104 protein-coding genes and 1 pseudogene (1 of these 105 only partly in view) are annotated in these 114513 nt (G+C 54.8%); 64 read left to right on the plus strand and 41 right to left on the minus strand.

Going from position 1 to position 114513, the window contains the following annotated elements; translation table 11 throughout:
* Positions 1-254: 254 nt before the first annotated feature.
* Positions 255-2198 (minus strand): methyl-accepting chemotaxis protein, encoded by a 1944-nt coding sequence (locus tag SD961_RS19025; RefSeq protein WP_318791901.1) that lies wholly within the window; start codon positions 2196-2198, stop codon positions 255-257.
* A gap of 273 nt (positions 2199-2471) precedes the next feature.
* Between SD961_RS19025 and SD961_RS19030 the strand changes: the two genes are divergently transcribed.
* The gene (locus SD961_RS19030) at positions 2472-3182 is read left to right on the plus strand and encodes a Bax inhibitor-1/YccA family protein (protein ID WP_318791902.1); all 711 of its coding nucleotides are present in this window, start codon (positions 2472-2474) and stop codon (positions 3180-3182) included.
* A 109-nt stretch (positions 3183-3291) separates the two neighbouring features.
* On the opposite strand, the gene SD961_RS19035 is transcribed toward SD961_RS19030, so the two are convergent.
* The 3 genes from SD961_RS19035 to SD961_RS19045 are packed head-to-tail and all read right to left on the minus strand — an operon-like array spanning position 3292 to position 6259.
* Entirely contained in the window at positions 3292-4257 is a 966-nt protein-coding gene (locus tag SD961_RS19035) for a lysylphosphatidylglycerol synthase domain-containing protein (RefSeq protein ID WP_318791903.1), read from the minus strand.
* Positions 4257-5501 carry a cardiolipin synthase ClsB gene (gene clsB / locus SD961_RS19040; RefSeq protein WP_318791904.1) on the minus strand — a complete coding sequence of 415 codons (1245 nt, stop codon included), beginning with the start codon at positions 5499-5501 and terminating at the stop codon, positions 4257-4259. The genes SD961_RS19035 and clsB overlap by 1 nt, the downstream gene beginning before the upstream one ends.
* Complete coding sequence (locus SD961_RS19045; protein ID WP_318791905.1) at positions 5498-6259, minus strand: endonuclease/exonuclease/phosphatase family protein; 762 nt, start codon at positions 6257-6259, stop codon at positions 5498-5500. Before SD961_RS19045 ends, clsB begins: the two co-directional genes overlap by 4 nt.
* Before the next feature lie 182 nt (positions 6260-6441).
* On the opposite strand from SD961_RS19045, the gene SD961_RS19050 reads away from it, so the two are divergent.
* From SD961_RS19050 to SD961_RS19065, 4 genes are all read left to right on the plus strand, one after another.
* A complete protein-coding gene (locus tag SD961_RS19050; protein WP_318791906.1) occupies positions 6442-6831 on the plus strand; it encodes a YbhQ family protein in 390 nt (129 codons plus the stop codon).
* Between the two features lie 285 nt (positions 6832-7116).
* The gene (rhlE, locus tag SD961_RS19055; protein WP_318791907.1) at positions 7117-8538 is read left to right on the plus strand and encodes an ATP-dependent RNA helicase RhlE; all 1422 of its coding nucleotides are present in this window, start codon (positions 7117-7119) and stop codon (positions 8536-8538) included.
* 47 nt (positions 8539-8585) lie between these two features.
* Positions 8586-9533, plus strand: a complete 948-nt coding sequence (gene dusC, locus SD961_RS19060) for a tRNA dihydrouridine(16) synthase DusC (RefSeq protein WP_318791908.1) — start codon at positions 8586-8588, stop codon at positions 9531-9533.
* A gap of 216 nt (positions 9534-9749) precedes the next feature.
* On the plus strand, positions 9750-10958 hold the full coding sequence (locus SD961_RS19065; RefSeq protein WP_318791909.1) for an MFS transporter: 1209 nt from the start codon (positions 9750-9752) through the stop codon (positions 10956-10958).
* A 79-nt stretch (positions 10959-11037) separates the two neighbouring features.
* Here the strand turns inward: SD961_RS19065 and ppk2 are convergent, their stop codons facing one another.
* Both ppk2 and SD961_RS19075 read right to left on the minus strand, forming a co-directional pair.
* Entirely contained in the window at positions 11038-11955 is a 918-nt protein-coding gene (ppk2, locus tag SD961_RS19070; RefSeq protein WP_318791910.1) for a polyphosphate kinase 2, read from the minus strand.
* Positions 11956-11967: 12 nt separating this feature from the next.
* Positions 11968-13578 carry an inorganic phosphate transporter gene (locus SD961_RS19075; RefSeq protein ID WP_318791911.1) on the minus strand — a complete coding sequence of 537 codons (1611 nt, stop codon included), beginning with the start codon at positions 13576-13578 and terminating at the stop codon, positions 11968-11970.
* A 140-nt stretch (positions 13579-13718) separates the two neighbouring features.
* On the opposite strand from SD961_RS19075, the pseudogene SD961_RS19080 reads away from it, so the two are divergent.
* Positions 13719-13928 (plus strand): annotated as a pseudogene (locus tag SD961_RS19080) (CorA family divalent cation transporter); the annotation flags it as partial.
* A gap of 130 nt (positions 13929-14058) precedes the next feature.
* Positions 14059-15066, plus strand: coding sequence for a DUF481 domain-containing protein (locus SD961_RS19085; protein ID WP_318791912.1), 1008 nt, complete (start codon positions 14059-14061; stop codon positions 15064-15066).
* A 41-nt stretch (positions 15067-15107) separates the two neighbouring features.
* On the opposite strand, the gene SD961_RS19090 is transcribed toward SD961_RS19085, so the two are convergent.
* Positions 15108-16433 carry a L,D-transpeptidase family protein gene (locus tag SD961_RS19090; protein WP_318791913.1) on the minus strand — a complete coding sequence of 442 codons (1326 nt, stop codon included), beginning with the start codon at positions 16431-16433 and terminating at the stop codon, positions 15108-15110.
* 214 nt (positions 16434-16647) lie between these two features.
* Positions 16648-18462: a glycoside hydrolase family 15 protein gene (locus tag SD961_RS19095; RefSeq protein WP_318791914.1), complete on the minus strand. Its 1815-nt coding sequence runs from the start codon at positions 18460-18462 to the stop codon at positions 16648-16650.
* A gap of 140 nt (positions 18463-18602) precedes the next feature.
* Here SD961_RS19095 and SD961_RS19100 point away from each other — a divergent pair, with 140 nt between their 5' ends.
* The gene (locus SD961_RS19100; protein WP_318791915.1) at positions 18603-19379 is read left to right on the plus strand and encodes an SDR family oxidoreductase; all 777 of its coding nucleotides are present in this window, start codon (positions 18603-18605) and stop codon (positions 19377-19379) included.
* A gap of 50 nt (positions 19380-19429) precedes the next feature.
* Here SD961_RS19100 and SD961_RS19105 read toward each other — a convergent pair whose 3' ends face one another.
* On the minus strand, positions 19430-20014 hold the full coding sequence (locus SD961_RS19105) for a DedA family protein (protein WP_318791996.1): 585 nt from the start codon (positions 20012-20014) through the stop codon (positions 19430-19432).
* A 210-nt stretch (positions 20015-20224) separates the two neighbouring features.
* Between SD961_RS19105 and SD961_RS19110 the strand changes: the two genes are divergently transcribed.
* The 3 genes from SD961_RS19110 to SD961_RS19120 all read left to right on the plus strand — a co-directional run bounded on the left by SD961_RS19110 (position 20225) and on the right by SD961_RS19120 (position 24487).
* Positions 20225-20812, plus strand: coding sequence for a Yip1 family protein (locus SD961_RS19110; protein WP_318791916.1), 588 nt, complete (start codon positions 20225-20227; stop codon positions 20810-20812).
* A gap of 180 nt (positions 20813-20992) precedes the next feature.
* Entirely contained in the window at positions 20993-21937 is a 945-nt protein-coding gene (pbpG, locus tag SD961_RS19115; protein ID WP_318791917.1) for a D-alanyl-D-alanine endopeptidase, read from the plus strand.
* A 111-nt stretch (positions 21938-22048) separates the two neighbouring features.
* On the plus strand, positions 22049-24487 hold the full coding sequence (locus tag SD961_RS19120) for a DUF3772 domain-containing protein (protein WP_318791918.1): 2439 nt from the start codon (positions 22049-22051) through the stop codon (positions 24485-24487).
* A 106-nt stretch (positions 24488-24593) separates the two neighbouring features.
* Here SD961_RS19120 and dld read toward each other — a convergent pair whose 3' ends face one another.
* Positions 24594-26327, minus strand: coding sequence for a D-lactate dehydrogenase (gene dld / locus SD961_RS19125; RefSeq protein ID WP_318791920.1), 1734 nt, complete (start codon positions 26325-26327; stop codon positions 24594-24596).
* Between the two features lie 178 nt (positions 26328-26505).
* On the opposite strand from dld, the gene bglX reads away from it, so the two are divergent.
* From bglX to idi, 5 genes are all read left to right on the plus strand, one after another.
* Positions 26506-28803: a beta-glucosidase BglX gene (bglX, locus tag SD961_RS19130; RefSeq protein WP_318791921.1), complete on the plus strand. Its 2298-nt coding sequence runs from the start codon at positions 26506-26508 to the stop codon at positions 28801-28803.
* Between the two features lie 195 nt (positions 28804-28998).
* Positions 28999-29871: an oxygenase MpaB family protein gene (locus tag SD961_RS19135; protein WP_318791922.1), complete on the plus strand. Its 873-nt coding sequence runs from the start codon at positions 28999-29001 to the stop codon at positions 29869-29871.
* A gap of 113 nt (positions 29872-29984) precedes the next feature.
* Positions 29985-31094 (plus strand): suppressor of fused domain protein, encoded by a 1110-nt coding sequence (locus SD961_RS19140; RefSeq protein ID WP_318791997.1) that lies wholly within the window; start codon positions 29985-29987, stop codon positions 31092-31094.
* 138 nt (positions 31095-31232) lie between these two features.
* Positions 31233-33128, plus strand: a complete 1896-nt coding sequence (locus tag SD961_RS19145) for a methyl-accepting chemotaxis protein (protein ID WP_318791923.1) — start codon at positions 31233-31235, stop codon at positions 33126-33128.
* 120 nt (positions 33129-33248) lie between these two features.
* Complete coding sequence (gene idi / locus SD961_RS19150; RefSeq protein ID WP_318791924.1) at positions 33249-33779, plus strand: isopentenyl-diphosphate Delta-isomerase; 531 nt, start codon at positions 33249-33251, stop codon at positions 33777-33779.
* 71 nt (positions 33780-33850) lie between these two features.
* Here the strand turns inward: idi and SD961_RS19155 are convergent, their stop codons facing one another.
* Positions 33851-35326, minus strand: a complete 1476-nt coding sequence (locus tag SD961_RS19155; protein WP_318791925.1) for an MFS transporter — start codon at positions 35324-35326, stop codon at positions 33851-33853.
* Positions 35327-35545: 219 nt separating this feature from the next.
* Here SD961_RS19155 and SD961_RS19160 point away from each other — a divergent pair, with 219 nt between their 5' ends.
* From SD961_RS19160 to SD961_RS19175, 4 genes are read left to right on the plus strand one after another with little or no spacing between them, the layout of a single operon-like run.
* Entirely contained in the window at positions 35546-36460 is a 915-nt protein-coding gene (locus tag SD961_RS19160) for an ABC transporter substrate-binding protein (RefSeq protein ID WP_318791926.1), read from the plus strand.
* 46 nt (positions 36461-36506) lie between these two features.
* Positions 36507-37667: an ABC transporter permease gene (locus SD961_RS19165; RefSeq protein ID WP_318791927.1), complete on the plus strand. Its 1161-nt coding sequence runs from the start codon at positions 36507-36509 to the stop codon at positions 37665-37667.
* Positions 37664-38596, plus strand: coding sequence for an ABC transporter ATP-binding protein (locus SD961_RS19170; protein WP_318791928.1), 933 nt, complete (start codon positions 37664-37666; stop codon positions 38594-38596). The genes SD961_RS19165 and SD961_RS19170 overlap by 4 nt, the downstream gene beginning before the upstream one ends.
* A 2-nt stretch (positions 38597-38598) precedes the next feature.
* Entirely contained in the window at positions 38599-39324 is a 726-nt protein-coding gene (locus SD961_RS19175) for an ABC transporter permease (protein ID WP_318791929.1), read from the plus strand.
* Here SD961_RS19175 and SD961_RS19180 read toward each other — a convergent pair.
* Together SD961_RS19180 and SD961_RS19185 are read right to left on the minus strand one after the other, a co-directional pair.
* Positions 39311-39415 (minus strand): protein YohO, encoded by a 105-nt coding sequence (locus tag SD961_RS19180; RefSeq protein ID WP_306206772.1) that lies wholly within the window; start codon positions 39413-39415, stop codon positions 39311-39313. The two genes, SD961_RS19175 and SD961_RS19180, sit on opposite strands and share 14 nt — an antisense overlap.
* Positions 39416-39593: 178 nt before the next feature.
* Complete coding sequence (locus tag SD961_RS19185; RefSeq protein WP_318791930.1) at positions 39594-40334, minus strand: MerR family transcriptional regulator; 741 nt, start codon at positions 40332-40334, stop codon at positions 39594-39596.
* 144 nt (positions 40335-40478) lie between these two features.
* Between SD961_RS19185 and SD961_RS19190 the strand changes: the two genes are divergently transcribed.
* From SD961_RS19190 to SD961_RS19200, 3 genes are read left to right on the plus strand one after another with little or no spacing between them, the layout of a single operon-like run.
* A complete protein-coding gene (locus tag SD961_RS19190; protein WP_318791931.1) occupies positions 40479-41042 on the plus strand; it encodes an XRE family transcriptional regulator in 564 nt (187 codons plus the stop codon).
* Positions 41042-41563: a GNAT family N-acetyltransferase gene (locus SD961_RS19195; protein ID WP_318791932.1), complete on the plus strand. Its 522-nt coding sequence runs from the start codon at positions 41042-41044 to the stop codon at positions 41561-41563. The genes SD961_RS19190 and SD961_RS19195 overlap by 1 nt, the downstream gene beginning before the upstream one ends.
* 3 nt (positions 41564-41566) lie before the next feature.
* The gene (locus SD961_RS19200; protein ID WP_318791933.1) at positions 41567-42022 is read left to right on the plus strand and encodes a GNAT family N-acetyltransferase; all 456 of its coding nucleotides are present in this window, start codon (positions 41567-41569) and stop codon (positions 42020-42022) included.
* Between the two features lie 14 nt (positions 42023-42036).
* Here SD961_RS19200 and SD961_RS19205 read toward each other — a convergent pair whose 3' ends face one another.
* Complete coding sequence (locus SD961_RS19205) at positions 42037-42987, minus strand: LysR family transcriptional regulator (RefSeq protein ID WP_318791934.1); 951 nt, start codon at positions 42985-42987, stop codon at positions 42037-42039.
* A gap of 163 nt (positions 42988-43150) precedes the next feature.
* Between SD961_RS19205 and argH the strand changes: the two genes are divergently transcribed.
* The 8 genes from argH to SD961_RS19245 all read left to right on the plus strand — a co-directional run bounded on the left by argH (position 43151) and on the right by SD961_RS19245 (position 51183).
* Positions 43151-44578, plus strand: coding sequence for an argininosuccinate lyase (argH, locus tag SD961_RS19210; RefSeq protein WP_318791935.1), 1428 nt, complete (start codon positions 43151-43153; stop codon positions 44576-44578).
* 27 nt (positions 44579-44605) lie between these two features.
* Positions 44606-45484 (plus strand): amino acid ABC transporter permease, encoded by an 879-nt coding sequence (locus SD961_RS19215; protein ID WP_318791936.1) that lies wholly within the window; start codon positions 44606-44608, stop codon positions 45482-45484.
* 12 nt (positions 45485-45496) lie between these two features.
* The gene (locus SD961_RS19220) at positions 45497-46261 is read left to right on the plus strand and encodes an amino acid ABC transporter ATP-binding protein (RefSeq protein ID WP_318791937.1); all 765 of its coding nucleotides are present in this window, start codon (positions 45497-45499) and stop codon (positions 46259-46261) included.
* Positions 46262-46279: 18 nt separating this feature from the next.
* A complete protein-coding gene (locus SD961_RS19225; RefSeq protein WP_318791938.1) occupies positions 46280-47101 on the plus strand; it encodes an ABC transporter substrate-binding protein in 822 nt (273 codons plus the stop codon).
* A gap of 2 nt (positions 47102-47103) precedes the next feature.
* The gene (locus SD961_RS19230; RefSeq protein ID WP_318791939.1) at positions 47104-47952 is read left to right on the plus strand and encodes a polysaccharide deacetylase; all 849 of its coding nucleotides are present in this window, start codon (positions 47104-47106) and stop codon (positions 47950-47952) included.
* Positions 47945-48826, plus strand: coding sequence for a polysaccharide deacetylase (locus tag SD961_RS19235; protein ID WP_318791940.1), 882 nt, complete (start codon positions 47945-47947; stop codon positions 48824-48826). Before SD961_RS19230 ends, SD961_RS19235 begins: the two co-directional genes overlap by 8 nt.
* Entirely contained in the window at positions 48823-50181 is a 1359-nt protein-coding gene (locus SD961_RS19240) for an MmgE/PrpD family protein (protein WP_318791941.1), read from the plus strand. Before SD961_RS19235 ends, SD961_RS19240 begins: the two co-directional genes overlap by 4 nt.
* Before the next feature lie 225 nt (positions 50182-50406).
* Positions 50407-51183 carry a DUF3750 domain-containing protein gene (locus tag SD961_RS19245; RefSeq protein WP_318791998.1) on the plus strand — a complete coding sequence of 259 codons (777 nt, stop codon included), beginning with the start codon at positions 50407-50409 and terminating at the stop codon, positions 51181-51183.
* A 443-nt stretch (positions 51184-51626) separates the two neighbouring features.
* Here the strand turns inward: SD961_RS19245 and SD961_RS19250 are convergent, their stop codons facing one another.
* The gene (locus tag SD961_RS19250) at positions 51627-51932 is read right to left on the minus strand and encodes a hypothetical protein (RefSeq protein ID WP_318791942.1); all 306 of its coding nucleotides are present in this window, start codon (positions 51930-51932) and stop codon (positions 51627-51629) included.
* 469 nt (positions 51933-52401) lie between these two features.
* On the opposite strand from SD961_RS19250, the gene SD961_RS19255 reads away from it, so the two are divergent.
* From SD961_RS19255 to SD961_RS21765, 4 genes are all read left to right on the plus strand, one after another.
* Positions 52402-52728 carry a hypothetical protein gene (locus tag SD961_RS19255; RefSeq protein ID WP_318791943.1) on the plus strand — a complete coding sequence of 109 codons (327 nt, stop codon included), beginning with the start codon at positions 52402-52404 and terminating at the stop codon, positions 52726-52728.
* The gene (locus tag SD961_RS19260) at positions 52725-53135 is read left to right on the plus strand and encodes a DUF4354 family protein (protein ID WP_318791944.1); all 411 of its coding nucleotides are present in this window, start codon (positions 52725-52727) and stop codon (positions 53133-53135) included. The genes SD961_RS19255 and SD961_RS19260 overlap by 4 nt, the downstream gene beginning before the upstream one ends.
* Positions 53136-53189: 54 nt before the next feature.
* Positions 53190-53408, plus strand: coding sequence for a YgdI/YgdR family lipoprotein (locus SD961_RS19265; RefSeq protein WP_318791945.1), 219 nt, complete (start codon positions 53190-53192; stop codon positions 53406-53408).
* Positions 53409-53482: 74 nt separating this feature from the next.
* Positions 53483-53779: an antirestriction protein gene (locus SD961_RS21765; protein ID WP_412916728.1), complete on the plus strand. Its 297-nt coding sequence runs from the start codon at positions 53483-53485 to the stop codon at positions 53777-53779.
* Here SD961_RS21765 and SD961_RS19270 read toward each other — a convergent pair.
* Together SD961_RS19270 and speB are read right to left on the minus strand one after the other, a co-directional pair.
* A complete protein-coding gene (locus tag SD961_RS19270) occupies positions 53745-54830 on the minus strand; it encodes an iron-containing alcohol dehydrogenase family protein (RefSeq protein ID WP_318791946.1) in 1086 nt (361 codons plus the stop codon). The genes SD961_RS21765 and SD961_RS19270 overlap by 35 nt on opposite strands.
* A gap of 33 nt (positions 54831-54863) precedes the next feature.
* Positions 54864-55826, minus strand: coding sequence for an agmatinase (gene speB, locus SD961_RS19275; protein ID WP_318791947.1), 963 nt, complete (start codon positions 55824-55826; stop codon positions 54864-54866).
* Between the two features lie 132 nt (positions 55827-55958).
* Between speB and SD961_RS19280 the strand changes: the two genes are divergently transcribed.
* The 3 genes from SD961_RS19280 (at position 55959) to ybiB (ending at position 60079) form a co-directional block, all read left to right on the plus strand.
* Positions 55959-56858 carry a LysR family transcriptional regulator gene (locus SD961_RS19280; RefSeq protein WP_318791948.1) on the plus strand — a complete coding sequence of 300 codons (900 nt, stop codon included), beginning with the start codon at positions 55959-55961 and terminating at the stop codon, positions 56856-56858.
* A gap of 68 nt (positions 56859-56926) precedes the next feature.
* On the plus strand, positions 56927-59089 hold the full coding sequence (gene dinG / locus SD961_RS19285) for an ATP-dependent DNA helicase DinG (protein ID WP_318791949.1): 2163 nt from the start codon (positions 56927-56929) through the stop codon (positions 59087-59089).
* A gap of 18 nt (positions 59090-59107) precedes the next feature.
* Positions 59108-60079 (plus strand): DNA-binding protein YbiB, encoded by a 972-nt coding sequence (gene ybiB / locus SD961_RS19290; protein ID WP_318791950.1) that lies wholly within the window; start codon positions 59108-59110, stop codon positions 60077-60079.
* A 71-nt stretch (positions 60080-60150) separates the two neighbouring features.
* On the opposite strand, the gene SD961_RS19295 is transcribed toward ybiB, so the two are convergent.
* From SD961_RS19295 to hutH, 3 genes are all read right to left on the minus strand, one after another.
* Positions 60151-61308 carry a M20 aminoacylase family protein gene (locus SD961_RS19295; protein WP_318791951.1) on the minus strand — a complete coding sequence of 386 codons (1158 nt, stop codon included), beginning with the start codon at positions 61306-61308 and terminating at the stop codon, positions 60151-60153.
* A 122-nt stretch (positions 61309-61430) separates the two neighbouring features.
* A complete protein-coding gene (hutU, locus tag SD961_RS19300) occupies positions 61431-63116 on the minus strand; it encodes a urocanate hydratase (protein ID WP_318791999.1) in 1686 nt (561 codons plus the stop codon).
* A gap of 10 nt (positions 63117-63126) precedes the next feature.
* The gene (gene hutH, locus SD961_RS19305; protein ID WP_318791952.1) at positions 63127-64689 is read right to left on the minus strand and encodes a histidine ammonia-lyase; all 1563 of its coding nucleotides are present in this window, start codon (positions 64687-64689) and stop codon (positions 63127-63129) included.
* 374 nt (positions 64690-65063) lie between these two features.
* Here hutH and hutC point away from each other — a divergent pair, with 374 nt between their 5' ends.
* Positions 65064-65819: a histidine utilization repressor gene (gene hutC, locus SD961_RS19310; protein ID WP_318791953.1), complete on the plus strand. Its 756-nt coding sequence runs from the start codon at positions 65064-65066 to the stop codon at positions 65817-65819.
* Here hutC and SD961_RS19315 read toward each other — a convergent pair whose 3' ends face one another.
* Both SD961_RS19315 and SD961_RS19320 read right to left on the minus strand, forming a co-directional pair.
* Entirely contained in the window at positions 65820-66368 is a 549-nt protein-coding gene (locus SD961_RS19315) for a HutD family protein (RefSeq protein WP_318791954.1), read from the minus strand.
* Complete coding sequence (locus tag SD961_RS19320; protein ID WP_318792000.1) at positions 66365-67720, minus strand: formimidoylglutamate deiminase; 1356 nt, start codon at positions 67718-67720, stop codon at positions 66365-66367. The genes SD961_RS19315 and SD961_RS19320 overlap by 4 nt, the downstream gene beginning before the upstream one ends.
* Before the next feature lie 76 nt (positions 67721-67796).
* On the opposite strand from SD961_RS19320, the gene hutI reads away from it, so the two are divergent.
* Together hutI and hutG are read left to right on the plus strand one after the other, a co-directional pair.
* Positions 67797-69017, plus strand: a complete 1221-nt coding sequence (hutI, locus tag SD961_RS19325) for an imidazolonepropionase (RefSeq protein ID WP_318791955.1) — start codon at positions 67797-67799, stop codon at positions 69015-69017.
* Positions 69014-69790, plus strand: a complete 777-nt coding sequence (hutG, locus tag SD961_RS19330) for an N-formylglutamate deformylase (RefSeq protein WP_318791956.1) — start codon at positions 69014-69016, stop codon at positions 69788-69790. The genes hutI and hutG overlap by 4 nt, the downstream gene beginning before the upstream one ends.
* On the opposite strand, the gene SD961_RS19335 is transcribed toward hutG, so the two are convergent.
* Positions 69787-70416, minus strand: a complete 630-nt coding sequence (locus SD961_RS19335; RefSeq protein WP_318791957.1) for a flavin reductase family protein — start codon at positions 70414-70416, stop codon at positions 69787-69789. The two genes, hutG and SD961_RS19335, sit on opposite strands and share 4 nt — an antisense overlap.
* Before the next feature lie 126 nt (positions 70417-70542).
* On the opposite strand from SD961_RS19335, the gene rlmF reads away from it, so the two are divergent.
* A complete protein-coding gene (gene rlmF, locus SD961_RS19340) occupies positions 70543-71475 on the plus strand; it encodes a 23S rRNA (adenine(1618)-N(6))-methyltransferase RlmF (RefSeq protein ID WP_318791958.1) in 933 nt (310 codons plus the stop codon).
* Here the strand turns inward: rlmF and ybiO are convergent.
* The 7 genes from ybiO to rhtA form a co-directional block, all read right to left on the minus strand.
* Positions 71472-73736: a mechanosensitive channel protein gene (ybiO, locus tag SD961_RS19345; RefSeq protein ID WP_318792001.1), complete on the minus strand. Its 2265-nt coding sequence runs from the start codon at positions 73734-73736 to the stop codon at positions 71472-71474. The genes rlmF and ybiO overlap by 4 nt on opposite strands.
* 131 nt (positions 73737-73867) lie before the next feature.
* On the minus strand, positions 73868-74590 hold the full coding sequence (gene glnQ, locus SD961_RS19350) for a glutamine ABC transporter ATP-binding protein GlnQ (RefSeq protein WP_318791959.1): 723 nt from the start codon (positions 74588-74590) through the stop codon (positions 73868-73870).
* A complete protein-coding gene (glnP, locus tag SD961_RS19355; RefSeq protein ID WP_318791960.1) occupies positions 74587-75246 on the minus strand; it encodes a glutamine ABC transporter permease GlnP in 660 nt (219 codons plus the stop codon). Before glnP ends, glnQ begins: the two co-directional genes overlap by 4 nt.
* 83 nt (positions 75247-75329) lie before the next feature.
* Positions 75330-76076: a glutamine ABC transporter substrate-binding protein GlnH gene (glnH, locus tag SD961_RS19360; protein ID WP_318791961.1), complete on the minus strand. Its 747-nt coding sequence runs from the start codon at positions 76074-76076 to the stop codon at positions 75330-75332.
* Positions 76077-76364: 288 nt separating this feature from the next.
* A complete protein-coding gene (locus SD961_RS19365; RefSeq protein WP_318791962.1) occupies positions 76365-76628 on the minus strand; it encodes a DksA/TraR family C4-type zinc finger protein in 264 nt (87 codons plus the stop codon).
* Positions 76629-76727: 99 nt separating this feature from the next.
* Positions 76728-77231 carry a DNA starvation/stationary phase protection protein Dps gene (gene dps, locus SD961_RS19370; protein WP_318792002.1) on the minus strand — a complete coding sequence of 168 codons (504 nt, stop codon included), beginning with the start codon at positions 77229-77231 and terminating at the stop codon, positions 76728-76730.
* A 378-nt stretch (positions 77232-77609) separates the two neighbouring features.
* Positions 77610-78503, minus strand: coding sequence for a threonine/homoserine exporter RhtA (gene rhtA, locus SD961_RS19375; protein WP_318791963.1), 894 nt, complete (start codon positions 78501-78503; stop codon positions 77610-77612).
* A gap of 366 nt (positions 78504-78869) precedes the next feature.
* On the opposite strand from rhtA, the gene ompX reads away from it, so the two are divergent.
* From ompX to SD961_RS19415, 8 genes are all read left to right on the plus strand, one after another.
* Positions 78870-79382: an outer membrane protein OmpX gene (gene ompX / locus SD961_RS19380; protein ID WP_318791964.1), complete on the plus strand. Its 513-nt coding sequence runs from the start codon at positions 78870-78872 to the stop codon at positions 79380-79382.
* 344 nt (positions 79383-79726) lie between these two features.
* A complete protein-coding gene (gene mntR, locus SD961_RS19385) occupies positions 79727-80179 on the plus strand; it encodes a manganese-binding transcriptional regulator MntR (RefSeq protein WP_318791965.1) in 453 nt (150 codons plus the stop codon).
* Positions 80180-80208: 29 nt separating this feature from the next.
* Positions 80209-81324, plus strand: a complete 1116-nt coding sequence (locus SD961_RS19390; RefSeq protein WP_318791966.1) for an SLC13 family permease — start codon at positions 80209-80211, stop codon at positions 81322-81324.
* Between the two features lie 151 nt (positions 81325-81475).
* Positions 81476-82609, plus strand: a complete 1134-nt coding sequence (locus tag SD961_RS19395; protein ID WP_412916727.1) for an HlyD family secretion protein — start codon at positions 81476-81478, stop codon at positions 82607-82609.
* On the plus strand, positions 82606-84174 hold the full coding sequence (locus SD961_RS19400; protein ID WP_318791968.1) for a DHA2 family efflux MFS transporter permease subunit: 1569 nt from the start codon (positions 82606-82608) through the stop codon (positions 84172-84174). Before SD961_RS19395 ends, SD961_RS19400 begins: the two co-directional genes overlap by 4 nt.
* Position 84175: 1 nt before the next feature.
* Entirely contained in the window at positions 84176-85729 is a 1554-nt protein-coding gene (locus tag SD961_RS19405) for an efflux transporter outer membrane subunit (protein WP_318791969.1), read from the plus strand.
* Between the two features lie 640 nt (positions 85730-86369).
* On the plus strand, positions 86370-87857 hold the full coding sequence (locus SD961_RS19410; protein ID WP_318791970.1) for a sugar porter family MFS transporter: 1488 nt from the start codon (positions 86370-86372) through the stop codon (positions 87855-87857).
* Positions 87858-87963: 106 nt separating this feature from the next.
* A complete protein-coding gene (locus SD961_RS19415) occupies positions 87964-89559 on the plus strand; it encodes an ABC-F family ATPase (RefSeq protein WP_318791971.1) in 1596 nt (531 codons plus the stop codon).
* 64 nt (positions 89560-89623) lie between these two features.
* On the opposite strand, the gene SD961_RS19420 is transcribed toward SD961_RS19415, so the two are convergent.
* The 3 genes from SD961_RS19420 to moeA all read right to left on the minus strand — a co-directional run bounded on the left by SD961_RS19420 (position 89624) and on the right by moeA (position 93301).
* Complete coding sequence (locus SD961_RS19420) at positions 89624-91168, minus strand: diguanylate cyclase (RefSeq protein WP_318791972.1); 1545 nt, start codon at positions 91166-91168, stop codon at positions 89624-89626.
* A 149-nt stretch (positions 91169-91317) separates the two neighbouring features.
* Positions 91318-92070 (minus strand): molybdopterin-synthase adenylyltransferase MoeB, encoded by a 753-nt coding sequence (gene moeB / locus SD961_RS19425; RefSeq protein ID WP_318791973.1) that lies wholly within the window; start codon positions 92068-92070, stop codon positions 91318-91320.
* A gap of 1 nt (position 92071) precedes the next feature.
* A complete protein-coding gene (gene moeA, locus SD961_RS19430) occupies positions 92072-93301 on the minus strand; it encodes a molybdopterin molybdotransferase MoeA (protein WP_318791974.1) in 1230 nt (409 codons plus the stop codon).
* 253 nt (positions 93302-93554) lie between these two features.
* Between moeA and SD961_RS19435 the strand changes: the two genes are divergently transcribed.
* The 6 genes from SD961_RS19435 (at position 93555) to SD961_RS19460 (ending at position 100384) form a co-directional block, all read left to right on the plus strand.
* The gene (locus SD961_RS19435; RefSeq protein ID WP_318791975.1) at positions 93555-94517 is read left to right on the plus strand and encodes an isoaspartyl peptidase/L-asparaginase; all 963 of its coding nucleotides are present in this window, start codon (positions 93555-93557) and stop codon (positions 94515-94517) included.
* A gap of 9 nt (positions 94518-94526) precedes the next feature.
* Positions 94527-96383 carry a glutathione ABC transporter ATP-binding protein GsiA gene (gene gsiA, locus SD961_RS19440; protein WP_318791976.1) on the plus strand — a complete coding sequence of 619 codons (1857 nt, stop codon included), beginning with the start codon at positions 94527-94529 and terminating at the stop codon, positions 96381-96383.
* 45 nt (positions 96384-96428) lie between these two features.
* The gene (gene gsiB, locus SD961_RS19445) at positions 96429-97964 is read left to right on the plus strand and encodes a glutathione ABC transporter substrate-binding protein GsiB (RefSeq protein WP_318792003.1); all 1536 of its coding nucleotides are present in this window, start codon (positions 96429-96431) and stop codon (positions 97962-97964) included.
* Positions 97965-98028: 64 nt separating this feature from the next.
* Positions 98029-98949, plus strand: coding sequence for a glutathione ABC transporter permease GsiC (gene gsiC, locus SD961_RS19450; RefSeq protein WP_318791977.1), 921 nt, complete (start codon positions 98029-98031; stop codon positions 98947-98949).
* Positions 98950-98958: 9 nt separating this feature from the next.
* Positions 98959-99858, plus strand: coding sequence for a glutathione ABC transporter permease GsiD (gsiD, locus tag SD961_RS19455; protein ID WP_318791978.1), 900 nt, complete (start codon positions 98959-98961; stop codon positions 99856-99858).
* A gap of 76 nt (positions 99859-99934) precedes the next feature.
* Positions 99935-100384, plus strand: a complete 450-nt coding sequence (locus tag SD961_RS19460) for a DUF4385 domain-containing protein (protein ID WP_318791979.1) — start codon at positions 99935-99937, stop codon at positions 100382-100384.
* A 149-nt stretch (positions 100385-100533) separates the two neighbouring features.
* Here SD961_RS19460 and rimO read toward each other — a convergent pair whose 3' ends face one another.
* From rimO to SD961_RS19475, 3 genes are all read right to left on the minus strand, one after another.
* On the minus strand, positions 100534-101862 hold the full coding sequence (gene rimO, locus SD961_RS19465; RefSeq protein WP_318791980.1) for a 30S ribosomal protein S12 methylthiotransferase RimO: 1329 nt from the start codon (positions 101860-101862) through the stop codon (positions 100534-100536).
* Positions 101863-101979: 117 nt separating this feature from the next.
* Positions 101980-102471, minus strand: a complete 492-nt coding sequence (locus SD961_RS19470) for a DMT family transporter (protein WP_318791981.1) — start codon at positions 102469-102471, stop codon at positions 101980-101982.
* Positions 102471-102908 (minus strand): DMT family transporter, encoded by a 438-nt coding sequence (locus SD961_RS19475; protein WP_318791982.1) that lies wholly within the window; start codon positions 102906-102908, stop codon positions 102471-102473. The genes SD961_RS19470 and SD961_RS19475 overlap by 1 nt, the downstream gene beginning before the upstream one ends.
* Positions 102909-103006: 98 nt before the next feature.
* Here SD961_RS19475 and SD961_RS19480 point away from each other — a divergent pair, with 98 nt between their 5' ends.
* Positions 103007-103939, plus strand: a complete 933-nt coding sequence (locus SD961_RS19480; RefSeq protein ID WP_318791983.1) for a LysR family transcriptional regulator — start codon at positions 103007-103009, stop codon at positions 103937-103939.
* Between the two features lie 171 nt (positions 103940-104110).
* Positions 104111-105226 carry a PQQ-dependent sugar dehydrogenase gene (locus SD961_RS19485; RefSeq protein WP_318791984.1) on the plus strand — a complete coding sequence of 372 codons (1116 nt, stop codon included), beginning with the start codon at positions 104111-104113 and terminating at the stop codon, positions 105224-105226.
* An 88-nt stretch (positions 105227-105314) separates the two neighbouring features.
* Here SD961_RS19485 and SD961_RS19490 read toward each other — a convergent pair whose 3' ends face one another.
* Entirely contained in the window at positions 105315-105971 is a 657-nt protein-coding gene (locus SD961_RS19490) for an HAD family hydrolase (RefSeq protein ID WP_318791985.1), read from the minus strand.
* Between the two features lie 274 nt (positions 105972-106245).
* Here SD961_RS19490 and SD961_RS19495 point away from each other — a divergent pair, with 274 nt between their 5' ends.
* Complete coding sequence (locus SD961_RS19495; RefSeq protein ID WP_318791986.1) at positions 106246-107448, plus strand: serine hydrolase; 1203 nt, start codon at positions 106246-106248, stop codon at positions 107446-107448.
* Positions 107449-107532: 84 nt separating this feature from the next.
* Here SD961_RS19495 and SD961_RS19500 read toward each other — a convergent pair whose 3' ends face one another.
* From SD961_RS19500 to SD961_RS19510, 3 genes are all read right to left on the minus strand, one after another.
* On the minus strand, positions 107533-108822 hold the full coding sequence (locus tag SD961_RS19500; protein WP_318792004.1) for an HAAAP family serine/threonine permease: 1290 nt from the start codon (positions 108820-108822) through the stop codon (positions 107533-107535).
* A 488-nt stretch (positions 108823-109310) separates the two neighbouring features.
* Positions 109311-109916, minus strand: a complete 606-nt coding sequence (ybjG, locus tag SD961_RS19505; protein ID WP_318791987.1) for an undecaprenyl-diphosphate phosphatase — start codon at positions 109914-109916, stop codon at positions 109311-109313.
* A 2-nt stretch (positions 109917-109918) separates the two neighbouring features.
* Positions 109919-110656 (minus strand): phosphatase PAP2 family protein, encoded by a 738-nt coding sequence (locus SD961_RS19510; RefSeq protein ID WP_318791988.1) that lies wholly within the window; start codon positions 110654-110656, stop codon positions 109919-109921.
* 596 nt (positions 110657-111252) lie between these two features.
* Between SD961_RS19510 and ybjM the strand changes: the two genes are divergently transcribed.
* A complete protein-coding gene (gene ybjM / locus SD961_RS19515) occupies positions 111253-111627 on the plus strand; it encodes an inner membrane protein YbjM (RefSeq protein WP_318791989.1) in 375 nt (124 codons plus the stop codon).
* A gap of 88 nt (positions 111628-111715) precedes the next feature.
* On the opposite strand, the gene SD961_RS19520 is transcribed toward ybjM, so the two are convergent.
* Complete coding sequence (locus SD961_RS19520; protein WP_306206665.1) at positions 111716-111979, minus strand: GrxA family glutaredoxin; 264 nt, start codon at positions 111977-111979, stop codon at positions 111716-111718.
* A gap of 200 nt (positions 111980-112179) precedes the next feature.
* Here SD961_RS19520 and SD961_RS19525 point away from each other — a divergent pair, with 200 nt between their 5' ends.
* From SD961_RS19525 to SD961_RS19540, 4 genes are all read left to right on the plus strand, one after another.
* Positions 112180-112458, plus strand: a complete 279-nt coding sequence (locus SD961_RS19525; protein WP_318791990.1) for a YbjC family protein — start codon at positions 112180-112182, stop codon at positions 112456-112458.
* Positions 112442-113164: an oxygen-insensitive NADPH nitroreductase gene (gene nfsA, locus SD961_RS19530; RefSeq protein ID WP_318791991.1), complete on the plus strand. Its 723-nt coding sequence runs from the start codon at positions 112442-112444 to the stop codon at positions 113162-113164. Before SD961_RS19525 ends, nfsA begins: the two co-directional genes overlap by 17 nt.
* An 18-nt stretch (positions 113165-113182) precedes the next feature.
* Entirely contained in the window at positions 113183-114085 is a 903-nt protein-coding gene (gene rimK, locus SD961_RS19535) for a 30S ribosomal protein S6--L-glutamate ligase (protein ID WP_318791992.1), read from the plus strand.
* An 88-nt stretch (positions 114086-114173) separates the two neighbouring features.
* Positions 114174-114513, plus strand: the 5' portion of a protein-coding gene (locus SD961_RS19540) for a YbjN domain-containing protein (RefSeq protein ID WP_318791993.1). Its footprint extends 140 nt past the window's final position; the window shows 340 of its 480 coding nt (coding positions 1-340); it begins with the start codon at positions 114174-114176; its stop codon lies off the right edge, out of view.

The following is a 114513-nucleotide window of genomic DNA, read 5'->3' on the forward strand; positions in this document are numbered from 1 at the left end:
GATGTGTATAAGAGACAGGTCTTCAAACGTTTCTGCTCTCCCTGACCAGGCCACCAGGCTTTCAGGCAACACGCCTTTTCGCCCAGTCTTCAAACGTTTCTGCTCTCCCTGACCAGGCCACCTTGCTTTCAGGCAACACACCTTTTCGCCCAGTCTTCATACGTTTCTGCTCTCCCTGACCAGGTCACCTGGCTTTCAGGCAACATGCCCTGAAATCAGGCAGCGCAGCTTCAACCACGCTGCCTCAGGTATACTTATGCTGCATCCAGTCGGAAGATCTGTACCGTCTGCGCCAGCTGTTTCGCCTGCTCTTCCAGTGAAGAGGCCGCCGCAGACATCTGCTGTACCAGCGCGGAGTTCTGCTGAGTCGCGCCATCCATCTGATTAACCGCCACCGTGACCTGGCCAATCCCCTGTGACTGCTCGTCAGAGGCATGAACAATCTCGCCGATAATGGTTTTTACTGAATTCACCGCAGCGGTCATCTCCTGCATGGTTCTGCCTGCATCCTGTACCAGCGATACGCCGTGATTGACCCGCTGTGTAGACTCGCCAATCAGCGCAGAGATATCTTTAACCGCGTTGGCGCTTCGCTGCGCCAGGCTGCGCACTTCAGCCGCTACCACAGCAAAACCGCGACCCTGTTCACCCGCGCGGGCTGCTTCAACGGCGGCGTTCAGCGCCAGAATATTTGTCTGGAAAGCGATGCCGTTAATGATGCTGGTGATAGCGCCAATTTTGCGGGAACTCTCGTCGATCTGCTGCATGATTTGCACAACTTGCTGAACGAGAAGCTCGCCGCGCTGAGCAATATCCGTTGCATTCTCGGTCAGCGACGTGGCCTGGTGCGCATTGTCGGCATTGTGTTTCACCGTAGCGGTCAGCTGCTCCATGCTCGCCGCCGTCTCTTCCAGCGCCGCCGCCTGCTGCTCTGTACGGGAAGCAAGGTCAAGGTTACCGGATGCAATCTCTTCCGCGCCCTGACGAACGGAGTCGCTGGCGGAAATAATCTCGCCTACCATGGTCCTTAATTGCTGCTGCATGGTTTGCATGGCAAAGAAAATACTCTGACGATCGCGCGCGGCCACCGGGATCTCAGCGCTAAGATCGCCTTCTGCCACGCCCAGCGCTATCTCTGCCGCCTGAGAAGGTTCCCCGCCAATCGGTTTAGCTATCTTGCGGCTGAAGATCAGCCCCAGCACGGAGCAGACAATCACTATGCTCAGGATCATCATGATCAGGGCGTGCATCAGCTGACGATTCGCTTCCGCCATTACCGCGCCGACCGGAGTGACAATACCCAGATACCACGGCAGATTGCTGGTGCCGACGGTGATGGGGCGCCAGATTTCCAGCACATCCTCACCCAGCGTAGTGTCAAAATGCTCCACTACCTGCTGCGAAAACTTATCGGTCACGCCCTGGTAGGGCTTACCGGACATCGCTTTATCCGGGCTGGAAACCACCAGTCCCTTATTGGAAAGCAGTACGGCATAACCTAAACCTTCCCACGGCTTAATCGCACCCACGGTTTTCTGTAAGGTAGCCAGGGAAATATCAGAAGTAATCACCGCTTTAAGCTTGTCATCATCAATCACCACCGCCGCAACCGAAGTCAGCAACGTATCGACGCCGTTATAGGCATAGCTGTAAGGCTCGGTCAGAACATCTTTTTTTAACTTTTGCGGGATCAAATAGTAATCGCCCTGGCCCGGCTTGAAGATGGAGTCCAGATTATGCAGGGTAAAGTGACCAGAATTGTCCCGATCGACAAAGCGCGCAAAACGTCCTTTCGGTGCGGAGTCTGGCTGTTGGGCGAACTCAGCATCGCGGCCATCAAACGCATTTTCTTCGAAAATCACCGACATCGACATATAGTCCGGATTCTGCTTCAGAGAATACTTCATTAACTCTTCAGCAACCTTACGGTCGGTGATGCCTGTAGCGGGCAGGGCGATCAGACTCTGGCCCAGATTTCGTGCCACCGTGCGGGCATATTCAAGCTCTTTCTGCACGCTAAGTGCGTTACTTTCCGCAATCTGCCCAAGGTAATCCTCAGCCAGTTTGCGCTGCTGCTGGCTTGACTGCCAGCTGAGTAAGCCAATAGTGATGGTAAAGCCAAGAGTGATGGTCAGGGCGCCCGCAACAAGCATCATCGTTCGGGTGCTCATTTTGCGTTTGGCGGTGGTTTTGTACATAAAAGATTCCCCGGTGTAAGAGATGGCGCGTAATTAACTTCCTGTCAGGTAATCTCCTTGTGATCACTTTATCGGCAAGATGTGAACAAGCTTTATGCATTCATGCAATAATCACGCTACAAAATTACACCGCCAGCTGAACGGGAAAGGAAAAGTCATAAGCGGGGCTGGCTTAATTTGCCAGGACTGTGCCAGACTTAAGGGCGACCCCGACAACGGCCCTTGCGCGAGTTTGCGGGATCACTTTGCTAATTTATGAATCAGGAGAGCATCATGGATCGATATCCACGTTCCAACAGTTCTATGGTTTCGCAGGCTAACACCGGTTTGCAGACTTATATGGCACAGGTTTATGGCTGGATGACGTGCGGTCTGTTGCTGACCGCGTTTGTTTCATGGTTTGCGGCGAACACGCCTGCAGTTATGGAGCTGGTCTTTGCCAATCGCATCACTTTCTTTGGTCTGATTATTGTGCAATTAGGGCTGGTATTTGTGCTTTCCGGGATGGTGCATAAGCTTAGCGGGGCGGCAGCGACAGCGCTGTTTATGCTCTATTCCGCGCTAACCGGCCTTACCCTGGCAAGTATTTTCCTTGTTTATACCTACTCCTCTATCGCCAGTACTTTTGTCGTGACCGGCGGGATGTTTGGTGTCATGAGCTTCTGGGGTTACACCACAAAACGCGACCTAAGCAAAATGGGTAGCTTGCTGTTTATGGCGCTGATCGGGATTGTGCTGGCTTCTCTGGTCAATATCTGGCTGAAAAGCTCCGCGCTGATGTGGGCCGTGACCTATATCGGTGTGGTAGTGTTTGTCGGGCTGACTGCCTATGACACGCAGAAGCTGAAGAATATTGGTGAGGGGATTAATGTCGAAGACAAAGAGAACCTGCGTCGTTATTCAATTATGGGCGCTTTAACGCTCTATCTGGACTTTATCAACCTGTTCCTGATGCTGCTGCGTATCTTCGGCAACCGCCGCTAGCAGTACAGTGTCACTCTGCTCAGCCCGGACGGCTCTGCTCCGTCCGGGCTACACTTCAACTATCAACTCTGCTGGTTAACTCACAATCTTCTGCGGCGCTAACCCCGCATCACGACTTCTGCATATCCCGCTCGTTCTTCTGCCGCAGCGTTTTTGCCCGTCCTTCCAGCCACAGATAGAGCACCAGTGCCAGCAGCAGCGGAGCAATAAAGTAGAGCACGCGATAGGCCAACAGCGCCGCGATAATAGAGCCGTGAGTGAGATGCTCGCCGCCCAGCAGCGCCAGAAATACTGCTTCCAGCACGCCAATGCCCGCCGGGATATGAATAATTACCCCGGCAATACTGCTAATCAGCAGCACGCCCAGCACCTGCGGATAATCGACTCTTTGTGCCAGCAGCAGCCAGATAATGGCACCCATCACCAGCCAGTTTGCACTGGACACGGCAAACTGAAGCATGGCCATACGGAATGATGGCAGCGCCAGCTTGTGCCCTTTAACCGTCCAGCGACGACGCTTTGAGAAGGCGCAAAGCGCAAGATAAACCACCACAAAGGCCAGGAGCGCCACACCGATAGCTCGTAACGTCCCTTCACCGATAAACCAGCCGGAAGGAATGGGCACCATTCCTGTACTGAAGACCACGCCTGCCACCAGCACATAACCCAGCCAGTTAGTGGCGATGCTTAACGAAAAAATACGCGTAATGGTGCTGTTTTCCAGTCCCAGTCTGGAATAAAGTCGGTAGCGCATCGCCACGCCGCCAACCCAGGTACTTAGCGTCAGGTTAAAGGCATAACAGATAAACGACACCAGCATCACCTGGCGCTTTTGCAGCTTGTGGCCGCAGTACGCCTGACCTATCAGATCGTAGAGGCCATAGGTAAGATAACTTACGACTACCAGCGCCACGGAACTCAAAATAGCGACGCGGTTGTAATTGGTTATCACTTCAATGACGTCGTGCCAGTTAACCTTACGGGCATAGACAACCAGCAATACAATAACGGCGATAAAGAATAGCCATGTGAGGATTTTCTTCACCCACTTCCAACGGGATTGCGCAGCAGACATCAGGGTTTTACTCGCTCTTTATCAGGCTCGACACGATCCTGGGTTTCCAGCTCAGGCTGAACAGGAGAAGAGATTTGCGCCAGCTTCGGCGTATGGGCCGGCAGCCAGCCAGCGATAGCCGGGAAATGACGCAGAAAGTGGAATACCACCACGCTTTTCCCCAGCTGCCACCAGTTCTGGCGGGGGAGCTGGCTCTCCTCCACGCGTTTACAATCTTCTTGCAGCAGGCGGTTAAGTTTACTGCGGACTATTTCATTAAAGGTCCGGTCGTGAACGATCAGATTCGCTTCCAGATTCAGTGACAGACTCAGTGGGTCCAGATTACTGGAGCCAACGGTTGCCCAGTAATCATCCTGAATGGCGATCTTGGCATGCAGCGGACGGCGGATATATTCATAAATCTCCACACCGCCGCCCACCAGATAGTTATAAAGCAGCTCGGCGCCGACTTTCACTATCGGCATATCGGGCTCTCCTTGCACAATCAGTTTGACAGAGACGCCTCGCTGCGCCGCGCTGCGCATCTCCCGCAGCAGCTTATAGCCGGGGAAGAAGTAAGCGTTCGCAATGATCACTTCCTTTTTTGCATTACGCAGCATGTCGATATAGTGCTGCTCAATATCGTCCCGGTGCTCATCGTTATCACGCCAGACAAACAGAATCTGCGCCTCGCCCGGCATAGCATTTTTGGCCGGACGATGTGAACGGCCACCCCACCAGCGGCGGGTAATCTGTTCGCTGTTCAGCGCCTGTTGCACGTAGGAGGTGATGTCATCAACAATCGGACCTTTCACCTCTACGGCATAATCCTGCTTTGCTTCCGCACCATAGCTGGAATTGTGCTCGGCGGAGTAGTTGATGCCGCCAACAAAGGCGATTTCGCCGTCGCACACCACAATTTTACGATGCAGACGACGGAAGATGTTAGTACGCATCCCTAACACCAAAGGACGGGGATCGTAGTAAATGAACCGCACACCAGCCGAGGTCAGAGCGGTGACAAATTCATCGGAGAGGTCGTTAGATCCATACCCATCCAGCAGCATCTCTACCTTAACTCCGCGTTTTGCCGCTTCCAGCAGCACCGCATGCAGCTCATTTCCTACTTCATCTTCAAAGAGGATAAACGTTTCCAGCAGCACGAACTCGCGCGCACGACGGATAGCTTCAAATACGCGTGGGAAGTACTCTTCGCCGTTTTCCAGCAGGCGCAGGCGATTACCATCGCGCCACTCCATATTCATAGGTGAATCTCCACGGCCAGAGGGGCGTGATCGGAAAGATGTGACCAGGGCCGCAGCGGAATTGTCTGTGGATGACTGATCCCGGCATTGCGGACATAGATCCGGTCAAGTCTCAGCAGCGGGAAGCGGGCAGGGAAGGTACGCGCCGGGCGTCCATTTTTTCCGCTGAAGACCTCTTCCATTGCTGCCCCTTTTTTCAAAATAGCGTTGGCTTTTTGCTGCCAGTCGTTGAAATCCCCCGCGACCACTACCGGCGCGCCCTTTGGCAGGCCATTGACCAGATCGCACAGCAAGTTTAGCTGCGCATGCCGGTGCGCATCGCGCAGTCCCAGATGCACGCAGATAGCGTGTAAAGGTTCTGCCTGGTCAGGGATTTGCACCTGACAATGCAGCAGCCCGCGCTTTTCCGTACCCTCCACAGAAATATCGCGGTTTTCAAACGCCACGATCGGGAAACGGGACAGAATGGCATTGCCATGGTGCCCTTCGGGATAGACGGCGTTTCGCCCATAGGCAAAATCATTCCACATGGTATCGGCCAGAAATTCGTAATGAGGTGTGTCAGGCCAGTTCTCAACCTCCAGTTGATTAACGGCGTGGGTACCCATCACCTCTTGTAAAAAGACAATATCCGCCGCCGTTGCTCTGACGGCATCACGCAATTCAGGCAGGATAAAACGGCGGTTGAAAGCAGCGAAACCCTTGTGCGTATTGATTGTCAGGACTTTTAATGAAAATCCCTGCGCATTCTGTGGCATACTGTGCGCGCTCTCCTTTTCATCTGGTGAAGAGTAAAGTGTAGTCTTTGTCACAAAAGAGTGCCCTGAAACGGCGTTCTTTGCGGCATTATCCGAAAACTAAGTTAGTCTGAGGACATTCGTTATCACTTACTGTGTTAACAAGGCTGGGCGACCTCTGTTGGGTCTGCCAGGAGAATACAATGAAATGGTCTAACCGTATTCAGATTGTCACTGGACAAACCTGTGTACATATCACGCTGCACCTCCTGCTGATTGCCGGACTGGTGTGGGGATGGAAACATCAGGCGCTGCTGCAGGTCAGCACGGTTTTACTGGCGATGTATGCCAGCGTGTTTACCGCCATGCTGTTGACTCAGCGGCTGCCACGTTTGCGCCGGGTTGGGGACTTCCTTGAGGATGTGACCACCACCTACTATTTTGGCGCGGCGATGCTGGTGTTATTTATGCTCTCCCGCGTGCTGCACAACAACCTGCTGTTAGGGTGTGTTGGAGTGCTGATGCTGACCGGACCCTGTGTGGTCTCTCTGCTGGCTAAAGAGCCTGTTCGCGCTCGCCAGCGTCACCGCTAAGCACCGCAGGCCACGAAAGTGGCCTGTTCTTCAGGCAAATCCCTCTCTACGCAACTCTTTTTTAGCCGCTGGTTATAACCCACTGTGATGCACGCTGAGCAAAAGCCTTTTTTCCTGCAAAAAAAGAAACGCTCTCTGTGCTGACATAACATCTGTTATAATCCGGCTCTTACGCACCGTGGTTTGTGCTCCCTTTCAACGTCAGGCGAAGCCTGGCGTCATATTCTCCCCCTGGAAACTACACCGTGTAATGCGGTCAGGGCGGATCCGGAGTCAGTCAATTTTATGTCATTTGATTCTCTCGGCCTGAATGCCGATATTTTGCGTGCTGTTGCAGAACAGGGTTATAACGAGCCTACGCCTATCCAGCGTCAGGCTATCCCGGTAGTCCTTGCAGGGCGCGACCTGATGGCCAGTGCCCAGACCGGCACCGGTAAAACAGCGGGCTTTACGCTGCCGCTGTTACAGCTGCTGAGCAGCAGCAGCCCGCACCCTAAAGGTCGTCGCCCGGTTCGTGCGCTGATCTTAACCCCCACCCGTGAGCTGGCAGCTCAGGTAGGGGAAAACGTTCATGACTACAGCAAGTATCTGGACCTGCGTTCGCTGGTCGTCTTTGGCGGCGTCAGCATCAATCCGCAGATGATGAAACTGCGCGGCGGCGTGGATGTACTGGTGGCAACGCCAGGCCGTCTGCTGGATCTGGAACATCAGAACGCGCTGGACCTCTCTCAGGTTGAGATCCTGGTGCTGGACGAAGCTGACCGTATGCTGGATATGGGCTTTATTCACGATATCCGTCGCGTGCTCGCTAAACTTCCTGCCAAACGTCAGAACCTGCTCTTCTCTGCCACCTTCTCTGATGAGATTAAAGGTCTGGCGGAAAAACTGCTGCACAATCCGGAAGAAGTCTCTGTGGCGCGCCGCAACACCGCTTCCGAGCAGATTGAACAGCATGTGCACTTCGTTGATAAGAAACGTAAGCGCGAACTGCTCTCCTTCCTGATTGGCCGTGATAACTGGCAGCAGGTGCTGGTCTTTACCCGTACCAAGCATGGTGCAAACCACCTTGCTGAACAGCTGAATAAAGACGGCATCACTGCCGCCGCTATTCACGGTAACAAGAGCCAGGGTGCCCGTACTCGCGCCCTGAGCGATTTCAAAGAGGGTAAAATCCGCGTGCTGGTGGCGACCGACATCGCTGCACGAGGAATTGACATCACTGAGCTGCCACACGTGGTGAACTACGAGCTGCCAAACGTGCCGGAAGATTACGTACACCGTATTGGCCGTACTGGTCGCGCGGCAGCAACCGGTGAAGCGCTCTCTCTGGTTTGTGTGGATGAACACAAGCTGCTGCGCGATATCGAACGCGTGCTGAAGCGTGAAATCCCACGTATTGCCATTGAAGGCTATGAGCCGGACCCCTCGATCAAAGCGGAGCCGATTCAGAACGGTCGTCAACAGCGTAGTGGTGGTGGCGGCGGCGGTGCAGGCCGCGGGCGCGGCGCACCGGCTGGTAACCGTGGCGGACAAAATGGTAACCGTAGCAGCAACGGCGGCGAACGCAGCCAGTCTGCTGGCGGCGAACGTAGCCAGGCTAACGGACAACGCCGTCAGGGCGCAGGTTCCGGCACCGCGCGGACGGAAGGCAGCAGCAGCGGGGCACCTCGCAATAAAACCCGTCAGCGCCGTTCTAACCCGGCATAATATCGTATCAGGGGGACCGCCAGGTCCCCGTTTTAACAGGCTGTCACATGCGCGTTTTACTGGCCCCGATGGAGGGCGTGCTGGACTCGCTGGTGCGCGAACTGCTCACCGACGTTAACGATTACGATCTCTGCATCACCGAATTTCTCCGGGTTGTTGATCAACTTCTCCCTGTAAAATCCTTTACCCGACTCTGTCCGGAACTTGATCATGCCAGCCGCACGCCGTCTGGTACGCTGGTTCGCATCCAACTTTTGGGACAGTACCCCGAATGGCTGGCTGAAAATGCGGCCCGCGCGGTTGAGTTAGGCTCGTGGGGCGTGGATTTAAACTGCGGCTGCCCGTCAAAAACGGTGAATGGCAGCGGCGGCGGGGCGACCTTATTAAAAGATCCTGAACTGATTTATCGTGGCGCGAAAGCGATGCGGGAAGCAGTACCTTTGCATCTGCCGGTGACGGTCAAAGTCAGGCTGGGCTGGGAGTCTGGTAATAAGCAGTTTGAAATTGCCGATGCGGTGCAGCAAGCGGGCGCGACAGAGCTGACAGTTCACGGACGCACCAAAGAGGATGGCTACAGAGCCGAGCGCATTAACTGGGCGGCCATTGGCGAAATTCGCCAGCGGCTCACCATTCCGGTGATCGCTAATGGTGAAATCTGGGACTGGCAGAGCGCACAGGCCTGCATGAAGACGACCGGATGTGATGCGGTAATGATCGGGCGGGGGGCGCTGAACGTGCCTAATCTCAGCCGGGTCATTAAATACAATGAACCGCGGATGGCGTGGGCGGATGTGATGCAACTGCTGAAAAAGTATGTTCAGCTTGAAAAGCAGGGCGATACCGGCCTCTATCACGTGGCCCGCATCAAACAGTGGCTGGGTTATCTTCGTAAAGAGTATGACGAGGCCAGCGAGCTGTTCAGCCTGATCCGGGCGACGAAAACCTCGGATGAAATTGCCCGGCTCGTGACGCAATATCAGGTAAGCGAAGCGTAGATTTTCCCGCACAGGGCAAAATTTTATCCTGCCGGACTGCCTCATGAGAGTGAGAAATGGCAGCTGGTGCCGCTGCGCTGCAAGAAACGCGCTGCCCCAACCGCTTCAGGCAGAATGGCGAAAAGAGCCGTCACATTTGTTGCCAAACTTCGCAGGATATCTTAGCTTGCTAAGGGTATGATGTGCGTTACATCACACTCTTTTTCTGGCTCCGACATGTCTCCAACCCCGGCATTATCCAGTGCACAGCTCAACAAACGTATCATCTCTGTGGTGGTTTTCACCTTCTTCTGTTATCTCTCCATTGGATTGCCGCTGGCGGTTCTGCCGGGTTATGTGCATAACCAGCTTGGCTACAGCTCGTTTATCGCCGGGCTGATTATCAGCCTGCAATATTTTGCTACGCTGCTCAGTCGCCCGCAGTCGGGCCGTTACGCCGATCTGCTCGGCCCAAAAAGAGTGGTACTGGTGGGATTGGTGCTGTGTGGGGCAAGCGGACTGTTTACGCTGCTGGCGCTATTCTGGCAGACCACGCCGTTAACCAGTTTAATTTTGCTGGCGGCTGGGCGGGTTGTTTTAGGATTGGGTGAAAGCCTGACCGCAACCGGGTCGATTTTGTGGGGCATACATATCGTCGGCACGGTACAAAGCGCCAGGGTGATCTCCTGGAACGGCGTGGCAACCTATCTGGCGATGGCGATAGGGGCACCGCTGGGCGTGATGCTTAACGCTGTTTTTGGCATTCCGGGGTTTGCCGTACTGATTATGCTGATGGCGATTTTTGGCTTCTGGCTGGCGACCCAACGCGCCGCCGTGGTGGTGGCCGTTGGGCAACGCATTCCCTTCAATAAGGTATTTTCCCGCATCTGGGTCTACGGGCTGTGCCTGGGGCTGGGCACCGTGGGTTTCGGCTCCATCGCCACCTTTATTACGCTCTACTTTGCCAGTCATAACTGGAACGGCGCGGCTTTCTCGCTGACCTTGTTCAGCCTGGGCTTTATCGTTATGAGGCTGCTGTTCAGCAACTACATCGGGCGCTTTGGCGGCATCCGCGTATCGCTGCTCTCCTTCGCCATTGAATCTGTGGGTCTGCTACTGATCTGGCAGGGCACCTCTGCGCTGATGGTGGATGCGGGTGCGTTTCTGACCGGTTCCGGCTTTTCGCTGGTATTCCCGGCGCTGGGCGTCGAAGCCATTAAACAGGTGGCCCCGGAAAATCAGGGTTCTGCCTTGGGGCTCTATTCCGCCTTCCTGGATTTTGGCCTGGGCATTACGGGACCCGTGGCGGGCTTGCTGATTGGTCACTGGGGCGTCGATTCTGTCTATCTGGGAGCGGCAGTAGTGGTGTTCTTTGCCTTTGCGCTGACCTTGAGGTTGCAGCTGATGGAGCGGCGGGGAGAAGCTGAGAAAACGGGCGTGGCGTGAAGTGCATCTGAATCGGGCAGAGGGCTAAGCGGCCTCGCAGACCGTCCTGTCAGAAAGCCGCTTATCCTCTGCCCGCTCCTCAGTAGACTTCCGGCACAATCATATTTTCCGGCACCGGCGAACGACGATAATCTTCGTTGCGCTCACGTGGGGGCAGGTCAATCTTCTTCTCTTCGGCGTCTTCATAAGGTACCTGACGCAGCAGGTGGCTGATGCAGTTCAGGCGGGCTTTCTTTTTATCCACGCCCTGCACCACCCACCACGGCGCTTCGGCAATGTGGCTGCGCGCCAGCATAATCTCTTTTGCTTCGGTATAGTCTTCCCAAAGGCGGCGGCTTTCCAGGTCCATCGGACTCAGCTTCCACTGCTTCAGCGGATCATGGATGCGGCTCAGAAAGCGAAGCTCCTGCTCTTCATCGGTGATGGAGAACCAGTACTTCACGATTTGAATGCCGCTGCGCGTCAGCATTTTTTCAAACTCCGGCACGCTGCGGAAAAACTCTTCCACTTCCTCATCGTTACAGAAGCCCATCACGCGCTCCACGCCCGCACGGTTATACCAACTGCGATCAAACAGCACGATTTCCCCCGCAGCGGGCAGGTGAGCGATATAGCGCTGGAAATACCACTGCGTCCGTTCGCGATCGTTTGGCGCGGGCAGGGCGGCAACCCGGCAGGTTCTGGGGTTCAGGCGCTGAGTGATGCGTTTGATCACGCCCCCTTTACCCGCCGCATCACGACCTTCAAAAATGATCACCATGCGGTGACCTGTACGGGTTACCCACTCCTGCAACTTGACCAGTTCGCCCTGCAGACGGAGCAGTTCGCGAAAGTAATATTTACGCCAGGCTTTTTTGTCCGGGTCCGGCGGCCGATCTTCGCCAAAACGAACGTCATCCAGCTCCATCTCCAGCTCTTCATCGTAGCTGTCGTAGAACTCCTGTAACAGGCGCTCGTAAAAGCGGTTTTCAGTAAAACCATTATCCTGGGTAGCCATCAGAGACTCCTGTTAAAAGTGGGTAAAGAGCCAGTAGAGCGAGGCGGAAAGAAGGATGGAAACCGGCAGAGTCAGTACCCACGCCATCAGCAGATTGCGCAGCGTGGACATTTGCAGACCAGAGCGGTTAGCCGCCATGGTGCCCGCCACGCCAGAAGAGAGCACATGGGTGGTGGAAACGGGCAGGCCAAAGGCGTCAGCTGCCCCGATGGTGGCCATCGCCACCAGTTCCGCACTGGCGCCCTGCGCATAGGTGAGATGCGTTTTACCGATTTTTTCGCCCACGGTGACCACAATACGTCGCCAGCCAACCATCGTGCCAAGTCCCAGTGCAATCGCCACCACAACTTTCACCCACCACGGAATAAAGCGGGTGGCGTTATCCAGTTCAACTTTCAGCGCGTCCAGCTCATGTTGCGTCTGGGCGGGAATGCTGGCCTGCTTATCGCTCTTCAGGTGCTTGATGGTTTCCGAGGCAAGATACATATCGTTTCGGGTGTTGGAGACGGCCTGAGCCGGGATTTTCTCTACCGTGCCGTACTGGCGGATCTGATTGCCAATGGTTCCGGTAAGCTGGGCCAGCGCAGGCATTACGTTGGGGTTGAGCATACCGGTGCGCACGTACTCCGTCAGGACTTTATAGGGCGAAGCAGGCGGCGTGACGCCAGGAGAGAGCGCCATCAGCTGCTGCTGAGTGACCGTGGCTAACGCCGCAACGCGTGGACTTTGCTCTGCCGGAATGGAACGGTTCAACGCATAGGCGATCGGCATCGTGCCCACCAGGATCAGCATGATTAACCCCATGCCTTTCTGACCGTCGTTCGAGCCATGGGCAAAAGAGACGCCGGTACAGGTGAGAATTAACAGGCCACGGATCCATGTGGGCGGTTTTTTATTGCCCTTTGGCGCGCTGTAAAGTTCCGGTTTGTTGACCATGCGCTTCATCACCAGCAGCAGGATGGCTGCGCAGACAAAACCGATAATGGGCGAGAACAGCAGCGCATAGCCCACTTTCAGAGCCTGATCCCAGTCCACGCCACTGGTCCCGGTACGGCCATGGATCAGAGCGTTTGCCACGCCGACGCCAATAATAGATCCGATCAGCGTATGGGAAGAGGAGGCGGGCAGGCCGAACCACCAGGTACCCAGGTTCCAGATGATGGCGGAGAAGAGCAGGGCGTACACCATTGCAAAGCCGCTGCCGGTTCCGGCCTGTAAAATAAGCTCTACTGGCAGCAGCGAGATAATGCCAAAGGCGACCACGCCGCTGGACATCAGCACGCCGAGGAAGTTAAAGAATCCTGACCACATCACTGCAATATTCGGCGTCATCGAGTGGGTATAGATCACGGTAGCCACGGCGTTAGCGGTGTCGTGAAAGCCATTCACAAATTCAAACCCCAGGGCTATCAGCAGCGCCAGGCCCAGCAACAGGAAGGGGACGTAGCTGGTAAAGACACCTCCCGCATCGCTGACATCGTTAAACAGGTTAACCCCGGCGAAAGCAATACCAAGGATCACCAGAAGCAGAAAAAGCAACACGGAAAAGCGGCTGTTCCTGCCATAGATTGGCGGGCGAACGGCATGGTTCTGGCTCTGCTGGAACGCGCTGTTATGGCTCATAAAATCTCCTGGAGTGACCGGGTGACAGAGGGTGAACTGCCGGATTGTGAGAAGGAGGTCTCAGAGAGGGTGTACGCAGGTTTTATGACAAGGAGATGAAGCTGAAACGGCGCTCAGGCAGGCGGTGGATCTGTTTCCTGCGGATACTTTTACTGCAGGAGTCCAGCCAGATGGAGCAGAGTAACCGTACGCTCTCTACCCTGAGGCTCATCACCGTGCTGGCGTTGCCCATCCCCATCATGGTGGGCTTTTTCGGCATGAATGCAGGCGGTATTCCCCTGGCTTCTCATCATCATGGCTCTATTCTGCTGGTGCTGTTAGTGACGCTGTTTACCGGCGTGGCCGGCTGACTGGCACCAGGGCTGTGCGATAAAATGTAGCCAGGAGACTGATTTATCAGATATTTCCCCTGAAAGTCGCACCAGAATTCCACTAGTGTATAAAGGAGTGATCTTCGCATATGAGTAAAAGCGACCCGTTATGTTTGTCCCCAAACCGGTTCATCTGTTAGCAGGCTGCCTGCTGTTTCCCCCTCTGGTTCATGCCGACACCGTCTGGATGAAAAACGGCGACCGCCTCAGCGGCACTATACGCTCGTTGAGTAATGGCAAACTGGTGATGGACACCAGCTATGGCGGCACCGTCTCGCTTAACTGGAGCGCTGTCAGTACCCTCTCCAGCGATAAGCCAATTGATGTTTCTACCGGCAATGATAACAGTATTAAAGCGCAGCTTGAGGCTGCCGACGCTGGCTACGTCATCGTCCGGCGCGGTGATGATGAGCAACGGATCAAGGCAGATAAACTTGAAGAATTTATGAAGCCAAAAGAGCAGACGGACGCCCTTGACTGGACAGGTAACGTAGATGCGGGCATCAGTCTGAAAAAAGCCTCAACGCGCACCCATGATTATAACCTGGCGTACAACAATAAAATTAACGTGGGAAAATGGCGTAACGACTTCGGCGGCACCTACAACCGTGAGGAAGAAGATGACAATATCAACACGGAAAATTACAGCCTGCGTTATGCGCTGGATTACATGTTCCGGGAACAATTTTTCTGGCAGGGAAGGGCCACCTATAAACGCGACTGGGTGGAAGATATCTCCAGCCAGATAGTGATTGGCACCGGGCCAGGCTATCAGTTCTGGGATAACGAGTTAGGATCTTTTTCGCTGGCGCTGCTGGGCGGGGGTTTTGGTTATCGCTACAGTGACGGCAGTACAGACAACCATGCAGGGGCCTCAGTTCGCTGGGATTACCAGCGCAATCTTCGGGGTAAAGAGCTTACACTCTTTACGCATGGTGATGTAGGGCATTCACTGGATGATGACGCTATTTTTAGCATGGATGCCGAGATAGGGTTGCGCTACCAGCTCACCAGCTGGACTTCACTGCATATCACTTACGGGCATAACCTGATTAGCGGCACCAGAGATACGCTCAATGAGCGCAATTTCACCACCGGACTTGGGGTAAAATGGTAATAAAAACGGGCCATCAGGCCCGTTTTTATTACAGCGTGCGGTTAAGACTGCGTGTTCACTGCGGGAGCCGCAACCGGTGCGGAAACTTTAGCGGGCAGCGGGGCGGGTTTGCTTTCATAAACCGGACCCGGCTGTTTTGGCACCACGAAGGTATTGTTGTCAGGCGTTGCCGGTGCGGCTGGCTCGGCAGCAGGAGCAGAGCCGCCCATTTCCGGGTTCACCGCAGGGGCTGACGGGTTAGCGGGAGCCGCATTATCCTGAGGCGCAGCCTGATCCACTGGCGCAGCATTATCCTGAGGGGCAGCAGCGTCTGCTGGGGCCGGAGTTGAATTCGGCTCCATCACGTTCGCACCCTGTGGCGTCACCGGAGTCATTGGCTCCTCTTTCGGCATTGCGTTGTCCATTTCCGGCACGGCAATGGGGGCAGCCGGGACATTATCCGCAGCACCGTTCACTTTGGTCGGCATACCGGTACGCGCCTTCAGCGCATTATCCAGGGCCGCCGTGTCTACGCTGGCGTCGCTTACCACTTTATTAACAACAGGCGTAATGGTCAGCGGCACTGGCTCGCGTGAATTGAACTGTTCTTCGGTCTGAGAAAGCGGGTTATGCACTTCCACCAGGCGGGAACCGTCCGGCTCGACGGTCGCTTTAATCGGCTGGTCGATAAACTGCACGCGGGTGCCGACCGGCACGTTGTCGAACAACCATTTGATATCATCAGCACGCAGACGCACACAGCCGTGGCTCACGCGCAGGCCGATGCCGAAGTTGGCATTAGTGCCGTGAATAGCGTACAGGCGGCCAATGTAGAGCGCATAAAGGCCCATTGGATTATCCGGCCCGGCAGGGAAGATAGTCGGCAGAGGTGAGCCAGCTGCGACCGACTCTTCATGCATTTTTTTGGTTGGTGTCCAGGTGGGGCCATCTTTTTTACGCTGAACGGTGGTGGTCCAGTTGATTGGAGTGTCTTTACCCAGTTCACCTACGCCAACAGGCAGCACAACCACAGTTTTGCTGCCTTTCGGGTAGTAATAGAGGCGCATTTCGGCGCTGTTGATGACGATCCCTTCACGCAGGGCGTCTGGCAAAATCAGCTGCTGTGGAATAATGAGTTTAGTGCCCGCTTTTGGCAGATAGACGTCAACGCCAGGGTTGGCTTCCATAATATTGCTCAGGCCCATCTGGTACTGCGCAGCAAACGCTTCCAGCGGCAGTTTACTGTCCTGAGGCACGGTGATTTCCAGGTTCTCACCCAACAGACGGCTGTTGGCCGCTGGCAGAGAGTACACGACGGCAAAGGCTGAGTGGCTGTATGCCGTAACGGCCAGGACTAAGGTGGCTAATGCGCGGATGCTTTTTTTCATATTCTTTAAAATGAAGCGCCTGTAAACAGTGGATAAATGTGCCTGTGCCGGTCAGGTTCAACCGGCTGCACATTATATGGTCATACAACCCAGGAATAAACCAGGATTTGTAACAGTTGAACTAACTTTACTCAAAAATGTCACGGAAACGGTTCCCGGCTGCGCGAGAGGGGAACAATACCCTTGCTGAAAGGGTGCAGAAGTACGCTTTGCGCTAAGGCTGCCATAAAGGATCTTCGCCACTGAGTTTACGGTTAAGGAAAAAAGCGGCACTAATCAGCGCAAGATGGCTTAATGCCTGTGGCGTATTGCCCAGGGCATAGCCCATTTTATCGAACTCTTCCGCATACAGCCCCAACGGGTTGGCATAGCTCAGCAGTTTCTCAAATTCAAAATGCGCTTCGTGTACCCGCCCCGCGCGTGCCAGACACTCCACATACCAGAAGGAACAGGTAGTAAACGAGCCTTCATCGCCTTCCAGGCCATCGGCCGGGGTTTCTGACAGGTTGTAGCGGCGTACCAGTCCATCGCTGACCAGCTTCTCTTTAATAGTGTCCAGCGTTGCCAGCCAGTCCGGGTCGGTAGCGCCCACAAAGCGCACCAGCGGCATCAGCAGCATAGAGGCATCAACAAATTCACCATGACGAACTGAAACAAAATGGCCGCGCTCTTCATTCCAGAAGTTTTTCCAGATATCTTCACGGATCTCATCTCTGGCCTCGCACCAGCGAGCATAAGGAAAAGAGAGAGAGCGCTTCTCTCCAAGCCGGATCGCCCTGTCGAGCGCTACCCAGCACATCAGCCTGGAGTGGAGAAAATGCTGAGGTGCGCCGCGCATCTCCCAGATCCCGGCATCGGCCTGGTTCCAGTTTTCGCTGACGTAATCGATCATTTTACTGACATGCTTCCAGCCGCGGTGCGAAATGGCCTCACCATATTTATTGGCCAGATAAACCGCGTCCATCAGCTCGCCATAGATATCCAGCTGGCACTGATGCCAGGCATCATTACCAATCCTCACCGGCGTGGAGTTGGCATAGCCCGAAAGATTGAGCAGCTCGCTTTCGTGTAGTTCAGTACCGCCATCGAGGCGATACATCACCTGGAGTTTTTCCACATCGTTATGGCTGTTCTCCACACAACGTCCCACCCATTGCGTGAAGTGTTTAGCTTCATCAACGTAACCCAGACGCATCAGGGCATACATGCTGAAAGAGGCATCACGCAGCCAGGAGGCGCGGTAATCCCAGTTCCGTCCTCCTCCTAACTCCTCCGGCAGGCCGAACGTGGCCGCTGCCGCAATGGAGCCATGTTTCCAGGAGGTCAGCAGCTTTAACGTCAGCGCGGAGCGGTTTACCATCTCCTGCCAGCGCCCACGATAGGTACTTTTGGCGCTCCAGTGCCGCCAGTAGTTCAGGGTCTCCTGGAAACAGCGTTCTGTGCTTTCATCATCCAGATGGTCGTCATCGGCGCTGCCCAGGATAAAGATACGATATTCACCTGCCTTCAGGGTAAAGCGGGCTTCAGCGGCTGCCCCGTCCAGCGTAAAGTCCACCTGGCCACACAGGCGCAACGTAGGCTGCCCTTCGGCGCTGAACGCTACGCTGCCCTCTCCGGGATGGGCCTGAGTATTCGCTCTGGCATAGTCATGGACGGGCGAGCAGCGCAGGGCAAAAGTGGCCTCGCCATGCACCAACTTCACCCGCCGGATAATACGCGGCTGGTCATCTTCTTTGTGGCATATCGGCATATAGTCGGTAATTTCTGCCACGCCCTCTTTAGCCAGCCAGCGCGTTTGCAGAATATTGGTATCGGGCAGGTAGAGCTGCTGGCGGCGGACGTTCTGCCACTCAGGCGCGATGCTAAAGATGCCCGCCTCGTCACCATCCAGCAGGGCAGTGAACACAGAAGGACTGTCCAGATTTGGCCAGCAAAAGTAGTCCAGGGCGCCATCATTGGCGATCAGCGCACAGGTCCGTAAATCCCCAATCACGCCGTGGTCCTCTATTTTTCTTTTAATGTTACTCATGTTATTTCCCGGCATTAAGAAAAGGGCTTGAGAGATAACTATAGTCATCATTTGTAGCGAGGCGGCGCGTCAGGCGTAAAGCAGCTGAGATTTCCTCTTCTATACTTGCGGTTGGCTATCACCACTGACAGGAGAAAACCATGAGCACAGCAGAGACTAAAGTGGCGGTTGTGACCGCTTCAGATTCAGGTATTGGTCAGGCCAGCGCCATCATGCTGGCTGAGCAGGGATTTGATATTGGTATCACCTGGCGTTCTGATGATAAAGGCGCGCAGGAAACTGCCCGGCAGGTTCGTGAACGGGGGCGCAGGGCGGAAGTTGAACACCTTGACCTGGCCGATCCTGAAGAGGGAGGACGTTCTCTGGAGACGTTAATTGCGCGGTTAGGGCGCATTGACGTACTGGTTAACAATGCGGGTACCAATGTCAAAGCCGACTTTCTGGAAACAACGTTCGAAGAGTGGCGTAAAGTCTTTTCGGTAGATGTGGATGGCGCCTTTGTCTGTGGGCAGATTGCCGCGCGGCATATGGTCACTCAGGGGGAGGGCGGACGGATTATCAACATTACTTCGGTTCATGAGCATACGCCATTGCCAGGTTCAATTGCCTATACGGCAGCCAAACATGCGCTGGGTGGACTGACCAAAGCGATGGCGCTGAGCCTGATGCCGCATAAAATATTGGTGAATTCCGTTGCGCCGGGCGCTATCGCCACGCCGATGAATGAGATGAGCAACGAGGATGCCAGCCGCATCTCAATGCCTGAAATTCCGGCGGGGCGGCCCGGAGACACGCGGGAAATCGCCAGTATGGTTGCCTGGCTTTGCTCGCAGTGGTCCACTTACACCACCGGGCAGTCATTTATTATTGATGGCGGCTTTACGCTGGCTAACCCGCAATATTATATGCAGAGCTAGCTGGACGGGCCGGAGACGGAAGGAGCCGTCCCCGGCAACTCAACAATTGCTTATGACTCATCTTCCGGTTCACGATCTGACCGGCGTTTGAAATAGATCCTCACGCCCCAGACCAGCGCCAGAATCAGCACGACCCAAAAAATCTGCTTGAGATGGCGATCTACCGCGTGCAGCCAGGGAGCAATAACCTGACCGCCAAGATAGCCCAGCGAGACAAAAATCACCGCCCAGAGCACTGCGCCAATCACATTCAGCAGCATAAATTTTTGCGGCTTCAGCTTGCTGGCGCCGATGATGATCGGGCCGACAATGCGCAGGCCGTACATAAAGCGTACTCCCAGCACAAATAAGACCGGACGTTTACGGATTTTTTTATTGGCTTTGGCGATCTGTTTCTGATGTTTTTTGAATTTCTTCAAAATAGCTTCGCCGTAATGACGGCCAATAAAGAACAGAGCGGTATCGCCAAGGATACCGCCCGCCATAGCCACCAGCACTACCCAGCCATAGGTCAGCAACCCTTCATGAGCGGCAATCCCGCCCAGCAGCGTGAACGTCTCCCCTTCGGCGATGCAGCCAATAAATAGCGCAAAATAACCGTACTGCGAAATCAGACTGTTTACGTCCATATGAATATTCTCTCCCCCGGTAGATGCGCAGAAAGCCCTAAGTCTAACCGTTATGGCTTAAACCGTGAGGAAAGATCGCCGAAAGAGCGTTTATTTTTGCTATGAATTGAATTATTTAGCACAAAGCTGGCCTGCATGAAAAACAAACAATTCACAACCACTTATACTTGAGGTACCCCGCCCTGGCCGCGGCTTACCGAGTAGAGGAGTGAAGAGATGAACCATGTATGGGGACTTCTTGCGCATCCTGACCGCGAGATGCGTGACATCAAGCAAGAAAACGAGACCATTTCTCACCACTATACGCACCATGTGTTACTGATGGCGCTAATCCCGGTGCTCTGCGCCTTTATCGGCACCACGCAAATTGGCTGGGATCTGGGCGCTCAGCAAACTATCGCCCTGTCGCTGATGAACGCCTTTGCGCTGGCCGTGCTGTTTTATGCCCTGATCCTCGGCGGCGTTGCCGTAATGGGCCGGGTGATCTACTGGATGGCGAGGGACTACCCTCAGCGTCCCAGCCTGCAACGCTGTACGGTGTTTGCCGGCTATGTGGCAACCCCGCTGTTTCTTAGCGGATTAGTGGCGCTCTATCCGCTGGTCTGGCTCTGCGTATTTGTTGGTACGCTGGCGCTGGTTTATACCGGATATCTGTTATACGTCGGCATTCCGCTGTTTCTGAATATCGACCGGGAAGAGAGTCTGCGCTTCTCTGGCTCAACTCTGGCTATTGGGGTACTGGTACTGGAAGTGCTGCTGGCGATGACGGTAGTGCTTTGGGGTTACGGTTACAGGCTGTTTTAATGCGTTCAGCCGCCGGAATTCCGGCGGTTCCTCATTCATCATCAGAAACGAATCTCCACTAGGAAATTCCTTAACCTCCATCGTATGATGCGCTTGCCAGCCCCCGTGTGGCCTGCTTTGCGCGGTGGCGGCGTGTGGTTTTACCGCACCTGAATCACTTCCCGGTTAAGTTTTTAAAAGATGCCTGCAAAAATACGCTTGTCTCTTCTGACTCTGGCTCTGCTTTTTACTGCTCAGGCACCTCTGAGCCAGGCCGTCGCCAGCACTCTGGCCGACGCTGCCCCTCTTGTACAGCCGCAGATCGCCTCCGGCAGCGCGATGATTGTCGATCTCAACACCAATAAAGTGATCTTCGCCAGCCATCCCGATTTGGTGCGACCTATGGCTTCCATCACTAAACTGATGACGGTGATGGTGACGCTGGATGCACATCTGCCGATGGATGAGCTGCTGAATGTGGATATCAGCCATACGCCCGAGATGCGCGGCGTCTATTCCCGCGTCCGTCTGAACAGCGAAATCAGCCGCAAAAACATGATGCTGCTGGCGCTGATGTCCTCAGAAAATCGCGCCGCCGCAAGCCTGGCTCACCACTATCCGGGCGGGTACGATGCGTTTATTCGCGCCATGAACGCCAAAGCCAGATCGCTGGGCATGACTCAGACCCGCTATGTTGAACCCACCGGTTTATCGACGCAAAACGTCTCCACAGCCCGTGATTTGACTAAATTGCTGATTGCCACCAAACGCTATCCTTTACTCGGCGAGCTGAGCACCACCCATGAAGATATGGCGGTGTTCAAAAGCCCGAATTACACGCTGCCTTTCCGCAACACCAACCATCTGGTTTACCGTCCCGACTGGAATATCCAGCTGACCAAAACGGGCTTTACCAATGAAGCGGGCCATTGCCTGGTGATGCGCACGGTGATCAAACAACGTCCTGTGGCGTTAGTGGTGATGGATGCTTTTGGCAAATATACCCATTTTGCCGATGCTAACCGTCTGCGTAACTGGATGGAAACCGGCAAGATTTCCCCGGTGCCGGCGGCTGCGCTGAGCTATAAGAAACAAAAAGCGGCGGAAATGGCCAGCACCGGCAGCACCACCGAGATCGTCGAGTAACGTTTTTTCGTTACTGAATCTTATAGTGTCGGGCCGGGCAAAAGCATAGACTGGCGCGCAAGTTTTATGGTGCCGGAACTGCCCGGCCCTGCCTGATACCTGGAAACCTTCATGTCTATGTTGTTAACCTTTTTTCGCCTCTGTCTGTTACTTCTTGTCACGCTGTCACCCGTGCTGGTGCATGCCGCCGATGATGATGAGAGCCAGCAATCCGGCGATGCTCCAGTCAGAGTCAATGCGGCGATAGAGCTGCCAAAAATGCAGAAAGTGCTGGATAAAATTAAGCAGCAGGTTTCTGGCGAAACGAACGACGGCAAACTCAATGCCCTGAATGATATGGCGCTGGAGCTTTCTGGCGATGCCGATACTCTGATGCAGGGGATTATCCCACAGCGTGCGCAGTTACAGGCGCAGCTGGAAGTGCTGGGGCCGGCGCCCAAAGCGGGCAGCGGCGTTAAAGAGACCGCTGAAGTCACCAGCAAGCGCAAAAGCCTGGAAAATCAGAAAGGGAAAATAGATGACCAGATCAAGCAGGCGGAGGCGATTAAAAGCGGTGCGATCAATCTTTCAACCCAAATCGTTAAGCTTCGCCGGGACGCGCTGAAAACGCAGCTGGCCCTGAACGCCGGCAGTATTTTTGGCCCGCGCTTCTGGGCGCCGCTGTTTAATACACACAGCGAAGACAGCGACAAAGTCAGCGACTTTGTGCAGGAGCTGAAAGAGACCGCCATACTCTCCTGGCAACCCGGCTGGCGCATGGGGACCGTACTGTGGATACTTCTTGCCGCGCTGGTGGCGACGTTAGGGCGGCGTTACCTGGAAGAGTTTCTGGCATGGGTCGGCATCCATCTGCTGCCTGAAGGGCGCCTGCGCCGCAGTTTCCTCGCCGCCGCAACGGCAACCACTACGCTGCTTGCCGTGGTACTGGCCTTTAATTTCCTCGATCTGGCTTTCACCCGTCATGATGAAGTCGTGGATGACGTGCGCGACTTTGCCGACAAGCTGGTGGGACTCAGCGTATTTTGTGGGCTGATAGCGGGCCTGGGCAGAGCGTTTTTGTCCACCCGTCGCCCTTCATGGCGTCTGCCGAATATCTCTAATGAAGTGGCCACGGCATTAAAACCTTTTCCACCTCTCACTGCTGCTCTGGTGTTTGTCTTCCAGACGGTGGAAAGCCTTAACAGCAGCGCGAACACCAGCGTAGGCACCACAATATTTGCCAACGGTCTGACAGCTTTACTGATTGGTGCCACCGCGCTCTCTATCAGTTTCCGTACTAACCGCGTGCGGCGCAGAATGCTGCTGGAGGGTCAGCAGCCAGAAGCGAAATCGACGCTGGTGGGCCTGATCCAGATGGCGATTACGCTGTGTGGCGTGGCGATTATGGTGACGCTGGTGATTGGCTACGTCACTCTTGCCCGCTTCCTGAGTTATGAACTGATCTGGATGGGTATCGTTTTTGGTTCCTTCTACATTGTCAGCCAGCTGGTGGCAGATGGTTGTGAAAGCTTGTTCTCCACCCATAACCCTTCCGGTAAAAGCATTCAGCGCTCGCTGAATATTGATGAGCGTCACCTGGCGCAGGTCGCTGCCTTGCTGGCGGGGCTGGGTAAAACTGTCCTGGTGCTGATTGCTGCCATGGCGCTGCTGAACGGTACTTTTGGCAGCTCGACGCCGATTGAGCTGGTACAGAAAGCGATTGAATTCTGGGGCGGTAAAGGCCTGGAGTCGCTGAATATCGTGCCGGCCCACGTGCTCAACGCCCTGATCATGCTGGTCGTGGGTATCTATGTCCTGCGCTCGGTCAAACGCTGGCTGGACCAGGATTTCCTGCCGAAAACTACCATGGACGTGGGGATGCGCGTCTCGCTTATCACCCTGTTCAGCAACCTCGGTTACGTACTGGTGTTTCTGCTGGCGCTCTCGATTATGGGGCTGCAATGGAACAAGCTGGCATGGATAGTCAGCGCGCTGTCGGTGGGTATCGGTTTTGGTTTGCAGGAGATCGTAAAGAACTTTATCTCGGGCCTGATCCTGTTGACGGAACGGCCGGTGAAGGTCGGGGATCTGGTCAGCATCAGCGGGATAGAAGGGGATATCCGCCGCATCAACGTGCGCGCCACGGAGATCCAGCTTGGCGACAAATCTACGGTGATTGTGCCCAATTCCCAGCTGATCTCGCAGAACGTGCGTAACGCGACGATGGGCAATGCGCAGGGGGTGGCGACCATCACGCTGACCTTCCCGTTGGATATCGATCCTGTTCAGGTGCGCGATCTGCTGCTGGAAGTCTATAACGAGAATGAACGTATTCTGGATACGCCAGAGCCTTCGGTCTCGTTTAAGGATCTTACCCCGGCAGGGATCGTGTTGGCTGTCACGGGTAACGTGGCAAGCCCCCGTCAGGTTTCAGGGGCGAAAAGCGATCTGCTGTTTGATATCCTGACAAGACTGCGGAAAGAGGGCGTGGTGCTCTCCAAACCGCAAACCATGATTGTTGAGCAACGCAACGGCCAGCAGGTGGTGGTTCAGGACGACAAAATTTCCTGATCCAGCACCATTCCGCCCCTGCGACTTAAGCAGGGGCGGAATGCTTAAAGGTTTCCCCGCCACTGAGGCGATCTCCTCACCGGAGGATTGCTGTTGTAGCCGGCATTCAGGAGTGCTTTGCTCCACAGTCGCACTCTCCCCAGTTCTTCGCTTTGGTCGTTTTACCAATACCTGGGTTAAAGCTGTTGGTCGGGTCCAGCTGCTGGTAGAAGGCTTTCAGCTGCGGCTTAGCGGCATAGAGATGGCCAACGTTATGCTCTGCCGGGTACTCGGCCCCGCGATCGGCCAGCATCGCCAGCATTTTCTCCTTCAGCGCATGCACATCCACCCCTTTTTTCACAATATAGTCCTGATGGAATACGTGGCAGAAAAAGTGGCCGTAATAGAGACGATGCACCAGCGCCTCATCAAATTCCGGCGGCAAACGCTCAAACCAGTCACGATCGTTACGACGCAGGGCAATATCCAACGCCAGAATGTCTTCTACCTCGTCACTGTGAACGGCGTGATAGCGTACCGCTGCACCGGCAGCGGCGAAGCGGTGCAGAAAGGCTTTTGCCCCCTCTTCAGGCGTACAGGCAAAAAATTCCCCCTCTGCCTGCTGGAAATAGCGGGAGAGATAGTCGCCTGCTTCAGCAATACCCTCGCCCGACATTTTGATCATCAAATGATGTTCATAGCGGTCACGGTATTCCTTCAGCCTTTTGGGTAAGTGGGAGGGCAAAACTTTGCTGATTTTTTGCAGCAGGCGATCGCTAAAATGGGGTTTTAAAAAAGGCACATTGCCTGAAAGCGCATCCGCCCGGCCTTTCAGAGTGAAAAACAGCGGCATCTTGTCGGTACCAAGCTTGTCAATCATCACAAAGGTATCTTTGCCATACACCTCCGCGATATCAAAAATGTCACGATGCATATACTCACCGGCGACGGGCAGGTGGGTGAACGACTGCAACATATGGCGGCGTATCTCATCGAACACGTCGGGATTGTTGCTGCCAAGATAAAAAACCTGCTGCTCTTTTTCGCTGACAAAGGTGTCCAGACGCACCGCAAACAGGGCCAGCTTTCCTGCACAGCCTGAAGCTTCAAACAGACGCCGTGCATCCGCATTGAAGCGTGAAGGCGTGTCGGCATCTACCTCGCGAACACGGGCCGCATACTCACCATCTGACGCCTGCCGCTGATCATATTTTACGTCGCTTTGCTGCCAGGTCTCATCATCCAGCCGCGCCAGGATCTGTTCTGGCGTGCTGCCCAGCTCAATACCCAGATGGTTAACCAGCTTCAGTTTGCCCTGCGCGTCCAGCTGCGCATAGAGCGCCATTTCACTGTAAGCGGGGCCGCGTTTAATCAGCGAGCCGCCGGAGTTATTACATACGCCGCCCAACACCGAGGCGCCAATGCAGGAAGAACCAATCACCGAGTGCGGTTCTCGTCCCAGAGGTTTCAGCACTTTCTCTAACTGGTAAAGTGTACTGCCCGGAAAAGCCAGTACCTGCTTGCCCCCGTCAATCTGCTGAATTTTATCCATTCTCAGCGTGCTGATAATCACGATATCGCGATCGTAATCGTTGCCGTTTGGCGTGGACCCTTCGGTAAGGCCGGTATTAGCGGCCTGCATCAGCACGATAGTATCGGCCGCCACGCACGCCTGCAGAACGCGCCACTGTTCCAGCAGCGTACCGGGGAAGACCACCGCCAGCGCATCGCCTTGTCCGGAGCGAAAACCTTTACGGTAGCGCGCGGTTTGTTGAGGATCGGTAAGAAGATGAGAACGTCCGACGATGCGGAGCAGTTCAGCGACCAGCTTCTGGCTGGTCCGGGAAGAGGGGGTGTGCATATCCTTGCTCCTTTTATCGGTCACTTATTAACTTTAACACTACTTTCGGTTCGGGTAGCGGGCGGGACAAAATCGGACGCGCCAATATGTTGAAAACTACCTGCTATCCTGAAGTTATGGCACACTGAAATTCTTGTGGCCTTTACTTGCCCCGCAGTTATTAAGAGAACCCAACCCGATGAAATGGATTTACTCTGCCAGCCTTGCTGCCGCCCTGAGCCTGCAGCCGGCTTTTGCTGAAAACCTCTCTGGCTCCCATCCGCTGACCCCGGAAGCGCGTGATGCATTTGTTACCGATCTCCTTAACAAAATGACCCTGGATGAAAAGATAGGGCAGTTGAGATTAATCAGCGTCGGACCGGATAACCCGAAAGAAGCGATTCGTGAAATGATTAAACACGAACAGGTCGGCGCCATCTTTAACACGGTTACACGAAAAGATATCCGGGCGATGCAGGATCAGGTGATGCAGCTCAGCCGCCTGAAGATTCCGCTGTTTTTTGCCTATGACGTGGTGCACGGACAGCGCACCGTTTTCCCTATCCCTCTGGGGCTGGCAGCAAGCTGGGATCTGGATGCGGTTGCTAACGTGGGCCGAATTTCAGCCTGGGAAGCTGCCGATGATGGCCTGAATATGACCTGGGCTCCGATGGTGGATGTTACCCGTGAACCCCGCTGGGGCAGGGTGTCCGAAGGATTTGGCGAGGATACTTATCTGACCTCGGCAATGGGCCGCACGCTGGTGGAGTCAATGCAGGGTAAAAGCCCGGCAGATCGCTATTCGGTGATGACCAGCGTCAAGCATTTCGCCGCCTATGGCGCAGTGGAAGGGGGGCGGGATTATAATACCGTGGATATGAGCCCACAGCGGCTGGCGCAGGATTATCTGCCCCCTTACAAGGCGGCGCTGGATGCCGGAAGCGGGGGAGTAATGGTTGCACTGAATTCGCTGAATGGCGTGCCGGCTACGGCTGACAGCTGGCTCCTGAAAGATCTGCTGCGTGATGAGTGGAAATTTAAAGGGATCACTATCAGCGATCATGGCGCCATTAAGGAGCTGATGAAGCACGGTGTGGCAAGCGATCCTCAGGATGCCGTGCGCATTGCCATTAAGTCCGGCGTGAACATGAGCATGAGCGACGAATATTACAGTAAGTATCTGCCGGGGCTGGTGAAAACGGGCGCGGTCAGTGAAAGCGAGATCGACGATGCGGCGCGTCATGTACTTAACGTCAAATATGATATGGGGCTGTTTAACGACCCCTACAGTCATCTTGGCGCCAAAGAGAGCGACCCGGCAGATAACAATGCTGAAAGCCGTCTTCACCGTGCTGAAGCGCGCGATGTGGCACGTAAAAGTATTGTGCTGCTGAAAAACCGTCTGGAAACGCTGCCGCTGAAAAAATCGGGTACGCTGGCGCTTATCGGGCCGCTGGCGGACAGCCAGCGTGACATTATGGGCAGCTGGTCCGCAGCCGGTAAAGCGGGGCAGTCGGTCAGCGTACTGCAGGGGCTGAAGAATGCCCTGGGCGATAAGGCCAGGGTGCTCTATGCCAAAGGTGCAAACGTCACCGACAACAAAGGCGTTCAGGATTTCCTGAACCAGTATGAAAAGGCGGTGACGGTGGACAGCCGCACTCCGCAGCAGATGCTGGATGAAGCCGTCGCTACCGCGCAAAAGGCGGATGTGGTGGTGGCGGTGGTAGGGGAAGCGCAGGGCATGGCACATGAGGCGTCAAGCCGCAGCGAAATCGCCATTCCTGCCAGCCAGCAGGCGCTGATTGCTGCACTGAAGGCAACCGGCAAACCGCTGGTGCTGGTGCTGATGAACGGCCGTCCTCTGACCCTGGTGAAAGAGAACATGCAGGCCGATGCGATGCTGGAAACCTGGTTCAGCGGCACCGAAGGCGGGAATGCTATCGCGGACGTGCTGTTTGGCGACTATAACCCCTCAGGCAAACTGCCGATGTCGTTTCCTCGCTCAGTCGGCCAGATCCCGATTTACTATAACCACCTTAATACCGGGCGTCCGTATGATGCCAACAAGCCAAACAAATATACTTCGCATTACTATGATGCGGCCAACGGCCCGCTGTTCCCGTTCGGCTACGGTCTGAGCTATACCAGCTTCAAGCTTTCGCCGGTGAAGATCTCCTCCGCCACCATGCCACGCAACGGCACGGTCAATGCCAGCGTTACCGTTACCAATACCGGCGATCGGGATGGGGCGACGGTGGTGCAGATGTATCTGCGTGATCAGATGGCAAGTATCAGCCGTCCGGTGAAAGAGCTGAAAGGCTTTAAGCGCATTATGCTGAAAGCGGGCGAGTCGCAAACGGTCACCTTCCCGATTGACGTTAACGCGCTGAAATTCTGGAATGCCAGAATGCAGCAGGTGGCGGAGCCGGGTAAATTCAGCGTGATGATAGGGCTGGATTCTGCCCGCACCACTGATGCAGAGTTTGAGTATCTGTAAACGCCAGACGGCATGGACGCCGCTTCAGCGCCGGTATAGCAGAAGCCAGCCGATTTCCGTCGCAGAGTGAAGGGTGACGGAGTGGTTTAGCTGACATCGTCGCGGCGGGGAACTCACTGCCTTTACCATCGCCGCCTCACCGCTATAAACTTAAGGGACGATCTTCGTCCCTTTTTCTTTCAGCAGGGTCGTACTATGTCTTCAATTCGGGACAGAATTCAGCAACAGGTGTTTCGCCTGAATGGTCTGGCTATGAACGAGTTTGATTTATCTGAACCGCAGGGCGATCCGGGATTATACGGGCCTGACAGCGTGATCTGGCGGGTGCATGGCGATTTTCCCTCCATGCTCTGCGGGGGGATTTCAGCACTGCTGATGCAGATGCTTCACCCGCTGGCGCTGGCTGGCGTCTGGGATCACTCCACCTTCCGGCAGGATATGATGGGGCGGCTGCGGCGTACCAGTCAGTTTATTGCCGTGACCACGTTTGGTAACAGCGTGGATGCGCAAACGCTGATCGATCGCGTGAAGCGCATCCATTTGCAGGTCAATGGCGTGGATGCCAGGGGAACGCCCTATGCGGCGAGCGATCCTCATCTGCTCACCTGGGTACACGTTGCGGAAACCAGCCGCTTTCTCGCTGCGCATTTGCGTTATAAAAATCCCGATCTGAGCCTTGCTGAGCAGAACCGCTACTACACCGAGGCTGCCGTCGTTGCGGAAGCGCTGGGTGCAGAAGCCGTGCCGAAGTCGGTTCAGGCGGTGGAGGCTTACCTGCTGGCAATGCAGCCGGAGCTACGGTGTGATGAGCGTACCCTGGAGGTACTCTCTTTGCTGATGAACGCGCCAGCACCAAGTTGGCAGGCGCGCCCGGCGATGAAGGTGATGATGATGGCAGGCATAGAGCTGCTGCCGGAATGGGCTCAGCAGCAGTTCGGCTTTCGTTTTTCCTCCATTGGCCGCGGCTCTCTGCGTATGCGTATGCGGGTACTGGCAAAAGGGCTGCGCTGGTCGATTCGGCGCGGCGCTTATCACCGCGCCATGCAGCGCATGGGGCGAGAAAGATGAAGTTGCTTTCTGAACCTGATTTTTGAGACTTTTACCCTTGCGACGGCATGGCACAACGGGACATCCTGCCCTATTCTCCGGGTGGGATCCCCTACATCCATCGTCGAGGCTTTATGACACAGTTGTACCGGATTGCTGAAGTCACCAATCAGCAACAAACGCTGATAGCTCAGGTTGAGCAGGATGAGCGCGCCGCCTATTTCTATATCCGGCCTGCGGAACCGTTCCGCACACAGTTCGCCGTGCGCGGCTGCTGGCTGCGCAATCTTCTGCCCGCACCGGCTCGTGAAGATCGGGAAGCGATGGAGCAGGGCATTCCGCCGCTGCTGAGCGCAGAATATTGCCGTACGCTGGAAGCAGAGCCGATGCTCGATCCTGCTGGCCTGCAGATTATCTGGGCGCCCAGCGATGACGGAGCGGCATTATGGTATCAGGGACAATTGCTGGCGGTGATCCCTGGCTGGAGCCTCTATCAGAACAAACAGGTCAGCTTCTCGGCTGGCTGTATTAAAGAAAACCGACTGACGGCCCCGTTGGGCTCCGCCTCTACCAATGACTATTACGCTGAAGCTGAAAAACATCGTCACTTCTGGCGTGACTGGCATGATGGTCACCTCTGGGAGCCGATGCAGCGCGACCTGTTAAAATGTTATGAATCTCATTACGGCGAGTCGCTGAAATATTATTCTATCGATCAGGGCAACTGGCCCCCGATGGCTATTTCGCAGCACTTTCACCAGGGTAACTGGTATTTCCTGACGCTGGGTATGAGCATTCGTCCGCTGCCGTGGGTGGATTTTCTTTTTGAAGATCTGGCTCCCCAGCACCGCAGAATTGAGCTGGCGATGGCGATTGATGCAGAGGTCATGACGGAAGAGAATGCTGTGCAGATGGCGAGTGCGCTGGCCAGCTTCGCACACTATCCCTGGGCACGAATTAGCTGGCTGGGTGAAGGTCACACGCTGGAATCTGCCGTTGCGCCGGTGGGTTTTGAAGGCTTTCTGCTCTCCGGTGAACTCAGCGGCGCAGAGGCACAGTTCAATCTGCCCAAACGCGAGGGCGAAAAAGTTACGCTGCTCTGGACCACGCCTGTTACCACGGCGGAACGCGAATTTGCGGAAGCTGAAGAGAGCGGCGGCAATCAACTGGTGGAAAGATTGCGTCAGACCGGGGCGGATCATATCTTCCGTCCTCGTCAGCAGGTGGTTGATCCACAGGATTAAATTTTGTCAGCCGCCCCTCCGCCTTCCTGTCAACGTCACTTTTCTTTGAAATGCGACGTTTATCACATCAAGTTTCGCTGTAACGCGCCGTTAACACGATCAGGCAATTGTGCCTGAATGCGTTGAACGGGGCTCGTCATGTTAAAAACAACCCAGGCCAGATTTACCCTCCTGATCATCGGCTTTTTTATGCTACTGCTGCTGATCACGGTTGTGGTAATTAATATGTTTGTTGCGCCTCAGCTAGCGACCAATGAGAGTCGTCTGGTGCGTTATGAAGTGGACTCTATTGGTTCGCGTATTACCGAAATGATGAACCGCATTCAGGCACAGCAGCGCACTATTACCGAAACGGTCGCCGTGCTCGACAGCGCGGCTATCGATACCGTGCTGCCCGCTTTAGTGAATCAGTATCAGGATATAAACGTCTTTGGCGGCGGCATCTGGCCACTGCCTGAAGTGCGCGATCCGGCTAAAGATAAATTCAGCACCTTCTTTGCCCGCGACAGCAGTAATAACCTTCAGGTCAATACTTTCTGGAACACTGCTGAAGCACCCAACTATTATGACCAGCCCTGGTACAAAGATGGCCAGGCCGCAGCGAAAGGGCAGTGTGCCTGGGCGAAGGCCTATCAGGATGCGGCCAGCCCGCAGCCACGCACCAACTGCGCCATGAGTATTTATCGCAACGGTACGGCCTGGGGCGTAGCCACTATCGACGTCACGCTGGGCTTCTTCAACCATCTGGCGAAACAGATGGGGGACGCGGTACAGGGGCAGGCGCTGATTGTGGAAGCCGATGGTAAAGTGGTCGGGGATGCCAGCCTGATCGGCGGCACGCCAAAACTGCGTAATCTGAGTGAACTGGCCACGCCAATGGCCGCAACGCTGCGTACTCTGCTGGCAACGGCGGGCAAGGAGCCTGTCCAGAGCACCTTTGACAGTGAAGATGGCAACCACACGCTGTTTCTCCAGCAGATCGAGGGTAGCCCCTGGTTTATCGCCAGCGATGTTCCCACTGCGCTGCTCTCCAAACAGACCGACTCCATCCTGACCCGTCTGGGCCTGGTGCAGATCCCGTTAGCTATCCTGCTGCTGCTGGTGCTGCTGGGCTTTATTCGTACCATGATGAAACGTCTGGCGGGGCTGAACGACAATATTCTGGCACTCTCTACGGGCGGTGCCGATCTCACACAGCGCCTGCCGGCCAGCAGCAGCCCGGAATTCAACGCCGTTTCAGAGAGCTTCAATAATTTCATTGAGTATCTTCAGGGGCTGATGCGCCAGGTGGGCGACAGCGCGCTGGCCATCACTTCCGCGTCAAAAGAGATTGCCAGTGGCAACCTGGATCTCTCTGCCAGGACGGAAGAGCAGTCCAGCTCCATCGTGCAGACTGCCGCTTCGATGGAGGAGCTGACCGGCACCGTGCGACAGAACGCCGATAACGCCACGCATGCTAATCAGCTGGCGGGGGATGCTTCACGCGTGGCCGCGCGCGGCTCCAACGTGGTGAAGCAGGTGGTGACCACCATGGGGGAAATCAATACCTCTTCCCGCAAGGTTGTCGATATTATCAGCGTGATTGACAGCATCGCCTTCCAGACCAACATCCTGGCGCTTAACGCCGCTGTGGAAGCCGCACGTGCAGGAGAACAGGGCCGGGGGTTTGCAGTCGTGGCGTCTGAAGTACGAAATCTGGCTCAGCGCTCCGCTAATTCTGCAAGGGAGATCAAAAAGCTGATTGAAGAGTCGGTAGCCAATATCGATCAGGGCAGTCTGCTGGTGCAGGAAGCGGGCAGCACGATGGAAGAGTTGATGGGCGGCGTCAGCAGCGTCACGACGCTGATGGCGGAAATCATGTCCGCCAGCCGCGAGCAGAGCATGGGGATTGATCAAATCAACACTGCCATCAACCAGCTTGACAGCACCACGCAACAGAACGCCTCGCTGGTGGAGCAGGTTTCTGCGGCGGCTCAGGCTATGGAAGAGCAAAGCGTACAGCTTGAACTGGTGGTCAGCAGCTTTAAATTATAATCCGTCGCTTCCCTTCACCGGGGCAGCCTTGTGCTGCCCCTCTTATTTCCGCACGATTTTACGCAGCAGGATCCCGCAGTGATGTGCCACAATATCTGAGATAAGTCTTAAGGAGCGCGCATGTCTGCAATCGAAGTCATTCTGGTTGATCGCCACGATCGCCCCACCGGCAGGATGGAAAAGCTTGAGGTTCACGAGAAAGGGTTACTGCATCGCGCGGTAACGGTCTACGTGTTTAACTCACGCCATCAACTGCTGCTACAACAGCGCGCGTCAGGGAAATATCACTGCGGCGGCTTGTGGAGCAACACCACCTGCGGGCACCCTTTTCCTCAGGAACTGACGCAGCATGCTGCAGAGCGCCGTTTGCAGGAAGAGATGGGCATGTGCCTGAAGCTCCACCCCGTGTTTGAGCTGAGCTACAACTTGCCGATGGGAAATGGGCTGACCGAGCATGAATATGGTCATGTCTATTTCGCCCTCAGCGATGCGCTTCCCACGCCCGATCCCGCTGAGGCTGATGGCTGGCGCTATGCTTCACTGGCAGCGATCCAGCAGGAGATGCAGGATCACCCGCAGCGCTTTACGCCCTGGTTCCTGCATACCTTTTCCCGCATCCCGGCTGCATTTAAAGCTTTTACGGCTCAGTAACAGCTCTGCTAAACACCCAAAAAAAAAGCCCACAGGGGATGATACCTGTGGGCTTTTTTATGCGCTGAACATCAGGTTCCGCGCACGTAATCCTCTGCATCTACATCGTAGCCGGACGGTTCCCAGCGGATCGCCAGCAGCGCGATAAGACCTGCCAGCGGGGCAAGCGCAATGACCCAGAACACATTAGTGCTTAACGCCGCAGAAAGCAGTGGGAACATAAACAGTGAGACCGTGGAACTGCCGCGCATCAGCGTCTGGTTGAAGCCGACGCCAACGCCACGCAAAGAGGTTGGGTAGCTGAGGGAAGCGAAGGTCATGGTATGGGAGCCTGGACCAAACCCCTGGCCCAGCAGGAACAGTGCCAGCATCGCAATTGAAATGGCCGCTTCTGCGCCATCACCCGGACGTCCCACCAGCGCCAGCCCCACCAGCGCGACAAACTGGAAGCAATAGCCCAGCGTGGTCATCTTCCAGGCGCCAAATTTTGGCACCAGCCGCACGGCCAGTATGCCGCCAACAAATGCAAACAGCAGGTTTAACGCCAGCGAGACCAGAATGGTGGTCAGCATCGACTGCGCCAGAAAGCTGGAGAGAATGACCGGCAGACCAAACGCCACAGCGTTATAGGCAAAAGCGGAGGCAATTGCCGTCACCGTTGCCAGAATGGTACGCCGCAGATAAACCCCTTTCAGCAGTTCACCATAATTACGCCAGCTGGCGCGCCGCCCACGCGTGGCGGGCGACAGGTCAGCATCCTCGGCCACATGCGCGTTAATGCCGTAAGAGTTGCGTAAGATGGCTGCCGCGCCATGCAGGTCGCCCTGGTTGGCTGCCCAGACCGGCGACTCGCTCATGTAGCGGCTACGAATGCAAATAATCAGGATGGCGGGAACGGCGCCAAAGCCTAAAATAATTCGCCACAGCAGGCCGGTATGCGCCTCTGGCAACACCGTGTAGAAGAACAGCACCAGCAGATAAGAGATGGAGATCGCCGCATACCAGGTGGGGCACCACATCGCAATGCTGGCGGCTTTATTGCCCCGTCCCTTAAGCTTTGAAAATTCGGCTAAAAAGGCCATCGCCACCGGCAGGTCGATACCCACGCCAAGCCCCATCACAAAACGTGCAGCTGTCAGCACATACTCATTTGGAGCAAATGCACACGCCAGTGCGGCAAAAACAAAGAAGAACATATCGGCCATAAAGACGCGGTAACGGCCGATTTTGTCGGTGAGGTAACCGCCAATCAGGGCGCCGACAATGGCGCCAAAAGCTATCGCGGAAGCCACCATACCGGCACCGGTTGGCGACAGGCCAAACTCGCGGGTGACATCCTTCATGCCGAAGGCGAGGGCGCCCAAATCGTAGGCATCAAGAAAAACGCCGCCCAGCGCAATGCCAATCACGATGCGGGCGTTGCTGCGCGCCTGCGTGCTGCTGTTGACCAGATGAGAAACATCGGCAGCTCGCCGGAAGGTGACGGCTTCACCCGTCGGGGTATTCCCTGTTATGGCGACGTGCGCCGAAGTGGTTAAATCATTCATGATGTTGGGGTCTGTTTTATAAGAATAAGCTCAGAGAATACTCCCGGTCGCCACAGAGTTAAATTCCTGCTGGTTATAACTTAAAACTAAATGCACATTGAAAAAGCCAGCCCGGGCAGGTTCTCTTTGCTTATAGCAGATGAGTTTTTTGCCGTCTGGCTTTCTGCCGGGCTTTATTAGGCTACGCTTGTTACTAACCTGACGAAAAGGAAAAGAAAAATGGTGAAGAGAACAGGGCTTGCGCTCGCACTGGCGGGTTTACTCGCACTGACCACAACCGCTGGCGCGGCGGAGCCGGTGAAAGTCGGATCGAAAATTGATACGGAAGGATCGCTGCTTGGCAATATTATCCTTCAGGTACTGGATAAGCACGGCGTGAAAACGGTGAACAAAGTGCAGCTCGGCACCACTCAGGTCGTCAGGGGAGCGATTACCGCTGGTGAACTCGATATCTATCCTGAGTACACCGGCAACGGCGCTTTTTTCTTTAATGATGAGCATGACGCCGCCTGGAGAAATGCAAAGGCCGGTTATGAGAAGGTGAAAAAGCTGGACCAGCAGAAAAATAAACTGACCTGGCTCACTCCGGCACCGGCTAATAATACCTGGACCATTGCTGTGCGCGGTGATTTGGCACAGAAAAACCAGCTGAAATCACTGGAAGACCTCAGCGCCTACCTGAAAAAGGGCGGTGAATTTAAGCTGGCCGCTTCCGCAGAATTTATTGAGCGGGCCGATGCGCTGCCGGCGTTCCAGAAAGCCTATGGCTTCACGCTGAAACAGGATCAGCTGCTCTCCCTGGCTGGTGGCGACACGGCGGTCACCATCAAAGCCGCAGCGCAGCAGACCTCTGGCGTCAACGCGGCGATGGCCTACGGCACCGATGGCCCGGTTGCGGCGCTGGGGCTGCAAACGCTGAGCGACCCGAAAGGGGTGCAGCCCATCTATGCGCCCGCCCCGGTTATCCGTGATGCGGTGCTGAAGGCTTACCCACAGATTGCTGACTGGCTGAAACCGGTCTTTGCTTCGCTGGATGAAAAAACGCTGCAGGAACTCAACGCGAAAATTGCCGTAGAAGGGCAGGACGCGAAAAAGGTGGCAGCAGACTATTTGCAGCAGAAAAAACTGCTGTAGCGAAACCCGGGTCGGCTAAGCCGGCCCGCAAGCTATCGGAAAAATTTTGCGCCCTACTATCCATAATCGCGTGCTGCTAACGCTCTCCATCCTGCTTGGCGTGGCGGCTGCGCTGTTTCCCTTTTTAAACTATGCGCCCAACCGGCTGGTCTCTGGCCACTCTTTGCTGCTGCAGCAGATCCTGAGCAGTGTGGAGTGGCTCCTTCTCCTGCCGATGCTGCTACTGTTCTTCCAGGCTTTTATACCTGGCAGCCGCCTGAATCTGCTTTTCACGCTGCTGCTCTGCGAACTGCTTTTTATTGCCCTGGTCGCCCTGAGCGGCTATCACGCCAGCGTATTGGCGCAGCAGGGCAGCCCGCTGGCCAGAACCTCCTGGGGAAGTGGTTTCTGGCTTTGCGCAGGCCTTTGCCTGCTGCTCGCTGCTGATGCCAGCGCACGGCTGACGAAAAGCGCACTCTGGCGACTGCTGCTCAACGGGCAAATCTGGCTACCGGTTATCCTGTTATTGCTGAGCGGCCAGCTCCATGAGCTGGCGCTGCTGAAAGAGTACGCCAACCGCCAGGAAGTCTTCGACCAGGCGCTCTCACGTCACCTGCTACTGCTGGCAGGGACGCTGGTTCCCACGCTGCTGATTGGCATTCCGCTTGGCTGGCTCTGCGCGAAAAAAGCTGCCGTACAGTCGCCGGTATTTGCCATTCTGAACGTGATTCAGACCGTGCCTTCCATTGCTCTGTTTGGTCTGCTGATTGCGCCCCTGGCGGGGCTGGCCCGCTCTTTTCCGCTGTTGTCGGAGATCGGCATTAGCGGCATCGGCATGGCACCGGCGCTGATTGCGTTAGTGCTCTATGCGCTGCTGCCGCTGGTGCGTAGCGTGGTTGCCGGGCTGCAACAGGTGCCGAAAGAGGTGATCGAAACGGCGCAGGGAATGGGCATGACCGCCGGGCAGATATTCTGGCAGGCTGAAGTGCCGCTGGCCCTGCCTGTACTGCTCGCCGGACTGCGGGTTATCGCTGTGCAAACCGTGGGAATGGCAGTGATTGCGGCATTGATTGGCGCCGGAGGATTTGGTGCCATCATCTTCCAGGGGCTGCTCAGCAGTGCCCTGGATCTGGTGCTGCTGGGGGTTATTCCGGTCATCGCGATGGCGGTAATTATCGATGCCCTGTTCAAATTTACTCTTTCCGTTATTGAGGCGAAGCGCCAATGATCAACTTCAACCAGGTGAGCAAGCATTTTGCCGGTAAAGCGGCAGTCAGCAAGCTGACACTAAATATTGCTGAAGGTGAGTTCACGGTACTGATTGGAACGTCGGGTTCTGGCAAATCCACCACGTTGAAAATGATCAACCGGCTGATTGAGCATGATGAAGGCACTATCCAGTTTGCCGGAGAGGAGATCCGTGGATTTAACCCTCAGGAATTGCGCAGACGAATGGGTTACGCGATCCAGTCTATTGGTCTCTTTCCCCACTGGACGGTGGAGAAAAACATCGCCACGGTGCCCGCCTTGTTGAAATGGCCTGCGCAGCGTATCGCTGACCGGGTCAGTGAGTTGCTGGCGCTGCTGAATCTGGATGAGCAGTTTCGTCACCGCTTTCCCCATCAGCTTTCCGGTGGTCAGCAGCAGCGTGTCGGCGTCGCCAGAGCGCTGGCGGCGGACCCGGAAGTGCTGTTAATGGATGAGCCTTTTGGCGCGCTGGACCCGGTGACCCGCGGCGCGCTTCAGCAGGAGATTGTGCGTATTCATCAGATTTCCGGGCGAACCATCGTGCTGGTCACGCATGATATTGATGAAGCTTTAGCGCTGGCCGACAGGCTGGTATTAATGGATGGTGGAAAGATTATCCAGCAGGGCACGCCGGTTGAACTGCTTACTCAGCCGGTCAATGATTTTGTCAGAGACTTCTTTGGCCGCAGTGAACTGGGCGTGCGCCTGCTCTCGTTAGGAAATGCAGGCGCGGCCGCGCGGCGTGGTGAATGGCTGGAAGAAGAGTCGATTTCTGAAGAGATGACGTTGCGGGAAGCCCTTTCGCAGTTTATTGCCCGCCAGACAGACCGGCTGCCAGTGACGGATAAAGCCCTTAAACCGCTTGGCGTGCTGCACTTTGCCGATCTCCTGAAACAGAGGAGGACGTGAGGATGCGCTGGTTACGTGACCCCTTACTGTGGCTGCTGCTCTTCTTTGTGGCGCTGCTGGTAGCGATGCCCTACAGCGGGCCGCTGTTTGCCTACTGGTTTCCCACTCTCGACAGGCCTTTATATCAGCAGGATAGCTTTCTGCAGCTGGCCCTGGCCCATATTGAACTGGTGGCTCTCTCAAGCCTGTTTGCGGTGATCGTAGGAATGGGAGCGGGCATTCTGGTCACCCGCTCATGGGGAAGAGAGTTCCGTTCGCTGATTGAAACGCTGGTAGCCGCAGGACAAACATTCCCTCCCGTTGCCGTGCTGGCAATTGCCGTTCCGGTGATGGGCTTTGGCGAGAAACCGGCTATTATCGCCTTACTGCTTTACGGACTGTTACCGATTTTGCAGGGAACCCTGGCGGGGATCAGCGCCGTTCCGGCGAGCGCAAGGGAGATTGCCGAAGGCGTCGGCATGAGCCCATGGCAGATTTTATACAAAGTGGAATTGCCGCTGGCCGGCCCGGTGATCCTGGCTGGTATCCGGACCTCGGTAATTATCAATATCGGCACGGCAGCCATCGCTTCAACGGTAGGAGCAAAAACGTTGGGATCGCCGGTGATTATAGGGCTGAGCGGATTTAATACCGCTTATGTTATCCAGGGAGCCTGCCTGGTGGCGCTGCTGGCTATCGTGACCGACCGCCTTTTTGAGCGCCTGCAGAGACGTTTTACGCGCGAATAAGAATAGTGTAGCCCGTCAGCATAACCCCACCGATGCCGCCCAGGGCCATCAACAGGAAGATAAAAATTACGCCAATTTTTTGCCAGTTCATGCCGGTATGTCCGTTGGTCTGCCGCAGAAGAGGGCAAAGTATACCGCTTTTCACCCTGGCTGGTTAAGCCTTTGCTGGCTTTTTGTTGTTTCAGCCGACCTCAATTCCTGACATCTGTATAAGCAGTGAAAAGAGGCAGCCGATCAGGATGAGCAACAGTGAAGCGCGGCCGGGGCGTTCAGGCGGCACTACCCGGCAGATGGGTAATGGCAAAACCCTGCTCCTGCCAGTGTGATAATTGTTCCTGCTGTCTGTGGGTAAGAGACTTACCGGTAAAGATAAACAGTTTCTGCCCAGGGAAAAGTTCCGGGCGCGGCATTTCGAGCGGTTCTGCCAGCACATCCATTCGCCAGCCCTGTTGTGAGAGGCGCCAGGCCTCCAGCCAGAGTCGGGTGCGGTCTTCATTAGCCCAGCCAATCAGCAGAGCATCTTTACCCGGCTTTTTACGGGAGCCTGTTAAGCAGAAAACGACATAATCGATTAAAGCGCCGTCGAGAAGGCTGCACATGGTACGGGCGGTGTTCTGATCCAGCCCAAGGCGCTGCCGGATAGGGATAAACACGTGATCGATTAAGGCATCAGCTGGATTTTCACGACCCATTGCTGCAATTTTAACCCGCAGTTTAGCGGGCCTGACATGGCGAAGCACGGCCATCATCTCTTCCTGCAGCTTAACCCATCCATCATGGACGTTAACATTTTCTCCCTCAAGCAGCGCCTTGACCTTGCCTACCGGCACGCCGCTCTCAATCCAGCGTTTAATCTCTTCAATACGCTGAATATCATCTTCGTCAAACTGACGGTGCCCTCCCTCGGTCCGCTGTGGCTTCAGTAAGCCATAGCGGCGCTGCCACGCCCGAAGGGTGACGGGATTCATTCCGCAGCGTACCGCTACATCACCAATACTGTACAATGCCATGCAGTTCCTCTCATCTTTACCACTCAGTCTACCGTAGCGGACTCTTCATTGCTGTACAACTATTATTTAACTGTACAAGTTGATACTGCGCCTTAAAACCGGTAGATCTCATTAAAGAGAATAATTCCCTTAAATGAGAAAACCATGTCTGACTGTTCTTCTACTGAACAACGTCTCGCCCGGCGACTGGCGGCGCTGCGTGTTGAAAAAGAGTGGTCGCTGGAGATGCTGGCTGAGATTACCGGTATCAGCAGAGCCTCGCTGTCCCGCATCGAACGCGGCGAGACCAGCCCCACAGCCTCTTTAATGAACCGTTTATGCATCGCGTATGGATTAACCATGTCCCGGCTGTTAAGCGAGGTGGAAGAGCCGGGGCCGCAGCATTTGCGCCTTCACGAGCAGAGCGTCTGGCAGGACCATGAGAGTGGCTATCACCGGCGGAGCATTTCACCACCCGCCAGCAACTTTTATGGCGAGCTGGTAGAGGGAAGGCTGATAAGCGGTGCGAGGATTAGCTATGATGCGCCGCCAGTGGAAGGGATAGAACAACATATCTGGATGCTTGCAGGCGTGCTGGTGTTCAGCATGAATGATGAGCAGTGGCGGCTGGAAGCGGGCGACTGCCTGCGCTTTCATCTCTTTGGCCGCTCCTCTTTCCACGCGCCAGAAGCCGAAGGCGCGCATTATGCATTGGTGGTGTGTCGTTGATGAAAAATTTTCAGTATCAGACCCTGACTGCCGCACAGGCAGAATCTGAACAGACGGCCTTGTATCACGTGCTTTATGCCTGTGTGGCAGAGGGCGCCAGCATTGGATTTACTTCTCTGGATGCCAGGCCCATGCAGCGTTTATGGCAGGGGGTTATCACCAGCCTGGCAAACGGCAGTAAACAGCTGATTGTCGCCCGACAGAACGGTGAGATTGTGGCGACAGTGATTGTGGGGCTGGATATGCCGCCAAACGGCGAGCATCGGGCTGAAATAGCCAAGCTGCTGGTGCATCCCAAAGCCAGACGTCAGGGCATTGCCCGCCTGCTGCTGCAACAGGCTGAAAAGCTGGCACAGCGGGCGGGGCGCTCGCTGGCGGTGCTGGATACCCGCACGGGCGATGTAGCTGAGCAGCTTTATCTGTCGCAAGGATGGCAGATATGCGGGCAGATCCCCGCTTATGCGCTCTCCACAGCAGGCGTATTAGATGCCACCACCGTGATGTACAAATTTTTGCAGTGAAAAATGATTACGGTCAGCCCTGGAGCGGTCACCAGTGAAGAAGCCAAAAAGCTGCTGGCGATGTTATCCGTGATTTTACACCAACTAACCGGTAGCGACGGGCGAGCCAGCTTCAATGCTGAAGAGGTTAAGCATCCCCGCGCCTGTTTTGCTCTTGCACGTAATAGTCAGGGTGAAGCGGTGGGCTGTGGTGCCATAAGGCCCCTTGACGGCCAGGAAGAGGTTGCAGAGATGAAAAGAGTGTTCGCCGCCGCTGGCAATCAGGGAGTAGGTTATGCGCTGCTTTCATTCCTCGAAGAGGAGGCAAGAAAGAGGGGATACCGGGAAATCTGGCTGGAAACACGTAAGGTCAATCAACGCGCTCTGAACTTTTATTTAAAAAACGGCTACCAGATCCGTGAAAATTTTGGCCGCTATGTTGGCCGGGAAGAGGCCGTTTGCCTGGGACGTATGCTCTGAAACGGTGCAGCGTCTCAGGCAATTCCCAGCGAGTCCATAAAGAGCTTTATAATCTGATTTATTTTTCGGCCCTTTTTAATGATTAAACAGAACGGGGTAGAGACATTAATGGCTTCCGGGCCAATGGCCCGGATCCGTTTTTCATTCAGGTAACGTGCTGCATAATGCGCGGGCAGGTAGCCAATAAAATGCCCGGTCAGGATCAGCATCGCCACCGCTTCAACCTGCACCGCCTGAATATTGCTCTCATTAAAGGCAAAAAATTTATTGCCATGACGATGTGAAACATAGGTGTGGTTAATGATTTTTTGCTGTTTTAATTGTTCAAGCGTCATGTCGCTATCCGGTAAAATAAATAACGGATGCTCACTGCTGCAATATAATTTTGATGTTTCCGTATAGACAGGATAATAATCAAATTCTCCCTTTTCTTCATAAACAGGTGCGATAGCGCAATTAAATCGCCCCTCATTTAATCCTTTCTCAATATCATCCAAATGCGCGGTTTGCAGACGAATGTTTACTTTTGGTGCAGCGAGATGCAGCTGCTGCACGGCTTTGGTGACCGGTGAGAGCGGATCGGAAATCGTGTTATCCACCACGCTGATGCTCAGGTCGCCCAGCAGCTCGCTGCGGCTGTTATGCAGCCGTTCACGAAAGATGTTCAGCGAGGCAAAAAGCTCCAGCGTTGCCTGATACACCGTGATGCCATACTCCGTCAGCTCAAATCCTTCGCGCCCGCGGCTGCACAGCGTCATCCCTAAACGGATCTCTAAATCAGAGACCTGTTTACTGATCGCTGCCAGTCCGATATTGAGTTCGTGGCTGGCGGAGGTTAATCCTCCGGCTTCCACTACGCATTTAAATACCCGCAATAATTTCAGATCGACATTGTTAATGGTGACAGAGGAATTTTCCGTGCGGGGATAATTCATGTTTCCCGTATTGGAAACCTTACTTTCCATAATAACTATTCATCCCCGACAGAAATAAAGTGAGAGTAAGAGTGAACCTGAATTGGCCGCTAAATACCAGTTGCCCGTTGAAAATAACCTTTATTTATCGCTTATGCCGGAGCCAGATGATTTACTTATTCTCACGGCGTGAGCCTTTCATCAGAGAGGAATTATGTCAGACAGTGCCGATCGTCTATGGGGCGCCCGTTTTAAAACGCCTCCTGCTGCTGCCTTAACCGCGCTGTCGCGCAGCCCTGAATACTATTTCGCTCTCGCGCCTTATGACCTTGCAGGCTGTCGGGCCCATGCGCACGAACTGCAACGTGCTGGTCTGCTGACGGAAGAAGAAACCGCAGAGATGACGGCAGCTATTGATCGGCTGGACGCAGATTACCGCGCCGGTAAAGTTGACCCGATCCCGGCAGATGAAGATGTGCATACGTTTATTGAGCGGGTGCTGACCGAGCGCCTTGGCGCACTGGGCGGCAAGCTGCGCGCCGGGCGTTCACGCAACGATCAGACCGTCAACGACCTTCGCCTTTACCTGCGTGACAATGTTCGCAACATCGCTACCGCGCTGCTGTCACTTCAGCAGGCTTTGGTCAGCCAGGCGGAGCAGCATACCGCCACCATCGCCCCTGGTTTTACGCATCTTCAGCAGGCACAACCGATAGTATTTGGACACCAGTTACTGGCGCATGCGCAGTCATTCTCCCGTGATATTGAACGCATTCAGGACTGGGATCGACGCAGCGCCTTTTCACCACTGGGTGCCGCCGCAATGGCCGGTTCCGCCATTGCCCGCCGACCTGAGCTGGCGGCACAGGAGCTGGGCTACCGTGGCCCTTGCGAAAATTCGATTGATGCCGTGGCCAGTCGTGACTACGTGGCGGAGTTCCTGTTTATCACCAGCATGATTGGCGTCAACCTCTCCCGCATCAGTGAAGAGATCTGCCTGTGGACCTCTCGCCAGTTCCGCTGGGTAGAGATCAGCGACAGCTATGCCACCGGCAGCTCGATCATGCCGCAGAAGAAAAATCCCGATATCGCCGAACTCACGCGTGGCCGCAGCGGCCGCCTGATTGGCAATCTGACGGCGATGCTCGCCACCATGAAGGCGATGCCGCTCTCCTATAACCGCGACCTGAGTGAAGACAAACGCAGCGCTATCGACTCCGTCGACACGCTGCTGCTGGTGCTGCCCGCGATGGCCGGAATGATTGAAACTATGAGGGTAAACGAAGCGGAGCTGCTGGCGCAGGCACCGGACGGTTTTACGCTGGCGACCGAGGTTGCTGACTGGCTGGCGATGCGCGGCGTGCCGTTTAAGGAGGCGCATGAAATCACCGGCAAGCTGGTTCAGCTTTGCGAATTCTACGGCCACGGCCTCTCCGACCTTACTGATGAACAGCTGGAGGGCGTGGATAAGCGCCTGACGCCAGAAGTGCGTAGCGCGCTGACGCTGGAGGCGGCAATTCATTCGCGCGATGGTTTTGGTGGCACCGCACCGGCACGGGTAGTGGAGCAGATCGCCCGGCTTAAAGCCTGCCTGCAGCAGCAGGCAGAGTGGGTAAGCGTTTATCAGGGTCCTCGTCTGTAGACCTCAGATATCAATCCCGGAGTGGGTATGAACAGTACGCAAAATGTTAACGAGGCGGGCAGAAGAGCAGAAGCCGCGCGCGCTTACAATCTCAAAAATTACGAGGTCGTGCCGCGCCGCTATTACGGCAGGATCACCGCGACGGTGGTGATCGTCCTGCTGCTGGTCTCGCTGGTTCATGCGTTCTCTCAGGGCAAAATCGAATGGTCCTTTGTCGGACAGTTCTTCACCGCCCGCGCCATTCTGGATGGCGTGGTGAATACGCTGGTGATGTCAATTCTGGCGATGGCGTTGGGCATTATTTTCGGCGTGGTGGCGGCCATTATGTATATGTCGCCAAATCCGGTGCTGCATTACATCTCTGTAGGTTATGCCTGGGTTTTCCGGGGGACGCCGCTGATCCTGCAACTGTTGCTGTGGTTTAACCTTGCCCTGGTGTTTCCGGTGATCGCCATTCCGGGCGTGTTCAGCGTGGAAACGGTCAACGTGATGACGCCGTTTGTGGCCGCGCTGTTAGGCCTGAGTATCAACCAGGGCGCCTATACCTCAGAAGTGGTGCGCGCCGGGTTGCTGTCAGTGGATACCGGACAGTATGAAGCGGCAAAGTCGATTGGCATGCCGCGCCTGCAGGCGTTGCAGCGCATTATTCTGCCGCAGGCGATGCGGGTTATTCTGCCGCCGGTGGGTAATGAATTTATCAGCATGATCAAAACCACCAGCCTTGCCAGCATGATCCAGTACTCCGAGCTGCTCTACAACACGCAAAACATCTACTACGCCAACGCACGGGTGATGGAGCTGCTGTTTGTGGCGGGCATCTGGTATCTGATCATCGTTACCGTGCTGTCGTTCGGGCAGAGTCGCCTTGAGCGCTATTTCTCTCGCGGCCAGCGCCGCCGTAATTAAGGAACCGACGCGATGAGAACAATCGTCAGAGCCGTTGAGGTGAACAAGTATTTCGACAATTTCCACGCGCTGAAAGATGTCAGCCTGGAGGTGAATTATGGCGAGGTGATGTGCATTCTGGGGCCATCCGGTTCCGGAAAAAGCACCTTCCTGCGCTGCATTAACCAACTGGAGAAGGTAGACAAGGGCGGCATCTGGATAGATAACGAGCTGGCCGGATACCGTATTGCGGGTAATAAGCTACATCAACTCAGCGACCGGCAGATTGCCCGTCAGCGCCTGCAAACCGGCATGGTGTTTCAGCGCTTCAACCTGTTTCCGCATAAAACGGCGCTGGAAAACGTCACTGAAGGTCCCTGCCGCGTCCTGCTTCGCCCTAAACGCGAAGCGACGGAAGAAGCGATGGCGTTGTTGGACCGTGTTGGCCTGGCGAATAAGGCGCACGCCTATCCACAAGCGCTGTCCGGAGGTCAACAGCAGCGTGTAGCCATCGCCCGCGCGCTGGCAATGAAACCCAAACTGATGCTGTTTGACGAGCCTACCTCAGCGCTGGATCCGGAAATGGTCGGCGAAGTGCTGGCCGTGATGCGCACGCTGGCGAAAGAGGGAACCACCATGATCGTTGTTACGCACGAAATGGGCTTTGCTCGTGAAGTGGCCAGCCAGGTGGTGTTCATGGATGAGGGGTGCATTATCGAACGGGGCGCACCTGAAGACATCCTGCTGAATCCGCAAAATCCACGCATGCAAAATTTTATTTCCGCCATTCTCCTTTAATAAACCAGGGTAAAACAGATGAAAAAGATCGTGCTTTCTGCCGTTGCTGCCGCTGTGCTGATGCACGCCTCCGCCTGGTCAGCCGGGCTGCCTGCCGCACTTAAATCCAAAGGCGAAATGACCGTCGCCATCATGCCGAACTATCCGCCAATGGAGTTCAAAGATCCGGCCACCAATACGCTCAGCGGCGTGGATGTCGATCTGGGGAACGCCATAGGCGAGAAGCTGGGCGTCAAAATCAACTGGCAGGAGATCGCTTTTGAACAGATGGTTAATGCCGTGTCGACCAAACGCGTGGATATGGTGATGTCCGGTATGACCGACACTGTTGAACGCCAGAAAGTGGTCAGCTTTATCGACTATTTCACCACTGGCCCGCAGTTTTACACGCTGGCTGCCCGCAAGGAGATCAATACCGCCAGCGATCTGTGCGGCAAAAAAGTAGGCACCAGCCGCCGCACCACCTTCCCGGCTGAAATTGCCAAATGGAGCCAGGCCAACTGTGAAGCCAAAGGCAAGCCGGCCATTATCGTGGTGGGTGCAGAAGGTACGGCGGATGCGCGTACTCAGCTGCGTCAGCGTCGTCTGGATGGTGCAGTACAGGGAAGCGAAACCCTGCCGTACGTAATGAACCTTGAGAAAAATACCTACAAGCCGCTGGATAAAGCCATTGCTACCCAGTTTACCGGTATGGCGATTGATAAAAACGATCCGGCCTTGATTGCTGCTGTTCAGGGGGCCGTTAACGAGCTGATTGCGGATGGCAGCTACGTGAAGATCCTCAGTAAATGGGGCCTGGCCGATAACGCCGTAAAAACAGCGACCGTTAACGGGAAATAATCATGCTGATACCTGACGTTCGCCCTCGCTGGCCGGAAGGTAAGCAGGGCTGTATGGCGCTGGCTTTCGATCTGGACGGCCCCACCGGCGATGCAATGCTCAACGGTTCGATATGGCAAAAGCCGGAGTATTTTACCTTCGGCAGCTATGGCCCATTTCGGGCGCTGGGGCGGATCCTCGATCTGCTCGATCGCTACAGCGTACCGGCCACATTCTTTGTTCCGGCATGGGTAGTCGAGCAATGGCCGCAGCAGTGCGCAGCCATTGTGGAAAAAGGGCACGAGGTGGCGTATCACGGTTACCGCCATGAGTCCTTTTATGCGCTGAACGGGGAAGAGCAGCGTCAGGTGATGGCGAAATCCCGTGATATTTTCTGGCAACTCCTCGGCATTCGTGCCGAGGGCTTTCGTACGCCTTCAGGCGACTGGCATCACGAGACGCCAGGCGTGTTACTCGATGCAGGCGTAACGTATTCAAGCAGCATGCGCGGCGATGATCGGCCTTACGCCATCGCTGTGCCTGGCTTTTCGCAAAAGCTGGTAGAAATTCCCGGCAAGTGGGAAATGGATGACTATGCCTCGCTGGCCTACACGCGTGAACCGGACTTTCCGAAAGGGCTGGACCGCACCGCCAGCTATGCATTAACGCTGGATAACTGGTGCCGTGAGTTTGATGGCGCAATGGAAGAAGGGTTATGCCTGACCACGCTTTTCCACCCCAAAATCAGCGGAAAGCCCGGACGCATTCTTTTGCTCGAACAGTTTATCGCCCATATGCAGCAGCGTGACGTCTGGTTTGCCCGCTGCCGCGAGGTCGCCCAGTGGTATCTTCAGGAGCAACAGCATGACTGAACACGTTCGCTGGCCTCAGGGACAGCAATCTGCGGTGGTGGTGACGCTGGATTTCAATGATATTCATGGCATTTTAACCCAGACGCCGGCCGTTGCCGGGCGCGATAAAACACTGTCGGTCTGGCGCTACGGCACGCTGCGCGGCGTTGATCGCCTGTTAGCACTTCTGGCGGAGAAAAACATCCGCGCCAGCTGGTGCCTGCCCGCCATTGTGGCCGAAGAAAACCCCGAAGTATTTGCCCGTATTACTGCCGCCGGGCATGAGATTGCCTGTAGCGGTGGAACGCATCAAAATTTTGATACTTTGTCCCTTGATGAACAGCTTGCCTGCGTCACCGACGGCTGCAGCCGGCTTGAAGCTCTCAATGGCCAGCGTCCCGTTGGCTTCCGCACCCCGGCAGGGCAGTGGAAGCCGGGGCTGGCCGACGCGCTCAGCAAAGCGGGGATCCGCTGGTCATCCAGCTGGCGTGGAGATGACCTGCCTTACTTTCACCCGGAAACGCGGCTGGTCGAACTTCCCCTGCATTATGAGCTGGAGGATGAACCCTACTTCGCCTTCAACCTCAGTCCGGCTGTGCCGCCCGGCCAGTCCCGCATCGCGTCTTATCAGCAGACGCTGGAGAACATGAAGCTCGATTTCCAGGGCTTCCACCGGTTTGGCCTGTGCTACGTGTTACGGCTGCACCCGGAGATCATTGGCACGGCGGGGCGTATCAGTTTGCTGGCTGAGCTGCTGGACTTTATCGCCAGTCATAACGATGTATGGATAGCCACGGCGGAAGAAGTCGCCGACTATTGGCAGACGCAGCCAGGCAACCTGCCTGAACATCCGGCGGAGATTTTTCATCGTCAGCTTCAGGAGCAAAGCCTGTGAGTCAGATAATGAACCGGCTCGCGGAGTTTGTTACCGAAACACGCTTTACCGATCTGCCTGCTGATCTGGTAGAACGCGCCAGGCGGCATATTCTGGATACTTTTGGCGCTACGCTGGCGGGCAGCAACAGCCCGATTGCGCTTGCGGTGCAGCAAAGCGTGAGAGAGGAAGGTTGCGCGCCAGTGGCGAGGATTTGGGGCAGCAAGCTATTAACTTCGCCCCGCAATGCCGCCTGGGCCAACGGCGTGGCAGCGCACATGTATGAGCTGGATGACACGGGCGGCTGCGATCATTCCGGTGCCGTTGTGCTCCCCGCGGCGCTGGCAGCGTTGTCTTTATGCCCTGGCAACATATCCGGGCAGCAGCTGATCGCCGCTGTGGTTCTGGGCTATGACGTGGCACGCCGGGTGTTGGAAGCCTGTGGCGGTTATGCGCCGCATAATGAGGCGGGCTGGCACTCAACTTCCACTTGTGGCGTGTTTGGCGCCGCCGCAGCCGTGGCTTCATTACTTCAGCTTAATCAGAACCAAACGGCCCAGGCGTTGGGTATCGCGGCCAGCTTCAGCGGTGGGCTCTGGGGCTTTATTCACGATGGGTCGCAAAGTAAAAAACTGCATGCCGGACGGGCGGCAGAAGGCGGCCTGTTGGCGGCCGTACTGGCGGCAAAAGGGCTGACCGGGCCGTCAGAAACCTTTGAAGATGTCTGGGGCGGCTTTCTGAAAACGCTTGCGCCACAGAGCCGCCAGCCAGAAGCGTTAACGGCGGGATTGGGTGAGGTCTGGAAGCTGAACCGTTGTTCCATCAAACCATACGCCTCCTGTCGTGGCACCCATTCAGCCATTGATGCCGTGGGCTTACTGATGAAGGAGCATCAGTCACAGGCAGAGGATATTGCCCGCATCCACGTTTATCTTAATCTTTTTCTGGAAGGGATGTGCGGCAGCACCAACCTGCAAAGTCTGGCGGCGGCGCAGATGAGTTTGCCTTATGCTTTGACGGCACGGGTGCTGTTCGGGCATGCGGGACTGGGGGTTTATGACAGTAGTAAACGACTTTGCCCTGAAGTCGCCGAAATGCTCGACCGTATCGTGCTGCATGTAGAACCTCAGCAGGAGAGCAGTGAAGAACCCATGATCGAGCTGGAAATGCGCAGCGGCGAACGCTGGCGTAAGCAGGTTACTGTGCCGTTAGGATCGCCACAAAATCCGTTGAACGACGAGGCGCTGTTGCTGAAATTCAACCAGCTTGCACAGCGGGTGTTATCGGTGGAAAAAACCGCAGCCCTGCAAACCTTCTGTCTGTCGCTGGAGCAGCAGGCGGACGTTTCAGCGTTTTCGAGGCTACTCAGTCAGTAGCGATTTTCCCCGGCTGCTGCAAAGTCGAACGGAGCGCTGGCGCTCCGTTTTTTCCTGCCTGCACACACTATGCTGTGCAAAGAATAATCATTGAACAGCGTCAGCTATTTCAGTAATGTGACAAATGTCACCTTCCCTGAGCCTGGCGACGCCCTGTCCCGGCCGCAATACCAACCCGACCCGAAACACATTTTTACCCGCTCTGTGCGGGTGGACAAAGGAACTATGCTCTATTTGAAAATCATCACACTCGGATTTTTATGCGTAATGCTGCTCTCTTTTGGTCAGAGCTACTACAAAGCCACGCACAGTGGCGTGGTTCTCAGCGGGCAGAGCTGGTCTACGGCAAGACGCGACTCGGCGGAGCTGGCGCCCGATCCTGTAGTTTTACGCCAGACCGCCATCGTACAGGTCTATGTCGCCCCGACCTTTGGCTGGCGGGGGCTTTTTGCTGTGCATCCCTGGATCATTTTCAAAAAAGCAGGGGAAACGCAGTTCAGCCGCTATGAAGTGGTGAGCTGGGGTAGCAGCAACGTTATCCGCGAAAATTATGCTCTGCCGGACGGGTACTGGTTTGGCGCAAAGCCGCAGCTCATTGTTGATCATCGTGGAACCGCCGCCGCTGCAATGATCCCGCAGATTGAAGCCGCGATAAAAAGTTATCCCTGGCCGCACACCTACCGTGTCTGGCCCGGGCCGAACAGCAACACCTTTCTGGCACATATTGGCAGGGAAGTGCCGACGCTACGGCTCGATTTGCCCGCTAACGCCATCGGCAAAGATTTTCGCCCGCTTAAAAATCCGGTTGGCTTGCCGCCCTCGGGGCGTGGGCTTCAGCTTTCACTGTTGGGCGTGCTGGGTCTGACCCTTGGCGGAGAAGAGGGGCTGGAAGTAAATATTCTGGGCTTCAATATGGGCATTGATGTGAAGTCTCCGGCGCTGCGATTACCTTTTGTGGGCCGATTAGGGCAAACCAAGGTAGAGAGCGATGCAGCGGGATAACCACTGCGGCGGATGAATAGTTCGTCAGCACATTCTCTTCTGGCGGTGCATCCGCAGGCGGGCAAGATAGCCGGGTAAAAAGCGAATCAACATAAGATCGCTTTATGGCGCCAGCCTTTTATGGTGATCTCTGTAGTTGCACCTGAAGGAATCGCTATCCTGCGGAGCCTGCAACTATCATGCAGGCTCCGCAGGACACTAACAGTAGTGACGCAGCGTAATTTTGGTTGTCGATCTGATTGACCCGGAATAGCCAATGCCGCGCTGATATTTAATCGCTAATGGGAGACCAAAGGTAAACCCACGGGGCTGATAATCTACAACGATGCCGGTAATTTCAAATATGAAATCAACCGCGATTGGATTACCGATAGGATTAAATATATTTTTTAATAGAAGCCTTCAGCCAGAGGCAGGGCTTTTATCAGCACAATTATTGTCACTCAACGCTGGACTTCAATCTGATCCCAGCCTTTACGATACATGCAGTCCTTCACCAATATCTCTCGCTTATCCTCGTTTTCATCTCTGGTTGAGTAGCTTGTATCTGTAGTCTTATATTTTTTATCTTTGGACGTGTACTTGCCTGTGATTTGATTATCCGGTGGCAAATCTTTAAGGGCCTGCGCCCTACATTGGGTTTCAACCCTTTCTTCCTGCTGCTTGTCGGCACCGGGCTTGACCCACTGATACTCAACGCAGCCTGTCAGGCTTATCACGATTAACGTCATAAGAAAACTATTTTTCATAACGGCCAGCTCAAGAGAAAAGAAAGATAATATTAACTTTACCGCATAAATTTTCCCATAAACGGAATGTCAACACATTTGGTGTTGCGGGAAAGCCTCTCCTGCTAAGACAGTAAAACTAACTATGTATACCGCTAAACATCAAAAATATCCTGTCATCTGAAATCTTGCGGCAGTCTGGGTAAAACTTAATTATCTAAACTTATCCCAATAAATTTTACCATTCCTGTTTACTTTTCTCTATTGTGTAAATTTATTTAACTTCCGCTGCTCAACCTTCACAGAAGAATTACCCTTTATTTACTTTTCTGTCATAATTTCCTTCTTCGTTGATATATTCATCTTTACTGTGTTGGGGGGCGCCTGGAAAACGGAAAATAGTCTGGGCTAAGGATCTTTTTGAGCAAAACAGCACGCTGGCAGCGAAGCTGCAAAATGCGACACTTTACCAAACGAGCTGTTTCCAGCAATGAAACTGAGACCACATCGTTCAGGCTTCCAGGCCCGCAAAACCTACCGGCCGCAGTTATGCGGAGCCAATCCTGATGGCGCACGCGAGGCGGAGATATGCGGCAGACGGCAGCTATTGGCTGGCGGCACGGAAGAGGAAACAGTACCGCTGATCCAGTCGCTGTACGACTGGACAGAGACGCAGATGAAGGGGCTGTCGCAATACATACTAACCACTCTGAGTATTTATTTTTTATTCGTTTACTCCCTATTTATACAAAAATTTGGTGAGGTAATTTTTTTGCTATATAAAGGAGCAGTCGATCATACCGGAGGATTTGAATGAAAAAGGTTAAAGGGATTATTCTTTCCTCGCTACTTATATCTACGTTTGCTTCTTTAGCATCTGAGGATCTGCACAACAAGCTTATCATTCAAGCTGTCCCCAAATCGGAAGGAACCGTAGTGATCGAAGGGCAACCAAAATATGAGAAAACATTTAACATTACTGTTGTGAGTAAAGTTAAGGATCCTATCGATCTTAGTGGTTTTATTGGTTGTTACAGAGCTTTTGACGAGAAAGGTAAAGAGTTTGATCAGCGTACAGTCCAGTCAGATCTTTTGGGGTCGTTGAAACATGGCATAGCAAAAGTCGGCTATGTCTCTTTCATCAGTGATAACGACTCTGTTTACAATGCTAAATTTGTTAAATGGTCCACGCAATGCCCTCATTTACCTGAGCGACTAAAGTAAACCATACGGACTGAAACTAACAACGAGCTATTAATAATAATCCAGGGAGAATAAATGAAAAGAATTATTGCGAGTACTGCCGTAGCCTTTGCCGTGTTAACAATGGCGGCCTGCTCAAGTGACTATGTTATGCAAACAAAGCATGGTGAAATGATTGTTACTAAAGGGAAACCAGAAACGGATAAATCCACAGGTCTTGTCACTTATAAAGATGCCGGTGGTAATGTTCATGAAGTAAACCGGGATCAAATCCAATCAATCATCGAAAAATAAAGTGTATTAAAGCCTGCGCCTTATTCAGCTCGCTGCCGTCTGTCTGAATAAGTTCACCTGAGCAGGCTCAAGTAATCCCTTTTAAGCCGCGGCTACAGCAGAAAAACTGGGGAACAGAGTCCCATTGCCAGGACTGCCCGCATGGCTGGTGGCGATACTTTTACACCAGCAACGGCACCTGCTCTGTAATGCCGGGGTTTGAAAAAAAGAACATTCAGAACCTGTCGCAAGGCTTCAGCGATGAAATGTCGTCAGAGGCAGCGGGTATCACCACCACGCTGCATAAGGGATATTTCTGCCCGACCGCCTGCGCTTTCCAGTCGGTAAAGGGCGTTATTAAACTCCGGCCGCCAGTGCTTCCACCCGGCTGATAGCCTGATAAAGCGCCTCAACGGTGACCGGGTGCGCCATATTTTCCATATCTGGCGCGTGCACGGATTCGCGAACAATAATCGCCAGTTCCTCATCGGTCAGATCGGCAATCTCCTTAAGGGTGAGCGGTACGCCACACTGGCGGGCCAGCGCCATCTCATGCAGCAGTTCGTCATCAGGACGGTTTTCCAGCGCCAGCAGGCAGAGATTACCGTAGCCCACCAGCAGCCCGTGACCAAATTCACGCGTTTTGTCGCAGAAGGTAAAACCTTCATAAATGGCGTGTGCCGCCGCAGCGTGGGCACCATTGCTCATCAGCGAGGTCAGCCCGGCGAAGGTAAAGATTGCGTCTAATGCCTGATCAAGATGGTAATCCGGCAGATTTTTGCGCACCGCTTCACAGGCTTTCGGGCCGTGTTGGGCAATCACTTCATAGCAGATCAGGCTGTGCGCCAGCGAGGACCTGGCGCTGGCATCAACCGGCGGATGGCGCTGGCTGACGGCGCGGAACTCATACCATTTCGCCAGCGTATCGCCCAACCCAGCCGACAGCCAGCGCAAAGGCGCCTGAGCCAGCAGCTCGCTGTCGATAATTACTGCTGCTGGTGCCTGTGGCAGCGGGAAAATATCGTGGAAATTCCCGTTATCATCGTAACGAATGCTCAGCGGCGTAACGGCTGAACAGGTCGCGGCAATGGTCGGGATTGTGATGACCGGTACGTTATGTGCCGCACCCACCGCTTTGCAGGTATCCAGCGATTTTCCGCCGCCTGCGGCAATGATGATGTCGGCGTTCAACGAGGCCACCAGCTCACCCAGACGCTCGATTTGCGCTAAAGACGTTTCGCCGCCAAACCATTCGCAGCCCAGCAGGGTGACTTCAGCATCGGCAAGCTGGGTACGAACCTGGGACTCCACCGCTTTTATCGCCTGATGCCCACCAATTAACAATGCGCGATGGCCCAGTTCGCGGCAAATCTCACCTAACTGATGAATAACGCCCGCACCACGCAGCACGCGTGCAGGAAAAACCAGATTTTGTTCAGACATGGGTGACCTTTTAAACGTTGACGCTCAGCGCCTTCAGTTGTACTTCACTCCGGGTAATACACAGAGCATTTCATAAAGAATATTTGCCGCCAGCTGCGAGGTAGTGCCGCTGATATCATAAGGGGGTGATACCTCTACCAGATCGGCCCCAATCACATTCATTCCCCGGCAGCCGCGCACAATTTCCAGTCCCTGAATCGAGGTCAACCCTCCCACTTCCGGAGTGCCGGTGCCAGGAGCCCAGGCCGGATCGAAACTGTCGATATCATAGGAGAGATAAACCGGCCCGCTGCCCATCTGCGCCCGCACCTCCGCCATTAATGGCACCATCGACTGATACCAACATTTTTCAGCGGGTACCAGCCGGAAACCCCGATCCACACCCCACTGGAAATCGCCTGCGTCGTAACCCTGTGCGCGTTGACCAATCTGGACAACACGTTTGAGATCCAGCAAACCTTCTTCAACTGCACGGCGGAAGGTGGTGCCGTGTGCGATTTTCTCACCAAACATTTCATCATTGGTGTCGGTATGCGCATCCACATGTATCAAGCCGACCGGGCCGTGCTTTTTCACCAGCGCGCGTAAAATGGGCAACGTCAGCGTGTGGTCGCCGCCCAGCGTCAGCGGTACCAACGGGTAAGCATTCAGCCCGGTATAGTAGTCTTCAATAATCTGCACCGATTTATGCAAATTATAGGTATTGATCGACACATCACCGAGATCTGCCACCCGCAGTGAGTCAAATGGTGCCGCACCGGTTGCCATGTTGTAGGGACGAATCATTACGGAGTCGGCCCGAATAGCGCGTGGACCATAGCGGGTCCCGGCCCGTTGAGAGGTACCGATATCCATCGGGATCCCCACAAAAGCGGCATCAAGCCCTTCAGGGCTTTCCACCGCAGGCAGGCGCATCATGGTGCCTCGCCCGGCAAAGCGGGGCATCTCATTGCCACTCTGGGGCTGGGGAAAGTCGGGGTTGTCAGGGATCTGCATCAGGTCTTGTCTCCGGTAGCCAACGGTTTATATGCCATCATCTGCCGGATAAGGTTGTGAAAAAATCCCTGAGAGCAAATAATCAGTTCAGTAATTGCTGAACTAACAGCAAATCGATCCCAAGGACAAGCCGTGAGCGCCAACCGTCTCCCTAACCTGAAGCTGTTAACCATTTTCGCCACCGTTGCCCGCTGCCAGGGTTACACCCGTGCCCAGCAGGAGCTGAATATGACCATGCCGGCCATCAGTGGTTACATGAGCGAGCTGGAGCAGAAGCTCGGCTTTGTGCTGTGCCAGCGTGGACGGGGAGGATTTGCGCTGACGCCGCGTGGCGAACAGTTTTTGCAGTACAGCCTGCAACTGCTGGGTACGCTATCCGATTTTGACCGGCAGGTTGAAGGGCTGAAAACCGAGCAGGGGGGCGTATTTTCGCTGGGCGTGGTGGATTCCGTCTCCACAGACACCCGCCTGGGGCTTGCAGAGAGCATCAACCAGTTCAGCGAACGTTTTCCGGCAGTTTATCTTAACCTTTCCGTGCGGGATCCCAATGAGCTGCAGCAAAAGGTGCTGGATAATCGTCTTGATCTGGCCATTGGTCATTTTCCGGTAAACGTGAACAACCTGGTCACGGTGGCGCTGCACCATGAACAGCACTGGCTCTATTGCAGCGACAGCCATCCGCTCTATGACCAGCCAGAGCCATCGGCAGAGGCGCTGCACAGCTTTGGTTTTGTCACCCGCAGCTACTGGAATCAGGCGGAACTGGCTCGGCGCGGATTTAAAGCCAGCGCCGCCTCCGTAGAGAGCATAGAAGCGCAGCTGATCCTGATCCTGTCCGGCCGTTACATCGGCTACCTGCCCGAACACACTGCCCTGCCGTGGGTGGAAAAAAAACGGCTGAAACGGTTATCACCCCAGCAGTTCAGCTATCAGGCACCTTTCTCGCTGATCTTCCGCCGTGGGCGCAGCAGAGAAGTGCTGATCCGCGCCTTCCGCGATCTGGTCAAATTGCGAGCTGTCCCGAGGCAATAAGTGAAGAAGGCTGACGCGGGCCTGATACTGTGTAAAAATACAGGCCGTTTCAGTAAAAAGTGGTTGTTATGGCGTTATCTGCCGCGTTAAAAGCGCAAATTGCGGAGTGGTATAAAACCCTTCAGCAACAAATTCCTGACTTTATTCCCCGCGCGCCGCAGCGGCAGATGATTGCCGAAGTGGCGAAAACGCTGGCGGGGGATGATGGCCGTCATCTGGTGATTGAAGCGCCCACTGGCGTGGGGAAAACGCTTTCTTACCTGATCCCGGGGATCGCCGTCAGCCGCGCGGAAGAGAAACCGCTGGTGGTGAGTACGGCTAACGTGGCGCTACAGGATCAGATTTTCAGCAAAGATTTACCGCTGCTGAAGAAGATCATTCCGGATCTGCGCTTTACCGCCGCCTTTGGCCGTGGCCGCTATGTTTGCCCCCGTAATCTGTCGGCTCTGGCAACCGATGAGGAAAAACAGGGCGACCTGCTGCTCTTTTTGGATGAGCAGATGACTGCCAGCAAGGATGAGCGGGCGCTCTGTACCACCCTTGAAAAAAACCTTAACCGGCATCAGTGGGATGGCCTGCGCGATCACTGTGACGATTCCATTGAAGATTCGCTCTGGCAGCGCCTGAGCACCGATAAAGCCAACTGCCTTGGCAGCAACTGTCACTGGTTTCGCGAATGTCCGTTCTATGTGGCGAGGCGTGAAATAGAAAACGCGGATGTGGTGGTGGCGAACCATGCTTTAGTGATGGCGGCGCTGGAAACCGAATCGGTGCTGCCGCCGCCGAAAAATCTGCTGCTGGTGCTGGACGAAGGCCATCATCTGCCGGATGTGGCGCGGGATGCGCTGGAAATGAGCGGGGAAATCACTCCCGGCTGGAATACCCTGCAGCTTGATCTCTTCTGCCGCCTTGTGGAGCAGTGCCTGGCCCAGTTTCGCCCCAAAAGGCCGCCAGGCCTGAGCAATCCTGAACGTCTGAAAGCGCACTGTGAAGAGGTGCGCGAGCAGTTGCAGCAGCTCTCTCATATTCTTGCCCAGCTACTGCCGTCCGGCAATCAGGAGGGTGAATATCGCTTTGAGATGGGGCTGCTTCCCGAAGAAGTGCTGACCCTGTGCGCCCGTCTGTTCAAACTGTGTGATGGCCTGCGCGGGCTGGCGGAAGCGTTGCTGAACGATTTAAGCGAAAAGTCGGGGCAGTTTGATGTGGTCAGGCTGCACCGTGCGCTGATCCAGATGAATAAAGCGCTTGGCTGGTTTGAAGCCAGCAGCAAGCTCTGGAAACTGGCGGCGATGGAAAAAGCCTCTGGGGCGCCGGTCTCTAAATGGGCAACCAGAGAGATCCGCGACGGCAACGCCCACTTAATGTTTCACTGCGCCGGCATCCGCGTCAGCGATCAGCTGGAAAAATTGCTGTGGCGCAAAATTCCCCATGTGGTGCTGACTTCCGCCACGCTGCGCTCGCTAAGCAGCTTCCAGCGTCTGCAGGAGATGTCCGGCCTGTCGGAGAAGGTGGGCGACCGTTTTGTTGCGCTGGATTCGCCGTTTAACCATATTGAGCAGGGCAAGCTGGTGATCCCGCAGATGCAGTATGAGCCGATGCTGGCTAACGAAGTGAAGCATCTGGCGGAGATGGCGCACTTCTTCCGGACGCAAATTAAACTCGGCCTGCACAAAGGCATCTTAGTGCTGTTTGCCAGCGGCCGGGCGATGCAGCAGTTCCTCTCTTATCTGCCAGAGCTGCGTCTGATGATGCTGGTACAGGGCGATAAACCCCGGCCTGCGCTGGTGGCGCTGCACCGCAAGCGCGTTGAGCAGGGAGAGACCAGCATTCTGGTCGGGTTGCAATCTTTTGCCGAAGGGCTGGATCTGAAAGGGGATTTGCTGTCGCAGGTGCATATTCATAAAATTGCTTTCCCTCCGGTGGACAGCCCGGTTATTTTGACCGAGGGAGAGTGGCTGAAAAGCCTGAGACGCTACCCGTTTGAAGTACAAAGTCTGCCCAGCGCCTCGTTTAATCTGATCCAGCAGGTCGGCAGGCTGATCCGCAGCCATGAGTGTTTTGGCGAAATTGTCATTTACGACCGACGTCTGCTGAGCAAAAGCTACGGCGCCCGCCTGTTGGGGGCGCTGCCGGTCTTCCCGATTGAGCAGCCGGCAATGCCGGAAGGCGAGTTACCCAAAGCAAGTCTGGCACCTGCGGGAAAGAAACCCTCACCGCGCCGTCGTCGCTAATAACCGAAGAGCAGAAGCATGGAATATAACAAGATCATCAAAGAAGTGGGGCGCGGTAAAAACCATGCCCGTGATATCGATTTTGCTACCGCGCGTGAGCTTTACCGCCAGATGCTGGCGGGCGAAGTGCCAGATTTGGAGCTGGGTACGATCCTGATTGCGCTGCGCATCAAAGGTGAAGGCGAGGAGGAGATGCTCGGCTTTTATGAGGCGATGCAGGAGCGGGTCATGAAGCTGACTCCGCCTGTGCATTACCCCATGCCGGTGGTTATCCCGAGCTATAACGGCGCGCGTAAACAGGGGAACCTGACGCCGCTGCTGGCTTTACTGCTGAGCAGGCTGGGCTTTCCGGTTGTGGTGCATGGCGTCAGTGACGATCCCACCCGTGTCACCAGCGAAGCGGTCTTTCAGGCGCTGGGTGTTGCCGCAGTGCACTCTGCTGAGCAGGCGCAGGCGCAGCTTGAGCAGGGTGAACTGGTGTTTATGAGCGTTGCCACGCTCTGTGCGCCGCTGGAAAGGCAGCTCTCGCTGCGCTGGCGTATGGGCGTACGTAACAGCGCGCATACGCTGGCAAAACTGGCGACGCCGTTTGCGGAAGATGCCGCGCTGCGTCTCTCCAGCGTCTCTCATCCGGAATATATCCCCCGCGTAGGGCAGTTTTTCCGGGCTATCGGCGGGCGGGCACTGCTGCTGAACGGTACCGAAGGGGAGGTCTATGCCAACCCTCAGCGCTGTCCCGCTATCAGCCTGATTGCGGGCGGTGAGCCAGAAGTGCTGCTGCCCCGGCAGGAGGAGGAGGGGGCAGCACGCGATACGCTGCCGGCAGCGAAAGATGCCGCTACCACCGCGGCATGGATAGCCCGGTGCCTGAACCGTGAGCTGGCTGTACCGGAGTCGCTTCGCCAGCAGATTGCCTGCTGCTATATGGCAACTGGCCGGGCGGCAGACCGACAGGATGCGCTGGAACAGCTCGTCAGGGCAGGTTACTGAGGCAGGTTGCCTGCGCAGGCTGGGGCTGAATGCAGAAGGCTACATTTTGCTGCTCCAGCCTGGCAGGCTGTTTAACGCCGGGGAAGCAGTTGTTCGGCCAGCGCACTCCAGAATGCGATGCCTTTGCCGATCAGCTGGTCATTGAAGTCGTAGTGCGCATTATGCAGCGGTCGGGAAGGCGTCTCGCCATCGGCTCCCAGCCAGAAGTAGGCGCCGGGGCACGCTTCCAGCATACAGGCGAAATCTTCTGAAGCCATCGACGGGCTTACTTCCCAGTGCACCTGCTCAGCGGGTAACAGCGTCAGCGCGCAGTCGCGTACCTTCAGCGCTTCTGCCGCGTCATTTTTCGTCACCGGATAATCGGTGAGATAGTCAATGCTGCCCTCAATGCCCAGTGGCGCGGTGAACGAGATCACAAACTCATCAATCATTTTACGTACTTTGCTGCGCACATCGGCCTGCAAACAGCGCAACGTGCCGCGCAGCACCACATTTTCCGGGATCACGTTAATCGCCTCGCCGCCGTTGATCTGCGTGATGCTGACTACTGCTGAAGCCAGAGGGGATAAACGACGGGACGGAATGGTTTGTAGCGCCAGAATCAACTGGGCCGCCGCCACCACGGGGTCGGCTCCGTTTTCCGGCATGGCGGCGTGGCAGCTTCTGCCGCGTAAGGTGATCTCAAACGCATCAAGGGAGGCCATCATCGCTCCGCTGTTCACCGCAACATGCCCTGCAGGCAAGCCTGGCCAGTTGTGCATGCCGTAAATAGCATCCATCGGGAACAGCGTAAACAGACCTTCGGCAACCATTTTCCGCGCCCCGCCCAGATTCTCTTCCGCAGGCTGGAAAACGAAATGCAGGGTGCCGCTGAACTGGCGGGTCTGGCTGAGGTGCTTCGCCGCGGCCAGCAGCATGGCGGTATGGCCATCATGGCCACAGGCATGCATCACGCCCGGCCGCGTCGAGCGCCAGGCTGGTTCGCCCCGTTCGGTTATCGGCAGCGCATCCATATCGGCGCGAAATCCAATACTGGGACCGGGGCCGTTTTCCAGCGTACCCACCACGCCGGTACCGGCCAGGCCGGTATGTACCTGCAACCCGAATGCCCGAAGCTGCTCCGCGACTCTGTGCGAGGTTTGATGTTCCTGATAGCCCAGTTCCGGCAGGGCGTGCAGTTCTCTGCGCCAGCCGGTGGCCTCTTCAATCAGCGAAACGGGAATTGTCATGACGTCCTCTCCTCTGCAGCCGCAAATTCCTGATATCTGGCTGGATCAAGGTAGCATAAAAAGGGGGGCAGCGCTGGCGGTGAAAATGAGGCAGGCCGGGCAGAGCGCCCGACCTGGAAGGGTTACTTCACCATCGGCAGGTTCAGCTCGTGCTTAGCGGCACAGGCCTGCGCCAGTTCATAGCCCGCATCGGCGTGACGCATCACGCCAGTGGCGGGATCGTTCCACAAAACGCGGCTCAGCCGCTTGTCCGCTTCAGCGGTGCCGTCACAGACGATAACCACGCCCGCATGCTGAGAGAAACCCATGCCCACGCCGCCGCCGTGGTGCAGGCTGACCCAGGTGGCACCCCCCGCAGTATTGAGCAGGGCGTTCAGCAGCGGCCAGTCAGAAACGGCATCAGAACCATCCTTCATCGCTTCCGTCTCGCGGTTTGGCGATGCCACGGAACCGCAGTCCAGATGGTCACGACCAATCACCACCGGCGCTTTCAGCTCGCCGTTGCGCACCATTTCGTTAAAGGCCAGCCCGGCAAGATGACGCTCACCCAGCCCCAGCCAGCAGATACGCGCAGGCAAGCCCTGGAAAGCGATGCGCTCCTGCGCCATATCAAGCCAGCGATGCAGGTTTTTGTGATCCGGGAACAGCTCTTTCAGTTTGGCATCGGTTTTATAGATATCTTCCGGATCGCCGGAGAGCGCCACCCAGCGGAACGGGCCTTTACCTTCACAGAACAGCGGCCGGATATAGGCCGGAACAAATCCCGGAAAATCAAAAGCGTTCTTTACGCCTTCGTCGAGAGCGACCTGGCGGATATTGTTGCCGTAATCCACTGTGGGCACGCCCATGTGGCAAAAGTCGAGCATTGCCTGAACATGGACCGCCATGGAGGCCCTGGCTGCTCTCTCAACCGCTTTAGGATCGCTTTTCCGCGTCTCTTCCCAGCGCGAAAGCGACCAGCCAACCGGCAGATAGCCATTGATGGGATCATGGGCGGAGGTCTGATCGGTAACAATATCAGGCTTCATGCCGCCTGCTTTGGCACGCTTAACCAGCTCAGGCACGATCTCTGCGGCGTTGCCCAGCAGCCCTACAGAGATGGCGCGCTTCTGCTGGTTAGCCTGGTCGATCATCGCCAGCGCCTCATCAAGCGTGGTGGCTTTGTAATCCACGTAACGGGTACGCAGCCGGAAGTCGATACGTGATTCCTGGCACTCAATCGCCAGCACAGAAGCCCCGGCCAGTACGCCAGCCAGCGTCTGCGCGCCGCCCATGCCGCCCAGTCCGGCGGTAAGGATCCATTTGCCGCTCAGGTCACCGTTGTAATGCTGACGGCCCGCTTCGGCAAAAGTTTCAAAAGTACCCTGCACGATGCCCTGAGCACCAATGTAAATCCAGGAGCCTGCGGTCATCTGGCCATACATCATCAGGCCCGCTTTATCGAGCTCGTGAAAATGGTCCCAGTTCGCCCAGTGCGGCACCAGGTTGGAGTTAGCAATCAGCACGCGCGGCGCATCGGCATGAGTACGGAAAACGCCAACCGGTTTACCAGACTGCACCAGCAAAGTTTCCTCCGGCTGCAGGGCTTTGAGCGAACGCAGGATCTGCTCAAAGCACTCCCAGTTACGTGCGGCTTTGCCAATGCCGCCATACACCACCAGATCTTCAGGACGTTCCGCCACATCCGGATCGAGGTTGTTCTGGATCATGCGATACGCCGCTTCAATCAGCCAGTTAGCGCAGTGGAGTTCGCTGCCATGGGGAGCACGGACTTCACGCGCCACCGCTTTGCTTAGGTTGTCACTCATCATCAAATCCTTAATTTGGGGAGGAAACTGCAGGTGCTGAGCTGGGGAAAAGGGAGGCGATGGGAGCAGGCCAGCTATCGCTGCTTGCCCACAGCCGCATCTGTTCAATATCCGGGGCCATCAGGCGATCTTTTTCGAGCCAGGCTACGCGCTTGCGCAGGTTAGCCATCTCCTGTTCAATCAGAGGCGAACTGTGCAACGGACGATGGAAATCGATGCCCTGCGCGGCTGCCATGGCTTCAATACCGACCACAACAGCAGTGTTAAAGCACATCGCGCCGAGACGGCGGGCGGCATAGGTAGCCATCGAGACATGGTCTTCCTGATTGGCAGAGGTCGGCAGGCTGTCGACGCTGCCGGGATGCGCCAGAGATTTATTTTCCGAAGCCAGCGCGGCTGCGGTGACCTGAGCAATCATAAAGCCGGAGTTGACGCCGCCATCGTTGACCAGGAAAGGAGGCAGGCCGGAGAGTCCGCTGTCCAGCAGCAGCGCCATACGCCGTTCCGAGATCGCGCCAATTTCGGCAATCGCCAGCGCCAGAATGTCGGCAGCGAAGGCAACGGGTTCAGCATGGAAATTACCGCCGGAGATCACATCTCCCGTATCGCTGAAGACCAGAGGATTATCGGAGGCGGCATTGGCCTCAATCTGCAGCACTTTAGCCGCATGAAGCAGGTTATCCAGACAGGCGCCCATCACCTGGGGTACGCAGCGGATGGAGTAGGGGTCCTGAACGCGGCCACAGTCAGCATGGGAATGCAGAATATCACTGCCTTCCAGCAGCGAGGAAACCGCTGCTGCCACCAGGATCTGCCCATGCTGCCCACGCGCTTCATGAATGCGGCTGTCGTAGGGTTTGATCGAACCTTTGATCGCTTCCAGCGACAGCGCTCCGGCTACCAGCCCCGCTGCAAACACTTTTTCACCTTCAAACAGCCCACGCAGGGCCAGCGCGGTGGAAACCTGCGTGCCGTTTAGCAGCGCCAGTCCCTCTTTCGGACCCAGGACAAAGGGTTGCAGTCCGGCCAGCGCCAGTCCTTCTGTAGCCGGGATCAATTTGCCCGCTACGCGCACTTCCCCTTCCCCAAGCAGCATCAGCGAAAGGTGCGCCAGCGGGGCCAGATCGCCAGAGGCGCCCACGGAGCCTTTCTCGGGGATGCAGGGCATCACACCGGCATTGAACAGCGCCAGCAGGCCCTCTATCAGCGCTATCCGTACACCGGAGTGGCCGCGCGCCAGGCTGATGATTTTGGTCGCCATAACCAACCGCACCACGTCATCCGGCAGCAGCTCGCCAATACCCACGCTGTGGGAAAGCACCAGGTTGCGCTGCAATTCGGCAAGCCGCTGGGCAGGAATGGACGTTTGCGCCAGCTTGCCAAAGCCGGTATTGATGCCGTAGGTCACTTTGCCTGAATCAACAATGGCCTCGACGGTTTCATAAGCCCTGAGAACGCTGGCGCGGGCGCCTTCATCCAGCGAAAGCTGAACGTTACCGTGATAAATGCGTTTCAGCGTTGCCAGCTCGACCTTACCGGGGTTCAGCTGACAGAGAGAGGGGGCGACTGGCATGGTATACTCCTGTATAGACAAGTTGGTGTGCACTAATCCCTTTTCAGGGGGCCGGGTTCACAGACCGCGACAGGCTACTTTCTGCAGTGAAGCAGATGTGTATAGTGTTGTCTATACAATTAGCAATGCTTGTGCCAGATCGATCACAAAAGTTTTTGCCGGTGAGGTTTAGCTGTTCAGGAGTGAAACAGCCGCATTTATCGGGCATTTTGTTACAGCGCTGAAGAACAGGAAGTGCAGTGAGCAGCCTGTTTTTGCACTGTGTCGAGCAGCACTGCCCTGGAACGGTGCAGGGTGCGTCCCTGAGATGTATATACATTTAAGAGGCTAAACAGTAAACTGGCGAAAGTATCTTCATCAAGGAAGCGTTTTATATGGTTGAACAGACTGCCATTTCCCAACTCTCTGCCGCCATGAGCGATCAGCCTGCGCCGATTTATCAGCGGGTCAAGCAGGCGATTATCAGCCAGATTTCGGAAGGCGTCTGGAAACCGAACCAGCGTGTTCCTTCGGAAAGCGAACTGGTCAACGAGCTGGGCGTCAGCCGGATGACCATTAACCGGGCGCTGCGGGAGCTGACCAGTGAAGGCTACCTGATACGTATGCAGGGAGTGGGTACATTTGTCGCGGAGTCCAGGGGCTACACGGCGATGCTGGAAGTGCATAACATTGCCGAAGAGATTGCCCAGCGCGGGCGTCGGCACAGCAGCAAAATCCTTGAGCTGCGGGAAATCAAAGCGGACCCTGAACAGGCCGCGGTGCTGGGACTGACCACCGGACAGTCGGTCTTTCACTCCACCATTGTGCATTTTGAGAATGAGCTGGCTGTGCAGCTGGAAGATCGTCTGGTTAATCCGCTGGTGGCGCCAGATTATCTGCAGCAGGATTTTCAAAACCAGACGCCCTACACCTACCTGATGCGTGCAGCGCCGTTAACGGCAGGAGAGCACATCGTGGAAGCGGTACTGCCCCTGCGCCAGCAGTGCAGCGCGCTCTCCATTGATTCCAACGAGCCTTGCCTGCTGATCCGCCGCCAGACCTGGAGCGACACCAGGATTGTAACCTACGCTAAGCTGCTCTATCCCGGCTCTCGCTACAAACTGCTGGGGCGGTTTAAAGGGCACGGTTAATTACCGCCCGGCAATCTCAGCCAGCAGTAAAAGCGCCCCGGAAGATGTCGGGACGAAAGAGGGCGCGGCTGAATGCCACCAGGCCCCCTGACCCTGAGTAAGGGGCTGCGTGTCGGTAAGCCATTCTCCCGCCAGTACGTACACTACGCCTGCGTTTTGTGGGGCAGGGGAACAAGCCTCTGCAATGACTCTGACCGCTGCACGATGCGTTTCGCGCCGGGCCATAACGTTGAAGTCGGTACTGACGCCGCCGGTCAGCCTGGCCTCAATCTCATCTTCTCCGGCAAAAACAAACGGCTGATGTGGCCGCAGCAGCTGGGTATACCGGCTCCCGGCCTTCAGCTCCACGCCTTCACCCTCCAGCAGCGTAATAACCCTGTCGATGCCGGGAAAACGTGAAAAGGCGCCGTCTGCGGCAATGGTAGCTATGCTGATGCGCCAGCTGAATTCTGTGCTGTCAGGCGGAAAGCTGACAATCTCTCGCGTTTCACCGCCGCCGTTGCGCCAGCGGCTCACGGGCAGCGTGGCGTTGTCGTAGAAATGGATCATTTCAGCCCCTCTACCGCTTCGCGGAACGCGGCATCAATCTGCTGCTGCTGTGCATGCTGTCCGTGCTGAATAAGCTGCCTGCCAGCGACAAAGACATCCTGAATTTGTCCGCGATGACCGGCAAACAGCCAGCGGTTAAGCAGCGACCGATCGGGTGTCGTGCCCAGCATGGCGTCGTCCGCCAGCACCAGCCAGTCGGCACGGAAACCGGGAGCGATCTGACCCATTTTAACCCCACAGGCCTGAGCGCCGCCCGCCAGCGCCTGACGGTAGAGCAGATCGCCCACCGAAATCTCTTCGCCAGCCACAATGCGGTTACGACGGCGGTCACGCAGGCGCTGTCCGTACTCCAGCCAGCGAAGCTCTTCCACCACGTCCAGCGAAACGTGGCTGTCGGAACCGATGCCCCAGCGCCCGCCCTGAGCGATATACTCCGTGGCGGGGAAAATGCCGTCGCCAAGGTTCGCCTCGGTTGTCGGGCATAAACCCGCTACCGCACCGCTTGCGGCCAGGCGTGCAATTTCGCTCTTATCCAGATGCGTGGCATGAATAAGAGTCCAGCGGGCATCAACCTCAAACCGGTTCAGCAGCCAGCTCACCGGGCGTTCACCGCTCCAGGCCTGGCTGTCTCTGACCTCTTTCTCCTGTTCAGCAATATGAATATGCACCGGTAGGGTGTCAGGCAGCGCCGCCAGCACTTCCTGCATCTGCGCTTCACTCACTGCACGCAGCGAGTGGAAGCAGATACCCTGATTGTGTAGCGGCTTACCGGTGAGAGAGTCTCTGATTTGTTGCTGCTGACGCAGATAGTGCGCCGTATCCTGAATAAAGCGTTTCTGTCCCGGCTGAGGCGGCTGTGCGCCAAACCCGGCATAGCTGTAAAGCACCGGCAGCAGCGTCTGCCCAATCCCGGCGCGTTCAGCAGCCGCAATCAGCTGCTGAAGCATCTCATCTTCAGGATAGGGATTGCCGTCAGGGTCATGGTGCAGATAGTGGAACTCAGCAACCTGGGTGTAGCCGCCTTTCAACATCTCAACATAGAGATGCTCGGCGATAGCGCCAACCTGCGGCGGGGAGAGCCGCTGCACCATGCGGTACATTAAATCCCGCCATGTCCAGAAGCTGTCCTGCGGATCGCCAGCCACTTCAGCCAGCCCCGCCATTACCCGCTGGAAAGCGTGTGAATGCAAATTCGCCATGGCTGGGATCACCGCGCCGTTCAGGCGCTGCGCGTTGTCGGGCAGGGCCTCAGCTGTCAGAGAGTGGATAAATCCTGCGCTGTCCACTTCCATCAATACGTCGTGGTGCCAACCGTCCACCAGCAGGACGCGTGGCGCAAAATAGCGAGCCATCATGGTTGATTCCCGGGCAATGTAGTTGTATATACATATACATACTTATGAATCAACAGTAAAGCCGGGAGAGAAGATGAGCGATGAACTGCGCTGTGACAGCCTGTGGTACGGGGCCGATCTCGTCACCATGCAGGACGGAAAATATAACATCATCCCGGACGGCGCTGTCGCGGTTCGTCAGGATAAAATTGCCTGGATTGGCCCCCGCAACGAGTCAAAACATATTAAAGCGGAGAGGCATACCAATCTGGGCGGCGGCATTGTGACGCCGGGTCTGGTGGACTGCCATACGCATCTGGTATTTGGCGGCGATCGCAGCCATGAGTTTGAGCAGCGGCTCAACGGGGTAAGCTACAGTGAGATTGCCGCACAGGGCGGGGGAATTATTTCTACCGTCAACGCCACCCGTAAAGCCACCCTCGACCAGCTCGTTGCCTCTGCCAGCTGGCGGCTGGAAAGATTGCTGGCGGAAGGCGTCACCACGGTTGAGATTAAATCGGGCTATGGTCTGGATCTGGCGAGCGAGATACGGATGCTTAAAGCGATCCGGCAGCTGGCAAAAATGCATCCGGTTCAGATTCAGGCGACCTGTCTGGCGGCACACGCCACGCCCCCTGAATTCAAAGAAGATCCGGACGGCTGGATAACCCTGATTTGCGAAACGCTGTTACCTCAGGTCGCCAGCGAGAAGCTTGCCGATGCGGTAGATGCTTTTTGTGAATATCTTGCCTTCTCTCCGGCTCAGGTCACTCGCGTATTTGAAGCGGCTAAGCGTCTTGGTATGCCGGTTAAGCTGCATGCAGAACAGCTCTCTTCGCTGGGCGGCGGCGAGCTGGCGGCGAAGTTCAGCGCGCTCTCCGCCGATCATCTTGAATATGCGCAGGAAAGTGACGTGGCGGCCATGGCGAAAAGCGGCACCGTCGCGGTGCTGCTGCCCGGCGCTTTCTACCTGCTGCGTGAAAAGCAGCTTCCACCCGTTGCGCTGTTCCGTCACTACAGGGTTCCCATGGCGCTGGCCAGCGATGCCAACCCTGGCACCTCACCCGCGCTGTCGCTTCGTCTGATGATGAATATGGGCTGCACGCTGTTTGGCATGACGCCGGAAGAGGCGCTGGCAGGCGTGACCCTCTACGGCGCGCAGGCGCTGGGGCTGGCCGCTACGCAAGGCTCGCTGGAAACCGGAAAATATGCAGATTTCGTTCACTGGCCGCTTCAGCGTCCGGCGGAACTGGTTTACTGGCTGGGCGGAGAACTGCCTTGTCAGGTAATTTTCAGAGGAGAAGCCATACGATGAAACCGTTCGAATTTACCCAGGGCACGCTGCCGCTGCTGTTCAGCGCTCCCCATGCCGGGACGGCGCTGACGCCAGAAGTGGAGCAGGGTCTTAGCGAAGCGGCCAGCGGTCTGCCGGATACTGACTGGCATATTCCTCAGCTTTACGATTTTCTTGCGGAAAGCGGTGCCAGCATGCTGTTGGCGAACTATTCGCGCTTTGTGATTGATCTCAACCGTCCGCCAGACAATGAAGCGCTCTATACCACGGCCACTACCGGCCTCTATCCGGAAACGCTGTTTGACGGTACGCCAACGTTTAAGCCAGGAATGACGCCCACTGCTGCTCAGCGGCAGGGTTATCTGGAGACCATCTGGATGCCGTATCACCAGCAAATTCAGCAGGAGTTAGCCAGAATCAAACAGAAATTTGGCTATGCGCTGCTGTTTGATGCGCACTCCATCGCCTCGGTTATTCCGCGTCTGTTTGAGGGTAAGTTACCCGACCTGAATCTGGGTACCAACGGCGGCCTGAGCTGTAGCCCGGCTATCGCCGAGGCATTAACGGCGTGCTGTACGGCACAGACAGAGTTCAGCTGGGTGATAAATGGACGCTTCAAAGGGGGCTATATTACCCGCGCCTATGGCAAGCCAGAGCAGAATCAGCACGCGCTACAGCTTGAGCTGGCGCAATGTAATTATATGGATGAAGCGCCGCCGTTTGGCTGGCGGGGTGATAAAGCGGCCCGACTTCAGCCGCTGTTAAAAGCACTTATTAAAGCGATGTTCCCTTAGCGTCGTGCATCCGGCCGCCGCAGATCAAAGCGCAGCTCTTCGCTGATGGCGTAGTAGGCGCTGGGGCCGCCGGCCCGCAGGATAGGGTTGGCTTTCGCGGTCTGATAGATCCCTTCTTCCAGCAGATCGTGATCGATATGGATCGCCACGGCTTCACCAAATACCATCCACTGCTCCAGTTTCTCGCCATCTGCGCCTTCCAGCTGGAGTACCTGAGTCAGCTTACACTCAAAGTTCACCGGGCTTTCTGCCACCATGCTGACATTGACCTGAGTACCAGGTAGCGGAGTCAGCCCGGCAAGGGTGAACTCATCGTCGCCATGGGGCACCGAGGCGGAGCTTTCATTCATCGCGACAGCCAGCTCGCGGGTCGCCAGGTTCCAGACGAATTCGCCGGTTTCAACGATATTCGCCACGCTGTCCTTCCAGCCCTGGCTGGAAAAGCCAATAATCGGTGGCTTATAGTTGAAGCAGTTGAAAAAACTGTAGGGCGCCAGGTTGCGCTCACCTTTAGCGCTTTGTGAACTGATCCAGCCAATCGGGCGTGGCCCGATGATGGCATTCAACGGATCGTGTGGCAGACCATGTCCAAGGCGAGGTTGATAAGTGTGGCGGGAACGCGTCATGCAAACTCCTTAAAATGAGGGTAATTTCATCATCATAGACTACTGGCCCGCGGAAAAAAGCCGGGAATGGTTTACCATCCTGACCTGAGCAGGTATCTTACGCGCCTTCAGACCAGAGAGCCGCACATGAAAAACACCGTCGAAAAAACTCAGCTTCATCCCCGCAACCGCCATCGCGGACGCTATGATTTCCCCACTCTGATCCAGAGCCATCCGCCGCTGGCGGAGTTTGTCTCGGTCAACCAGCATGGCGATGAGTCGGTGGATTTTGCCGATCCGGCGGCAGTGCGGGCGCTGAATCAGGCGCTGTTGATGCACTTCTATCAGATCCAGAACTGGACGATCCCGGAAGGTTTTCTCTGCCCGCCGGTACCGGGCCGGGCCGACTATGTTCATCACCTTGCCGATCTGCTGGCTGAAGATCACCGTCGGGTTGTGCCGCGTAATCTGACCATTCTGGATATTGGTTGTGGCGCTAACTGCATCTATCCGCTGATTGGTCACCGTGAATATGAGTGGCGCTTTACCGGCAGCGAAGTAAACGAAGAGGCGATGAAGGCAGCCAGTGCGATTATTGCAGCGAATCCGGACCTTAACCGTGGCGTTCGCCTGCGCCGCCAGAAAGAGGCAAAGGCAATCTTCAGCGGCATCATTCACAAAAATGAATTCTATCACGCCGTGATGTGCAATCCGCCGTTTCATGATTCAGCCGCCGCCGCCCAGCAGGGCAGCCAGCGTAAAATCCGTAACCTGGGCTTAGCTAAAAATGCCCCGCTGAACTTTGGTGGACAGCAGGCTGAACTCTGGTGTGAGGGCGGCGAAAAAGCCTTTATCGGCCGCATGATCACAGAGAGCCTGAACTTTAGCCGTCAGTGCATCTGGTTTACTTCTCTGGTCTCGCGCAAAGAGAACCTGCCTGATATCTGGCGCGCGCTTGAAGAGGCTGATGTCACTGCCTACCGCACCATCGAGATGGCGCAGGGGCAGAAGCAGAGCCGGATTATCGCCTGGACCTTTATGGAAAAACCGGCTCGCGAACGCCAGATGAGCCGCGTTTAATCCGGTGCGGGCAGGGAGATGAAGCTGGCGGCGGCCTCTGTTTCGGTGCCGGTTTGCATCACCTGCACCGTCTGATGCGGCGCCTTAATACCCGCCGCATCGAAGTGCTTCTTCACCATATTGTCCAGCGCAAAGCGCACCGTCCACTGCTTGAGCGGCTGGGTGGTAAAGGAGACACGAACGGTAAAGCCCTGGTTGGTCAAGCCAACCAGTCCGGCAAACGACGGTTCGCCAATCACCATTCCCCGAATATCCTGATCCTGCATCAGCTCTTTAACAGCCGCCTGCAGCGTACTGTTTACTCTGTCGCTATCTTCACGGCGATCCACATCATAGTTCGCCACAAATGAGCCGATGCCGCGCACAAAGTTGGCAAAGGTGGTGATCGAGGACCAGGGAATGATGTGATATGCACCGGTATCCTGCCTGACGCCCACTGACCGAATCGACATCCTTTCAACCGTACCGGTTATGGCACCAATGGTCACCAAATCGCCGGTGTTCATGCCGTTTTCAAACTGTATAAAAATGCCGGTGATAATATCTTTCACCAGCGTTTGCGAACCGAAGGAAATCGCCAGCCCCAGCGCACCGGCGCCAGCCAGCAGTGGCGCAATGTTAACGCCAATCTCCGAGAGCAGGATCATGATGGTGATGGTGCTGATGATCACCGCCAGCGCATTACGAAACAGCGTTAACAGCGTTCGGGTGCGGGCGCCTGGCATAGGTCTGCCGTGTGAGTCGGAAGCAAGTCGGCTCTCTATCAGGCTGGCAAGCAGCGTCCAGCCCATGGCAGAAAAGAACAGGATCATCACGATACGGATAATCACATCCACCATTTTCACCCCAGCCCCCTCTGTCAGCCAGTGCCAGAGGTCAAACAGATTCCAGGCATTCAGCAACAGCAGGCTGACGGCAAAGACGGTCAGCGTGCGGGCCAGCTTCAGCATCACCGAAATCCAGCCATTCAACCGATGCTGCAACTCCGGATAATTGCGGCGTAAATCGGGTGAAAGAATGATGGTTTTTGAGATCCAGCGGGTGAGGATGCCCGAAATCAGCGCACCAATGGCAATAATCGCCAGCGAGCGAACCGTAGCGGACATCATAAACTTCAGGCTGTCGCCGGGGTTGAACATCGAAAACAGAAACAGCGCAATAAAATAGGCGCTGGCAAGCCAGTGCCAGACCAGCGCAAATGCGCGAATAAACAGCGCGAAAAAGGCCAGCGAACGATCGGCAAGGTTCATCAGTTCACGCTGAATAGTGCGACGATTATGGAAAATCAGGTAGAGCGCCCAGAGGGTAATCAGGCCCATGACCACCACGTTTACCAGCGCCCCGACCTGCACATTTACCTGATTGGAAACCACAGGCACGATAACCAGCAGGCCATAGCCAATCAGCCCGCTGAGCCAGCTCAGCCTGGTGTTCCAGTAACGTGCCCGCGCATCGCTCAGATGGAAAAAACGCAGCTGAGGAAAGCGGGGAGAGAACATTAACCGCAGAATGGTCTTAAAGAACTCAACCAGGGCAAAAGCGTTGAGGAACAACCCCTGCTGATAAGCGATGGTACGGCTGCCCGCATTAAGAGAATCACTGAGGATCTGTCCGACAAACAGCGCCAGACCCAGCAGCAGCATATCAATAATAAAAGCGCCAAGGATCATCGAGGGCAGATGCAGCCAGTTGGTGTGGTCGCTGTTTTTCGCACGGCCCCATTTACCCATCCGACGATACAGAGGCGTCATGGCCCAGGTAATCAGCCAGTAAAATGCAAACAGCGCGACGGCCAGCATAGCGAAATGCGACAGCGCATTGAAAAAAGTGTGTTGGTTAAAGGGCTTATGCGGAGCATCCGCAATATTACGCTGTAATTTTTCTACTCTGGAAAGAAATTCTCCGCCGAAATGACGGCTGACGTTTGTGACGCTCTCCAGGACAGTTTTCTCTTGCTCTTCACCCGGCGGGATAAGCACCGGCTCCGCCGTGGTAGAAGGGCTTTCTGACGCGGTTCTCAGCTGGTTTATCAGCTCCTGACGCGACTCATCATTTTGCAGGATGTTGGCCAGGGCAGCGTAAGCGGCCTTTTTCTCATCAAGGCTCGGTTCGCCATTCTCAGGGGTGGCTGACTGCTTCTGCGTTTGCGAGGCTGCCACCGACGCGGCAGGTAAAGAGACGGCCTGAGCCTGGCTGACAAACAGTATAACAACGAAAAACCACCTGAAGGCGAAGCGCCCGGGTGGAGAGAGATCCAACATCATATTCTCCAGTTGCGGCGCGGGGAAGCGTCAGCAGGGAAGTATAGTCGGCTGGAAAGCAGCGAGGGATAATTAGGGTATTTTAAAAGGATGACAAAGAGAGCAGGGCGGAAAATTCTCCGCCCTGGCGATCAGGAAACGTGCTGGAGGAACTCACGCAGACGGGCGCTGGGTGGGTTATCAATCAGCTCATCCGGGTTGCCATCTTCGGCAATCCGCCCTTTATCAATAAAGATCAGGCGGGAGGCAACTTTTTTGGCAAAGCCGACTTCATGGGTCACGATAACCATCGTCATGCCTTCTTCTGCCAGATCCTGCATTACTTTCAACACTTCGTGACGCAGTTCCGGGTCCAGGGCTGAAGTGGGTTCATCAAACAGCATCATTTTCGGCTTCACCGCCAGCGCACGGGCAATAGCGACGCGCTGCTGCTGTCCGCCAGAAAGTTCAGAGGGGAAATGATGCGCACGCTCGGCAAGGCCTACTTTACCCAGCAGCTCTTTTGCCAGACGGTGCGCTTCCGCTTTTTTGGTCCCACGTACGCGGACAGGGCCAAACGCCACGTTATCCAGCGCGTTCATCTGCGGGAAGAGATGGAACTGTTGAAACACCATCCCCGCTTCCTGACGGATCAGGCGCTCATCCACTTTCGGGTCGTTGACTTTCAGGCCATCAACAATCAGTTCGCCACTGGTGATCTCTTCCAGCTTGTTGATGCAGCGTAGCAGGGTGGATTTACCTGAGCCGGAAGGGCCGATAATCACTACCACTTCACCCTGCTGAATGGTCAGATCGATGTTATGCAGCACCTGCGTTTCGCCAAAATGTTTGCAGACGTTCTTAAATTCAATCACAGGATTTTCATCCTTTTCTCAATGCGACGCAGAACAAAGCTCAGCACCAGCGTAATAAACAGATAGATAACGGCCACAGCGCTCCAGATTTCCAGCGCGCGGAAGTTTCCGGCAATAATTTCCTGTCCCTGACGGGTCAGTTCGGCCACGCCGATCACGATAAACAGGGAAGTGTCCTTGATGCTGACAATCCACTGGTTCCCCAGCGGCGGTAGCATACGACGCAGCGCTAACGGCATAATCACGTAGCGCAGTGTTTCGCGGCGGGAGAGGCCCAGCGCCAGGCCAGCTTCACGGAAGCCATTATGGATAGAGAGCACGGCGCCACGGGTAATCTCAGCGATGTAGGCACCGGAGTTGATCATGATAGTGACGACGGCTGCGCTGAAGGGATCGATGCGCAGATCGGTAAAGGCCATAGGCAGGGCAAAATAGATAAACATCACCTGCACCACGATAGGCGTACCGCGGATCAGTTCGATAAATACCAGCGCGATATTGCGCGATAGCCATCCACCGTATGCACGGGCAAAGCCCGCTACCAGGCCAATTATCAGGCCGCCTACCAGCCCCAGGACCGAAATCCACAGGGTCAGCTTTGCGCCTTCAAGCAGGGCCGGAATCGATGGCCAGATGGCGCTCCAGTCAAACTGCATGCTTATTTCTCCGGTTTAAAAAACCATTTCTTGTTGGTGGTAAAAAAACGCAGGCAAACGCCTGCGTTAAAAGAGGGCAAAAATTATTTAGGATCGCTGCCGAACCATTTTTTATAGATTGTGTTGTAGGTGCCGTTCTCGCGAAGGGTTTTCAGCGCGCCATTTACTTTTTCACGCAGGTCGTCACTGCCTTTAGGGAAGGCGACACCGTATTGCTGCGCTTCGATAGAGTCGCCTACAGCTTTGAACTGGCCTTTACCGGCAGTGTTAATGAAGTAGAGAATGTTTGGCGTGTCATGCAGAACCGCATCGGCACGGTTGGTGCCCAGTTCCATGTAGGCATTATCAATGTTGGGGAACTGGCGCAGATCTTTGGATTTGATATGTTGCTTAGCGTAATCCACCGAGCCTGTCCCGCTCTTAACCGCAACCACTTTGCCGTTCAGATCATCAATGCTTTTAATCTTGTCGTTATTGGCTTTCACCATAACCAGCAGGCCGCTTTTATAGTAACCATCAGAGAACTCAATGGCTTTTTTACGCTCGTCGGTGATGGTGATGCCAGCCAGCGCCAGATCGATATTACGGGTCTGCAGCGCAGGAATGATGCCGCTGAAATCCATCGGCTTAAGGGTGTATGCAATGTTCAGCTGTTTGGCGATAGCGTCCCAAAGGTCGACATCAAAACCGACATACTTGTCGCCTTGCTTAAATTCGAAAGGGACAAAGGCGGTATCAGTGGCAACTACCAGTTTCTTTTCTGCGGCGGTAGAAGAGACGGCGAACGCCAGCGTCAGCGCTGCCAGGGAAAATTTAACAATCGACTTCATCTTTTAATCCTTTTTGCCGTCAGGCAAGCTCTTTGCCTGATTGGGTGCCAAGCCATATGAAAAAATTATGCCAGGTTTTTAAAATATATTAAAAACAGCACGTTAAGTCAATTTAACCTGATGGGGAAAGAGGTAAAACTTATGGTGCACCATTACGGGGCTTTATAATGGTGCGTTAGTATTATTTTGGTGCAGAGGCTTTTGTAGCAAAACAGCGGGAGAATGACCAGGAGAAGTAACAGAGGGGAGCGTAATTTGTTAAACAAGTCTGATTTTGACAATTAACTCTCAGCGCAGCTGGCTGTCTTTACTGCCACGACGATTATAAAGCGTGTTGGCCTGCTGTTTGTCACGTTGCTGCTGACATTGCACGCAGAAATGCACGCCTGGCAAAGCTTTACGACGTGCTTCAGGGATTGTTTCACCGCAATTCTCGCAAAATTCTGCGCTCTCGCCCGTATGCATTGCCCGCCGTGCCCGTGTGACAGCATCTTCAATAGTGGAATCAATTTGCTCCTGAACGGCATCATCATGTGCCCATCCGCTTGCCATACTTATACCCTCCAATGCAAAAGAGCAGATGAAAGACCTCATCTGCTCCGGAATGCTGCTCTGTGACGCTACGCCCGGAGGCGCAACGAAAGGCAAAACTTACTCGATGTTAGACTCAATGAACCACAGGAATTTATCCAGATCGCGTGAAGCTGCGGTAAAGATATCTGCAGTGTCTTCATCTTCAACTTCAGTAATAGCTTTGCGGGTATCGTTAGCCACAACAGCATAACGTTCCGCCAGCGCTTTCAAGTGATCCTGCACGCTGTGAATATTCAGCGGATAGCTCTGCAACGGCGTTCTGTCGCTGACAATCTGCGAGGTGCCCAGCGCAACGCCACCCAACTGCACCACACGCTCAGCGATGGTATCCTGATGGTCAGTAATCGCCGTACGGAAACCATCCAGCATTTCGTGTACGCCAATAAAGTTAGCGCCGCGCATATTCCAGTGCGCCTGCTTGGTGATCAGAGACAAATCAATGAATTCCGTAACCAGACGATTAAGCACCTCAATGGTGGCTTTTTTCTCGTCGTCAGCCACGTTGTTACGGGTGTAAATCAGATCAGAAGATTTTGCTTTAACCAGTTTAGCGGTACTCATCATTAATATCCTCTTAATGTTGGTTGTCCTAATTAAGTACGGAATTAAGTATAGCACCGGTTTCACACTTTGCCGGAAAGTTACTGCCTATTGGTTAAATAGCAGCGGCCTTTGCGCTTGCCCAGGCCCATTAATAAGAAGAATTTACCGTAAAAAATGCGCGTGAGAAAAATTCTCACTCTTGTTTATGGTGCTATCTTTATGATATGAAAGGATAATTATTTAAAGTCTGAAAATCATCTCGCCGCCTGTTATTTTTAATGAGCAACTCTTGCTAAATATTTCAGTGAAGGTTTGTCTCATTAAGTACTGTTCAAACTGCGCTATTCTAGTGCCGGCCAGTTAAAAAGAAATTGTCTGTATAAAAGGTTTGAGATTTTATTCTCTTAGCTCGCTAACGGGAGCAATTTTTTGTTTTGCAGGGCGCATCATTAACGTCGAACCTGCCGAGGCAAGGATAATAGCCAGCAGACCAAGCCATTGAATGAAGGACAACACCTCTCCTAAAAAAAGCATACCCGACAAGGCGGCCATCGCGGGTTCCAGGCTCATTAATGTCCCGAAGGTTTTTGCCGGCAGGCGAGTCAGAGCAATCATCTCCAGAGAGTAGGGCAGGGCGCTGGAGAGAATGGCAATAGCTATCGCCAGCGGAATCAACGACAGCGTCCAGATGCCTGCGCTGGCATAGGCCAGACCCAGCGGCACATAAATTACCGAGGCAATCAGCGACCCCATCGCTACCGTGGCCGGGCCATGCCCAGCTCCGGCACGTTTTCCCGCAAGGATATAGACAGCCCAGAACGCACCGGCAAGCACGGCCAGCAAGGCGCCTTTGGCATCCACACTTGAGATCTCTTTGCCAATAGGGAGCAGCAGCCATAACCCCAGCAGGGCAAGCAGCACCCAGACAAAATCTAACGGACGCCTGGAGCCTGCCAGCGCCAGCGCTAAGGGGCCGGTAAACTCCAGCGCAACGGCAATACCCAAAGGTACGGTACGCAGCGCCAGATAAAAACTGTAGTTCATGCCGCCCAGCGCCACGCCATAAAGGCACAACGGCAAAAGCTGCTTTCGGGTAAAACGCAGACGCCAGGGTTTAAAGATGACGCAAAGGATTAGCGTCCCCAGTCCCAGACGCAGTGCGGTAATGCCGGGAGCACCCACTACAGGAAACAGCGTTTTAGCCAGCGCCGCGCCGCCCTGAATAGAGGTCATAGCTATTAAAAGAACCAACACCGGGAGCCAGAGCGAAGATTTGTCGTAGGAAGACATCCTGTATACCAACCTTATTCGTCCATCAAAGTGGGAAAAAGTTCCCTGAAGTGTACTGGAAGGGCAGGAAAAACCTATCGCCAGAGGCTAAAAAAAGTAAATTTGGGTCGAAAAACAGGGCCGTTTTGGTAAAGAAATGTCAGGTTTAATTAAGAATTATCTCAATGAACATTTTTTTACATTAACAAGGGCAGAGGAAGGGAACTCCATAAATATAAGAGAAAAGAATGACATACGATGCATCATTAACGTCCTGTTACACCAAACATTGTATTGGACAACAAATTCAGGGCAGAGTTTCTGGCTGAGTTTTGTTATATTTTCAGCGTTGTCAGGAGAATAAGTCTTTTCACATTTGAGGTGGTTATGAAAAAAATTGCATGTCTTTCAGCACTGGCTTGCGTACTGGCAGTTTCTGCTGGTTCAGCAATGGCGCAAAGCACTGTTTCTGGCGGTTACGCTCAAAGCGACTACCAGGGCGTTGCTAACAAAGCAAACGGCTTCAACCTGAAATACCGTTACGAAAATGGTAACGATCCACTGGGTTGGATTGGCTCTTTCACCTACACCGAAAAAGACCGCACTGACGCTGGCGTTTATAACAAAGGCCAGTACTACGGCATCACCGGTGGTCCTGCTTACCGTCTGAACGACTGGGCAAGCATCTACGGCGTTGTTGGTATCGGTTACGGCAAGTTCCAGGAAAATGGTCCAGACCGTGACAAATCTGATTCAAGCGACGTAGGCTTCTCCTACGGTGCTGGCATGCAGTTCAACCCAGGCATCGAAAACGTTGCTCTGGACGTTGGTTACGAGCAGAGCCGCATCCGCAACGTTGACGTTGGCACCTGGATCGCAGGCGTAGGCTACAGCTTCTAAGCTGTTATCCTCAAGCCCAGCCTGACTGGTGCAATAAAAAATCCGCCCAACGTGGCGGATTTTTTTATGGCTGCTTATCAGGAGAAGGCTGTTCCGTTAACATCTCCAGTAGCATCAGGCGTAGCGTAAACGGTGAGCGACCAAGCAGCTTAAGTAAAAGTGGCTTTTTCATCATATTTCCTCCGTTCACTTTATAATCAGGTATAGCACAGGCTATATTTTGTAGCCACAGCTATTACGCGAATTTACGCGAAAATTTGTGCTTCTTTGAGCTTCGTTTACAATGTGGCACCCATGACTGGTGCGAGCGTTACAGGCATCAGAGAATAAGAAGAGGAAGCTGAATGAGTCGTCGCGCAAAAAGTGCAGTTCCCGCGCCACTAAAAGATATCGAAGAGCATGTCGAAGGCTTCCGCCAGGTGCGTGAAGCCCATCGTCGCGAGCTGATCGATGACTATGTTGAGCTGATTTCCGATCTGATCCGCGAATTTGGCGAAGCCCGTCAGGTTGACATGGCTGCCCGTCTTGGCGTCTCACAACCCACCGTTGCCAAAATGCTGAAAAGGCTGGCCGGAGGCGGGCTGGTAGAGCAGGTGCCTTATCGCGGCGTATTTCTTACCCCTGAAGGGGAAGCGCTGGCGGAAGAGAGCCGCAAACGGCATTACATTGTGGAGACATTTTTACTGGCGTTGGGGATCAGTCCCGACACCGCCCGCCGCGATGCGGAAGGTCTTGAGCATCACGTCAGTGATGAAACGCTGGCTATATTTCAGAAGTTTTACGAAAGCCGTCAATAATCATAACCGTCCCGGTTCAGTGAGTCTGTATGACAACGCTCCTCAGGCCTTTTCTGCACGATCGCTTTTTGCATCTGTTAGTTTTGCTGGGGCTGATACTGGCCTGTTTTGCCCCTTTCTCACTGCGGACACTGCCTGAGGCTGTTGACTGGCCGACGATTATTACGCTCTGCGGCCTGTTGATGCTGACCAAAGGCATCGAGGCCAGCGGCTATTTTGACGTGCTGGGACGGCGACTGGTTAAGAGATTCCACCGGCAGCGCACGCTGGCGCTGTTTCTGGTGGCGGCCTCTGCGCTGCTCTCCACCTTCCTGACCAACGATGTGGCTCTGTTTATCCTGGTGCCTTTAACGCTTTCGCTGCGGCGCTACTCCGCCTTGCCCGTCACCAGAATCATCATTTTTGAGGCGCTGGCCGTGAATGCGGGATCGCTGTTAACCCCCATCGGCAATCCGCAAAACATTTTACTCTGGCGCCATGCCGGTAGTGGTTTTGCCGGATTTGTCTGGCAAATGCTGCCGCTGGCTGCGGTGATGGTTGGCAGTTTACTGTTGCTTACCGCCTGCTGTTTCTCTGGCAAAAAGATCGGCTCTGTTGCTGAACAGGAAACGCCACAGTGGCAGCGGCCTTTACTAATCGTCAGCGTACTCCTTTATGGCCTCTTTCTGTTGGCGTTAGAAATGGAGTGGGCCATTTGGGGCTTACTGCTGGTATTTGCTGTTTTCCTGGTGAAGGAGCGGCGTATCCTGCTGACGCTCGACTGGAGCCTGATTGCGGTCTTTATCGCCATGTTTATCGATGTGCATTTGCTGACCCATTTGCCTCTTCTTGCATCATCTCTTCACCATCTGCCCGGCTTACCGCCAGCGGGGCACTATCTGCTGGCCATTGGCCTGTCGCAGATTATCAGCAATGTTCCCGCCACCATTCTGCTGTTAAGCACGCTGCCTGCCACAACGCTGCTTGCCTGGGCGGTCAACATCGGCGGCTTTGGCCTGTTGCCCGGTTCGCTGGCTAATCTTATCGCGCTGCGCATGGCAAAAGATCGTGCTATCTGGTGGCATTTCCATCTCTATTCTCTGCCCATGTTGCTCTGGGCGATGGCGGCGGGATGGGGGCTACTTTTGTTATTAAATGCGGTTTGAGTTCAGGTTTATCTGAATTTATCTCCTTGATTACGTCACCAAAATCGCTTCATGTATAGTGGCGTAAAGCTGCGTTTGATTTTGTCAGTTTTCCATCTATGGTTAAGGCAGCTTGAATGTTTTCAGGTCCGCAACGGGCCTTTGCTAACTGATGAGAATTATGGCTAATCAATCGAATAATGAGTCTGAAGACGAGCAGCGCCAGCAGGACGACGAAGAGCAGCAGGAATCTTCACAACCTGAACGTAAGCGCCCGGGTAAAAAGCCGCTAATCATTCTGGCTGTTGTGGTGGTGATTGCCATCATTGTGGCGCTCTGGTTCTGGTTTACCACGCGTAACATCGAAACCACCGACGACGCCTTTACGGAATCGGATGCGGTGACCATCGCACCCAAAGCCTCTGGTTACGTAACGGAACTGCGAGTTAAGGATAACCAGCGGGTGAAGAAGGGCGATCTGCTGGTAGTTATTGATCCCAGAGACAACGCTGCGCAACGGGATCAGGCTCAGGCGCAGCTTGGGCTGGCTGTGGCACAACTCCATCAGGCGCAGGCTTCGCTGGCGCTCTCCAGAGTGCAGTATCCGGCGCAGAAAGATCAGGCGCTGGCACAGCAGGCCAAAGCGGAAGCGAACTACCTCAACGCGCAGGAAGATTACAAGCGTCAGCGCGGCGTTGATCCCCGTGCAACCTCGCAGCGTAATATCGACGCGGCCAACTCCCAGTTAAGAAGCGCACGCGCTGAACTTGAAAGCGCTAAGGCGCAGGTGGAAGTGGCTTCGCAGATCCAACTGCAAATCCGTCAGCAGGAAACCAATGTTGAGGCTCGCCAGCAGCAGGTTGCGCAGGCGCAGGCACAGCTCAATACCGCCAACCTTAATCTTTCCTATACGCAAGTGCGCGCGCCTTACGATGGGTTTGTCACCAAACGTAATGTGCAGGTTGGTACGCTGGTTCAGGCAGGATCATCACTGTTCTCACTGGTTTCACCAGATGTCTGGATCACCGCCAACTTCAAAGAGTCTCAGCTTGAGCGAATGAATCCGGGTGACAAAGTAGAGATCACCGTGGATGCCTGGCCAGATATGAAGCTGGAAGGGCATGTGGACAGTATTCAGATGGGTTCCGGCTCGCGCTTTTCCGCCTTCCCATCGGAAAACGCCACGGGTAACTACGTGAAAATTGTTCAGCGTGTGCCGGTGAAAATCGTGGTTGATAAGGGGCTGGATCCAAATAAACCGTTGCCGCTGGGCCTGTCGGTTGAACCTAAGGTCACGGTGGAATGAGTCACAGCCAGAGCTGGCAACCGGCCAGCAACCCCTGGCTGGTCGCGATGACGGTGACGCTGGCGGTGTTTATGGAAATACTGGACACCACTATTGTCAACGTGGCGCTGCCGCACGTTGCCGGTTCGCTCTCTTCAAGTTATGACGAATCCACCTGGGTTCTGACCTCCTATCTGGTGGCTAACGGCATCGTGCTGCCAATCTCTGCTTTTCTCAGCCGGGCATTGGGTCGTAAGCAGTTTTTCCTGATCTGTATCGTGATGTTTACCATCTGCTCCTTCCTGTGCGGAATAGCGACCGAGCTGTGGCAAATCATCCTGTTCAGAGTATTGCAGGGCTTCTTTGGCGGCGGGTTACAGCCGGTGCAGCAATCGGTACTGCTGGATTATTTCAAACCCGCAGATCGCGGCAAGGCGTTTGGCCTCTCTTCTATCGCCATTATTGTGGCGCCCGTACTGGGTCCTACACTTGGCGGCTGGATAACGGATAATTACAGCTGGCGTTGGGTCTTCTTTATCAACATCCCGGTGGGGATTTTCAGCGTCCTGGCCATTTATCAACTGCTGGAAGATCCGCCGTGGGAGCGTAAGCAGGCGAAGGGGAAACTGAATATCGATTACATCGGTATCGGCCTTATTACGCTTGGCCTGGGCTGCCTGCAGGTGATGCTGGATCGCGGTGAAGATGACGACTGGTTCCACTCAAATTTCATTATCACCTTTGCCGTTCTTACCGCTATTGGCCTGGTGGGTGCAGTCTACTGGCTGCTCTATGCGAAAAAGCCGGTGGTGGATCTGCACTGTCTGAAGGATAAGAACTTTGCTGTCGCCAGCATCCTGATGGCTGGTATGGCCGCCATCCTTTATGGCAGTTCGGTGGTGATCCCGCAGCTGGCGCAGCAGGATTTAGGCTACACGGCGACCTGGTCCGGGCTGGTGCTGTCGCCCGGCGCGGTGCTGATTGTGCTCTCGATCCCGCTGGTGCTGAAGCTGATGCCGATTGTGCAGACGCGCTGGCTGATCGCTTTCGGCTTTACCTGCCTGTTTGTCTCGTTTGTTTACTCCGCCACGCTGACGCCGAATGTGGATTTCACTACGCTGGTGATGATGCGCAGCGCGCAGACCATCGGGCTGGGCTTCCTGTTCGTACCGCTGACCACTATCGCTTTTGTGACCATTCCGCAGCGGCTGAACGCCGACGCGTCGGCGTTGTTTACTATGTGTCGTAACGTAGCAGGCTCGATAGGCATCTCGCTTTCCACCGCGATGATCACCGAAAGGGAGCAGGTGCGCAGTGCGCATATGGTGCATAACATGTCCCCGCTCAACGAGCAGTTTAATCTGACCGTAGAGCGTTGGGCACAGGGCGTAAGGGACTTCACCTCCGTGGTGGGCGATCCGGTCACCATCGCCACCGGGCAGTTATATCAGGAGATGATCGCCCAGGCCCGCATTCTGGCCTATATCGACGTCTTTATGGGCCTCAGTATTGTCGCCCTGGTCCTTATTCCTTTTTGTTTACTGCTTACGCCGATTAAGAGCGAGGGCAATGCTGGAGCACACTGACATGAACGTTTCCCCTCTTTTCCTGCGTTCGCGGCTTAGCGTGGTGCTTGCCGCGCTGGCTCTGTCGGCCTGCTCCGTCGGGCCTGACTATCAGGCACCCAATCCTGTAATGCCGGGATTGTTTAACAATATTCAGTCCGGCAGCGGGTCTAATCCTCAGGCCAGGACCACTAACCCGAGCTGGTGGCGATCGTTTAACGATCCTCAGCTGGATAGCCTGATCGATCGCGCCATTGCTGGCAACCTCAGCCTGCAACAGGCAGTGCTGCGCATCGCTGGTTCGCGTCAGCAGCTGAATCAGGCGCGCGGTGCCTGGTTCCCTTCGGTTAACGGCAATCTTTCTGCTCAACGCCAACAGTTGGGGATCAAAGGTGAGCTGGAATCCAATGGCGTCTATAACCAGGCAAACCAGGTGGACCCGGAAATCAGCTCTGCGCTGAACGGACTGACGCAGCCAGTCGCGCTCTATCAGGGCAGTTTTGATGCCTCCTGGGAACTGGATTTGTGGGGCAAAGTGCGTCGCCAGGTCGAGATGGCTGACGCGCAGCAGCAGGAATCGGTAGAGAGCCGTAACGATGCGCTGGTTTCGCTTGAGGCGGAAGTCGCCAGGACCTACCTGCAGCTTCGCGGCGCGCAATCCGTGAGCCAGACGCTGCAAACGCAGATTGAGGTCGCGCAGCAGACGCTGGATTTAACCCAGAGCCAGCAGCACAATGGCCTGGCTCCACAGATGGATGTGGAGAATGCTCGTGCTCAGCTCCATTCACTGCGCGCCCAGCTGCCGCAATATGAGTCGCAAATTCATCAGGCGATGAATGGCCTGGCCGTGCTGACGGGCAAGCCGCCCGGCGCGCTGGACAGCGAGCTGATGGCGAACAAAGCGTTGCCGCCGTTACCTGAGGTCGTGCCGGTGGGGCTGCCTTCCACGCTGGCCAGGCGCAGACCGGATGTCCGCCAGGCGGAAGCCCAACTGCATGCTGCTACCGCCAGCATCGGCGTGTCGGTCGCCCAGCTGTTCCCGGATCTCTCCCTCACCGGTCAGTTCGGCATGCGCAACACCGAGGCCAGCTATCTGGATAACTGGAGCAGCCATTTCTACAGCTTCGGCCCTTCACTCTCTATTCCGATTTTCCAGGGCGGCAGGCTGGTTTCCAGCGTCAAGCTGGCCAGAGCCGAGCAGGCCAGCGCCGCCCTGGGCTACCGCCAGACCGTGCTGACGGCTCTGCAGGATGTGGAGAACGCGCTGGTCAGCTATCGTACCGATCAACAACAGGTTGAGGGGCTGGATCAAACCGTGGAGGCGCTGCAGAACGCCTTTACGCTGGCGAACGACAGCTACAGACAGGGACTCTCTTCCTTTATCGATGCGCTGGATGCGCAGCGTCAGCTGGCGCAGGCAAAGCAACAGGCAGCCCAGGCCAGGGTGCAGAGCAGCCTGGACCTGGTGGCGCTCTACAAGGCGCTGGGCGGCGGCTGGGAGCTCTATCAAAACGTGAAGATGCCTGACTATTCGGTGTTTGGCCCTGCTGAACAGGCGGACAGCCCCATTAAGTAACCAACAGCGAATACTTTTCCTGGTGCTCTGTAAGGCTCGGCAGGCCATAAAAGAAAATGTTTTTTTATGGCCTGGCGGCACCAGTCTTATATTTTTCCGGGATCGGCAATTAAGAAGTAGAATTTCAGAACCTCGTAAGAAAACCCAACTCCTTGATTAAATTGCTTCCCCGTTTCTTCTCTCCAGCCCTGATTTCAGGTTGCCGATTCCCTGTGGCCATTTTCCACTGTCTGATTGCCAGCTTCCCGGTTCCGGTATCTTTTAAGTGACATAATTTTTCTTCTTCAGGGAGCCTGTTCACTTTTAAAAAAGAAATTTATGCCGCGAACAGCAGGGAAGGGCATAGCCAGCGCTTCAGCGAACTGAAACGTATTTTCTAAATAGGGGTGGGTAAAATTTAAACAGTTTCATTTCCGCACATGACTCTTCACTACTGACAAGTTTTACAGGTCATATCTGTGCAGCTGGTCACAGAACGGTTGGTGGGATGCGCGCCAGCTCTCAAAATTTAATTTTCATAGTTAATGAAAATGAAAAAAATAAACTAAATTGTTTGCCATACCAGTTGAATGTTATGACATCGTGACTTTCTCTGATCCGTTCCTTTCCACCCGGTAAGAATAAGAGGTAGAAAACCACCATGGCAAAAGAACAGTACATTACCCCCAGTCGGGCTTCAGGCCCCAACAGCGAAACCCCTGCCGAACCCTTTGTGAAAGTCATTGCCGTTATCGCCACGCTGGGCGGCCTGCTGTTTGGTTATGACACGGGCGTTATCTCAGGTGCGCTGCTGTTTATGGGTAATGAGCTGCACCTGACGCCATTTACCACCGGTCTGGTCACCAGTTCTCTGCTGTTTGGCGCGGCTTTTGGCGCACTCTTCTCTGGTCATTTCGCCGCTGCCGCCGGGCGCAGGAAAATCATCATTATCCTTGCGGTGATCTTCGCCGTCGGGGCGTTGGGAACCTCACTGGCACCGGATGTGCACTGGATGATTTTCTTCCGCCTGGTGCTGGGCGTTGCCGTTGGTGGTGCCGCTGCCACGGTGCCGGTCTATATTGCGGAAATTGCCCCGGCCAACAAACGCGGACAGCTGGTAACGCTACAGGAATTAATGATCGTTTCCGGTCAGATGCTGGCCTATATCTCCAATGCTGGCTTTAACGCGGCATGGGGCGGCGAAAGCACCTGGCGCTGGATGCTGGCTATTGCCACCATTCCCGCTGTAGCACTCTGGTTTGGTATGATGTTTATGCCCGATACGCCACGCTGGTATGCAATGAAAGGACGGCTGGCCGAGGCGCGCAAAGTGCTGGAACGCACGCGCGCTAAAGGCGACGTGGAATGGGAAATGACAGAAATTGAGGAGACGCTCGCTGAAGATGAAAACAGAGCGCCGCCCAGCCTGCGTGAGCTGAAAAAGCCCTGGCTGTTCAAGCTGTTCCTGATTGGCGTGGGGGTGGCGGTCATTCAACAGCTTTCCGGCGTGAATACCATTATGTATTACGCTCCCACCATGCTGAAGGCCGTGGGGATGAGTACCGACGCGGCGCTGTTTGCTACCATCGCTAACGGCGCGATTTCGGTATTGATGACCTTTGTGGGTATCTGGCTGCTGGGGAAAATCGGGCGCCGTACCATGACCATGATCGGTCAGTTCGGCTGTACTGCCTGCCTGCTGTTTATCGGTGCCGTAAGTTACCTGATGCCGGAAACGATTAACGGCGAGGTTGACGTCTTCCGTGGCTATCTGGTGCTGCTGGGTATGTTGATGTTCCTGAGCTTCCAGCAGGGCGCGCTCTCTCCCGTTACCTGGCTGCTGCTGTCAGAAATCTTCCCGACCCGCCTGCGCGGCATCTTTATGGGCGGTGCCGTTTTCGCCATGTGGATTGCCAACTTCCTTATTTCACTCACTTTCCCGCTTCTTCTGGCAACCGTTGGTCTGGCAGGCGCCTTCTTTATCTTCGCCTTTATCGGGCTTTTCGGGGCACTGTTTGTGATCAAATGCGTGCCGGAAACCCGTAACCGCAGCCTGGAACAGATTGAACATTACCTGCACGACTGGCTGAGCGACGAGGTGGAAACGCGGCCGATGCCCGTGCCAAAACGTGAGCTGGAAAGCCATTAACGAAAACTAACCATGCTCTGCGGGGTGGCGGTGTATTCGCCGCCCCTTTTTTTTGGCATAATGCGCGCTGGTTCACATTCTCCATCGCAAACGAAAGGCAATCCCTGTGCTAGTTTCCAGCAACGTCACCATGCAGTTTGGCAGTAAGCCGCTGTTCGAAAACATCTCTGTCAAATTTGGCGGCGGTAACCGCTATGGCCTGATCGGTGCCAACGGTAGCGGCAAGTCCACCTTTATGAAAATTCTGGGTGGGGATTTAGTTCCTTCTGGCGGCAACGTGTCGCTCGACCCTAACGAGCGTATCGGTAAGCTGCGTCAGGATCAGTTCGCCTTTGAACAGTATACCGTGCTGGATACCGTGATCATGGGCCACGGCGAGCTTTGGGAAGTGAAAGAGGAGCGTGACCGGATCTACTCGCTGCCAGAAATGACCGAGGAAGATGGCTACAAAGTCGCCGACCTGGAAGTCAAATATGGCGAAATGGACGGTTACACCGCAGAAGCGCGCGCGGGCGAACTGCTGCTGGGCGTGGGGATACCGCTGGAGCAGCATTACGGCCCGATGAGCGAAGTCGCACCAGGCTGGAAACTGCGCGTGCTGTTGGCACAGGCGCTCTTCTCTAACCCGGAAATTCTGCTGCTCGACGAACCGACGAACAACCTGGACATCGATACTATTCGCTGGCTGGAACAGGTGCTGAACGAGCGCAACAGCACCATGATCATTATTTCGCATGACCGTCACTTCCTGAACATGGTCTGTACTCATATGGCGGATCTGGACTACGGCGAGCTGCGCGTTTATCCGGGCAACTACGACGAATACATGACTGCGGCAACGCAGTCGCGTGAGCGCCTGCTCTCTGATAACGCCAAGAAAAAAGCGCAGATCAACGAACTGCAGTCGTTTGTCAGCCGCTTCAGCGCCAACGCCTCCAAGTCGCGCCAGGCAACTTCACGTGCGAAGCAGATCGATAAAATCAAGCTGGAAGAAGTTAAAGCCTCCAGCCGTCAGAACCCGTTTATCCGCTTTGATCAGGATAAAAAGCTGTTCCGTAATGCTTTGCAGCTTGAGTCGCTGACCAAAGGTTTCGATCAGGGGCCGCTGTTCAAAAACGTCAACCTGCTGCTGGAAGTGGGCGAGAAGCTGGCTATCCTCGGGCCAAACGGTATCGGTAAAACGACGCTGCTGAAAACGCTGGTCGGGGAACTGCAGCCCGATGCGGGTGAAGTGAAATGGTCGGAAAATGCGCAGATTGGCTACTACGCGCAGGATCACGCCCACGACTTCGCGGATGACCTGAGCGTATTCGACTGGATGAGCCAGTGGAAGCAGGAGAGCGATGACGAGCAGGCCGTACGCGGTATCCTGGGTCGCTTACTCTTCAGCCAGGATGATATCAAGAAGCCCGCTAAGGTGCTTTCCGGGGGCGAAAAGGGCCGCATGCTGTTCGGTAAGCTGATGATGCAAAAACCGAACGTGCTGATCATGGATGAACCGACCAACCACCTTGATATGGAATCCATTGAAGCGATCAACATGGCGCTGGAGATGTATGAAGGGACGCTGGTGTTTGTCTCCCATGACCGTGAATTCGTCAGCTCGCTGGCCACCCGCGTGATTGAAATGACGCCGGGCAAATTCAATGACTTCACGGGTAACTACGAAGACTATCTGCGCAGCCAGGGTATTAACGGCTGATCTGCCGATCGGAAAAACAGGGGGATCGCCAGATCCCCTTTTTCTCTTACTATTGCGGCCTCCCTTACACCACCTCAACCCGATTTTTACCCATGGTTTTAGCCTGATAAAGGGCTTTATCCGCCTGGCCAATTAACGTTTGTCGCGGATCCACTGCCAATTCTCTCTCCATAACGTGCAGTCCGATACTTACAGTAACGATTTTCGCCGGATGATCGCTGTTCTTATGGGGAATGGCCAGTGCTGCAATCCCTGCGAGCGCCGATTCAGCAAACCGTAAGGCGTCTTCCTGATTGCTGCCCGGCAGGATCACCGCAAACTCTTCCCCGCCAAAGCGCGCAATCATGTCATCCGAACGATGGGAGATACGCAGCAGGGCGTCTCCGACACGTTTCAGACACTCATCACCAGCCAGGTGCCCGTAAGTGTCATTAAAGCGCTTAAAGGAGTCCACATCGATCATCAGCAGCGCCAGCGGCTTGCGCAGCTTGCTGGCGCGCTCAAGGCAGCGGTCAAGATAGAGATCAAACTGCCGCCGGTTCGCCAGCCCGGTCAGACTGTCCACCAGCGCCAGCGTTTGCAAGGTGCGGTTCATGGCGGTGAGCTGGTCGCGAACCCGCGTCAGCTCCGCCTGATCGCGAATATTCTGGCTGAGATTACGCAGCAGGAAATATCCCAGCGCAAAGATAATCAGCAATAGCAGGCCGCACATTACAAGATAAATCAGCAGATCGGCAAACCAGGCATGCAGCAGCGCTTTATGGTCATAACCTACAGCCACCACCAGCGGGTAGCGTTTCAGGCTAGCGTAACCAAAGATCCGTTCAATGCCGTCCAGCGCCGCTTTATAGGTGGCTGTGCCGTTGGGGGCCGTTTTAAGCAGCTCGGTAAACAGCGGGCTTCTGGAGATATTGTGATTGATGGTGCTGTCAGAGAAAGGGCGGGCAAACAGCACGTTTCCTTCATTGCTTAACAAAGCTATCAGACCGCGATCGCCCAGATTATAGTAGCCAAAAATTTGGCGGAAATAGTCGATGCGCAGCGTGCCAAGCAGCACGCCACGGAATGAGCCATCAAGGTTATTCAGCCTCATTGAGATGGGAATAATCAGATCGCCGTTAGTCCGGCTGCGGATCACTTCGCTGATATGCACTCCATCGCCAGGATTTTGCTGATGGTAGCGAAAATAGGCCCGGTCGCTGTTGTTGCTTTGCTGCCGGACCGGGCCTTGAGAAGTGATGACCCAGTTTCCTTTACTGTCGTAAATGAACAATCCATTCAGTTGAGGCAAAGAGCTTTTGCGCTCGATCAGCAGGTTACGCAGATTATTCTGCCGCTCCGTATCGAGGCCAACCAGCGTGATACGATCGCGCAGCTCCTGAAGCGTCAGTTCGACCTGAAGAAAAGAGTCCTCTGACTGCCGCGCCACCGATTGCGAGAGGTTACGCGCATCGTTCTGCGTCTCATTCACCATACGTTCCCAGGTGTTGAGCACGACCCAGCCGGTCACCAGCAGCACCGCGCCGCTAATCACCACTAAAAAGACGATCAGCATCCGCCGAAAGTTCTGCATGCTGACGTCAGGCTGTAAACCAGGCTCTCCGGTCATTATGTCCAGGCTCCTTTGGCTGGCCGTATCATGCACTAACTATAGTGCCAGCCAGCTAAGGACGTTGTTTTTATTCCGGAAAAAGAGGAAAAGTGCGCAGGTGGTAACAATAAACCGCTATTTAAGGGCGTAATGGGGATTATTAAAACTCAGCGGCTGCACACTTCGCAGGCTGGATCTTTCGCCACCTTCATTTCGCGGAATTGCAGAGTCATCGCATCATACATCAGCAGTTTTCCCGCCACGCTGCTGCCATAGTGAGTGAGCAGGCGGATAGCCTCCATCGCCTGCAGCGCCCCAATAACGCCAACCAGCGGCGCCATCACGCCCGCTTCCACACAGCTAAGCGTGGCATCACCAAACAGCCTGCTGATGCAGCGATAGCAGGGCGCCTCCTGTTGCCAGCTAAAAACGCTGATTTGACCTTCCATGCGAATCGCCGCGCCAGAGACCAGCGGCGTTTTGCTGGCAAAACAAAGCTTATTAAGCTGTTCACGAGTGGCGATGTTATCCGTACAGTCCAGCACCACATCATGGCGGGCAATCAGGGCGGCGAGCTGCGCATCATTCTGCTGTTTATCAATTGTTTCCAGAGTAACATGCGGATTTATGGCGCTGAGCTGCTGACGGGCCGACTCGACTTTTGCCACGCCAATGCGATTGTCGTGATGCAAAATTTGCCGCTGTAAATTAGAGAGCGAAACAACGTCAAAATCTAACAGCGTGAGGTGACCCACGCCTGCGGAGGCGAGATAGGGACTGGCAGCGCAGCCCAACCCGCCCAGTCCTACAACCAGCGCCTTTGACGCTTTCAGCTTCTCCTGACCGTCAAAATCAAAGCCCCGCAGCACAATCTGGCGATTGTAGCGCAGGGTCTCTTCATCGCTGAGTTCCGGCAGCATGTTACCCCTCCAGCAGGAGGTTGAAGGGTTCGACATCTACCCATTCGCCAGCTTCAACATCGCCGCGATCCCGCTCCAGCACGATAAAACAATTTGCCAGGCTGAAGGAGCTGAAAACATGCGAGCCTTGTGAACCTGTGGTGTGCACCTCCAGCTCGCCTTGCGCATTACGCTGCAGGCGGCCACGCTGGAAATCAAGGCGTCCCGGCGACTTCTTCAGCTTGCTGGCGGTTTTCACACGCTGGCGGGGTGGCAATGCCGGGCCTTGTTGCCCGGCCAGTTTTGCCAGCAGCGGCTGAACGAGTTGATAAAAGGTCAGGGCGGCAGAAACCGGATTGCCGGGCAGGCCGCAGAACCAGCTCGCTTTCAGCCGGCCAAAAGCGAAAGGTTTACCGGGCTTTATCGCCAGCTTCCAGAAGCTGATTTCACCCAGTTCTTCCAGCATCTTTTTAGTGTAGTCCGCCTCGCCGACCGAGACGCCGCCGCTGCTGATTACCACGTCTGCCTGGCTGTCCGCCTGCCTGAACGCTTCCCGCAGCGCCTGCTCATCGTCGCGGATAATCCCTAAATCAATGACTTCACATCCCAGCTTATCCAGCATGATATGAACCGCAAAGCGATTGGTGTCATAGATCTGGCCCTCCGCCAGCGGCTTGCCTACAGGCTGTAGCTCATCGCCGGTAGAGAAAATAGCCACCCGGAGCTTGCGCAGTACCTTGACTTCAGCTACTCCCAGAGAAGCCAGCAGCGGCAGTTCAGCCGCGCCCAGCCTGATCCCCGCTTCCAGCACGGTCGCACCCTGCACAATGTCCTCACCCGCCAGCCGGATATTCTGGCCTTTCACCACATCCGCAGTAATACGGATAGCCTCGCCTTGCTGCTCAGTCTGCTCCTGCATCACCACCGCTTCAGTTCCTGGTGGAATGGGCGCGCCTGTCATAATGCGGATACAGCTTCCGGCTGGCCACTCGCCTTTAAAAGGCGCACCGGCAAAGGCTTTTCCGGCAACATTAAGCACGGAACCAGCCTCTGCCAGACGCAGCGCATAGCCATCCATCGCTGAATTGGCAAAAGGCGGCACATTAATGGGTGAAGTTACGGCACAGGCCGTGACACGGCCTACGGCTGCAGGCAGCGTCAGCGTTTCCGTCTCTGTTACCGGTGTAAGGGGGGCCAGCATCGTTGCCAGCGCATCATCCAGCGAGATCAGTCCCGCGGTAAAAGCTTCCATTAGCGTCTCCAGCGTGCCTGAAAAGTCAGGCAGGCATCCAGTCAGATGGCTCTATTATGGCGCGATTTGCGCATCGGGTCACGTCGACCGCCGTCAGGGGTATGAGATAGAACACTTTGGTATTATCAGGCAGCGAACATTCTGCTTTACATCACTTTACAGCCTGCCTATAGTCAAAAACAGCCTGATATTTAACTAATTGATGCTAACCCAGTGTTTTTCATGCCGATTTGGTACCCAGGATAAAGCAATTATGGTCAGAGCAGTCATTGCCATTCACGGTGGCGCAGGCGCCATCGCCCGCGCCAGTATGAGCGCAGAGAAAGAGCAGCACTATATTCAGGCCTTATCAGGCATTGTGTCAGCCGGGCAGGCAGTGCTGGCCAGTGGCGGCAGCGCCCTTGATGCCGTGACCGAGGCCGTGCGGCTGCTGGAAGAGTGCCCCCTGTTTAATGCCGGAAAAGGGGCAGTATTTACCCATCAGGGCACGCATGAGCTGGATGCCTGCGTAATGGACGGGCGCTCTCTGGAGGCGGGTGCAGTCGCGGGGGTAAAAACCATCCGCAATCCCGTTCTGGCAGCGCGTGCGGTACTGGAAGCGAGTCCTCACGTCTTATTTACCGGCGAAGGAGCAGAGCAGTTTGCTGCGCTTCAGGGAATTGAGCAGGTGCCGCCCGATTTCTTCTCTACGCCGGAACGCTGGGAACAACTTCAGCGTGCGCTTCACTCAGACCACGCGGTGCTCGATCACGATGGCGCAGCCCGAACCCCGGACGATCCTCTGGACCCGGATCGCAAGTTCGGTACGGTAGGCGCCGTGGCGCTGGATCTCTCTGGTAATCTTGCTGCTGCTACCTCAACAGGCGGCATGACCAACAAGCAGGCCGGACGCGTGGGCGATACTCCCCTTATCGGCGCGGGCTGCTATGCCAATAACGCCAACGTGGCAGTCTCCTCTACTGGTACCGGTGAAGTGTTTATGCGCACGCTGGCAGCCTATGATATCGCCGCGCTGATGGAGTATGGCGGTCTGTCGCTGAAAGAGGCGAGCGACCGGGTGGTGATGGAGAAGATCCCTGTGCTGGGCGGCAGCGGCGGCGTTATCGCCGTGGACCGTGAGGGTAATGTGGCGCTGCCTTTCAACAGTGAAGGAATGTATCGTGGCTATGGCTATGTTGGCGATGCGCCGAATATAGGTATTTATCGCGAAGAATAAGGAGGCAGGATGTCAGTGACCCCTGAACTGCCTGCCGGGCAGGTATTATCGGTCAGAAACCTCAGCGTGAGCTTCCGGCAGGAAGAGGGCGTTGTTCATGCAGTGAAAAACCTGTCGCTTGATGTCCAGCGGGGCGAAACGCTGGCGATTGTAGGCGAGTCTGGTTCAGGGAAGTCCGTTACCTCGCTGGCACTGATGCGCCTGGTCGAGCAGGGTGGCGGTCAGATAGAGAGCGGTGAGATGTGGCTGCGCAGGCGTGACGATCGGGTGATTAATTTGACCAGCGCCACGCAGTCTCAGCTGCGCACTATCCGTGGCGCCGATATGGCGATGATCTTCCAGGAGCCGATGACCTCGCTGAATCCTGTGTTCCCGGTGGGAGAGCAAATTGCGGAATCTATCCGGCTGCATCAGGGGAAAAGTCACCGGGAGGCGTTAAAAGAGGCTGAGCATATGCTCGACCTGGTGCGTATTCCGGAAGCGGAAAACGTCCTCTCCCGCTTTCCTCATCAGCTCTCTGGCGGCATGCGCCAGCGGGTGATGATTGCTATGGCGCTCTCCTGCCGTCCTGCGCTGTTGATTGCAGATGAGCCTACTACGGCGCTGGATGTGACGATTCAGGCGCAGATATTACAGCTGATCCGCGTGCTGCAAAAAGAGATGCAGATGGGGGTGATATTTATCACGCATGACATGGGGGTGGTCGCTGAGATGGCAGATCGCGTCCAGGTGATGTACCGCGGCGACGTGGTGGAAACCGGTCCGGTTGAAGCCATTTTCCGCTCGCCTCAACAGCCCTATACGCAGGCCCTGCTGGCCGCCGTGCCAAAACTTGGCACCATGACCGGTCAACCCTTCCCGGCCAAATTCCCCTTACTGACGCCAGAGAGCCACGACGAGATTGTGGTGCCTCAGGATACCGTATCGCCCGGCGCTGAGCCGGTATTGCAGGTCAGGGATTTGGTGACCCGATTCGATATTCGCAGCGGGATCTTCAACCGCGTCACCCGCCGTGTACACGCGGTGGAAAAGGTGAGTTTTGATCTCCGGCCGGGAGAAACGCTGGCGCTGGTGGGCGAATCCGGCTGCGGCAAATCGACGACTGGCCGCTCGCTGCTGCGGCTGGTAGAGAGCCAGGGCGGCACTATTACCTTTAACGGCAAGCGTATCGATAACCTTACGGGGCCGGCACTCTCCCACCTGCGGCGGGATATCCAGTTTATTTTTCAGGATCCTTACGCCTCGCTCGATCCCCGGCTGACCGTGGGTTTTTCAATTATGGAGCCGCTGCTGGTCCACGGACTGGCAAAAGGGCAGGCGGCAGAAGATCGCGTTGCCTGGCTGCTGGAGCGTGTGGGTCTGCTGCCGGAGCATGCACGGCGTTATCCGCACGAGTTTTCCGGCGGCCAGCGTCAGAGGATCTGTATTGCACGCGCGCTGGCGCTCAATCCAAAAGTGGTGATTGCCGATGAGTCCGTCTCGGCGCTGGATGTTTCTATTCAGGCACAAATCGTCAACCTGATGCTCGATCTTCAGCGCGAGTTCGGTATCGCTTTCCTGTTTATTTCACACGATATGGCAGTGGTGGAGCGCATCAGCCATCGCGTAGCGGTTATGTACCTCGGGCAGATTGTGGAGATCGGCCCCCGGCAGTCGGTGTTTGAAAACCCACAGCATCCCTACACGCGCAAGCTGATGTCTGCCGTGCCGGTGGCCGACCCAGGCCATCGTCGTCGCGAGCGGGCACTGCTGGTGGATGAGATACCCAGCCCCATCCGTGCCCTTGGGGACGAACCGGTAGTGGCACCGCTGGTCGAGGTGAGTGCCGGACACTATGTTGCCCGCCATCTGATTGGCGGAGCCTGATATTGCTGCACAACAACAAGGACTTCAGGAGATGAACGCAAAATGATGATTCATAGCAAACGTAAGTTACTGATCGCTGCCGGTTTACTGAGCAGCGCTGCCGCCGTTCCTGCCTGGGCGGCAAAAGATGCGGTGATCGCCGTCGGTTCCAATTTCACCACCCTCGATCCCTATGACGCCAACGATACCTTGTCGCAGGCTGTCGCCAAGTCCTTTTATCAGGGGCTGTTTGGCTTTGATAAAGAGATGAAACTGCAGAATGTGCTGGCTGAGAGTTACGACGCCAGCAAAGATGGGCTGACCTACACCATCAAACTGCGCAGCGGCATTAAGTTTCAGGACGGCACCGACTTTAACGCCGAAGCGGTGAAGGTAAACCTGGATCGCGCCAGCAATCCTGACAATCATCTTAAGCGTTACAACCTGTTCAAATCGGTAGCAACTACTGAGGTGATTGATCCCACAACGGTTAAAATCACCCTGAAGCAGCCGTTCTCAGCCTTTATTAATACGCTTGCCAGCCCGGCAGCGGCGATGATTTCGCCAACGGCGTTGAAAAAATATGGCAAAGAGATTGGCTTCCATCCCGTGGGCACCGGTCCTTTTGAGCTGGATACCTGGAACCAGACCGATTTTGTGAAGGTGAAAAAATTCGCCGGTTACTGGAAGAAAGGCTATCCGAAGCTGGATACCATTACCTGGCGTCCGGTCGTGGATAACAATACCCGCGCGGCTATGCTGCAAACCGGTGAAGCTAACTTCGCTTTCCCTGTTCCTTATGAGCAGGCCAAACTGCTGGAGAAAAATACCAGGCTGGATCTGGTGACGTCGCCATCGATTATGCAGCGTTATATCAGCTTTAACGTTACGCAGAAGCCGTTCGATAACCCGAAGGTGCGCGAGGCGATTAATTACGCCATTAACCGCCAGGCGCTGGTCAAGGTAGCCTTTGCGGGCTATGCCACGCCAGCAACGGGAATTGTACCGCCAGCCATCCAGTATTCTCAGGCCTATCCTGCGCCGGAATATAATCCCGCTAAAGCGCGTCAGCTGCTGAAGGAAGCGGGCTACCCGAATGGCTTTACCACTACGCTGTGGTCCTCTCATAACCACAGTACCGCGCAGAAGGTGTTGCAGTTTACGCAACAGCAGCTGGCGCAGGTAGGGATTAAAGCCAAAGTAACGGCGATGGATGCTGGTCAGCGTGCGGCTGAAGTGGAAGACAAAGGGCAGAAAGAGAGCAATGTGCGGATGTTCTACACCGGCTGGTCTGCTTCCACGGGTGAGGCAAACTGGGCATTAACACCGCTGTTCGCCACGCAATCCTGGCCGCCAACTATCTTTAACACCGCGTTCTACAGCAATCCTCAGGTGGATAACGATCTGAGCGATGCGCTGAAAACCACGGATGGAGAGAAAAAGGCCGCGCTCTATAAGGATGCGCAGGACCGCATCTGGAACGATCGCCCCTGGGTGCCGCTGGTGGTGGAAAAACTGGTATCTGCTAATACCAAAAATCTCACCGGCTTTTACGTGATGCCGGACACCTCGTTCAGCTTTGATGACGCCGATCTGAAGTAATCCCGCAACAGAGAGCCACCCCTTCTCTGTGGGAGGCGTGGCTCTCTGAGCGGCAGGACAACGCATGCTCAACTATTTTATCAGACGTTTACTGGGACTGATCCCCACGCTGCTTATTGTGGCAGTGCTGGTGTTCCTGTTCGTTCATCTGCTGCCTGGCGACCCGGCGCGCCTGATTGCCGGGCCGGAAGCCGATGCCACCGTCGTGGCGATGGTCCGACAGCAACTGGGGCTGGATCAGCCGCTTATCCAGCAGTTCTGGCACTTCATTATTAATGCGGTTCAGGGGGATTTTGGTCAGTCGATGGTCTCCAGGCGGCCCGTTTCCTCCGAGATTGCCGCACGCTTCTTCCCCACGCTGTGGCTGACGTTGAGCAGCATGGTGTGGTCGGTGATTTTCGGCATGACCATTGGCATCGTTTCTGCCGTCTGGCGCAACCGCTGGCCCGACAGAATCGGTATGACGCTGGCGGTCTCCGGCATCTCCTTTCCGGCGTTTGCGCTGGGCATGTTGCTGATGCAGATCTTTTCGGTGGAGCTGGGCTGGCTGCCTACGGTGGGCGCTGATAGCTGGCGACACTACATTTTGCCCTCTCTCACCCTTGGTGCTGCGGTTGCTGCGGTAATGGCTCGCTTTACCCGCGCCTCTTTTGTGGAGGTGATGCAGGAAGATTATATGCGCACCGCACGCGCCAAAGGGGTGCGTGAATCCCTGGTGGTGGTGAAACATGGCTTGCGTAACGCGATGATCCCGGTAGTCACCATGATGGGCCTGCAGTTCGGTTTTCTCCTTGGCGGGTCGATTGTGGTGGAAGTGGTCTTTAACTGGCCAGGCCTGGGCCGACTACTGGTGGATTCGGTTGAAATGCGTGATTACCCGGTGGTGCAGGCGGAAGTGCTGCTGTTCTCACTGGAATTTATTCTCATTAACCTGGTTGTGGATATGCTTTACGCCGCCATCAACCCCGCGATTCGTTATAAATAAGGACACGCGATGAAAAACTGGCGACGTAGCGCGGCGCTCTCCGCGATGCCAACGGTAGAGCGCGTCCGTACCCCCTGGCGTGAGTTCTGGCGGCGTTTTCGTCGCCAGCCAGTAGCGATGGTGGCCGGTGTTTTCGTTATGCTGCTGATTGTTGTAGCGGTAATCGCGCCCTGGATAGCGCCGTTTGATGCCGAAAATTATTTCGATTATGACCGGCTGACGGAAGGCCCATCGGCGATGCACTGGTTTGGCGTGGACTCTCTCGGGCGGGATATCTTCAGCCGCGTGCTGCTGGGCACCCGTTTATCGCTGATCTCCGGCTTTTTTTCGGTAGCGATAGGCGCAGCCATTGGTACTCTTCTTGGGCTGCTGGCTGGCTATTATGAAGGGTGGTGGGACCGAATCATTATGCGCATCAGCGATGTGCTGTTTGCCTTTCCGGGGATACTGCTGGCCATTGCCGTGGTGGCGATCATGGGTTCCGGCATGTCGAACGTGATTATAGCGGTAGCGATTTTCAGTATTCCCGCCTTTGCCCGTCTGGTGCGCGGCAATACGCTGGTGCTGAAGCATATGACCTTTATTGAGTCCGCGCGCAGCATTGGCGCATCGGACATTACTATTATTCTGCGTCATATTTTGCCGGGTACGCTCTCTTCCATCGTGGTCTATTTCACCATGCGTATCGGCACCTCGATTATTACCGCTGCCAGTCTCTCTTTCCTTGGGCTTGGCGCACAGCCGCCCACGCCGGAATGGGGTGCGATGCTGAACGAAGCGCGGGCTGATATGGTGATGGCACCACATGTGGCTATTTTCCCCAGTCTGGCTATTTTTCTGACGGTGCTCGCCTTCAACCTGTTAGGAGATGGGCTACGCGATGCGCTGGACCCTAAACTGAAAACCTGATTTTATGCAGCCTTCCCTGACGGGCGCAGCCAGCAACTTTTTATGCCAGGCTTGCTGTTATTTAAGGAGAGAGTGGATGAAAGAGTTCGACTATGAGCAGGATTTCAGCAAGATCGATTTTCGCCAGCATCCGGAGCGGTATCAGGTAGGGCGGGGCGAACAGGGTGTACTGATGGTAGAGCCTTATAAAAGCGAAATCCTGCCGCACTGGCGCTTTAAAACGCCCGCTATTGCTGAAGTCTCCTCCAAAAAAATCATGGAGCTGTTTGAGGCGTACCGGGCCAGCGATGATTTTGTCGGCATGGATATGGCCCGAAAGTTCATCCAGATGGGCTACACTCGCGCCAGGCGTTATGCCAATCATAAAGGCGGCAAAAAATATGGTGTGGATCGCGAAATCCTGCCTTATGAACTGAATGAGGAAAAAGCGGCGGCGGCGGCTATCTTCAAGCGCTGCTGGGACAGGCTGCGGGAGGATAAAGATTACTTAGCCCGTAAAAAAAAGCATCAGGCTGAGTATGGCTGAAAACAGCGCCAGGCTGAAAGAGTCCGCTGGCAGTGGCAACAAGCGCCCCTGTCGCTGATGCCAGCCTGACCTGAAGAAAGGCCTTTGATGTCGGCATATCTGAGGCATAACCGTCCCGCCTGAAGAGTGACGGCGGGACGGGAAGCACGTCAGAGTTTAGAGGCCCACAGGTCGTATTCGTCGGCGTTATCTACCTTCACACGAACCACATCGCCTGGCTTCAGGGATTTTTCACCGTTCAGGTATACGGCACCGTCGATTTCTGGCGCATCCGCCATGCTGCGACCAATAGCGCCTTCTTCATCCACTTCATCGATGATCACCAGGATCTCACGGCCCACTTTTTCCTGCAGGCGCTCAGCAGAAATGGCCTGCTGCAGCTGCATAAAGCGATCGTAACGCTCTTCTTTCACTGACTCTGGCACCGGGTCTGGCAGCTGGTTCGCCGTTGCGCCCTCAACCGGGCTGTATTTGAAGCAGCCAACGCGATCCAGCCGCGCCTCTTTCAGGAAGTCCAGCAGCATCTGGAAATCTTCTTCCGTTTCGCCGGGGAATCCCACGATAAAGGTTGAGCGCAGCGTCAGGTCGGGACAAATTTCACGCCAGCGCTTGATACGCTCCAGCGTGCGCTCTACGGCACCAGGGCGTTTCATCAGTTTCAAAATACGCGGGCTGGCGTGCTGCAGGGGAATATCCAGATAAGGGAGAAGCTTGCCTTCCGCCATCAGTGGAATGACATCATCCACATGAGGATAAGGATAGACGTAGTGCAGGCGGACCCAGACGCCCAGCTTCGCCAACTGTTCGCAAAGGCTGACCATGCTGGTTTTCACCGGCGATCCGTTCCAGAAACCGGTACGGTGCTTAACGTCCACGCCGTAGGCTGAAGTATCCTGCGAAATAACCAGCAGCTCTTTCACGCCAGCCTCAGCCAGGCGTTTAGCTTCATCCAGCACGGAGCCAATCGGACGGCTGTCGAGGTCGCCGCGCATGGAAGGGATAATACAGAAGGTGCAGCGATGGTTGCAGCCTTCAGAAATTTTCAGGTAAGCGTAATGGCGCGGCGTCAGCTTCACACCCTGTTCCGGCACCAGGCTCAGAAACGGGTTGTGCTGAGGTTTAGGAACGTACTGATGAACGTGTGACAGCACCTGCTCGTAGCTGTGAGGCCCGGTAATTTCGAGCACTTTTGGGTGCACTTCACGGATCTGATCCTCTTTTGCCCCCAGGCAACCGGTGACAATCACCTTACCGTTTTCATTCAGCGCCTCGCCAATCGCTTCCAGCGACTCCTGCACCGCGCTGTCAATAAAGCCGCAGGTATTGACGATAACGATCTCCGCATCATCATAGCGCGGCACCACTTCATAACCCTCTGTTCGTAACTCGGTGAGGATCCGCTCAGAGTCCACCAGATTTTTTGGGCAACCCAGCGAGACGAAACCGACCCGGGGCGCCATTGTTATATTTTGCGACATAGCTCATATCCTGTTCTGCACAGCAATTTTGCGCGGGATTCTACCCATCTCGCAGCAAAATTTATACAGCAATATGAAGTGTAGGGTGATTCTTATCAGAAACGAGGTAACAAAACGTTAGTCGCGTGCTGTGGCCTGAGCTAAATCCTTACGGGATGTTGGTGCTGGCTTTTTACTGCTGGAATAAATAAAGGCCAGCGCAATCCCCAGACAGACAATGGCCCCAAGACGGCTCACAGAGAATGGAATGGCGTCATTGCCTAACCAGCCAAAGCTGTCGATGAGCATACTCATGGTCAGCTGACCAAAAATAACCGCCACGGTTGCGACAGCCGCCCCAATTTTTTGGATCGCCAGCACCATAATAACGATATAAGGCACGCCACAAAAAGCGCCCAGCAGCTGCCATTTCGGCACGTCCAGCAGGCTGATAGCGTGCTTCGGTTCAAAATATAAAATCAGTAAGGCGGTGACCAGCGCGCCCACGGAAAAGGTCAGAAACGCACTTTTGAAAACGCCCACTTTGCTGCCAAGCTGGCCGTTAATTGCCGCCTGAATGCTGAGCGTCATGCCACCCACTACCGCCAGGATAATCATTAAAATAGTCATCAGTTTCCCTCAGCCACAAGAAGTAAGGCCGCAATAATAAAAATCAAAGCGATGATACGCTTACCATCAATTTTGCGATGGGGCGTGCCGAATAAGCCAAAATGGTCGATAACCAGGCTTTTAAAGACCTGCCCGGCCAGGATGCCAATCATGGTCATGGCAATGCCGATGGCGGGCGTGGCAAGCGTCAGGATCACCACATAGACAGGACCCAATACGCCGCCCAGTAACTGCCAGCCTGGCTGAGCAAAAAACGAGGGGCTGTTGCGCGGGCTGAAAAAGAGCATCAGGAAAAAAGTCAGGACTGCACCCACGCCAAAAATGCTGAAGGTGGCCCATAAATCGCCCACCTGACCGCCTAAAGGCCCCAACAGGCCCGCCTCAACGGATAATCCCATCCCGCCGCACACTACAAGTAAAATCAGTAAAAGCTGCATAAATCTGCTCTCATATTATTAAGGTTGGGAAGAATAGAGCAGTCCGGTATAATGAAAAACAGCATAATCTGACAAACACCTTTGCAGGAATTGCATCAATGAACGCCGGCGCAATCAATATCCGATCGTTACAGCTCTTTATCAGCGTTTTTAACGCGCAGAGTTTTTCGCAAGTGGCCCGGCGGGAAGGGGTGTCTGCTTCACTGGTATCGCGTACTGTGCATCAGTTAGAAGAGGCGCTGGGGCAACAGCTTTTTTACCGCACAACGCGCGCGGTAATTCCGACTGAAGCGGGTCGCCTGTTCGTTGACTATGCCAAAAATATGACTGAACAGCTCAGCGAAGCCCGCAAGGAACTTCAGGATCGTGCTCTTGAACCCGCAGGGCTGGTCAGACTCAACGCACCGGTATTTTTTGGGCAGCGCCACATTGCCCCCTGGCTGGCGGGTTTCGCCGAACGCTACCCACGCCTGCAAATCGAGCTTATTTTGACCGACGATTATGTCGATCCTCATCGTGAGGCAACGGATGTGATCTTTCGCATTGGCACGCTCACGGACTCCTCCTTTCATGCCCGCATCTTCGGCACGCAACGCTATCATGCGGCGGCATCGCCCGCCTATCTGCAACGTCATGGCATTCCTCTTGCCCCACAGGAACTGACCGCACATAACTGCCTGGTCTACAGCGGTTATGCCGGGCCAAATCGCTGGCTGTTCCGGCAAAATAGTGCCCCCTGGGTTCACTATCAGGTGAAAGCTTTATTGACCTCAAATAATGCGGAAACACTACTCACCGCTGCGCTGGGCGGGATGGGGATTGTTCTGTTTCCGGACTGGCTGATAGGCGATTTATTACAAACGGGCGAGCTGGTGAAAATCCTGCCTGAATTTGAAGCAGCGAATAAAACCGATGGGCAGCAGATTGCCGCTATTTATCCCAATACGCGTCGTCCGCCCTTAAATGTCCGTGCCGTCATCGATTATTTTGTTGAAGTCTACGGCTCGCCGCTTTACTGGAAATATGATTAGAAGCGTGCGGCGTAATTCCCCACGCTGGCAACCTGAAGTTCCGAATTCATCTGCTCCTGCTTAAAGTTCAGGGTCTGCTGGATAAACTTACGCGCTTAAGGTTTTGTAAAAACAACCCGTTGTTTACCTCCCTTCGCTAAATTTAACAGACACCCCTTCAGGAGAGTCGATATGCCTCGTTTGCTTACCCTTTGTCTGCTGGTTGTCTCAGCGTTTACTCTCTGGCCCGCACTGGCGGCGAAAGTAGAGGTTAAAGAGCTGCAACAGGGGTTGGATCATCCCTGGGCGCTGGCATTTCTGCCGGAAAATCAGGGGATTTTAATCACTGAGCGATCGGGGCAACTGCGCCGCTGGCAGCAGGGAAAAGGTTTATCCAAACCGATTGCCGGCGTACCCGCAGTCTGGGCGCAGCGACAGGGCGGCTTGCTGGATGTGGCACTGGCACCAGACTTCAGCCAGAACCGACATCTCTACCTGACCTGGACTGAAGCTGACAGTTCAGGGCGGGTGGGGGCTGTGATGGGTTATGGCGTGCTCAGTGACGACATGACCAGGCTTAACGATTTTAAAGTTATTCTCCGCCAGCAGCCGCCGCTTTCCAGCGGGGCGAATCTCGGTTCCCGGATCGTTTTTGATAACCAGGGCTATCTCTACGTGACCTTTGGCGATAATTTCCAGGCCGCTTCTGCGCAGGATTTGGCAGCCCTTAGCGGAAAAATCGTGCGTCTGAACGCCGATGGCACCGTTCCGCCAGATAATCCTTTTGTGGGTAAACAGGGGGCCAGAGGTGAAATCTGGAGCTACGGCATGCGTAACCCACAGGGCATTGCCTGGAACCCCTGGACGCAGGAGATATGGGAAAATGAGCATGGCCCGCGCGGCGGAGATGAAGTCAATATTCTGCGTAAAGGCGAGAACTACGGCTGGCCGTTGGCAACCTGGGGCATCGATTATAGCGGTGAAAAAGTGCCAGGTTCTGAAGGGGGAACCGCGTCGGGTACCCTCCAGCCCGCTTTCTGGTGGAAAGTCTCTCCCGCTCTGAGCGGCATGGCTTTTTATACCCATTCACGTTTTCCAGAGTGGAAAAGTTCGCTGTTTATCGGTGCGCTAAAGGATAAAAGCCTTATTCATCTCACCGTAAAGGGTGAGCAGGTAACAGAGAAAGAGCGGTTGTTAGCGGATCGCGGGGAACGCATCAGGGATGTTCGTCAGGGGCCGGACGGCTATCTCTATGTGCTGACGGATGAATCTGACGGCAAATTATTGCAGGTTGGATTGGCCGAGTAAGACTCCATGACGATCACGCGAGTGGCCCATAAAAGTGGGCCACTACGCCAGGTTAAAGCACACTTTTATCAGCCAGCTCGCCAGAACGCTACTTCACCCAGCGGCAGACTTCCCAACCACGCTGCTGCGCCAGCTGATGCAGGGGTTCACTGGGATTAACCACACAGGCGTGATCGGCATGTTCAAGCATCGGCAGATCGTTAATGGAGTCGCTGTAAGCCCAGGTTTTGGCAAAAGCGCTCTCCTGCTGGATGGCAAGCCAGTCATTCAGCCGGGTTACTTTGCCTTCTTTGTAGGTCATGGTGCCATAGCTCTGACCGCTGTAACGGTCATCGACAATTTCCACGCCTATCGCCAGCGCGCCTTGTGCACCCAGCTCTTCAGCTATCGGCACCACCAGATGTTCTCCACTGGCCGAGACCACCATGATCGTATCACCGCGCTGCTGATGCCATGCCATACGCTCGCGAGCGGCAGGATAAACGCGGGGAAGAATATCTCGCTGAATAAAACGCCTTACCCAGCCGGAAACGGTCAGCGTACCCATCCCCTCCAGTGGGGAGAGCGTGGTATGCATATATTCTTCAATGGAGAGCGATCCCTGATAATATTGCGCCATCAGCGCCTGCTCCTGCTCTATCAGCGCGGCTGGAGCAAAGCCCTGCGACACCAGCCAACGAAGCCACAAACCGGTACTGTCTTCACAGATTAGCGTTTCATCCAGATCGAACAGAGCTAAATCCATCGTTATTACTCCTCAGCCAGATTCATTTCAGGTTAGCGGAATTTTGTGACGGACTTAACTGTTCTGCGAAAATTCGGATTTTCGCCCGGTTTAAGTCACAGCATCAGGCGAAAAAAAACAGAGCGGCGGAGCAGTTCCCAGATTTATCTAATAAACTCTGAATAACTTTACAGTAATGCTGTTCTTTTTCCGCTCAGAAAACGTTAGCGTGGCAGGGTCTGCGTCCGCCCGCAGCGAAAATTGTTATCTTTCAAATGGATATTTGGGTCCCGCCATGAAGAAAATGTCTCTCTCTGCCACTGTAAAAACTCTGCTTCTCGCCACTCCTGTTTTGCTCCTGACGCTGACTGCCCGCGCTGAGGAGGCACCCGCAGCGCCACAGATTGAAGCCAAAGCCTGGATACTGCTGGATTACCACAGCGGAAAAGTGCTGACGGAATCGCATGCTGACGATCGTCTTGACCCGGCCAGCCTGACTAAAATGATGGCAACCTATGTTATTGGGCAGGCTATTAAAGCCGGAAAAATTACTAACGACGATATGGTGACCGTAGGCAAAGACGCCTGGGCTACCGGCAACCCTAAGTTACAGGGTTCGTCGCTGATGTTCCTTAAGCCCGGCGACCGTATCCCGGTTTCCGAACTCAATAAGGGCATTATTATCCAGTCTGGGAATGACGCCAGTATTGCGCTGGCGGATTACGTCGCGGGCAGCCAGGACTCTTTTGTCAGCCTGATGAACAACTATGTTAAGGCGCTGGGGCTGCAGAACACCCATTTCAAAACTGTGCATGGGCTGGATTCCGATGGGCAGTACAGCACGGCCAGAGATATGGCGCTGATTGGTCAGGCATTAATTCGTGATGTGCCTGAAGAGTATGCCCTGCACAAAGAGAAGGAATTTACCTTCAACCGTATCCGTCAGCATAACCGCAACCGTCTGTTGTGGAGCACGAACCTGCAGGTTGATGGCATTAAAACCGGGCATACCGAGGGCGCCGGTAACAATCTGGTGGCTTCGGCAGTGCAGGGCGATCAGCGTTTGATCTCGGTGGTGTTAGGTGCCGCTACGGATGCCGTCCGTTTTCGTGAAAGTGAAAAGCTGCTGACCTGGGGTTTCCGGTTTTACGAAACGGTAACACCGATAAAGGCGGACAAGCCATTTTCAACCCAGCGCGTCTGGTACGGCGACAAAAAAGAGGTCAATCTTGGCGTAGCGAAGGATGCTGCCATTACTCTGCCAAAAGGACAAATAAAGAATCTTAAGGCCAGTTTTACGCTTAATCAGCCGCAGCTCACCGCCCCGCTTAAGAAAAATCAGGTGGTGGGAAATATCGACTTTCAGCTGAATGGCAAGACCATAGAGCAGCGTCCGCTGGTGGTGATGGAAGAGGTGAAAGAGGGCGGCTTTTTAAACCGCATCTGGGATTTTGTGATGATGAAAATGACCGGATGGTTTGGTAAATGGTTTGCCTGACCGGCCAGAGAGTGGATGTCGACGCAACGCGCGGTAAATAAAAATCTTAATAGAAGGGGCGAATGTTTCGCCCCTTTTGCCAGATTAAATCAGATCGTAAGCGATAGCGGAGATAGCTACCAGCCCGGTCAGCACCACAAATACGTTGCTGATTTTGCCGCTGTACTGACGCATAGCAGGGACTTTATTGATTGCGTACATCGGCATCAGGAACAGCAGAACCGCAATGACCGGGCCGCCGAGTGTTTCAATCATCCCTAAAATACTGGGATTCAGCGTGGCTACGATCCAGGTAGTGACCAGCATAAACAGGGCGGTCATCTTATTCAGCTTCGCTTCCGGCAGATTTTTCCCTTTCTCACCTAAAGTTTTGACAATCAGACCGTTGAAACCTTCCCGCGCGCCAAGATAGTGGCCCAGAAAAGATTTCGTAATAGCGACCATGGCGATAATGGGGGCAAGCCAGGCCATCAGCGGCGTGTTGAAGTGGTTCGCCAGATAAGAAAGGATGGAGATGTTCTGTGATTTTGCCTCAGCCAGGTTCTCCGGCGAGAGGCTAAGCACGCAGCTGAAGACAAAGAACATCACCGTCACCACCATCATTACATGGCTGAAGGCTAAAATTTTTGAGCATTTCTGCTCAGCTTTATCGCCATACTCTTCCTTTTTGGCGACCGCAAAAGCAGAAATAATCGGGGAGTGGTTAAACGAAAACACCATCACCGGAATGGCCAGCCACAGCGTTATTCCCAGCCCGTTGCCGTTGCCGCTGCCGGCCAGGCTGACGTTATGGAAGAGCGAACTGTTCCAGTGCGGAACTAAAAAGAGCGCCAGCACCATCAGCACCAGTACAAAGGGATAGACCAGTACGCTCATGGTTTTGACAATCATCTCTTTGCCGAAACGCACAATGGTCATCAAACCGGCAATCAGGATCAGCGCCAGCAAGAATCGTGGCGGTGCCTGCATATGCAGCTGATGCGTCATAAAGCTTTCAACGGTGTTGGTGATAGCTACGCTGTAAACCAGCAGAATGGGATAGATGGCGAAGAAATAGAGCAGGGTAAGCAGCTTACCGGCGCCTGTGCCAAAGTGCTCTTCCACCACGCCGGTAATATCTTCACCGGGTTTGCTGCCGGAAAGCACGAACCTGCAGAGGCCACGGTGGGCAAAGAAGGTCATCGGGAACGCCAGCAGCGACATAATAATCAGCGGTATCAGCCCGCCAATACCGGCATTGATAGGCAGGAAAAGCACCCCAGCGCCAATGGCCGTCCCGTACAGGCCTAACATCCACATTGTGTCACTTTTGCGCCAGCTGGTGATCTGTGCAACACCGCTACCCGCCAGTGTGGCCGTCTTAGATGACTCCATCATTATCTCCTGATTGAAAACAGTGAAGCAATTATCGACAGGAAGGGGCGCCAACCCACTATTTTGATCCCTGTCTGAAACGCGGACACTCTACCATTTAAATAAAAGGAGAAAAGAAGAAAGAGAGGCAGTTCAGGCGATCTGAATCACATTCCTGCTATTATATTTGGCGAAATATTCGGTATGAGGTTTTAAGTGTAGAGGAATGCACGGAGTACTGCGGGTTTTAATAGTTTTTTTCACTGCGATAACCGGGCTCAGAGTTGGTTAAATAGTGTTCAGTTGGGCCGGGTAAGGAAAAATGCTAAAATAAAATGCAATATTTATCAATTGGTTATGCTTTTTAAGCGGTTGAGTGCTAATTATCATAATATCAATTGCGCAACATATTAATATAATGGCTTTAATTTTTTATTATGTTGCGCAATAAATCAGGCGGCTATTTAACCGCTATTATGCCAGACGCGTCGCAAAGAGAACACTGTGCGCTAATTACGCACCCAGCCCTTGCGTATGGGAAACGAAAATACCAGTCGGTAAAGTGAAGAGATATTTTGCAATAAGCGGCGACCAAAAAAGGACCAGGCCACCTGGGCAAACAGGCAGGAGAGTCCGCCAACCAGCAATCCACCCAGCATATCCATCGGCCAGTGAACGCCAAGATAGATGCGTGACCAGGCAATCGCGATGCCGGTCACCATCAGCAGCCCGCCGGACCAGACGCGGTGCCAGCAAAGAAAAGCAATCGCGACGGTAAAAATAGCGGTGCCGTGATCGCTGGGATAAGAATCATCGGCCGCATGCGGCAGAAACTGGTGACCTATGCCCATCACAAAAGGTCGTGCATGAGGGAACAGATTCCCTACGCACCATGAAATACTCAGGGCATAAGCCAGCGCGATACCGGTTTTCAGCACCAGCTTACGTTGTGAACCGACCTGACGCTCAGGCCCCCACAGCCACAGCATGATAATGAGCGCCGGGACAATAGCAATCAGGTCGCGGGCGATAAACGTAGCGAGAGAGAGCAGCCAGTCAGGGGATAAGGGGGTGGCATTGATCCAGAGAAACAGCGTCCGGTTAAGTTCTTCCATATTTATATTTTCCTCGTCTTATTCACCAGGTACGAAACGCACCCGAAAGTTAAACATTGGCTCAGCCAAGCCCACCAGCCAGCCCATAAATTGTGTGAAAGGAAATGCGCTCCACGCATCATCTGGCCATAGCCCATCACCATGCCCAGCGTCACGCCGAGCGCAAAACAGCACCAGGCCCTGGCTGGACGGCGGGGCCAGTACCAGAAAAAGAGCGCCATCATTCCAAATCCGCTTGATGCATGACCGCCCGGAAAGCACCTGCCTGGCCCGCTGTCGAGGGGGATGGCGGAAAAGAGCGGGAATGAGACCGCTTTGCCGCCAAATTCCACCAGATCCCACGGGCAGGAGTGCGCGCTGTTCGCTTTAAGAATGCCTACCACCAGCGGGCCTACGCCAATCAGCACCGTGATCAACACTAAACGGGCATTGCGCTGAACAAGGCCTGTTACCAGCGCAACTGCCGCAGCGGCGATCACCACGTCCTTTAACAAACGATGATTGATCAGATCCAGCCAGCGATTATCTTTCCAGGGAAACTGCTGAGTCACAGGATCAAACCACACCCGAGTGAGGGCGAGATCCCAGCTTTCATGGCGGGAAATCCAGGTGAAAATCAGCCCTGTTACCCCCAGCAAGATCAGCTGGATAAGATAAAAGCGGGCAGGAAGAAGATAAATAGCTTCGTTCCTAATTACGCTGGTGGTTGTGCTTCTGTTAAGAATGGAGGGTGATTTCATGACAGTCAGAGATTATGAACAGGAAGTGCTATGGTGCAGAAAGGGGATTAAGGAAACATTAAGAGAAGAAAATGCGATAAGTCTTATAAAGCGGCGATAAAAAAACCCGCTAATCATCAGATTAACGGGCTCCACAATTTAGGGATTTCAAAGAAAAGCAGTGGCACTAATTATGACTCCAGCCAAATACAAAAGTTCTGATAATGGATGAAATATTTTTTTTTCATTTAAAAGAGTAAAAATTACGTTGCAAAAGCGGGATCCTGAAGGCTCAGAGAGTTCTTAGAAAACGAGGGGTTACGCCAGAGAAAGAGAGTGAGATAAACAGATAGTTTTTTTGATTTAACAAATATGTGACTTTTTTGCGCCTGATGTAACCTCCTGTTTACCAGTAACATGTTGAACTAGTTCATTTTTTATTTTATATTGACCTTGCTGTCAGCAGAGCAGCGGCAATATTCAGGAGTTTCCACGAATTACAGCCCAATGCCAGCACCGCTGGACATCTTTTCATTCTTTTCAGCCAGTAATAGCCGCAACATTTGTCACGGCGACGTTAAGTTTTATCCGAAATTACCTAGCTGGGAGAAGATCCTATGGTATTTAAAGGGATGACCTGGACAGGCGTTATCGTCTGTTTTGTCCTTTACTGCCTGGTGTTTGTCGCCGTGCGGTTTGAAATGAATGTCGATACTACTATTCACTCTGAACCCCGTTTGGGCTTGCTTATATTTATCGTGCCGGGCGCTATTGCGGCTCTGACTTCAAAAGAAGCGCCGTTAACGGTCGCTCTCGCAGGGGCTTTTTTAGCGACGCCCGTTGTGCTGATAGCCCTGCATTTTTCACTGGCTGCGCAAGGCTCCTTGTTACAGGAGTTAGCTTTTACTACCAGCGCTGCCTTCTGGTGCGGCTCCGGTGCCTTAGTGGTTATGCTTTCCCGGACCTTACTGGGCCATGAAGAGCAACCCTGAAACCAGGCGAAAAAAAAGGCCGATTAAAATCGGCCTTTTTTACGCACAGATCACCGGTTCCTGATTCAGGCGGTGATTTAAGAGAAGATTACTGGAACAGGCCCAGATTCTCTTTGGCATAAGCTTCAAAATCAGTGCAGCCACCAATGTGGTTCTGATCCAGGAAAATCTGCGGTACGGTTTCAACAGGCTTACCGACGGTTTTTTCCAGATCCGCTTTAGTGATGCCTTCAGCGTGGATATCGATATAACGGAAGTTGAAATCTTCACGCTCTGCGGTCAGCTTCTCAGCCAGCTCTTTTGCACGGACACAATAAGGACAGCCAGGACGTCCAAAAATCACTGCAAACATAGGTTTCTCCTCAAAGGTCAAAATTAGTGTGACATACATCACAACTTATCTGTTAATGGCGATTATCATGCCCGCATCTACCGGGGAAAGGAAGAAGGAATTACCTGTTGATCTGATTCGTCCAGACTATGCAGAGATCGTTAAGGTGGGCTTTAATAACGGCAGGCAGGGTAGAGCAACCCTGTGTAAGGAGATACGCCATGCGTGCTTTTAGTCGATTACCCAAACCCGTGCTGTTTATGGAAGCAGTGGGGGGAATATTGCTGGTTCTCTCTTACTTCACGCTGCATCAGATGCTAACCTTGCCGGCACCTTTTTCCGGCCCGTTCGCCGCAACAGTGATGATTTTTGCTGGTATTGCGTTAATGCTTCCAGCCGCAATTGTGATGATGTGGCGTACGGCAAAAGCGATGGCGCCGGAACTTTTTAACGCAAAGCGTGACACCCCTCCAGGAGATAAGCATGACGCCGACCATTGAGCTTTTGTGCTCGCACCGCTCGATTCGGGCCTTTACTGATAAGCCTGTTGATGACGCACAGCGTGAAGCCATTTTGGCCGCTGCGCAGTCCGCGTCCAGCTCCAGCTTTTTGCAGTGTTCGTCAATTATCCGGGTTACCGATAAGACGCTGCGTGAAAAACTGGTTGGTCTGACAGGTGGACAAAAGTATGTCGGGACCGCCGAAGAATTTTGGGTATTTTGCGCCGATTTCAATCGCCACCAGCAAATCTATCCGGAAGCCCAGTTGGGACTGGCGGAGCAGCTGCTGCTGGGCTGCGTGGATACAGCGCTGATGGGACAGAATGCGATGATTGCCGCTGAGTCTTTAGGGCTGGGCGGCGTCTATATTGGCGGTATTCGCAACAGCATCGCAGAAGTGACCGAACTGTTGGGCCTGCCTGAGTTTGTTCTGCCGCTCTTTGGCCTTTGCCTCGGCTGGCCTGAACAGATCCCGCAGCTGAAGCCGCGTATGCCAGTCGCCATGCTGGTGCATGAAAACCACTATCAGCCGATCGATCCGCAGGTGCTGGCTGAGTATGATGCGGAACATGAAGCCTATTACCTGTCGCGTGGCAATAACACACGTCGGGAAAGCTGGAGTGAGCACATTCAGAAAACGCTGCTCAAAGAGAGTCGTCCATTTATGCTGGATTATCTGCATAAACAGGGTTGGGCAACGCGTTAAGTTCTGCGGAGGCTGCTGGTGAAAATTGCGATACTTTCCCGTGATAGCTCACTTTATTCCTGCAAACGTCTGTTTGAGGTCGCGCAGTCGCGCGGCCACAGCGTTGAAGTGATCGATCCTCTCTCCTGTTATATGACCATCAATCCCGGTTCATCGGCTATTCACTACCGCGGCAAGCAGCTGGAGCATTTCGATGCGGTGATCCCACGCATAGGCTCCGCCATCACCTTTTACGGCACGGCCGTGCTGCGCCAGTTTGAGGTGTGTGGCAGTTATCCGCTGAATGAGTCGGTAGCCATTACCCGCGCTCGTGACAAGTTACGCTCGCTGCAACTGCTGGCGCGGCAGGGGATTGATATGCCGGTAACCGGGTTTGCTCATTCACCAGACGATACCAGCGACCTGATTAAAATGGTGGGTGGCGCACCTCTGGTGGTCAAGCTGGTGGAAGGGACGCAGGGCATTGGCGTCGTGCTGGCGGAAACCCGCCAGGCTGCGGAGAGCGTGATAGACGCGTTTCGTGGGCTGAACGCGCATATTCTGGTGCAGGAATTTATTAAGGAAGCGCAGGGAAAGGATATTCGCTGTCTGGTGATCGGTGGGGAAGTGGTCGCTTCTATTGAGCGCAAGGCTAAAGAAGGCGATTTCCGCTCTAATCTTCATCGCGGAGGCAAAGCCCGCAGTGTGGAGATCACGGAGCGTGAACGGGAAATGGCGATAGCGGCTGCCGCCACGCTGGGACTGGATGTAGCCGGTGTGGATATCCTGCGGGCGAAACGAGGCCCGCTGGTGATGGAGGTCAATGCTTCACCAGGTCTGGAAGGGATTGAAAAGACTACCGGACTGGATATTGCGGCGATGATGATCGCCTGGATTGAACAACAGGCTCGCCCCGGCTTCAGTCTGAAAACTGGCGGATAAAGGCATATTTCTTTCGCTATCGTGGTATTTGGCAGGGATTTTCCGTAAGCTAGGGCGCAATTTTAAGGCGGCAAGAGAAATAAAATACATGGATTCACTCGTCGTTCCAGATATTGACGTAATACGACGTTGGCTGGATCAGCAAAGCATCACCTGGTTTGAGTGTGACTCTTGTCAGGCCCTTCATCTGCCGCATATGCAAAATTTCGACGGTGTGTTTGATGCCAAGCTGGATTTGGTCGATAACGTTCTCCTGTTCTCAGCTCTGGCTGAGGTCAAACCCACTGCGCTTATCCCGTTGGTTGGCGATTTATCACAAATTAATGCCAGCTCTTTAACGGTGAAAGCCTTCCTGGATATCCAGGATGATAATCTGCCCAAGCTTATTGTTTGTCAGTCGCTGAGCGTCTCCGCCGGGGTGACTTTCG

The organism is Erwinia sp. MMLR14_017 (assembly GCF_033657285.1).
In the GTDB taxonomy this organism is placed as follows: Bacteria; Pseudomonadota; Gammaproteobacteria; order Enterobacterales; family Enterobacteriaceae; genus Erwinia.

What these genes read in the sequence shown, in the direction of transcription:
- SD961_RS19435 (WP_318791975.1), top strand. Translation starts at nt 93,555, where the DNA reads ATGGTCAGAGCAGTCATTGCCATTCACGGTGGCGCAGGCGCCATCGCC.
- rhtA (WP_318791963.1), bottom strand. Translation starts at nt 78,503, where the DNA reads ATGTCTTCCTACGACAAATCTTCGCTCTGGCTCCCGGTGTTGGTTCTT.
- hutI (WP_318791955.1), top strand. Translation starts at nt 67,797, where the DNA reads ATGAGCGATGAACTGCGCTGTGACAGCCTGTGGTACGGGGCCGATCTC.
- SD961_RS19140 (WP_318791997.1), top strand. Translation starts at nt 29,985, where the DNA reads ATGACACAGTTGTACCGGATTGCTGAAGTCACCAATCAGCAACAAACG.
- mntR (WP_318791965.1), top strand. Translation starts at nt 79,727, where the DNA reads ATGAGTCGTCGCGCAAAAAGTGCAGTTCCCGCGCCACTAAAAGATATC.
- SD961_RS19390 (WP_318791966.1), top strand. Translation starts at nt 80,209, where the DNA reads ATGACAACGCTCCTCAGGCCTTTTCTGCACGATCGCTTTTTGCATCTG.
- rhlE (WP_318791907.1), top strand. Translation starts at nt 7,117, where the DNA reads ATGTCATTTGATTCTCTCGGCCTGAATGCCGATATTTTGCGTGCTGTT.
- moeB (WP_318791973.1), bottom strand. Translation starts at nt 92,070, where the DNA reads ATGCTGCCGGAACTCAGCGATGAAGAGACCCTGCGCTACAATCGCCAG.
- SD961_RS19160 (WP_318791926.1), top strand. Translation starts at nt 35,546, where the DNA reads ATGGTGAAGAGAACAGGGCTTGCGCTCGCACTGGCGGGTTTACTCGCA.
- bglX (WP_318791921.1), top strand. Translation starts at nt 26,506, where the DNA reads ATGAAATGGATTTACTCTGCCAGCCTTGCTGCCGCCCTGAGCCTGCAG.
- pbpG (WP_318791917.1), top strand. Translation starts at nt 20,993, where the DNA reads ATGCCTGCAAAAATACGCTTGTCTCTTCTGACTCTGGCTCTGCTTTTT.
- SD961_RS19185 (WP_318791930.1), bottom strand. Translation starts at nt 40,334, where the DNA reads ATGGCATTGTACAGTATTGGTGATGTAGCGGTACGCTGCGGAATGAAT.
- SD961_RS19485 (WP_318791984.1), top strand. Translation starts at nt 104,111, where the DNA reads ATGCCTCGTTTGCTTACCCTTTGTCTGCTGGTTGTCTCAGCGTTTACT.
- SD961_RS19510 (WP_318791988.1), bottom strand. Translation starts at nt 110,656, where the DNA reads ATGAAATCACCCTCCATTCTTAACAGAAGCACAACCACCAGCGTAATT.
- hutU (WP_318791999.1), bottom strand. Translation starts at nt 63,116, where the DNA reads ATGAGTGACAACCTAAGCAAAGCGGTGGCGCGTGAAGTCCGTGCTCCC.
- SD961_RS19090 (WP_318791913.1), bottom strand. Translation starts at nt 16,433, where the DNA reads ATGAAAAAAAGCATCCGCGCATTAGCCACCTTAGTCCTGGCCGTTACG.
- ybjG (WP_318791987.1), bottom strand. Translation starts at nt 109,916, where the DNA reads ATGGAAGAACTTAACCGGACGCTGTTTCTCTGGATCAATGCCACCCCC.
- SD961_RS19490 (WP_318791985.1), bottom strand. Translation starts at nt 105,971, where the DNA reads ATGGATTTAGCTCTGTTCGATCTGGATGAAACGCTAATCTGTGAAGAC.
- gsiA (WP_318791976.1), top strand. Translation starts at nt 94,527, where the DNA reads ATGTCAGTGACCCCTGAACTGCCTGCCGGGCAGGTATTATCGGTCAGA.
- SD961_RS19030 (WP_318791902.1), top strand. Translation starts at nt 2,472, where the DNA reads ATGGATCGATATCCACGTTCCAACAGTTCTATGGTTTCGCAGGCTAAC.
- SD961_RS19475 (WP_318791982.1), bottom strand. Translation starts at nt 102,908, where the DNA reads ATGCAGCTTTTACTGATTTTACTTGTAGTGTGCGGCGGGATGGGATTA.
- dinG (WP_318791949.1), top strand. Translation starts at nt 56,927, where the DNA reads ATGGCGTTATCTGCCGCGTTAAAAGCGCAAATTGCGGAGTGGTATAAA.
- SD961_RS19265 (WP_318791945.1), top strand. Translation starts at nt 53,190, where the DNA reads ATGAAAAGAATTATTGCGAGTACTGCCGTAGCCTTTGCCGTGTTAACA.
- clsB (WP_318791904.1), bottom strand. Translation starts at nt 5,501, where the DNA reads ATGAATATGGAGTGGCGCGATGGTAATCGCCTGCGCCTGCTGGAAAAC.
- SD961_RS19320 (WP_318792000.1), bottom strand. Translation starts at nt 67,720, where the DNA reads ATGGCTCGCTATTTTGCGCCACGCGTCCTGCTGGTGGACGGTTGGCAC.
- SD961_RS19255 (WP_318791943.1), top strand. Translation starts at nt 52,402, where the DNA reads ATGAAACTGAGACCACATCGTTCAGGCTTCCAGGCCCGCAAAACCTAC.
- gsiD (WP_318791978.1), top strand. Translation starts at nt 98,959, where the DNA reads ATGAAAAACTGGCGACGTAGCGCGGCGCTCTCCGCGATGCCAACGGTA.
- ybjM (WP_318791989.1), top strand. Translation starts at nt 111,253, where the DNA reads ATGGTATTTAAAGGGATGACCTGGACAGGCGTTATCGTCTGTTTTGTC.
- SD961_RS19065 (WP_318791909.1), top strand. Translation starts at nt 9,750, where the DNA reads ATGTCTCCAACCCCGGCATTATCCAGTGCACAGCTCAACAAACGTATC.
- SD961_RS19470 (WP_318791981.1), bottom strand. Translation starts at nt 102,471, where the DNA reads ATGACTATTTTAATGATTATCCTGGCGGTAGTGGGTGGCATGACGCTC.
- rlmF (WP_318791958.1), top strand. Translation starts at nt 70,543, where the DNA reads ATGAAAAACACCGTCGAAAAAACTCAGCTTCATCCCCGCAACCGCCAT.
- SD961_RS19045 (WP_318791905.1), bottom strand. Translation starts at nt 6,259, where the DNA reads ATGCCACAGAATGCGCAGGGATTTTCATTAAAAGTCCTGACAATCAAT.
- SD961_RS19315 (WP_318791954.1), bottom strand. Translation starts at nt 66,368, where the DNA reads ATGATCCATTTCTACGACAACGCCACGCTGCCCGTGAGCCGCTGGCGC.
- glnP (WP_318791960.1), bottom strand. Translation starts at nt 75,246, where the DNA reads ATGCAGTTTGACTGGAGCGCCATCTGGCCATCGATTCCGGCCCTGCTT.
- SD961_RS19205 (WP_318791934.1), bottom strand. Translation starts at nt 42,987, where the DNA reads ATGGAAAGTAAGGTTTCCAATACGGGAAACATGAATTATCCCCGCACG.
- SD961_RS19335 (WP_318791957.1), bottom strand. Translation starts at nt 70,416, where the DNA reads ATGACGCGTTCCCGCCACACTTATCAACCTCGCCTTGGACATGGTCTG.
- SD961_RS19195 (WP_318791932.1), top strand. Translation starts at nt 41,042, where the DNA reads ATGAAAAATTTTCAGTATCAGACCCTGACTGCCGCACAGGCAGAATCT.
- glnH (WP_318791961.1), bottom strand. Translation starts at nt 76,076, where the DNA reads ATGAAGTCGATTGTTAAATTTTCCCTGGCAGCGCTGACGCTGGCGTTC.
- SD961_RS19035 (WP_318791903.1), bottom strand. Translation starts at nt 4,257, where the DNA reads ATGTCTGCTGCGCAATCCCGTTGGAAGTGGGTGAAGAAAATCCTCACA.
- hutH (WP_318791952.1), bottom strand. Translation starts at nt 64,689, where the DNA reads ATGCCAGTCGCCCCCTCTCTCTGTCAGCTGAACCCCGGTAAGGTCGAG.
- SD961_RS19215 (WP_318791936.1), top strand. Translation starts at nt 44,606, where the DNA reads ATGAACAGTACGCAAAATGTTAACGAGGCGGGCAGAAGAGCAGAAGCC.
- ompX (WP_318791964.1), top strand. Translation starts at nt 78,870, where the DNA reads ATGAAAAAAATTGCATGTCTTTCAGCACTGGCTTGCGTACTGGCAGTT.
- SD961_RS19095 (WP_318791914.1), bottom strand. Translation starts at nt 18,462, where the DNA reads ATGAGTAACATTAAAAGAAAAATAGAGGACCACGGCGTGATTGGGGAT.
- SD961_RS19025 (WP_318791901.1), bottom strand. Translation starts at nt 2,198, where the DNA reads ATGTACAAAACCACCGCCAAACGCAAAATGAGCACCCGAACGATGATG.
- dusC (WP_318791908.1), top strand. Translation starts at nt 8,586, where the DNA reads ATGCGCGTTTTACTGGCCCCGATGGAGGGCGTGCTGGACTCGCTGGTG.
- ybiO (WP_318792001.1), bottom strand. Translation starts at nt 73,736, where the DNA reads ATGTTGGATCTCTCTCCACCCGGGCGCTTCGCCTTCAGGTGGTTTTTC.
- nfsA (WP_318791991.1), top strand. Translation starts at nt 112,442, where the DNA reads ATGACGCCGACCATTGAGCTTTTGTGCTCGCACCGCTCGATTCGGGCC.
- SD961_RS19235 (WP_318791940.1), top strand. Translation starts at nt 47,945, where the DNA reads ATGACTGAACACGTTCGCTGGCCTCAGGGACAGCAATCTGCGGTGGTG.
- dps (WP_318792002.1), bottom strand. Translation starts at nt 77,231, where the DNA reads ATGAGTACCGCTAAACTGGTTAAAGCAAAATCTTCTGATCTGATTTAC.
- ybiB (WP_318791950.1), top strand. Translation starts at nt 59,108, where the DNA reads ATGGAATATAACAAGATCATCAAAGAAGTGGGGCGCGGTAAAAACCAT.
- SD961_RS19270 (WP_318791946.1), bottom strand. Translation starts at nt 54,830, where the DNA reads ATGTCTGAACAAAATCTGGTTTTTCCTGCACGCGTGCTGCGTGGTGCG.
- SD961_RS19120 (WP_318791918.1), top strand. Translation starts at nt 22,049, where the DNA reads ATGTCTATGTTGTTAACCTTTTTTCGCCTCTGTCTGTTACTTCTTGTC.
- SD961_RS19085 (WP_318791912.1), top strand. Translation starts at nt 14,059, where the DNA reads ATGTTTGTCCCCAAACCGGTTCATCTGTTAGCAGGCTGCCTGCTGTTT.
- SD961_RS19100 (WP_318791915.1), top strand. Translation starts at nt 18,603, where the DNA reads ATGAGCACAGCAGAGACTAAAGTGGCGGTTGTGACCGCTTCAGATTCA.
- SD961_RS19175 (WP_318791929.1), top strand. Translation starts at nt 38,599, where the DNA reads ATGCGCTGGTTACGTGACCCCTTACTGTGGCTGCTGCTCTTCTTTGTG.
- gsiB (WP_318792003.1), top strand. Translation starts at nt 96,429, where the DNA reads ATGATTCATAGCAAACGTAAGTTACTGATCGCTGCCGGTTTACTGAGC.
- SD961_RS19225 (WP_318791938.1), top strand. Translation starts at nt 46,280, where the DNA reads ATGAAAAAGATCGTGCTTTCTGCCGTTGCTGCCGCTGTGCTGATGCAC.
- idi (WP_318791924.1), top strand. Translation starts at nt 33,249, where the DNA reads ATGTCTGCAATCGAAGTCATTCTGGTTGATCGCCACGATCGCCCCACC.
- SD961_RS19260 (WP_318791944.1), top strand. Translation starts at nt 52,725, where the DNA reads ATGAAAAAGGTTAAAGGGATTATTCTTTCCTCGCTACTTATATCTACG.
- SD961_RS19170 (WP_318791928.1), top strand. Translation starts at nt 37,664, where the DNA reads ATGATCAACTTCAACCAGGTGAGCAAGCATTTTGCCGGTAAAGCGGCA.
- speB (WP_318791947.1), bottom strand. Translation starts at nt 55,826, where the DNA reads ATGCAGATCCCTGACAACCCCGACTTTCCCCAGCCCCAGAGTGGCAAT.
- ppk2 (WP_318791910.1), bottom strand. Translation starts at nt 11,955, where the DNA reads ATGGCTACCCAGGATAATGGTTTTACTGAAAACCGCTTTTACGAGCGC.
- SD961_RS19400 (WP_318791968.1), top strand. Translation starts at nt 82,606, where the DNA reads ATGAGTCACAGCCAGAGCTGGCAACCGGCCAGCAACCCCTGGCTGGTC.
- SD961_RS19135 (WP_318791922.1), top strand. Translation starts at nt 28,999, where the DNA reads ATGTCTTCAATTCGGGACAGAATTCAGCAACAGGTGTTTCGCCTGAAT.
- SD961_RS19250 (WP_318791942.1), bottom strand. Translation starts at nt 51,932, where the DNA reads ATGAAAAATAGTTTTCTTATGACGTTAATCGTGATAAGCCTGACAGGC.
- SD961_RS19480 (WP_318791983.1), top strand. Translation starts at nt 103,007, where the DNA reads ATGAACGCCGGCGCAATCAATATCCGATCGTTACAGCTCTTTATCAGC.
- SD961_RS19495 (WP_318791986.1), top strand. Translation starts at nt 106,246, where the DNA reads ATGAAGAAAATGTCTCTCTCTGCCACTGTAAAAACTCTGCTTCTCGCC.
- SD961_RS19420 (WP_318791972.1), bottom strand. Translation starts at nt 91,168, where the DNA reads ATGACCGGAGAGCCTGGTTTACAGCCTGACGTCAGCATGCAGAACTTT.
- SD961_RS19200 (WP_318791933.1), top strand. Translation starts at nt 41,567, where the DNA reads ATGATTACGGTCAGCCCTGGAGCGGTCACCAGTGAAGAAGCCAAAAAG.
- hutG (WP_318791956.1), top strand. Translation starts at nt 69,014, where the DNA reads ATGAAACCGTTCGAATTTACCCAGGGCACGCTGCCGCTGCTGTTCAGC.
- SD961_RS19145 (WP_318791923.1), top strand. Translation starts at nt 31,233, where the DNA reads ATGTTAAAAACAACCCAGGCCAGATTTACCCTCCTGATCATCGGCTTT.
- SD961_RS19365 (WP_318791962.1), bottom strand. Translation starts at nt 76,628, where the DNA reads ATGGCAAGCGGATGGGCACATGATGATGCCGTTCAGGAGCAAATTGAT.
- SD961_RS19075 (WP_318791911.1), bottom strand. Translation starts at nt 13,578, where the DNA reads ATGAGCCATAACAGCGCGTTCCAGCAGAGCCAGAACCATGCCGTTCGC.
- SD961_RS19395 (WP_412916727.1), top strand. Translation starts at nt 81,476, where the DNA reads ATGAGAATTATGGCTAATCAATCGAATAATGAGTCTGAAGACGAGCAG.
- SD961_RS19525 (WP_318791990.1), top strand. Translation starts at nt 112,180, where the DNA reads ATGCGTGCTTTTAGTCGATTACCCAAACCCGTGCTGTTTATGGAAGCA.
- dld (WP_318791920.1), bottom strand. Translation starts at nt 26,327, where the DNA reads ATGCACACCCCCTCTTCCCGGACCAGCCAGAAGCTGGTCGCTGAACTG.
- moeA (WP_318791974.1), bottom strand. Translation starts at nt 93,301, where the DNA reads ATGGAAGCTTTTACCGCGGGACTGATCTCGCTGGATGATGCGCTGGCA.
- SD961_RS19410 (WP_318791970.1), top strand. Translation starts at nt 86,370, where the DNA reads ATGGCAAAAGAACAGTACATTACCCCCAGTCGGGCTTCAGGCCCCAAC.
- SD961_RS19230 (WP_318791939.1), top strand. Translation starts at nt 47,104, where the DNA reads ATGCTGATACCTGACGTTCGCCCTCGCTGGCCGGAAGGTAAGCAGGGC.
- gsiC (WP_318791977.1), top strand. Translation starts at nt 98,029, where the DNA reads ATGCTCAACTATTTTATCAGACGTTTACTGGGACTGATCCCCACGCTG.
- SD961_RS19295 (WP_318791951.1), bottom strand. Translation starts at nt 61,308, where the DNA reads ATGACAATTCCCGTTTCGCTGATTGAAGAGGCCACCGGCTGGCGCAGA.
- SD961_RS19245 (WP_318791998.1), top strand. Translation starts at nt 50,407, where the DNA reads ATGCTCTATTTGAAAATCATCACACTCGGATTTTTATGCGTAATGCTG.
- SD961_RS19500 (WP_318792004.1), bottom strand. Translation starts at nt 108,822, where the DNA reads ATGGAGTCATCTAAGACGGCCACACTGGCGGGTAGCGGTGTTGCACAG.
- argH (WP_318791935.1), top strand. Translation starts at nt 43,151, where the DNA reads ATGTCAGACAGTGCCGATCGTCTATGGGGCGCCCGTTTTAAAACGCCT.
- SD961_RS19050 (WP_318791906.1), top strand. Translation starts at nt 6,442, where the DNA reads ATGAAATGGTCTAACCGTATTCAGATTGTCACTGGACAAACCTGTGTA.
- SD961_RS19220 (WP_318791937.1), top strand. Translation starts at nt 45,497, where the DNA reads ATGAGAACAATCGTCAGAGCCGTTGAGGTGAACAAGTATTTCGACAAT.
- SD961_RS19190 (WP_318791931.1), top strand. Translation starts at nt 40,479, where the DNA reads ATGTCTGACTGTTCTTCTACTGAACAACGTCTCGCCCGGCGACTGGCG.
- rimO (WP_318791980.1), bottom strand. Translation starts at nt 101,862, where the DNA reads ATGTCGCAAAATATAACAATGGCGCCCCGGGTCGGTTTCGTCTCGCTG.
- SD961_RS19405 (WP_318791969.1), top strand. Translation starts at nt 84,176, where the DNA reads ATGAACGTTTCCCCTCTTTTCCTGCGTTCGCGGCTTAGCGTGGTGCTT.
- SD961_RS19110 (WP_318791916.1), top strand. Translation starts at nt 20,225, where the DNA reads ATGAACCATGTATGGGGACTTCTTGCGCATCCTGACCGCGAGATGCGT.
- SD961_RS19460 (WP_318791979.1), top strand. Translation starts at nt 99,935, where the DNA reads ATGAAAGAGTTCGACTATGAGCAGGATTTCAGCAAGATCGATTTTCGC.
- SD961_RS19180 (WP_306206772.1), bottom strand. Translation starts at nt 39,415, where the DNA reads ATGAACTGGCAAAAAATTGGCGTAATTTTTATCTTCCTGTTGATGGCC.
- hutC (WP_318791953.1), top strand. Translation starts at nt 65,064, where the DNA reads ATGGTTGAACAGACTGCCATTTCCCAACTCTCTGCCGCCATGAGCGAT.
- SD961_RS19520 (WP_306206665.1), bottom strand. Translation starts at nt 111,979, where the DNA reads ATGTTTGCAGTGATTTTTGGACGTCCTGGCTGTCCTTATTGTGTCCGT.
- SD961_RS19155 (WP_318791925.1), bottom strand. Translation starts at nt 35,326, where the DNA reads ATGAATGATTTAACCACTTCGGCGCACGTCGCCATAACAGGGAATACC.